This is a genomic window from Roseomonas sp. AR75 (assembly GCF_005222815.1).
Classification (GTDB): domain Bacteria; phylum Pseudomonadota; class Alphaproteobacteria; order Acetobacterales; family Acetobacteraceae; genus Falsiroseomonas.
Window position 1 is genome coordinate 953,642 of record NZ_STGB01000006.1, and the last position, 98,433, is coordinate 1,052,074.

At 70.5% G+C, this 98,433-nt stretch carries 102 protein-coding genes and 2 pseudogenes (1 of these 104 running past the window's edge); 50 read left to right on the forward strand and 54 right to left on the reverse strand.

What is annotated here, in order from left to right:
• Together E4T13_RS28980 and E4T13_RS28985 are read left to right on the forward strand one after the other, a co-directional pair.
• On the forward strand, positions 1-566 hold the 3' portion of the coding sequence (locus E4T13_RS28980; protein WP_137181811.1) for a cysteine hydrolase family protein. Its footprint begins 118 nt before the window's first position; only the last 566 of its 684 coding nucleotides appear in the window; its start codon lies beyond the left edge, outside the window; it ends in the stop codon at positions 564-566.
• Positions 563-2,155, forward strand: coding sequence for a hypothetical protein (locus E4T13_RS28985; RefSeq protein WP_206030326.1), 1,593 nt, complete (start codon positions 563-565; stop codon positions 2,153-2,155). Before E4T13_RS28980 ends, E4T13_RS28985 begins: the two co-directional genes overlap by 4 nt.
• On the opposite strand, the gene E4T13_RS28990 is transcribed toward E4T13_RS28985, so the two are convergent.
• From E4T13_RS28990 to E4T13_RS29050, 13 genes are all read right to left on the reverse strand, one after another.
• A complete protein-coding gene (locus E4T13_RS28990) occupies positions 2,156-3,553 on the reverse strand; it encodes an AtzE family amidohydrolase (protein WP_137181812.1) in 1,398 nt (465 codons plus the stop codon). It abuts the gene before it with no gap.
• Complete coding sequence (locus E4T13_RS28995) at positions 3,550-3,762, reverse strand: DUF4089 domain-containing protein (RefSeq protein WP_137181813.1); 213 nt, start codon at positions 3,760-3,762, stop codon at positions 3,550-3,552. Before E4T13_RS28995 ends, E4T13_RS28990 begins: the two co-directional genes overlap by 4 nt.
• Positions 3,763-3,825: 63 nt before the next feature.
• Positions 3,826-4,185 (reverse strand): carboxymuconolactone decarboxylase family protein, encoded by a 360-nt coding sequence (locus tag E4T13_RS29000; RefSeq protein WP_137181814.1) that lies wholly within the window; start codon positions 4,183-4,185, stop codon positions 3,826-3,828.
• Positions 4,186-4,256: 71 nt separating this feature from the next.
• On the reverse strand, positions 4,257-6,266 hold the full coding sequence (locus E4T13_RS29005; RefSeq protein ID WP_137181815.1) for a DNA/RNA helicase domain-containing protein: 2,010 nt from the start codon (positions 6,264-6,266) through the stop codon (positions 4,257-4,259).
• Between the two features lies 1 nt (position 6,267).
• A complete protein-coding gene (locus tag E4T13_RS29010; RefSeq protein WP_206030327.1) occupies positions 6,268-6,669 on the reverse strand; it encodes a DUF350 domain-containing protein in 402 nt (133 codons plus the stop codon).
• An 85-nt stretch (positions 6,670-6,754) separates the two neighbouring features.
• Positions 6,755-7,888, reverse strand: a complete 1,134-nt coding sequence (locus tag E4T13_RS29015; protein ID WP_137181816.1) for a glutathionylspermidine synthase family protein — start codon at positions 7,886-7,888, stop codon at positions 6,755-6,757.
• Positions 7,889-7,891: 3 nt separating this feature from the next.
• Positions 7,892-8,185, reverse strand: a complete 294-nt coding sequence (locus E4T13_RS29020; RefSeq protein WP_137181817.1) for a hypothetical protein — start codon at positions 8,183-8,185, stop codon at positions 7,892-7,894.
• 40 nt (positions 8,186-8,225) lie between these two features.
• Positions 8,226-9,095: a DMT family transporter gene (locus tag E4T13_RS29025; RefSeq protein ID WP_240791335.1), complete on the reverse strand. Its 870-nt coding sequence runs from the start codon at positions 9,093-9,095 to the stop codon at positions 8,226-8,228.
• 51 nt (positions 9,096-9,146) lie between these two features.
• Positions 9,147-9,542 (reverse strand): MGMT family protein, encoded by a 396-nt coding sequence (locus E4T13_RS29030; RefSeq protein ID WP_137181818.1) that lies wholly within the window; start codon positions 9,540-9,542, stop codon positions 9,147-9,149.
• Complete coding sequence (locus E4T13_RS29035; RefSeq protein ID WP_170985318.1) at positions 9,542-10,711, reverse strand: GNAT family N-acetyltransferase; 1,170 nt, start codon at positions 10,709-10,711, stop codon at positions 9,542-9,544. Before E4T13_RS29035 ends, E4T13_RS29030 begins: the two co-directional genes overlap by 1 nt.
• Positions 10,712-10,749: 38 nt before the next feature.
• A complete protein-coding gene (locus E4T13_RS29040; protein ID WP_137181819.1) occupies positions 10,750-11,217 on the reverse strand; it encodes a RidA family protein in 468 nt (155 codons plus the stop codon).
• A 48-nt stretch (positions 11,218-11,265) separates the two neighbouring features.
• A complete protein-coding gene (locus E4T13_RS29045) occupies positions 11,266-12,195 on the reverse strand; it encodes an ABC transporter substrate-binding protein (protein ID WP_137181820.1) in 930 nt (309 codons plus the stop codon).
• Positions 12,195-13,124, reverse strand: coding sequence for an ABC transporter substrate-binding protein (locus E4T13_RS29050; RefSeq protein WP_170985319.1), 930 nt, complete (start codon positions 13,122-13,124; stop codon positions 12,195-12,197). Before E4T13_RS29050 ends, E4T13_RS29045 begins: the two co-directional genes overlap by 1 nt.
• A gap of 84 nt (positions 13,125-13,208) precedes the next feature.
• On the opposite strand from E4T13_RS29050, the gene E4T13_RS29055 reads away from it, so the two are divergent.
• Positions 13,209-14,177 carry a tripartite tricarboxylate transporter substrate binding protein gene (locus tag E4T13_RS29055; RefSeq protein ID WP_170985320.1) on the forward strand — a complete coding sequence of 323 codons (969 nt, stop codon included), beginning with the start codon at positions 13,209-13,211 and terminating at the stop codon, positions 14,175-14,177.
• A 33-nt stretch (positions 14,178-14,210) separates the two neighbouring features.
• On the opposite strand, the gene E4T13_RS29060 is transcribed toward E4T13_RS29055, so the two are convergent.
• Positions 14,211-15,740, reverse strand: coding sequence for a TSCPD domain-containing protein (locus tag E4T13_RS29060; RefSeq protein WP_137181823.1), 1,530 nt, complete (start codon positions 15,738-15,740; stop codon positions 14,211-14,213).
• A gap of 199 nt (positions 15,741-15,939) precedes the next feature.
• On the opposite strand from E4T13_RS29060, the gene E4T13_RS29065 reads away from it, so the two are divergent.
• From E4T13_RS29065 to E4T13_RS29085, 5 genes are read left to right on the forward strand one after another with little or no spacing between them, the layout of a single operon-like run.
• Positions 15,940-16,290: an NADH:ubiquinone oxidoreductase subunit NDUFA12 gene (locus tag E4T13_RS29065; protein WP_240791336.1), complete on the forward strand. Its 351-nt coding sequence runs from the start codon at positions 15,940-15,942 to the stop codon at positions 16,288-16,290.
• Between the two features lie 2 nt (positions 16,291-16,292).
• Positions 16,293-16,799 (forward strand): outer membrane lipid asymmetry maintenance protein MlaD, encoded by a 507-nt coding sequence (gene mlaD, locus E4T13_RS29070; protein WP_137181825.1) that lies wholly within the window; start codon positions 16,293-16,295, stop codon positions 16,797-16,799.
• 5 nt (positions 16,800-16,804) lie between these two features.
• Positions 16,805-17,017, forward strand: coding sequence for a hypothetical protein (locus E4T13_RS29075; RefSeq protein ID WP_137181826.1), 213 nt, complete (start codon positions 16,805-16,807; stop codon positions 17,015-17,017).
• Positions 17,014-17,382, forward strand: a complete 369-nt coding sequence (locus tag E4T13_RS29080) for a DUF2155 domain-containing protein (RefSeq protein ID WP_137181827.1) — start codon at positions 17,014-17,016, stop codon at positions 17,380-17,382. The genes E4T13_RS29075 and E4T13_RS29080 overlap by 4 nt, the downstream gene beginning before the upstream one ends.
• Before the next feature lie 16 nt (positions 17,383-17,398).
• Positions 17,399-17,869, forward strand: a complete 471-nt coding sequence (locus tag E4T13_RS29085; RefSeq protein ID WP_137181828.1) for a DUF805 domain-containing protein — start codon at positions 17,399-17,401, stop codon at positions 17,867-17,869.
• Here E4T13_RS29085 and aat read toward each other — a convergent pair.
• The 5 genes from aat to aroQ all read right to left on the reverse strand — a co-directional run bounded on the left by aat (position 17,844) and on the right by aroQ (position 21,736).
• Positions 17,844-18,518, reverse strand: coding sequence for a leucyl/phenylalanyl-tRNA--protein transferase (gene aat / locus E4T13_RS29090; protein WP_137181829.1), 675 nt, complete (start codon positions 18,516-18,518; stop codon positions 17,844-17,846). The two genes, E4T13_RS29085 and aat, sit on opposite strands and share 26 nt — an antisense overlap.
• Positions 18,519-18,601: 83 nt before the next feature.
• The gene (locus E4T13_RS29095; protein WP_137181830.1) at positions 18,602-19,333 is read right to left on the reverse strand and encodes an alpha/beta fold hydrolase; all 732 of its coding nucleotides are present in this window, start codon (positions 19,331-19,333) and stop codon (positions 18,602-18,604) included.
• 53 nt (positions 19,334-19,386) lie between these two features.
• Positions 19,387-20,739 (reverse strand): acetyl-CoA carboxylase biotin carboxylase subunit, encoded by a 1,353-nt coding sequence (gene accC, locus E4T13_RS29100; RefSeq protein WP_137181831.1) that lies wholly within the window; start codon positions 20,737-20,739, stop codon positions 19,387-19,389.
• Between the two features lie 80 nt (positions 20,740-20,819).
• Positions 20,820-21,281, reverse strand: a complete 462-nt coding sequence (gene accB / locus E4T13_RS29105; RefSeq protein WP_137181832.1) for an acetyl-CoA carboxylase biotin carboxyl carrier protein — start codon at positions 21,279-21,281, stop codon at positions 20,820-20,822.
• The gene (gene aroQ, locus E4T13_RS29110) at positions 21,281-21,736 is read right to left on the reverse strand and encodes a type II 3-dehydroquinate dehydratase (RefSeq protein ID WP_137181833.1); all 456 of its coding nucleotides are present in this window, start codon (positions 21,734-21,736) and stop codon (positions 21,281-21,283) included. The genes accB and aroQ overlap by 1 nt, the downstream gene beginning before the upstream one ends.
• 129 nt (positions 21,737-21,865) lie before the next feature.
• On the opposite strand from aroQ, the gene thiS reads away from it, so the two are divergent.
• From thiS to E4T13_RS29125, 3 genes are all read left to right on the forward strand, one after another.
• Positions 21,866-22,084 (forward strand): sulfur carrier protein ThiS, encoded by a 219-nt coding sequence (thiS, locus tag E4T13_RS29115; RefSeq protein WP_137181834.1) that lies wholly within the window; start codon positions 21,866-21,868, stop codon positions 22,082-22,084.
• 128 nt (positions 22,085-22,212) lie between these two features.
• Complete coding sequence (locus tag E4T13_RS29120; RefSeq protein ID WP_137181835.1) at positions 22,213-23,010, forward strand: thiazole synthase; 798 nt, start codon at positions 22,213-22,215, stop codon at positions 23,008-23,010.
• Positions 23,011-23,499: 489 nt separating this feature from the next.
• Positions 23,500-24,630 (forward strand): type III PLP-dependent enzyme, encoded by a 1,131-nt coding sequence (locus E4T13_RS29125; protein ID WP_137181836.1) that lies wholly within the window; start codon positions 23,500-23,502, stop codon positions 24,628-24,630.
• A gap of 30 nt (positions 24,631-24,660) precedes the next feature.
• Here E4T13_RS29125 and E4T13_RS29130 read toward each other — a convergent pair whose 3' ends face one another.
• Entirely contained in the window at positions 24,661-24,846 is a 186-nt protein-coding gene (locus E4T13_RS29130) for a hypothetical protein (RefSeq protein WP_137181837.1), read from the reverse strand.
• 202 nt (positions 24,847-25,048) lie between these two features.
• Between E4T13_RS29130 and E4T13_RS29135 the strand changes: the two genes are divergently transcribed.
• Both E4T13_RS29135 and E4T13_RS29140 read left to right on the forward strand, forming a co-directional pair.
• Entirely contained in the window at positions 25,049-26,488 is a 1,440-nt protein-coding gene (locus tag E4T13_RS29135) for a DUF4214 domain-containing protein (protein ID WP_137181838.1), read from the forward strand.
• Positions 26,489-26,613: 125 nt separating this feature from the next.
• On the forward strand, positions 26,614-27,078 hold the full coding sequence (locus E4T13_RS29140; RefSeq protein ID WP_137181839.1) for an Lrp/AsnC family transcriptional regulator: 465 nt from the start codon (positions 26,614-26,616) through the stop codon (positions 27,076-27,078).
• Positions 27,079-27,084: 6 nt separating this feature from the next.
• Here E4T13_RS29140 and E4T13_RS29145 read toward each other — a convergent pair whose 3' ends face one another.
• Positions 27,085-28,650 carry an ABC transporter substrate-binding protein gene (locus tag E4T13_RS29145; RefSeq protein WP_137181840.1) on the reverse strand — a complete coding sequence of 522 codons (1,566 nt, stop codon included), beginning with the start codon at positions 28,648-28,650 and terminating at the stop codon, positions 27,085-27,087.
• Positions 28,651-28,807: 157 nt separating this feature from the next.
• Between E4T13_RS29145 and E4T13_RS29150 the strand changes: the two genes are divergently transcribed.
• The 6 genes from E4T13_RS29150 to E4T13_RS29175 are packed head-to-tail and all read left to right on the forward strand — an operon-like array spanning position 28,808 to position 34,984.
• Entirely contained in the window at positions 28,808-30,397 is a 1,590-nt protein-coding gene (locus E4T13_RS29150; RefSeq protein ID WP_137181841.1) for an ABC transporter substrate-binding protein, read from the forward strand.
• Between the two features lie 28 nt (positions 30,398-30,425).
• Complete coding sequence (locus E4T13_RS29155; protein WP_137181842.1) at positions 30,426-31,400, forward strand: ABC transporter permease; 975 nt, start codon at positions 30,426-30,428, stop codon at positions 31,398-31,400.
• Complete coding sequence (locus tag E4T13_RS29160; protein WP_137181843.1) at positions 31,397-32,341, forward strand: ABC transporter permease; 945 nt, start codon at positions 31,397-31,399, stop codon at positions 32,339-32,341. The genes E4T13_RS29155 and E4T13_RS29160 overlap by 4 nt, the downstream gene beginning before the upstream one ends.
• Before the next feature lie 5 nt (positions 32,342-32,346).
• Entirely contained in the window at positions 32,347-33,336 is a 990-nt protein-coding gene (locus tag E4T13_RS29165) for an ABC transporter ATP-binding protein (protein WP_137181844.1), read from the forward strand.
• Positions 33,333-34,379 (forward strand): ABC transporter ATP-binding protein, encoded by a 1,047-nt coding sequence (locus E4T13_RS29170; protein WP_137181845.1) that lies wholly within the window; start codon positions 33,333-33,335, stop codon positions 34,377-34,379. Before E4T13_RS29165 ends, E4T13_RS29170 begins: the two co-directional genes overlap by 4 nt.
• Positions 34,352-34,984: a hypothetical protein gene (locus tag E4T13_RS29175; RefSeq protein ID WP_137181846.1), complete on the forward strand. Its 633-nt coding sequence runs from the start codon at positions 34,352-34,354 to the stop codon at positions 34,982-34,984. The genes E4T13_RS29170 and E4T13_RS29175 overlap by 28 nt, the downstream gene beginning before the upstream one ends.
• Before the next feature lie 21 nt (positions 34,985-35,005).
• Here the strand turns inward: E4T13_RS29175 and E4T13_RS29180 are convergent, their stop codons facing one another.
• Entirely contained in the window at positions 35,006-35,689 is a 684-nt protein-coding gene (locus E4T13_RS29180) for a hypothetical protein (protein ID WP_137181847.1), read from the reverse strand.
• 130 nt (positions 35,690-35,819) lie between these two features.
• On the opposite strand from E4T13_RS29180, the gene E4T13_RS29185 reads away from it, so the two are divergent.
• Both E4T13_RS29185 and E4T13_RS29190 read left to right on the forward strand, forming a co-directional pair.
• Positions 35,820-36,023 (forward strand): hypothetical protein, encoded by a 204-nt coding sequence (locus E4T13_RS29185; RefSeq protein WP_137181848.1) that lies wholly within the window; start codon positions 35,820-35,822, stop codon positions 36,021-36,023.
• A gap of 70 nt (positions 36,024-36,093) precedes the next feature.
• Positions 36,094-36,498, forward strand: coding sequence for a VOC family protein (locus E4T13_RS29190; RefSeq protein WP_137181849.1), 405 nt, complete (start codon positions 36,094-36,096; stop codon positions 36,496-36,498).
• 13 nt (positions 36,499-36,511) lie between these two features.
• Here the strand turns inward: E4T13_RS29190 and E4T13_RS29195 are convergent, their stop codons facing one another.
• Positions 36,512-37,846 (reverse strand): ATP-binding protein, encoded by a 1,335-nt coding sequence (locus E4T13_RS29195; RefSeq protein WP_306768510.1) that lies wholly within the window; start codon positions 37,844-37,846, stop codon positions 36,512-36,514.
• A 6-nt stretch (positions 37,847-37,852) separates the two neighbouring features.
• Complete coding sequence (locus E4T13_RS29200) at positions 37,853-38,584, reverse strand: response regulator (RefSeq protein ID WP_137181851.1); 732 nt, start codon at positions 38,582-38,584, stop codon at positions 37,853-37,855.
• A 244-nt stretch (positions 38,585-38,828) separates the two neighbouring features.
• Between E4T13_RS29200 and E4T13_RS29205 the strand changes: the two genes are divergently transcribed.
• The 5 genes from E4T13_RS29205 to E4T13_RS29225 all read left to right on the forward strand — a co-directional run bounded on the left by E4T13_RS29205 (position 38,829) and on the right by E4T13_RS29225 (position 43,242).
• Positions 38,829-39,500, forward strand: a complete 672-nt coding sequence (locus E4T13_RS29205) for a DNA-3-methyladenine glycosylase (protein ID WP_137181852.1) — start codon at positions 38,829-38,831, stop codon at positions 39,498-39,500.
• Complete coding sequence (locus E4T13_RS29210; protein ID WP_137181853.1) at positions 39,497-40,663, forward strand: aminotransferase; 1,167 nt, start codon at positions 39,497-39,499, stop codon at positions 40,661-40,663. Before E4T13_RS29205 ends, E4T13_RS29210 begins: the two co-directional genes overlap by 4 nt.
• Before the next feature lie 13 nt (positions 40,664-40,676).
• Positions 40,677-41,330: a DsbA family oxidoreductase gene (locus E4T13_RS29215; RefSeq protein WP_137181854.1), complete on the forward strand. Its 654-nt coding sequence runs from the start codon at positions 40,677-40,679 to the stop codon at positions 41,328-41,330.
• Positions 41,331-41,498: 168 nt separating this feature from the next.
• A complete protein-coding gene (locus E4T13_RS29220) occupies positions 41,499-42,056 on the forward strand; it encodes a LemA family protein (protein WP_137181855.1) in 558 nt (185 codons plus the stop codon).
• A 4-nt stretch (positions 42,057-42,060) separates the two neighbouring features.
• Positions 42,061-43,242 carry a M48 family metalloprotease gene (locus E4T13_RS29225; protein ID WP_137181856.1) on the forward strand — a complete coding sequence of 394 codons (1,182 nt, stop codon included), beginning with the start codon at positions 42,061-42,063 and terminating at the stop codon, positions 43,240-43,242.
• Here the strand turns inward: E4T13_RS29225 and E4T13_RS29230 are convergent.
• From E4T13_RS29230 to E4T13_RS31045, 8 genes and pseudogenes are all read right to left on the reverse strand, one after another.
• Positions 43,136-43,768: an aspartate/glutamate racemase family protein gene (locus E4T13_RS29230; protein ID WP_137181857.1), complete on the reverse strand. Its 633-nt coding sequence runs from the start codon at positions 43,766-43,768 to the stop codon at positions 43,136-43,138. The two genes, E4T13_RS29225 and E4T13_RS29230, sit on opposite strands and share 107 nt — an antisense overlap.
• A gap of 2 nt (positions 43,769-43,770) precedes the next feature.
• On the reverse strand, positions 43,771-44,220 hold the full coding sequence (locus E4T13_RS29235) for a hypothetical protein (protein ID WP_137181858.1): 450 nt from the start codon (positions 44,218-44,220) through the stop codon (positions 43,771-43,773).
• A gap of 66 nt (positions 44,221-44,286) precedes the next feature.
• A complete protein-coding gene (locus tag E4T13_RS29240; RefSeq protein WP_240791337.1) occupies positions 44,287-45,498 on the reverse strand; it encodes an MFS transporter in 1,212 nt (403 codons plus the stop codon).
• 86 nt (positions 45,499-45,584) lie between these two features.
• The gene (locus E4T13_RS29245) at positions 45,585-46,532 is read right to left on the reverse strand and encodes an FkbM family methyltransferase (RefSeq protein ID WP_137181859.1); all 948 of its coding nucleotides are present in this window, start codon (positions 46,530-46,532) and stop codon (positions 45,585-45,587) included.
• A 36-nt stretch (positions 46,533-46,568) separates the two neighbouring features.
• A complete protein-coding gene (locus E4T13_RS29250; protein ID WP_137181860.1) occupies positions 46,569-47,648 on the reverse strand; it encodes a hypothetical protein in 1,080 nt (359 codons plus the stop codon).
• 183 nt (positions 47,649-47,831) lie between these two features.
• Positions 47,832-48,245, reverse strand: a complete 414-nt coding sequence (locus E4T13_RS30135; RefSeq protein WP_170985228.1) for a hypothetical protein — start codon at positions 48,243-48,245, stop codon at positions 47,832-47,834.
• A gap of 133 nt (positions 48,246-48,378) precedes the next feature.
• Positions 48,379-48,510: pseudogene (locus E4T13_RS30725) on the reverse strand (hypothetical protein); the annotation flags it as partial.
• A gap of 31 nt (positions 48,511-48,541) precedes the next feature.
• Positions 48,542-48,745: pseudogene (locus E4T13_RS31045) on the reverse strand (DNA topoisomerase IB); the annotation flags it as partial.
• A gap of 73 nt (positions 48,746-48,818) precedes the next feature.
• Between E4T13_RS31045 and E4T13_RS29265 the strand changes: the two are divergent.
• Positions 48,819-49,121: a hypothetical protein gene (locus E4T13_RS29265; protein ID WP_137181862.1), complete on the forward strand. Its 303-nt coding sequence runs from the start codon at positions 48,819-48,821 to the stop codon at positions 49,119-49,121.
• A gap of 6 nt (positions 49,122-49,127) precedes the next feature.
• Here the strand turns inward: E4T13_RS29265 and E4T13_RS29270 are convergent, their stop codons facing one another.
• From E4T13_RS29270 to E4T13_RS29285, 4 genes are read right to left on the reverse strand one after another with little or no spacing between them, the layout of a single operon-like run.
• On the reverse strand, positions 49,128-50,012 hold the full coding sequence (locus tag E4T13_RS29270; RefSeq protein WP_137181863.1) for a beta-xylosidase: 885 nt from the start codon (positions 50,010-50,012) through the stop codon (positions 49,128-49,130).
• Positions 50,009-50,779, reverse strand: a complete 771-nt coding sequence (locus E4T13_RS29275) for a TIGR04290 family methyltransferase (protein ID WP_137181864.1) — start codon at positions 50,777-50,779, stop codon at positions 50,009-50,011. The genes E4T13_RS29270 and E4T13_RS29275 overlap by 4 nt, the downstream gene beginning before the upstream one ends.
• A complete protein-coding gene (locus E4T13_RS29280; protein WP_137181865.1) occupies positions 50,776-51,387 on the reverse strand; it encodes a histidine phosphatase family protein in 612 nt (203 codons plus the stop codon). Before E4T13_RS29280 ends, E4T13_RS29275 begins: the two co-directional genes overlap by 4 nt.
• On the reverse strand, positions 51,387-52,460 hold the full coding sequence (locus tag E4T13_RS29285) for an inositol-3-phosphate synthase (RefSeq protein WP_137181866.1): 1,074 nt from the start codon (positions 52,458-52,460) through the stop codon (positions 51,387-51,389). The genes E4T13_RS29280 and E4T13_RS29285 overlap by 1 nt, the downstream gene beginning before the upstream one ends.
• A gap of 270 nt (positions 52,461-52,730) precedes the next feature.
• Here E4T13_RS29285 and E4T13_RS29290 point away from each other — a divergent pair, with 270 nt between their 5' ends.
• Genes E4T13_RS29290 through E4T13_RS29320 form a run of 8 tightly spaced genes read left to right on the forward strand, consistent with a single transcriptional unit; the run spans position 52,731 to position 61,549 of the window.
• The gene (locus E4T13_RS29290) at positions 52,731-53,783 is read left to right on the forward strand and encodes an NAD(P)-dependent oxidoreductase (RefSeq protein WP_240791351.1); all 1,053 of its coding nucleotides are present in this window, start codon (positions 52,731-52,733) and stop codon (positions 53,781-53,783) included.
• Positions 53,780-54,832 (forward strand): NAD-dependent epimerase/dehydratase family protein, encoded by a 1,053-nt coding sequence (locus E4T13_RS29295; RefSeq protein ID WP_137181868.1) that lies wholly within the window; start codon positions 53,780-53,782, stop codon positions 54,830-54,832. The genes E4T13_RS29290 and E4T13_RS29295 overlap by 4 nt, the downstream gene beginning before the upstream one ends.
• The gene (locus E4T13_RS29300; RefSeq protein WP_137181869.1) at positions 54,829-56,118 is read left to right on the forward strand and encodes a TIGR04295 family B12-binding domain-containing radical SAM protein; all 1,290 of its coding nucleotides are present in this window, start codon (positions 54,829-54,831) and stop codon (positions 56,116-56,118) included. The genes E4T13_RS29295 and E4T13_RS29300 overlap by 4 nt, the downstream gene beginning before the upstream one ends.
• On the forward strand, positions 56,106-57,227 hold the full coding sequence (locus tag E4T13_RS29305) for a glycosyltransferase family 4 protein (protein WP_240791338.1): 1,122 nt from the start codon (positions 56,106-56,108) through the stop codon (positions 57,225-57,227). The genes E4T13_RS29300 and E4T13_RS29305 overlap by 13 nt, the downstream gene beginning before the upstream one ends.
• Positions 57,224-58,330, forward strand: a complete 1,107-nt coding sequence (locus E4T13_RS29310) for a glycosyltransferase (protein WP_137181870.1) — start codon at positions 57,224-57,226, stop codon at positions 58,328-58,330. The genes E4T13_RS29305 and E4T13_RS29310 overlap by 4 nt, the downstream gene beginning before the upstream one ends.
• Positions 58,327-59,421: a glycosyltransferase gene (locus E4T13_RS29315; RefSeq protein WP_137181871.1), complete on the forward strand. Its 1,095-nt coding sequence runs from the start codon at positions 58,327-58,329 to the stop codon at positions 59,419-59,421. Before E4T13_RS29310 ends, E4T13_RS29315 begins: the two co-directional genes overlap by 4 nt.
• On the forward strand, positions 59,418-60,506 hold the full coding sequence (locus E4T13_RS30335) for a glycosyltransferase (protein WP_206030329.1): 1,089 nt from the start codon (positions 59,418-59,420) through the stop codon (positions 60,504-60,506). The genes E4T13_RS29315 and E4T13_RS30335 overlap by 4 nt, the downstream gene beginning before the upstream one ends.
• Positions 60,503-61,549 carry a UDP-glucuronic acid decarboxylase family protein gene (locus E4T13_RS29320; protein ID WP_206030330.1) on the forward strand — a complete coding sequence of 349 codons (1,047 nt, stop codon included), beginning with the start codon at positions 60,503-60,505 and terminating at the stop codon, positions 61,547-61,549. The genes E4T13_RS30335 and E4T13_RS29320 overlap by 4 nt, the downstream gene beginning before the upstream one ends.
• On the opposite strand, the gene E4T13_RS29325 is transcribed toward E4T13_RS29320, so the two are convergent.
• The gene (locus E4T13_RS29325) at positions 61,507-62,439 is read right to left on the reverse strand and encodes a glycosyltransferase family 9 protein (RefSeq protein WP_137181873.1); all 933 of its coding nucleotides are present in this window, start codon (positions 62,437-62,439) and stop codon (positions 61,507-61,509) included. The two genes, E4T13_RS29320 and E4T13_RS29325, sit on opposite strands and share 43 nt — an antisense overlap.
• Positions 62,426-62,965 carry a DUF1003 domain-containing protein gene (locus tag E4T13_RS29330; protein ID WP_137181874.1) on the reverse strand — a complete coding sequence of 180 codons (540 nt, stop codon included), beginning with the start codon at positions 62,963-62,965 and terminating at the stop codon, positions 62,426-62,428. The genes E4T13_RS29325 and E4T13_RS29330 overlap by 14 nt, the downstream gene beginning before the upstream one ends.
• A 189-nt stretch (positions 62,966-63,154) precedes the next feature.
• Here E4T13_RS29330 and xylF point away from each other — a divergent pair, with 189 nt between their 5' ends.
• From xylF to E4T13_RS29345, 3 genes are read left to right on the forward strand one after another with little or no spacing between them, the layout of a single operon-like run.
• Positions 63,155-64,195 carry a D-xylose ABC transporter substrate-binding protein gene (gene xylF / locus E4T13_RS29335; RefSeq protein WP_137181875.1) on the forward strand — a complete coding sequence of 347 codons (1,041 nt, stop codon included), beginning with the start codon at positions 63,155-63,157 and terminating at the stop codon, positions 64,193-64,195.
• Positions 64,192-65,478 (forward strand): sugar ABC transporter permease, encoded by a 1,287-nt coding sequence (locus E4T13_RS29340; RefSeq protein ID WP_137181876.1) that lies wholly within the window; start codon positions 64,192-64,194, stop codon positions 65,476-65,478. The genes xylF and E4T13_RS29340 overlap by 4 nt, the downstream gene beginning before the upstream one ends.
• 14 nt (positions 65,479-65,492) lie before the next feature.
• Positions 65,493-66,242, forward strand: coding sequence for an ATP-binding cassette domain-containing protein (locus E4T13_RS29345; protein WP_137181972.1), 750 nt, complete (start codon positions 65,493-65,495; stop codon positions 66,240-66,242).
• A 39-nt stretch (positions 66,243-66,281) separates the two neighbouring features.
• Here the strand turns inward: E4T13_RS29345 and E4T13_RS29350 are convergent, their stop codons facing one another.
• Both E4T13_RS29350 and E4T13_RS29355 read right to left on the reverse strand, forming a co-directional pair.
• Positions 66,282-67,706: a M20 family metallopeptidase gene (locus E4T13_RS29350; protein ID WP_137181877.1), complete on the reverse strand. Its 1,425-nt coding sequence runs from the start codon at positions 67,704-67,706 to the stop codon at positions 66,282-66,284.
• A gap of 145 nt (positions 67,707-67,851) precedes the next feature.
• Positions 67,852-68,964: an S-(hydroxymethyl)glutathione dehydrogenase/class III alcohol dehydrogenase gene (locus E4T13_RS29355; protein WP_137181878.1), complete on the reverse strand. Its 1,113-nt coding sequence runs from the start codon at positions 68,962-68,964 to the stop codon at positions 67,852-67,854.
• Between the two features lie 103 nt (positions 68,965-69,067).
• On the opposite strand from E4T13_RS29355, the gene E4T13_RS29360 reads away from it, so the two are divergent.
• Genes E4T13_RS29360 through E4T13_RS29370 form a run of 3 tightly spaced genes read left to right on the forward strand, consistent with a single transcriptional unit; the run spans position 69,068 to position 72,926 of the window.
• Positions 69,068-70,759 (forward strand): iron ABC transporter permease, encoded by a 1,692-nt coding sequence (locus E4T13_RS29360; RefSeq protein WP_170985321.1) that lies wholly within the window; start codon positions 69,068-69,070, stop codon positions 70,757-70,759.
• On the forward strand, positions 70,759-71,853 hold the full coding sequence (locus E4T13_RS29365) for an ABC transporter ATP-binding protein (RefSeq protein ID WP_137181880.1): 1,095 nt from the start codon (positions 70,759-70,761) through the stop codon (positions 71,851-71,853). Before E4T13_RS29360 ends, E4T13_RS29365 begins: the two co-directional genes overlap by 1 nt.
• On the forward strand, positions 71,850-72,926 hold the full coding sequence (locus E4T13_RS29370; protein WP_137181881.1) for a mandelate racemase/muconate lactonizing enzyme family protein: 1,077 nt from the start codon (positions 71,850-71,852) through the stop codon (positions 72,924-72,926). The genes E4T13_RS29365 and E4T13_RS29370 overlap by 4 nt, the downstream gene beginning before the upstream one ends.
• A gap of 2 nt (positions 72,927-72,928) precedes the next feature.
• Here the strand turns inward: E4T13_RS29370 and E4T13_RS29375 are convergent, their stop codons facing one another.
• Positions 72,929-73,945, reverse strand: a complete 1,017-nt coding sequence (locus E4T13_RS29375) for an ABC transporter substrate-binding protein (RefSeq protein WP_170985322.1) — start codon at positions 73,943-73,945, stop codon at positions 72,929-72,931.
• Positions 73,946-74,019: 74 nt separating this feature from the next.
• On the opposite strand from E4T13_RS29375, the gene E4T13_RS29380 reads away from it, so the two are divergent.
• Positions 74,020-74,742, forward strand: a complete 723-nt coding sequence (locus E4T13_RS29380; protein WP_137181883.1) for an aspartate/glutamate racemase family protein — start codon at positions 74,020-74,022, stop codon at positions 74,740-74,742.
• 4 nt (positions 74,743-74,746) lie between these two features.
• Here the strand turns inward: E4T13_RS29380 and E4T13_RS29385 are convergent, their stop codons facing one another.
• A complete protein-coding gene (locus E4T13_RS29385; RefSeq protein WP_170985323.1) occupies positions 74,747-75,175 on the reverse strand; it encodes a MaoC/PaaZ C-terminal domain-containing protein in 429 nt (142 codons plus the stop codon).
• A gap of 254 nt (positions 75,176-75,429) precedes the next feature.
• Between E4T13_RS29385 and E4T13_RS29390 the strand changes: the two genes are divergently transcribed.
• Positions 75,430-76,632: an IS110 family transposase gene (locus tag E4T13_RS29390; RefSeq protein ID WP_137181885.1), complete on the forward strand. Its 1,203-nt coding sequence runs from the start codon at positions 75,430-75,432 to the stop codon at positions 76,630-76,632.
• 191 nt (positions 76,633-76,823) lie between these two features.
• Here the strand turns inward: E4T13_RS29390 and E4T13_RS29395 are convergent, their stop codons facing one another.
• The 8 genes from E4T13_RS29395 to E4T13_RS29425 form a co-directional block, all read right to left on the reverse strand.
• Complete coding sequence (locus E4T13_RS29395; RefSeq protein ID WP_206030331.1) at positions 76,824-77,309, reverse strand: MaoC family dehydratase N-terminal domain-containing protein; 486 nt, start codon at positions 77,307-77,309, stop codon at positions 76,824-76,826.
• Between the two features lie 17 nt (positions 77,310-77,326).
• Positions 77,327-78,241, reverse strand: a complete 915-nt coding sequence (locus tag E4T13_RS29400; protein WP_206030332.1) for a dienelactone hydrolase family protein — start codon at positions 78,239-78,241, stop codon at positions 77,327-77,329.
• Positions 78,242-78,311: 70 nt separating this feature from the next.
• Positions 78,312-79,064, reverse strand: a complete 753-nt coding sequence (locus E4T13_RS29405; protein ID WP_137181886.1) for a citryl-CoA lyase — start codon at positions 79,062-79,064, stop codon at positions 78,312-78,314.
• Between the two features lie 123 nt (positions 79,065-79,187).
• Positions 79,188-80,507, reverse strand: a complete 1,320-nt coding sequence (locus tag E4T13_RS29410) for a phenylacetate--CoA ligase family protein (RefSeq protein WP_206030333.1) — start codon at positions 80,505-80,507, stop codon at positions 79,188-79,190.
• Complete coding sequence (locus tag E4T13_RS29415; RefSeq protein WP_137181887.1) at positions 80,504-81,649, reverse strand: CaiB/BaiF CoA-transferase family protein; 1,146 nt, start codon at positions 81,647-81,649, stop codon at positions 80,504-80,506. The genes E4T13_RS29410 and E4T13_RS29415 overlap by 4 nt, the downstream gene beginning before the upstream one ends.
• Positions 81,646-82,098 (reverse strand): Zn-ribbon domain-containing OB-fold protein, encoded by a 453-nt coding sequence (locus E4T13_RS30140; protein WP_170985324.1) that lies wholly within the window; start codon positions 82,096-82,098, stop codon positions 81,646-81,648. The genes E4T13_RS29415 and E4T13_RS30140 overlap by 4 nt, the downstream gene beginning before the upstream one ends.
• Complete coding sequence (locus tag E4T13_RS30145) at positions 82,095-83,312, reverse strand: thiolase family protein (protein ID WP_170985325.1); 1,218 nt, start codon at positions 83,310-83,312, stop codon at positions 82,095-82,097. Before E4T13_RS30145 ends, E4T13_RS30140 begins: the two co-directional genes overlap by 4 nt.
• Positions 83,313-83,433: 121 nt before the next feature.
• A complete protein-coding gene (locus E4T13_RS29425; protein WP_137181889.1) occupies positions 83,434-84,414 on the reverse strand; it encodes a tripartite tricarboxylate transporter substrate binding protein in 981 nt (326 codons plus the stop codon).
• 88 nt (positions 84,415-84,502) lie between these two features.
• On the opposite strand from E4T13_RS29425, the gene E4T13_RS29430 reads away from it, so the two are divergent.
• The gene (locus E4T13_RS29430) at positions 84,503-85,315 is read left to right on the forward strand and encodes an IclR family transcriptional regulator C-terminal domain-containing protein (RefSeq protein WP_170985326.1); all 813 of its coding nucleotides are present in this window, start codon (positions 84,503-84,505) and stop codon (positions 85,313-85,315) included.
• A 13-nt stretch (positions 85,316-85,328) separates the two neighbouring features.
• Here E4T13_RS29430 and E4T13_RS29435 read toward each other — a convergent pair whose 3' ends face one another.
• Positions 85,329-85,640, reverse strand: a complete 312-nt coding sequence (locus E4T13_RS29435) for a putative quinol monooxygenase (protein ID WP_137181891.1) — start codon at positions 85,638-85,640, stop codon at positions 85,329-85,331.
• A 130-nt stretch (positions 85,641-85,770) separates the two neighbouring features.
• On the opposite strand from E4T13_RS29435, the gene E4T13_RS29440 reads away from it, so the two are divergent.
• Together E4T13_RS29440 and E4T13_RS29445 are read left to right on the forward strand one after the other, a co-directional pair.
• Positions 85,771-86,454, forward strand: coding sequence for a substrate-binding domain-containing protein (locus E4T13_RS29440; RefSeq protein WP_137181892.1), 684 nt, complete (start codon positions 85,771-85,773; stop codon positions 86,452-86,454).
• A gap of 133 nt (positions 86,455-86,587) precedes the next feature.
• Positions 86,588-87,934, forward strand: coding sequence for a globin-coupled sensor protein (locus E4T13_RS29445; RefSeq protein WP_137181893.1), 1,347 nt, complete (start codon positions 86,588-86,590; stop codon positions 87,932-87,934).
• A 111-nt stretch (positions 87,935-88,045) separates the two neighbouring features.
• Here E4T13_RS29445 and E4T13_RS30740 read toward each other — a convergent pair whose 3' ends face one another.
• On the reverse strand, positions 88,046-93,448 hold the full coding sequence (locus tag E4T13_RS30740) for an FG-GAP-like repeat-containing protein (RefSeq protein WP_170985327.1): 5,403 nt from the start codon (positions 93,446-93,448) through the stop codon (positions 88,046-88,048).
• Between the two features lie 363 nt (positions 93,449-93,811).
• Here E4T13_RS30740 and E4T13_RS29455 point away from each other — a divergent pair, with 363 nt between their 5' ends.
• From E4T13_RS29455 to E4T13_RS29465, 3 genes are all read left to right on the forward strand, one after another.
• Positions 93,812-94,843, forward strand: a complete 1,032-nt coding sequence (locus tag E4T13_RS29455; protein ID WP_137181895.1) for a TIGR03032 family protein — start codon at positions 93,812-93,814, stop codon at positions 94,841-94,843.
• A gap of 49 nt (positions 94,844-94,892) precedes the next feature.
• Positions 94,893-95,411 carry a hypothetical protein gene (locus E4T13_RS29460; protein ID WP_137181896.1) on the forward strand — a complete coding sequence of 173 codons (519 nt, stop codon included), beginning with the start codon at positions 94,893-94,895 and terminating at the stop codon, positions 95,409-95,411.
• A gap of 350 nt (positions 95,412-95,761) precedes the next feature.
• Positions 95,762-96,115: a hypothetical protein gene (locus tag E4T13_RS29465; RefSeq protein WP_137181897.1), complete on the forward strand. Its 354-nt coding sequence runs from the start codon at positions 95,762-95,764 to the stop codon at positions 96,113-96,115.
• An 81-nt stretch (positions 96,116-96,196) separates the two neighbouring features.
• Here E4T13_RS29465 and E4T13_RS29470 read toward each other — a convergent pair whose 3' ends face one another.
• Together E4T13_RS29470 and E4T13_RS29475 are read right to left on the reverse strand one after the other, a co-directional pair.
• Positions 96,197-97,045, reverse strand: a complete 849-nt coding sequence (locus E4T13_RS29470) for an IS3 family transposase (RefSeq protein WP_137181898.1) — start codon at positions 97,043-97,045, stop codon at positions 96,197-96,199.
• Positions 96,994-97,344: a transposase gene (locus E4T13_RS29475; RefSeq protein ID WP_137181899.1), complete on the reverse strand. Its 351-nt coding sequence runs from the start codon at positions 97,342-97,344 to the stop codon at positions 96,994-96,996. The genes E4T13_RS29470 and E4T13_RS29475 overlap by 52 nt, the downstream gene beginning before the upstream one ends.
• A gap of 341 nt (positions 97,345-97,685) precedes the next feature.
• Between E4T13_RS29475 and E4T13_RS30150 the strand changes: the two genes are divergently transcribed.
• A complete protein-coding gene (locus tag E4T13_RS30150) occupies positions 97,686-97,844 on the forward strand; it encodes a hypothetical protein (RefSeq protein ID WP_170985328.1) in 159 nt (52 codons plus the stop codon).
• Positions 97,845-98,433 lie beyond the last annotated feature (589 nt).

Genomic DNA, 98,433 nt, shown 5'->3' on the forward strand with positions numbered 1-98,433 from the left:
GCAATGACGTCTCGCTGCTCGGCCGCGTCGTGGCGCCATGCCGGGACGCGCTGCGCATCGCGCGTGCGGCCGGCATCGCCGTGTTGCACACGCGGGAAGGGCATCGCCCCGATCTCTCCGACGCGCCGCGCGCGAAGGTGCATCGCTCGCCGCCCGGGCTGCGCATCGGCGATCCCGGCCCGATGGGGCGCATCCTCATCCGTGGCGAGCCGGGCCACGAGATCGTGCCGGAACTCGCGCCGGAACCCGGCGAGCCGGTGATCGACAAGCCCGGCAAGGGCGCCTTCTACCAGACCGACCTCGAACTGATGCTGCGCAACCGCGGCATCGAGACGCTGCTGGTCGCCGGCGTCACCACCGAGGTCTGCGTCCACACCACCGTGCGCGAGGCGAATGACCGCGGCCTGCGCTGCATCGTGCTGGCGGATTGCTGCGGCTCCTACTTCCCCGAATTCCACGAGGCCGCGCTGGCGATGGTCGCGGCGCAGGGCGGGATCTTCGGCTGGGTCAGCGATGTCGCGGCGCTGCGCCGCGCGATGGGCGAAACCGGAAGGGACACAGCATGAGCATCGCCAGCGCGCCCATGACGGCGCCAGCACAGCCGAGGCTATGGACCCAGGGCGACTGGAATGCCTTCTTCGGCTTCGGCACCAACATCCTCGTCAACCTGCTGGTGCTGACGGGGCTGCTGCGCTTCGTGCTGCAGATGCCGGATGCGCTGGTGTTCGGCCGCATCCTGCCGGCCATCGGGCTGATGCTGTTCCTCAGCACCGGCTACTACGCCTGGCTCGCCTGGCGGCTGGCGAAGCAGACCGGCCGCGACGATGTCTGCGCGCTGCCCTCCGGGGTCAGCGTGCCGCACATGTTCATCGTCACCTTCGTCATCATGCTGCCCATCCTCTCCCGCACCAACGATCCGGTGAAGGCGTGGGAGGCCGGGCTGACCTGGGTCTTCATCCAAAGCCTGATCCTCATGGCCGGCGGCTTCATCGCACCGCTGATCCGCCGCGTCACGCCGCGCGCCGCGCTGCTCGGTACGCTCGCTGGCGTGTCCATCACCTTCATCTCGATGCGCCCGGCGGCGGAGATCTACATGACGCCGGCGATCGGCGTTCTCTGCCTCGGCGTCATCCTGCTGGGATGGTTCGGCGGCGTGCGCTACTGGCGCGGGCTGCCGGCGGGGCTGATCGCCATCGGCCTCGGCGTGGCCATCGCCTGGGTTGCCGCGATGCTCGGCCTTGGCGTCGGCGGCATGTCCTTCGGCCGGCTGGCCGACAGCTTCGCCAATCTCGGCTTCTCCGTGCCGCTGCCGGCCGTCGGCCATGTGTTCGGCGGGTTCGAGTTCATCGGCATCATCCTCGTCACCGCCATCCCCTTCGGCATCTACGACCTGGTCGAGGCGATGGACAATGTGGAGAGCGCCGAGGCGGCGGGCGATTCCTATCCCACCACGCGCGTGCTGACCGCCGACGGCGCGGTCAGCTTCATCGGCTGCATGATGGGCAACCCCTTCATCAACGCCGTCTATATCGGCCATCCCGGCTGGAAGGCGATGGGCGGGCGCATCGGCTATTCCGCCGCGACGGGTGTGATGGTGCTGGTGCTCACCTGGCTCGGCATCGCCTCCGTGCTGCTCAGCCTGGTGCCGGTGGTCGCGATCTCGCCGATCCTGCTCTACATCGGCATGCTGATCGGCGCGCAGGCCTTCCAGGAGAGCCCGCGCCACCATGCGCCGGCCATCGCGCTGGCCTTCGTGCCGCATCTCGCCGCCTGGGCGAAGACGCTGATCGACGGCGCCCTGGGCGCGGCCGGCACCAGCGCGGCGGCGATCGGCTTCGACAAGCTGGCGGCGGTGGGCGTGCTCTATCCCGGCCTGGCGAAGCTCGGCGAGGGCGCGATCCTGACGGGGTTGGTGCTGCCCGCCATCACGGTCTTCATCATCGAGCGGGAGTTCATCAAGGCCGCTGCCTTCGCGCTGGCGGGCGCGCTGCTGACCTTCTTCGGCTTCATGCACGGGGAAGCGGTGGGCTTCGCCGTCTCGCCCACCATCTCGGCGGCCTATGCGCTGTTCGCCGCGGGCCTCTTCGCCTTCGCGAAGGTCTCGACACCGGCGGTGCTCGCGGCCCCGCAGCCGCGGCACGCTGCGGCGGAATAGCTACCCGGCGGGGACGGGCGGAGCGGCAACCACGCCGCGCCGCTCCAGCTCCGCCGCCACGCGGAACAACGCATCCTCGCGCCAGGGCGCGGCGATCAGCTGCACGCCGATCGGCAGCCCGCCCGGCGTGCCGATGGCGGCAGGATCGGCCATCGGCACGGCGAGCACCGGCAGGCCGATGCAGGAGATGGGCTGGGTGAACACGCCGAGATGCGGGCGGATCGGCCGTTCCTCGCCATCCACCGCGATCGTCGCCTGGCCGATCGGCGTGGCGGCATGCGGCGTGGCGGGTGCCAGAATGACATCCACCTCATCGAACAGCCTCAGCGCCTCGGCGCGATAGGCGGCACGCAGGCGCTGCGCCTGCACCAGCCAGCTTGCCGGCAGCAGCGCACCCGCCAGGAATCGGTCGCGCGTGCCGGGGTCGAAATCGTCGGGCCGCACGCGCAGGTCCGGCAGATGCAGGTTGCCGCCCTCGGCCATGGTGATGAGGAAGGCGGCGGCGCGGCCAAGCGCGGCGTCCGGGATGGTCACGCGCTGCGTCGCGTCCAGCGCGCGCGCCACCGCTTCCACCGCCGCGAAGACATAGGGGTGGCCGCCGCGCGCGAAGTAGCCGTCCGCCACGCCGATGCGCAGCCCGGCGATGCCTTCACGCAGCAAGGGCGCCACCGCCTCCACCGGCCGATGCTGCTGCGCCGGGTCCTCGGCGTCGAAGCCCTGCATCGCGTCGTAGCAGAGCGCGAGATCGGCGGTGTCGTGCGCGAAGGGCCCGAGATGGTCCAGCGACGCGACGAAGGGGAAGGACCCGCTGCGCGACAGCCGCCCGTAGGTCGGCTTCAGCCCGAAGATGCCGCAGAGCGAGGACGGCACGCGGATCGAGCCATTGGTGTCGCTGCCGAGGCTGAGCGGCACCAGCTCCGCCGCGATGGCCGCGCCGGAACCGCCGGAGGAGCCGCCGGCGATGCGCGTGCGGTCATGCGGATTGCGCGCGGGCCCGTCATGCGCGTTCTCCGTGGTGAAGCCATAGGCATATTCGTCCATGTTGAGTGCACCGAGGCACACCGCGCCGGCGGCCTGCATGCGCCGCACCAGGAAGGCGTCGCGCGCGGCCGGCGGCTTGTCGCGCTCGATCTTCGCGCCGGCCAGCGTGGTGACGCCCGCCAGGTCGAAAAGGTTCTTCACGGCATAGGGCACGCCGGCGAGCGGCCCGGGATTGCGCCCCGCCGCGATGGCGGCATCCACCGCCGCGGCTTCCCGGCGCGCGCGATCGGCGGTGACATCGGTGAAGGCGTTGTAGAGCGGATCGCGCGCGGCGATGTCGGCCAGCGCTTCCTCCACCACCGCCGCCGCGCTGCGCTTGCCGGCGCGGATCGCCGCGGCCGTGGCCTGCGCCGTCATGGCGTGTCGCGCCCGGCGACGAAGACCGGCGCCGGCTCATCTTCCGGCGCCAGCGTCCGCGAAGCCACCAGCGCCGCCATCTGCGCAGCGAGGCGCAGATTGGCCGCCACGCCCGGCAGATGCGCGGGGTCGAGCGGCAGGTCGAGCAGCGCGGCCGCCTGGCGCGCGTAGCCCTCGGCATCGAATGCCGTGCGGTCGGACGATGTCATCGGCCAGCGCCTCCATCCCTTGACGGGTCGGAGGCGTGCAACTTCCGCGCCAGAAAGCCCGGTTCAGCCCGTCGGCTTGCCGCGCGCGGTGAACTGGTCGAAGGCCTCCACCGCCTGGGCGGCATACATCACGGAAGGGCCGGCGCCCATGTAGATGGCCATGCCCATCGTCTCCATCACCTCGTCGCGCGTTGCGCCCAGCTTCTGCGCTGCTTCGGCGTGATAGGCGATGCAGGGCGCGCAGCGCGTGGCGACGGAGATGCCCAGCGCGATCAGCTCCTTCGTCTTCGTATCAAGCGCCTTGGCCTCCAGCGCGGCGCGGGCGAGGGCGGAGAAGCCCTTCATCACATCGGGCGCGCCGCCGCGCAGCTCCTTCAGCGGCGCCGAAAGCCCGGCGGCGAGTGCGGCCCAATCCTGGTGCATGACGACCTCCTGCATGTCTGGCGGGAGATCAGCGCGATTTCGCGCATCCGGCCTTGCGCCAGGTCAAGCCGCTACAGCAGGGCGGGCGCCGCGGTTGCCTCGGGCAGGCTCTGCGGTTCCAGCGGCCTTGCGCCGCAGGCGAGCAGCCGGCCAGCGATGGCATTGAGGTCCCCGGCATCGCGCGTGGCGTCGTGGAAGGCCTCGCCCTCGCGGCTGCCGCGGGGCACCCAGATCACGGTCTCGTAGCGCGCGCGGGTCAGCAGCACGCGATAGGTGTTGACGATGTGCCGCCGTTCCTCGGCGTTGCGCACCGTCTGCCAGTCCTTGCCCGCGAAGCGGCGCGGCAGCCAGGCATCGCCGCGCCAGAGCAGGTCGCCGCCCCAGGCCAGCCCGACGACGTCCAGCTCCAGCCCCTGGCAGTCGTATTCCGTGGCGAAGGTCTCGAGCGCGTCGGAGGCGCGTACATCCGGCCAGCGCCGCAGGAACCAATCCGCCACATCCTCCGCCTGCACGCCGAGCCCATCCGCCCGCAGCCGCTTCGCGCCTGCCGCGGCGACCAGGCCGGCGCGCCGCCGGCCGCGCGCCAGCCGGCGCAACGCGGCGCGCAACGCGTCCAGGTCGCGCGTCAGCAGGAAGGGCAGGTCCGGTGCGCCGGCGGCGATGTCGCGCGCTTCGGCCACCGCGCCGCGCAGCACCGCATCCACCCAGGCCGCGCCTGCGGTGTCGCGGACGCTGCGCACCGGCACGGCGAGATCGAGATCGTCGTCGCGGTCGAGCCAGTCGGGCCAGCCATCGGCGAGGCGTTGAACCGGGTCCGCGGTGTCGACCGCGCGCGCCGCCGCCACGGCGCGCCAGGCCCCGTTCGACGCCGCGACGCAGTGGCCCCACTCCGCCACCCCGGCCTCGCCCGTGTTGATCTCCTGCCCGTTGCCGATCAGGGCGACGATCACCGCCCAGCCCTGGTGCCGGCCCATGATCTCCAGCGTGTGCGCCGGCTCGCTCATCGTCAGCTTGGAGGGCTTGTTGCGCGTGCCGAGTTGGGCCTTCGCGGCGTTCCAGGCGCGCTGTGCTTCGTCGAACACGATCAGCCGGTCCACCGGCGGGCGGCGCGCCGCGTCCATGGCGCCGTCTTCCAGGAAGCGATGCACGTTCTGCAACCGCTGCTTCGCCCGGCGCATCGCCTCCTCGCGGCCGCATTCCCTCCGCGCCACGGCGTCCTGCGCCAGCGCGGCACGCAGCACCTCCACCAGCGGGACATTGCCGGTGAGGAAGGCGCTGTGCGGCCCGGCCTCCGGGGCAAAGACGGCGTTGAGCCCGCACAGCGTCTTGCCCGCGCCGGGGATGCCGGTGACCACGACCACCCGCTTGTCGTTTGCCGCCTGCGCCGCGCGCACGGCACGCCGGATCGCCTCCGCCGTGCGTGTCAGGTTGGCGGTGTCGGCGCGTGCCGTCGCGATCTCCGCCACGCCGTTGCGGGCGTAGAGCATCGTCGCCGCCTCGATGATCGTCGGCACGGGGCGATACGGAGCGTCCAGCCAGGCGGCGCCATCCAGCGGCTCGCGCGCTTCCGGTGCAGTGGACTGCACCCAGCGCATTGCGGCACCCAGCGTCGCATGGCCGCAGGTCATCGGTGCCGTCACGCCATACCAGAGCAGCGGCGGCTGCGCGGGCGGCACGAAGGGTGTGTCCCCGGCGACGAGCAACGGCACGATGGGATGGGCGCGGCTGCCGGCGTGGAAGTCGCGCAGGTCCAGCGCATAGTCCTCCGCTTCCGCCGCCATCGCGGGGGCCGGTGCACCGGTCTTGAACTCGATGGCGAGAATGGCGCGGTCGGTCAGCACCACCGCGTCGATGCGCTTCTCCAGGCGCAGCAGGTCGTATTCCAGCACGACGGTCCAGTGCTCGCCGCGCGCTTCGGCGATCGCGTTGCGCAACGCCGCCACCTGGCGCTGCCAGGCGAATTCCTGGTCAGCCGCCCCCGGATAGCCGCGCCCCTGCTGCGCGGAAGCAAGCCGCCCGACCGTATCCCTGGGATCGCGTGTCAGCAGTTCCGCGCCGGTGCAGGCGAACCAGGCCCGCACCTCAGGTCGAAAGACACGCCGCGTTCAGCATCCCCACACCGATCGCGACGCTCGCCTTCAGGATCGCGCCCGCGGTCTCGCCGCGTTCCATCGCGGCGCGCCACTCGCTGCCCAGCAGCCTTGCCACCGCGAAGAACACGCCAATCTGCACCGCCAGCGCCACCAGGCTCCACACCGCCGCATCCACCAGGTTGATCGAGTGCGAGAAGGCGGAGGCGATCGGCAGGCAGAAGCCGATCAGCGCGCCGCCCAGCGTGATCGCCGCCGCCTGGTTGCCGGCGCGGATCATCGCCAATTCGCTGTGCGGCGTGACCTGCACATAGGCGAACATCGCCACCGCCAGCAGCACGACGCCGGTGACGAAATAGGCCAGGAAGCCCGGCAGGGTGGCGAGGCTGGTCATGCGGAGATCCCCCATCCTGAGGTGGAGCGCTGCCCCCACCCCGACCCTCCCCCGCAAACGGGGGAGGGAGAAAAGCGCCGCCCGCTCATGCGGCGGGCTCGAAGAAATGCGGAACGAAGCGGCTGGTGTCGCGCGTGATCGGCGTGGAATCCTCGCGGATGCCGAGGCCGCAGGCCGTGCCGCCCACGATCCAGCTCCCCAGCACCGGATAGCGGCCGCCGAACACCGGCAACTCGGCATATTCCTGCCAGACCCGCGGCTGGTCGCCATAGGGTCCATCCGTCTCGATGCCCGGCGCGCTGATATTCGCGCCCTCGCGCCCCCAGAGCGGCTTGGAGATCTCCGCCCCGCCCGTACGCCCCGGCTCCATGAAGGCCGGCAGCAGGTTCGGATGATCGGGGAACAGGTACCAAAGCAGCGAAAGGAACGCCTTGGAGGACGGGATCAGGCGCCAGGCCGGCTCGATCCAGCGCGTCGCAGCGCGGGGGATGTTGCGCCCGAAGGCCTCTCGCAGCAGCCAGTCCCAGGGATACAGCTTGAAGATCGCGCGGATCTCCTGCTCCTCCAGGTCGCGGAAGCGCGTGCCGTCCCAGCCGATATCCTCCATGTGCAGGAACGGCGCCTCGATGCCGGCCTGGATGGCGGTGTCGCGCAGGTAGTCCACGGTTCCGCGATCCTCCGCGCTGTCGCGCGCACAGGCGAAATGCAGCACGGGCGGCAGGCGCAGCGCCGGCCAGGTGGCGATCAGCGTCTCGTGGATCGAGTTGAACTGGTCCGCGGGCTTCGCGCCTGGGCGGTCCAGCGCCTGGCGCGTCTCCAGCCATTCCCACTGCACCACGCCGGCCTCGAACAGCGCGGTCGGCGTGTCGGCGTTGTATTCCAGCAGCTTCGGCGGGCCGCTGCCGTCCCAGCGCAGGTCCATCCGGCCGTAGAGCGAGGGCTCGCCCTGCTCCCAGCTTCGCTTCACGATCGGCCAGGCGCCGTCGGGGATGCCGAGCGGACCGTTCAGGTCGTGCGCCACCGCGTGCTTCACGGCGTCCAGGCAACGCAGGTTCAACTCCGCCGTCGCCGCTTCCAGCACGTCGATCTCGTCGGCATCGAAGGCGTAGCAGGCGGTCTCGTCCCAATAGGGCTCGCCGGCGATCTCGGCGAAGGCGAAGCCGAGCTTCGCCGCATGGGCGCGCTGGTCGGGCCGGGGGGCGAGCGCGATGCGGCGCATGGTTCAGGAGCTGGACCGCCCGACGGAGCCGAAGCCGCCGCGGCTCGACGAACTGCGCGTGACGGTGGAACTCGTCGAGCGGGTGCGGCCGTACATCACCGGCCCGAAATAACCGCGCGATCCGCTGTTGGATCGCGCGCTGCTGCTGCGCGCGCAGATCTGCTCGGCATCGGGGCGCTGCGCCGCCTTGGCTTCCTGGCAGGCGCGGGCCTGCGCCTCGTCGTCGCCGCAGGCTGCCAGCATGGTGGCGACGCCACCCCCCAGCAGCACCAGTCTCAGGGCCTTGGTTCGCTTCACGGTTGCAAGCGTGACAGCCCCGCACGGCGCTGTGAAGGGGTCACCGCCGGGTTGGCCAGGTGGCCAGCAGCAGGCTGCCCAGCAGCAGCACGAAGCCGGCGCCATGCACCGCGGTGAAGGGCTCGCCCAGCACGCCCACGGCAACCGCGGCGGCGGTTGCCGGGAGGAAGGCGGTGAAGACGCCGGCGATGCCGGCCGGCGCGCGCTTCATGCCTGCGTACCACAGCAGCAGGCAGATGACGCTGCTCGTCAGGCTGTGGAACACCAGCAGAGCCGAGATCGCAGGCTCCGCCAGCGCCGATGCGGCGCCGACCACCGGCAGCGCCAGCGGCAGCAGCAGAAGGAACGAAAAAAGCTGCATCCAGAAGGTCGCCGTCACCACCGGCACCTGGCCGGCGATGCGGCGCGCCAGCAGCACGTACATGGCCTCGCCGCAGACGCCGAGGAACACCAGCAGGTTGCCGAGCGCGCTGCCATGCCCCTCCGCCGCGACGCGCGCCAGCACCAGCGCGCCCATGCCGAAGGCGGCGAGCGCAACGGCTGCCCATTGCCGCGCCGGCAACCGCTCCCGCAGCCACAGCGCGCCCCCCACCGCGACCACGGCGGGCAGGGTGGCGAGGATCAGCCCCGCTTCCAGCGCCGTCGTCAGGCGCAGCCCTGCCAGCAGCGCCAGGTTGTAGAGCAGCGTGCCGAACAGCGCCTGCAACGCCAGATTCCAAAGCACGCGCGGCGTGGTGCGCAGGCTGCCTTCCATCGCGCGCGCCAGCGGCAGCATCACGACCACCGCCAGCAGGCAGCGCAGGCCGAGGATCAGCGCAACGGGCAGGCTCTCGGCCAGCAGCTTCGCGACCGCGACATTGGCGCCGACCAGCGCCATCGAGAGCGCAAGCTGGGAGTAGGCGAGGAACACGGGGCAACCTTAGCCTCGCGCCGCATCGGCGGGGAGGGGCGGCGCTGCGGCTTACCGTCTGCGCCGGGGCTTCGGCACCTCTGCAGGCCGGGTCTGCCGCGCCACGCCATGCGGCAGCGCCGCCACCTCCGCGCACCGTGCGGCGAAGTCGGTGATGCATCCCTCCGGGTCGAAGGCCGCGCCCTCCGCCGCGAGCAGCGCACGCTGGCTTTGGCCGCCGGCACCGGACTTCGGCACGCCGAGCATCCCGCCCGCCGTCACCGCGCGATGCCATGGCAGCGTCGCCTTCTCGATGTCGGACAGCGTCGCCAGGATGTAGGCGACATGCCGCGGCATCACGTCGAGATGCGCGCCCACATCGGCGTAGGTCACGACGCGCCCGCTCGGCACCGAAGCCACGATGCGCAGCACGTCGCCCTTGATCCGCGCGAAGAAGGGCGAGCCCATCAGCCCGGCTCGTCGCCATCCCTGCGGAAGGGCGAGAGCGTCGCCAGCGCCTCCATCTCCCGCAGCATCGCCGGGCGCTCCTGGTCCAGGAACTGCGCCACGGCGCGGCGCAGCCCGGCATGCTCGATCCAATGCGCGGAATAGGTCGGCACCGGCAGGTAGCCGCGCTGGATCTTGTGCTCCCCCTGCGCGCCGGCCTCGACGCGCGGCAGCCTGTGCTCGATCGCGAAGTCGATGGCGCGGTAGTAGCAGAGCTCGAAATGCAGGAAGGGCGCATCCACCACGGCGCCCCAGTTGCGGCCGTACAGCGCCTCATCCCCCAGCAGGTTGAGCGCGCCGGCGACAGGCTCGCCATCCTGCTCGGCCACCATCAGCACCACGCGGTCGCCCAGCGCCTCGCCCAGCAGGGGCCAGAAGCGCGCATTGAGATAGGCGCTGCGGCCCCATTTCTTGTCGGTGGTCGCGCGGTAGAAGCGGTGGAAGGCGGCCCAGTGCCTCGGCGTGATCTCATGCCCGCGCAGCGTCTTCAGCACGAAGCCGGAGGCTTCCGCGTCGCGCCGCTCGCGCCTGATCGCCTTGCGCTTGCGCGAGGAAAGCGCGCCGAGGAAGTCGTCGAAGCTGGCGTAGCCTTCGTTGGTCCAGTGGAACTGCGTGCCGATGCGTTGCAGCCAGCCTGCCTCGCCAAGCGCGGTCCACTCCCCGGCGGTGCAGAAGGTGATGTGGACCGAGGAGAGGTCGAGTTGCGTGCAGGCCTGCGCCAGCCCCTGCGCCATCGCCTCGTAGCGCAGGCCGGACGCCGGATGCAGCAGCAGGCGCGGGCCGGGCACGGGGCTGAACGGCGCGGCGACCTGCAGCTTCGGATAATACCGGCCGCCGGCACGCTCGAAGGCGTCGGCCCAGCCATGGTCGAAGACGTATTCGCCCTGGCTGTGCGCCTTCGCGTACATCGGCGCGCAGGCCAGCAGCGAACCCTTCGCGTCGCGCAGCGCGGCGTGCTGCGGCAGCCACCCGCTGCGCCCGCCGACGCTGCCGCTTGCTTCCAGCGCGTGCAGGAAGGCGTGGCTGACGAAGGGATTGCCGCCGCCGGCGCAGGCATCCCAGTCGGGCGGCGCGATCTCCGCGATCGCCCGGTGCAGCGTCAGGCTCAGTTCGGGGCCGCCATCGGGCATGCTGCGTCAGTTTGGTGCGTGCGCCCGCGAAGCAAGCGTCACGCCAGCTCGAACATGCCTTCCACTTCCACCGCCGCGTCGCCCGGCAGGGCAGGGCAGCCGACCGCGGCGCGGGCATGCTTGCCCTTCTCGCCGAACACCGCGACGGCGAGGTCGGAGGCGCCGTTGATCACCTGCGGCTGCTGCGTGAACTCCGGCGTGCAGGCGACGAAGCCGCCGAGCCGCACCACGCGCTTCACGCGGTCCAGGTCGCCGCCCGCGGCGGCCTTCACCTGCGCCAGCAGGTTGACGAAGCAGATCCGCGCCGCGCGCTGCCCTTCCTCCACCGAGACGCCGGCGCCGAGCTTGCCCGTCACCGCGATCTTCCCGTCCACGAAGGGGATCTGGCCGGAAACGACGACCAGGTTTCCGACGATGTTGAACCCGATGTAGTTGGCCACGGGCGCCGCCGGCTGCGGCAGCGCGATGCCGAGTTCGGCGAGCTTGGCGTCGATGGTGCCGGGCATGGGCGTCTCCTTGGATCGGCGCAGAGTGCCGCCGACGCGCGCGCGGGGCTAGCCGCCCAGGAAGCGCGCATCGAACACCTCCTCGGCGGCCGGGGTTCGGGGCAGGCCGAGCGCCGCGGCCATCAGCGAACAGGCGGCGGTGATGCGGGCGGGATCCGCCCCGCCCAACCCGAAGCCCGCGACATCGGGATGCGCCATTTCGGCTGCGATGGTGCGTTCCCAGCGGCGGAGCTCCGCATCGAAGGCGATCGGTTTGTGCGCCGCTACCGCCTCCACCCCGCGGCGCGGATCGGCCATGGCGGCGCGGAACCCGCGCGTCACCGCGCGCACCAGGCCGCGCACCGCGCCAGGATCGCCGCGCAGCATCGCGCGGGAGACGACCAGGGCGTTGCCCATCAGCTCCGGTGCGACATCGGCATAGCGCAGGAAGCGCAGCCGCGGCGCCAGCGCCGCCAGCCCCGCCGCTTCCAGCCCGGCCAGGATGGTGTTGACGAAGCCGAACACGCCTTCCGCAGCGCCATCCTCCAGCATGGCCTGCACCTGCGCGGCCAGGCTGCGCGGATCCGGCAGGATGTGCACCGAAGCCGGATCGAGACCCGCGCGATGCGCGAAGGCCGGGAAGGCGATCAGCGCGGCGTCGCGCGCATGCCCGCTGACCCGCCGCCCGGCCAGGTCGCGCGGGCCGTGCACCGGACCGTCGGCCGCGACCGCGATGGTCAGCGGCGTCTCGGCGAAGGCGATGAAGACCGCCGCCGGCCCCTCGCCCGGCGCCTCCCGTCCCAGCCGCGCGATCAGCGCGGCCAGGTCGCCATAGGCCGCGTCGCAGCCCTGCATATCCTCGACCGCCGCGCCGGCGCCCTGGCCGGGCCGCATCGTGACGGCCAACCCCTCCGAGGCGAAATGCCCGTCCGTCTCGGCGAGGAAGAAGCCGGCATGCGGGCCGGAGAGGCCGGCATTGAGCAGGATGGAAAGCTGCATCAGAGCCTCGGGAGCCCGCCGGGCGCCAACGCATTGGTGAAGGTCGCAATCGGATCCGGCATAGGCAGGCCCAGTGCCTGGGCATGGAGCGCGATGCCGCGCTTGAATCGCGCACGCTCAACCCAGCCGAGGCCGTAGCCTCGCTCCGGGTCGCGCATCTCGACCGCCAGTGTCTCGTACCAGCGCCGCCGCTCCACGTACTCGCGTGCCTCCGGGCCGGCGAATTCCATGACGGCCTCGATCGCCGCCTCGCGTTCCACGAACGCGTGCACCAGTCCCGACTGGAACGCTCGGAGCAACGCCATCAGCGGATCCCGGTGCTCCTTCAGCATCCTTGGCGACGCCATCACCGCGGAGCCGTAGAGGTCGGGCACGAGGTCGGCATAGCGGAAGGTCACGAACTCCGCGTGGCTGTCGCGCTTCTGAGCGGCGAGCGCGGCGGCCAGCGTGCTGCCGTAGCAGAACAGCCCCTCCGCCTCGCCCGCCAGCACGCGGTCGGCGAGGCTGGCCATCGGGCCTTCCGCCGGTTCCACCAGCACGCTGTCCCGCGCCAAGCCCGTTGTCGCGCAGAAGGCCCCGAAGGTGCGCAGCGCCACGTCGCTGGCATGGCCGATCAGCACTGCGCCGGCGAGATCGGCGGGCGTGCGGATCGCGCTGCCGCGCGGCACGGCGATGCAGGCTGCCGAGGCGCGGAAGGTCGCGAAGACGCCGGTCGGCGCGGTGGCGGGGTCTGCGGCGGCGACCTCCACCAGCGCGTTGATGTCGCCATAGCCGAGGTCGAAGCCGCCGCGCACCATGCCCGCGGCGGCGTTGTAGGCGCCGGTTCCGGGAGTCAGCTCCAGCTCGATGCCGGCCCGCGCAACGTAGCCGCGTGTAATCGCGAGCAGCAGCCAAGCCTGCGGGCCGCTGAAACCGGTGTTGAGCAGCATGCGCAAACGCATGCCGCATCAGAAACCAATTGCGGTCATGCTGCAATGCGGCATGATGTTCCGGATCGAAACCGGAGCAGCCGCATGGCCCGCCGCCGCCTTCTTCTCCTCGCCTCGGCCGCGGCGCTCGCCCGCCCCGCTTTGGCGCAGGCGCCCTGGCCGCAGCGTGCGGTGCGCATCCTGATCTCCTTCCCGCCGGGCGGCTCCAGCGACTTCGTCGCCCGTGTCGTCGCGCCCCAGCTGACGGAGGCGTTCGGCCAGCAATTCCTGGTGGACAACCGTCCCGGCGCCGGAGGCATGCTGGCGGCGGAGCTGCTCAAGCGGGAACCGGCGGACGGCCACACGTTCCTGCTGTCCAACAACGCGCCCTTCACCATCGCGCCGACGATGTTCCCGCGCATCAGCTACGACGTCATGCGCGACTTCACCCATGTCGCCTATCTCGGCTCCACCTTCGGTGGCTTCGTCACGCATCCCGGCCTCAACCTGAAGACCGTGCCGGAGGTTGTGGCGCGGGCGAAGGCGGAGCCGGGGCGCCTGACCTTCGGATCCTCCGGCATCGGCTCGATCGGCCACATCACCGGCAACACCTTCGCGCGCCTGGCGCAGGTGGAACTGCTGCACGTGCCCTATCGCGGCGCAGGCCCGCTGCGCACCGACCTCGCCGCCGGCACCGTCGGCATGGCCTTCGAGGGGCTGATCACCAACCTGCCGGCGATCCGCAACGGCGCGCTGAACGGGCTTGCGGTGACGGCGGAGGGCCGCAACCCCCTGGCGCCGGACATCCCGACCTTCCGAGAGCTCGGCTACGACATCATCGTGAAGAACTGGCACGGGCTGTCGGGGCCGGCGGGCGTGCCGGCGCCGATCGTCGCGCGCCTGCAGCAGGCACTGGCCGAGATCTGCGCGCGCCCGGCCGTGACCGAGCAGTTCCTGCGCATCGGCAATTTCTGGGAGCCGATGACGACGCCCGCCTTCAACAGCTTTGTCGCGCAGGAGATCGTCGCCTGGCGGCCGATGATCATCGCCGCCGACGCCGTGGACAAGGGCTGAACCGCAGGGGCCCGGGCCGCGCGGCCCGGCCGCTCAGCCGACCAGCCGCAACTGCTTGCGCCGGGCGCGCGGGGAAGGCGTCTCGGGCAGGTCGAGCGGCAGCAGCGGTGCCTGCTCCGCCGCGCGGCCCACGGCGTCCGGCGCGCAATCGGCTTCCTCGGGATCGGGCAGGTCGAGCCGGCCGAGATACTCGCGCGCGAGCTTGCGGAAGGCCCAGTCCAGCACGCTGGTGGCACGCTGGATGACCGGGTCGCCCTCCACAGCGCCGGCCGGGCCGAAGCGGGTATAGGCATGCGCGTCCACGAAGGCGGCGAGCGGCAGGCCCGCGGCCAGGGCGATGGACACGCTCTGCATCATCGCATCCATCAGGCTGCGATAGGCCGCGCCTTCCTTGGTCAGCGCGATGGCGATCTCGACGGGCTGGCCCTGCGGGTCCTCGGTTGTGCGCAGCACCACGCGATGCCCGCCGACCGTCACCTTCCACACCGCGCCGGAGGGGCGCAGCGGCAGGGCAGGGGCACGCGCCGGCGCCGGAGCAGCGGGGCGTGCGGGCGCGGCCTCGGCCGCGGGCATCGGCGGCGCGGCATGCAGGAAGGGCGAGATGGCCTGCGTCATGGCCAGCCAGGCCGCATGCGGCGGCGGCGCGAGCAGGCGCTCGGCGGCCGCGCCGGCCCGCAGCGCCGCGCGGGTCGGCAGTTCCGCCACCCAGCCGTCGCGGTCCAGCGTCAGCCGGCTCGGCCCGGCCGCGGGCGCAAGCCCGCCGCTTTCGGCGCCAAGCAGCTGTTCCACCGCGTCGGGCGCCGACAATGCCACCAGGGCGCGATGACGCAGCCCGGCGCATCCGGCCGCGGCATCGAGTGCGGCGCGCGCCGCCGCGGCCAGCCCCGGCACCGGGGTTTCGCCCGGCGGCGCCGGCGCAAGCAGCGCCACCGGCTCCCGCGCGCCCATCCGGTCCGCCAGGCGTCCGCTTTCCGCCTCGGCGGCGCCGCGCGTCAGGGCGGCGATGGCCGCGCCCACCGCGCGACCCTCGGCGCTGCCATAGGCAAGGCGGAGCCCGGCCAGCAGTCCAGCGAGATCGGCAAAGCCGAGCACCAGGCGATGCGCCTTGGCGCCGGTCGCGATGTCGAGCGCCCGCACCGCGAGCGCCACGGCCGCGGCATAGGCTTCCGTGTCGAAGCCGCCATCGGGCGAGAGGAAGGCCGGCAGATTCAGCACGAAGCGCGGCGTGCCCTTCGCCTCCTGCCGCCACAGGGCCAGGCCCGGCGCGCCGCGGCGCGACAGCAGCAGGGCGCGCAGCCCCTCCGTGAAGGCGCGCGCCTCCGTGGCGTCGGCCAGGATGCGAAGCTGTCGCCCCCGCTCGGCCAGCGGCGTGATCCACGCCTCGGCGAGCCGCGGCAGCACCACCGGGCCGGATCCCGGCGCAATGGCGGCGAGCGCAGCGGCTTCCTCCTCGTCCCAGGCGACGGGCAGGGCGACGGCGCGCGAGGGCGAATCGGGGTCGGGCGCGGCACGGACCCGCTGCAGGGGGATGCCGTCCCACAAGGTTCCGCGGAGCTGCGACATGGCCGCATCCTGCGGGGACGCAAGCGGCCGGGCAAGCCGCATCTTGGGGTATTCCACGTCCGGCACCGCAATATCCTGTGGATAGCGCCCGTATTTTTGCGCTGCGGCGAGGCTTGTGCGAGAGTGGGAGGAATCGCAGATGCGGATCGCGCCGCGGATGCGGCGCGCCCACCCCGCTGCGGCGGATCGAGGACCACCCATGTTCGAGCGCCTGCTCGCCCGCTTCTCCGGCCGCCAGGTCGGCACGGATCGCTTCGGCAACGCCTATTTCGAATCCCGCGGCGAATACCGGCACTACGGCCGCACCCGCCGCTGGGTCATCTATGCCGGCAAGGCCGAGCCGAGTTCCGTGCCGCCGGAATGGCATGGCTGGCTGCACCACACCACGGACGCGCCGCTGCCCGAAGCCAAGCGCTACCCCTGGATGCTGGAGCACCGCCCCAACCCCACCGGCACCGCCGCGGCCTATCGCCCGCAGGGCCATGACTATGTCGGCGGCCAGCGCCAGCCGACGGCCGGCGACTACGAGGCCTGGACGCCGGGGCGCTGAGGGTGCGGGGACGCTCCATCACGGAGGTCGCCGCGGGCGGCGTGGTGCTGCTCGTCGCCATCGCCTTCCTGGTCTTCGCCGTCACCAATTCGGGCCGTGGCGGCATCAGCGGCCCGGCCATCACCCTCTCCGCGAAGTTCGACCGGATCGACGGGTTGGCGCCGGGCGCCGATGTGCGCATCGCCGGCGTGAAGGTCGGCTCCGTCACCGACCAGCGCATCGATCCGCAGACCTTCCTCGCGGTGCTGACCTTCCGCGTGGATGGCAACCTCCGCCTGCCCAGCGACAGTTCGGCCGAGATCGCCAGCGAGGGGCTGCTCGGCGGCAAGTTCGTCTCGATCGTGCCGGGTGGGTCGGACCGGATCCTGGCCGATGGCGGGCAGATCACGATCACGCAATCCTCGATCAGCCTGGAAGCGCTGCTCGGGCGCTTCATCTTCTCCATGACGGAAGGCCAGGGCAACAACGCCCAGGGCCGGCAGGAGGGCGGAACCGCCAACCCGCGATGAACGCGATGGACCCCCCGGCGCAATGGCCGGGTGCCGATGGTGCCCCGGTCTCCTGCCGGGAGAAGCTGAAGATGCTGGGCGAGAACCACCGGGAGACCGCGCAGGTGCTGCGCGACACCTTCGAGGATGCGGTGCTCATGGGGGTCGACGAGGCCGCGATGCGCCGCATCCTGACCGACCTGGTGGCCGCGCTGCCCAGCCCGAAGCGCCCCGCATGATCCGCGCCGTGGCGATCATCGCGGCGCTCTCGCTGCCGGCGGCAGCGCAGGCGCAGGGCTGGGTCAACCAGCGCGTGGCGGAGTTGCAGGCGCTGGACAAGGTGACCGCACGGGTGACGACGCTGCGCGTGCCGATCGGCCAGCCGCAATCCTTCGGCAGCCTCACCATCACGGTGCGCGCCTGCAACGCCCGCCCGCCTGACGAGGTGCCGGACGCCGCCGCCTGGCTCGCCATCACCGACAGCCTCGCCCCGGCCAACGGCGCCGTGGTGTTCCAGGGCTGGATGTTCGCCAATGCGCCGGGCGTGCATATGCTGCAGCACCCGGTCTATGACATCCGCGTGCTGGAGTGCCGGGCCTCGTAGCACCAGGGAAAAGCCGATGAGCTTCCAGGACGCGGTCCGCACCTGCCTGAACAAATACGGCACCTTCACGGGCCGCGCGCGGCGTTCGGAATTCTGGTTCTTCTGGCTGTTCAATGTGCTGGTGCAGTCGGCGTCCTCCATTCTGGACGCCATCGTCTTCTCCGAGATCCAGCCGATCACGGCGCTGACCTCGCTGGCGCTGCTGCTGCCGGGCCTGGCGGTGGCCGTGCGGCGGCTGCACGACAATGGCCGCAGCGGGTGGTGGATCCTCATCGGCCTGGTGCCGCTGGTCGGCTGGATCGTGCTGCTGGTCTGGTATCTCTCGCGCGGAGGGGACGGGCCGAACCGCTTCGGCCCCGATCCGCGCGATGCATCCGGCCCGGGCTGGGGAGCACCGCCGCCGCCTTCCATGCCCCGCAGCGGCGGCAGCCCGCCGGGTGGCGGCGGGCGGCCCTGGCCGGTCAGCCCGCCGCGCGCAGCGCCCTGATCTCGGCCGCCAGCAGGTCCGCCTTTGGGGCATCCTGCCAGTTCGCCGCCTCCTCCATCGCCTCCGCCAGCAGGCGCTTGTACTGCGCCCGCGGCACCTCGTGGCAGCCGAACTGCGCCAGATGCGTGGTCTGGAACTGCGCATCCAGCAGGCGGAAGCCGAACAGTCGCAGCCGCGCCACAAGGTGCACCAGCCCGACCTTGGAGGCGTCGCGGACGCGGCTGAACATGCTCTCGCCGAAGAAGGCGCCGCCGAGCGCCACGCCATAGAGCCCGCCCACCAGTTCCCCGGCCTCCGGCGGTCCGAACCAGACCTCGATGGAATGCGCGTGGCCGATGCGGTGCAGAGCGCCGAACAGCCGCTCGATCTCGGGGTTGATCCAGGTCTCCTCGCGGCCCTCGGCGGGTTCCGCGCAGCCCATGATCACGCCGTGGAAGTCGCGGTTGGAGGTCACCTGGAAGGGGCCGGAGAGCACCGTCCGCTGCAGCCGCCGCGGCAGGTGGAACCCGTGCAGCGGGATCACGCCACGCTGCTCCGGATCCAGCCAATAGAGCCGTTCGCCCCGGCGGCTTTCCGCCATGGGGAACAGCCCCGCGCGGTAGGCGCGAAGCAGGAGGTCCGGCGTGATCTCGAGCTGGCGGCGGCTCACCCGGCCATTATGCGCCGGCCGGGCGCCCCGCGCGAGATTCGTGTCGGCATGCCGCCCGCACGCCTCCGGGAATTACACCCGCTTCATCCGATCGCCTCGAGCATGGCGGTCAGCTGCGCCGGATGCAGCACCATCGCGTCATGGCCGGAGGCGATCTCCAGCCATTGCCAGCCGCGCTGACGCTTCACCCATTGCCGCGTGCTCTCGATCGCGCCGTAGATCGGGTCGGTGCAGACGATGTAGGTACAGGGCAGGCCGTTGCCGACCGGATTGGCGAGGGGAAGGCTGCTCTCGTAGCTTCCGACGGGATGCGGCGTCAGCCGCCGGCGCACCCAATCGGCGTTCGGGTGGTCCTCCGGCACCCCGAAGGCCGCGACCGGCGGCGTGGGCATGGCGATGCCTCCGCCCTGTTCCGCCACCAGCTTGCGCCGGGCCGCAGCGATCTCCGGCGGCAGCACGCCGAACGCGGTCTGCCCGCTCTCCAGGATCACGGCGTCGAGATAGACCAACTGCCGGATGCGCGCGGGGATGCGGTCCGCAACGCCGGTGATGGCCACGCCGGCGTGGCTGTGGCCGACGAGGACCAGGTCCCGCAGTTCCTCGGCCTCGATGTGGTTGACCAGGTCGACGACGAAGGTCTCGAGATCGATGTCGCGGGACAGCAGGTGCTTGCGCTCGCCGAGCCCCGTCAGCGTCGGGGTGGTGACGCGGTGCCCGCTGCCGCGGAGCAGGTCGGCCACCTCGCGCCAGCACCACCCGCCATGCCAGGCGCCGTGCACCAGAACATAGGTCCTTGGAGCCGCATCCCGCGCCATCGCCGCCTCCGTTCGCCAGGGGCGGCGATCATGCGGGCGCGCCGCGCGCCGCGCTACGCCTCGCGCAGGCGGGAGACGAAGCGTTCCAGCCAGTGGATCGTGTAGTCGCCGGCCTGGAATTCCGGGTCGGCGACGATCGCCTGGTGCAGCGGCAGGGTGGTGCGGATGCCGCTGACCACCATCTCCGCGAGGGCGCGGCGCAGGCGGGCGATCGCCTCGGCCCGCGTCCCGCCATGCACCACCAGCTTCGCCACCAGGCTGTCGTAGTGCGGCGGCACGACATAGCCGGAATAGAGCGCGCTATCCACGCGCACGCCCAGGCCGCCGGGCGCGTGGTACATGTCCACTCGCCCCGGGCTCGGCGCGAAGGTGTCGGGATCCTCGGCGGTGATGCGGCATTCGATGGCGTGCCCGCTGAAGCGGATCTCGTGCTGCGCGTAGCCCAGCGCCTCGCCGGCGGCGATGCGGATCTGCTCCTTCACCAGGTCGACGCCGCAGACCATCTCCGTGACGGGATGTTCCACCTGCAGGCGGGTGTTCATCTCGATGAAGGCGAACTGCCCGTCCTGCCACAGGAATTCCAGCGTGCCGGCATTGCGGTAGCCGAGCTCACGCAGTGCCTTGGTCACCTGCGCGCCGAGCGCATTCCGCTCCGCCGCGGTCAGCACGGGGCTGCCGGCTTCTTCCACCAGCTTCTGGTGGCGGCGCTGCAGCGAACAGTCGCGCTCGCCGAAATGCACGACGCTGCCATGCGTGTCCGCCAGCACCTGCAGCTCGATGTGGCGCGGGCGGTCGAGATACTTCTCCAGATAGACGCTGTCGTCGCCGAAGGCGGCCTTGGCCTCGGTGCGCGCGACGCGCCAGGCCTCCTCCAGCTCCTCCGGCGCGCGCGCCACCTTCATCCCGCGCCCGCCGCCGCCCGCCGCGGCCTTGATCAGCACGGGATACTTCACCTCGGCCGCGACGGCCTGCGCTTCCTCCAGGCTTTCCAGCGCGCCGAGCGAGCCGGGAACCAGCGGCACGCCGAGGCGCCGCATCGCGTCCTTCGCCGCGATCTTGTCACCCATCATGCGGATATGCTCGGCGGTCGGGCCGATGAAGGCGAGCCCATGCGCCTCCACCATCTCCGCGAAGGAGGCATTCTCGGAGAGGAATCCGTAGCCGGGATGGATCGCATCCGCCCCGGTGATCTGCGCCGCGGAGAGAATTGCCGCCATGTTCAGGTAGCTGTCGCGCGCCGCGGGCGGCCCGATGCACACGCTCTCATCCGCCAGCCGCACATGCATGGCGGTGTTGTCGGCGGTGGAGTGCACCGCCACGGTCTGGATGCCCATCTCCTGGCAGGCGCGGTGCACCCGCAGCGCGATTTCGCCGCGGTTGGCGATCAGGACCTTGCGGAATGGCATGCCCAGGCTCATTGGCCTCGCCGCCGCCCGATGGCCGGAGCGACGCGTAGCGTTGCGGAGGTCTGAATCGGTCGGCGCACTTATTCGATCACAAGAAGGGGCTCGCCGTATTCCACCGGCGCGCCGCTTTCCACCAGGATGCGCGTGATGGTGCCGGCCTTCGGCGCGCGGATCTGGTTGAAGGTCTTCATCGCCTCGATCAGCAGCACGGTCTGGCCCTGCGCCACCCGCGCGCCGAGGGTGATGAAGGGCGCGGCGCCCGGTTCCGGCGCCAGATAGACCACGCCCACCATGGGCGAGGTGATGGTGCCGGGGTGCGGCCCTTCCGCCTCGGGCACCGCGGCAACGGCGAGCGGGGCCGCAGCGACGGCGGCCGGCGCCGCGGCGGGCGCGGCCATGGCGGCCACCGCCTGCACTGTCACCTGCCGCGCCACGCGGATACGGTTCTCCGCCTCGACCAGCTCGATCTCGGTCAGATCCGTCTCGCGCAGGATCTTCGCGAGCTCGCGGATCGCCGCGGGATCGAACGAAACGCCCGCCATCAGGGCTCTCCCTCCTCGGCCAGCAGCTCGGCCATGGCGCGCAGCGCCAGCGCATAGCCCTGGATGCCAAGCCCGGCGATCACGCCCGTCGCGGCCTTGGACACGTAGCTCAGATGCCGGAATTCCTCCCGGCGGTGGATGTTGCTGATGTGGACCTCGATCACCGGCAGGTCCACCGCCTTCAGCGCGTCCATCAGCGCAATGGAGGTATGCGAATACCCCGCCGGATTGATGATGATGCCCATGGCGCGGCCGCGGCATTCCTGGACCCAGGTGATCAGCTCGCCCTCGCCATTGGTCTGGCGGAAGTCGATGGCGAGGCCCAGCGCCTCGGCGGTCTCGGCGCAGAGCGCCTCGACATCGTCGAGGGTCGCGCTGCCATAGACCTCCGGCTGGCGCGTTCCGAGCATGTTCAGGTTCGGTCCGTTGAGGACGGCAATCAGCGGCGGTGTCAAGGGAATAGCCCGTTACGTCGCGGGGCGGGCCGCATAGCACGTATCCGCGAGCCGGGGGAAGCGCGGCCGCGGATCAGGGGTGCGCCCGTCCCGCTTGCCCGCGCTCCGGCCGCTCGCCATCTTGCCCCCATGTCCGTCACGGCGAAACTCCGGATCGAGGTCAATGGCGAGGCGCGCGAGGTGCCGGAGGGCGCCAGCGTCGCCGACCTGCTGGTCGTGTTGAACCTGGCCGCGCCCAAGGTCGCGGTCGAGCGGAACCTGGAGATCGTGCCGCGTTCCGCCTGGGCGACGACCCGGCTGGCCGAGGGCGACCGGCTGGAAGTGGTCCATTTCATCGGAGGGGGCTGATACCTTGCGTCGCCTCAGACGCCGGCGCGCCTCCGGCGCTCGGCTTCGCCGCACCGGCGGCGGGCGTCGTTCGACGCCTCGGCCCGCGTCGCGGGCCGCCAGCCCGCAAGAACCGAGGAGGCCTTTCGATGGGCCATGACGGCATCCCGCAGGCCGAGGACGGCTGGACCGTCGCCGGCCGCCGCTTCCGCTCGCGCCTGGTGGTCGGCACCGGCCGCTACAAGGACCTCGAGGAGACCGCCCGCGCCATCGAGGCCTCGGGCGCCGAGATGGTCACCGTCGCGGTGCGCCGGGTGAACCTCTCCGATTCGTCCGCGCCGATGTTGCAGGACTACGTGCCGCCCGACCGCTACACCTACCTGCCCAACACCGCCGGCTGCCACACCGCGCAGGACGCGGTGCGCACCCTGCGCTTGGCGCGGGAGGCGGGCGGGTGGAACCTGGTCAAGCTCGAGGTGCTGGGCCCGCCGCCCTTCCTCTACCCGGACATGCGCGCGACGCTGGAAGCCGCCGAGGCGCTGATCAGGGACGGGTTCGAGGTGATGGTCTACTGCGCCGACGACCCCGTGGCGGCGAAGCGGCTGGAGGAGATGGGCTGCGTCGCCATCATGCCGCTCGGCGCGCCGATCGGGTCCGGCATGGGGGTGGTGAACCCCTACATGATCCGCGCCATCAAGGCGCAGGCGAAGGTGCCGGTGCTGGTGGATGCCGGGATCGGCACGGCGTCGGACGCGGCGCTGGCGATGGAACTCGGCTGCGACGCGGTGCTGCTGAACTCGGCCATCGCCCATGCAAGCGACCCGGTGCGGATGGCGGTCGCGATGAAGCATGCGGTGATCGCGGGGCGGGAGGCTTTCCTCGCCGGCCGGATGAACCGCGACTACAGGGCCGACGCCTCCAGCCCCACGGCCGGCCTGATCCGCTAGCCTGATCTCCCTCCCCCGCGTGCGGGGGAGGGTTGGGGTGGGGGCTGCGCAACCTGCCCTCGATGAGTCCACGCCGACGCCGCAAGCGGATTCGCCGGCCGCCCCCGCGTCCCGCCGGATGACAAGCCGGCCGCCCCGGCCGCTTCCGGGCTACTTTCCTGCGGCTTCTACATTGTTCGGGAAAAAATCTGCGCTTGCGCCGATTTTCCCCTTGCGACCCCCCGCCCCCGCGTCTAGATGCGCCCGCAGACGCAGTACGCACGTGCCTCTGGCCCCAGGCCCACGGAACCACCGGCCGCTCCAGCGATAAGGGGAGCCCCCGGACACAGGTCACCGCGGCGCAAGGTTTACGCAACGACGTCAAGCGTTCCGGCACCCGAGGGGGAGACCCCGAGGGCCACTTTCGCTGGTTCGTTGGACCGTTTCGTCAACTCTGGGGCCGCCGCCTTGCTCAGGCGGCCTCCTGCATTTGAAGGGGAGTGGGGCGCGATGAACCCGAAGATCGCTGCCTTCCTGCGCACGCAGATGCCTGCCACGCCATGCCTCGTGCTGGATGTGGACACCGTGGAGCAGAACTATCGCCGCCTGCTGGGCGCGATGCCGCTCGCGCGCGTCTACTATGCCGTGAAGGCCAATCCGGCGGCGCCCATCCTCGACCGGCTCGTCTCCCTCGGCTCGTCCTTCGACGCCGCCTCCTTCGAGGAGATCGAGGCCTGCCTGGCCGTTGGCGCCGATCCCGCGCGCATCTCCTACGGCAACACCGTGAAGAAGGAGAGCGCCATCAAGGCCGCCTTCGAAGCCGGCGTGACCATGTTCGCCTTCGATTCCGAGCCGGAGCTGAAGAAGCTGGCGCGATCCGCGCCCGGCGCGCGCGTCTATTGCCGCATCCTGGTGGAGAACAAGGGCGCCGAGTGGCCGCTGTCGCGGAAGTTCGGCTGCGAGGCGAAGATGGCGGTCGAGCTGATGAAGAAGGCGGGCGAGTGGGGCCTGGATCCCTACGGCATCTCCTTCCATGTCGGTTCGCAGCAGACCCGCACCGACGCCTACCAGGCCGCCATCGGCCAGGTCGCGATGATCTTCAGCGACCTGCGAGACGCCGGCGTCACGCTGCGCATGGTCAATCTCGGCGGCGGCTATCCCGTGCGCTACCGCGCGGAGGTGCCGGGCATCGACGATTTCGGCGCGGCGATCATGGGGGCGATGGCCGAGCATTTCGGCAACGCCCTGCCCGAGATCGTGGTCGAGCCCGGCCGTTTCCTGGTCGGCGAGGCCGGCGTGGTGGAGAGCGAGGTCGTGCTCGTCTCCCGCAAGGGCGAGGACGATCCGGTGCGCTGGGTCTATCTCGACATCGGCCGCTTCGGCGGCCTGGCGGAGACCGAGGGCGAGGCGATCCGCTATGCCTTCCGCACCCCCCATGATGGCGGGGCCGAGGGCCCCGTGACCATCGCCGGCCCGACCTGCGACAGCACGGACACGCTCTATGAGAAGTCCAACTACCGGCTGCCGCTGGCGCTCGATGCCGGCGACCGCGTGCAGCTCCTGGCCACTGGCGCCTATGTGACGAGCTATGCCAGCCAGGGCTTCAACGGCTTCCGGCCGCTGGCCGAGCACTACATCTGAGGGACCGGGCTTGGGGTGGCGCCCGCCGCCTCAGGCCCGGGCTTCCGTGGTCGCGGCCTTCGGCCCGCCACGCATGTAGCGGCGCTCCGGCCGGTAGCTGAGGGCGCCGAGCCAGGTGCGAACCACGCGCAGCCAGAGCTCCGCCGCCGTCTCCTGCCGATCCGACGGGCGCGTCGCCGCCCGCTCGATCGCGAACTCCTCCTGCCCGCCGTCCATCGCCGCCTCCTGCCGCGGTGCGAATGCCCATGGGGCGATCTAGCGCCAGGCGCGTTGCGCCGCGGTGTCGCGGGCGCCGGAATCGTGTTTCAAATGTGACGCGCCGTGTCGCATTCACGACCTTTGCCAACCAGTCGGACTGCCGGAACTCGCGCCGGGACACCGCGCTCCCTTTCCCATCGCTTGATGAAGGAGATGAGGAATGGCGCGATTGGTGGTGGGCGGACTCGGGGCGCGTGCCGCGACCGATCTCAACCTGGGTGAGTTGACCCAGCTGCGACCGGTGGATTGGAGCCAGACCCACGTCGTCGCGGAGTACGACAACAATCCGAACTGGCGTGTGGACATCTTTGGGCGCGACCTCCTGTTCGGCGTGGATGGCAATTTCAATGCAGGCACCGTGACCGGCTGGCGGGAGCAGCATGACGGCGCGCTGGTGCTGGACATCTCGGACATCTCCGTCAGCTCGGCCCAGTTCGCCGCGTGGATCGCCGCCGGTGAGTCGGTCGCGAGCGCGGAGACCCTGCTGGACGGCAATGACGAGATCCGTGCGCTGGATGCGCCGATCTCGGTCAATGGCTTCGACGGCAATGACAGCATCTTCGGCGGCGCCGGGGCGGACTCCATCCGCGGCGGCAACAACGACGACTGGATCTTCGGTGCGGGCGGCGCCGACACGCTGCAGGGTGATGACGGCAACGACATGCTGCGCGGTGGCGACGGCGATGACCTGTTGTTCGGCGAAGCAGGTGACGATATCGCGCTCGCCGCGGCCCTGCGGCAGCAGGCGATGCTGAGCGGCGACCTGGACAACGGCCTGACCCTCTCCTCCTTCGAGGGAACGGACACGCTGTATCGGATCGAGACCGTGCAGTTCCATGACGGCGCCGAATACTACTCGCCTGCCAGTTCGGCGGCGCAGGTCGTGCGCCTCTATGCCTCCGCGCTCGGGCGGGAGCCTGACCCGTTCGGCCTCAGCGACTGGGTGGAGGCGCTGGAGAACGGTTCGCGGAGCCTGCTCGACATCGCCAACGGCTTCGTGGGCTCCGATGAGTTCGCCGCGCGCTACGGCAATCTCGACAATGCCGGCTTCGTGACCCTGCTCTACGACAACGTGCTCGACCGCGGCCCCGATGCGGATGGCTTCGCAACCTGGACCAGCGAGCTCGACAGCGGCGCGAAGAGCCGGGCGGAGGTGCTGCTTGGCTTCTCCGAGTCGAGCGAGCTCATGGAGCGCATGGCGTCGACTACCGATGACGGCATCTGGGTGGCCGATCAGGATGCCCTGACCGTGCTGTCCTACTACGAGGTGGCGTTCGATCGGCTGCCCGACGTGGCGGGCCTTGCAAACTGGCTCAGCGCGCTCGACACCGGCGCCACCCGGGAGGAACTCGGCCAGGGGTTCACCGGGTCCGACGAATTCCAGGGGCGGTATGGCGCGCTCGGCAACCAGGAGTTCGTCGAGCAGCTCTACCTGAATGCGCTGAACCGCCCGGGCGATCCGGACGGGATCTCGGATTGGGTCACCGGACTCGACAGCGGCGAGCTGAGCCGTGCCGACGTGGTGGCCGGCTTCGCGGATTCCGCCGAGTTGGCGAACCTTCTGGCGCCAGCCGCGACCGACGGCATCCTTTATACCTGAAGCTGCGACGGCCTGGCCCGCCTGGCCGGTCCAGGCCGTCGTCGCGCCCATCGAAGTCGCGGAACATCTTTTCCGGCGATTAGTCCTTTCGCCCGGGCGTTTTCCGGCGTTAAGCTTCTCGCGCCATGGACGAGATCGACCGCAACCTCATTCTCGCCCTGCAGCAGGACAGCGCGGCAGGGCTGGCGGAATTGTCCAAGGCCGCCGGCCTGTCCGTCTCGGCGACCGCCGAGCGGGTGAAGCGGCTGGAGGAGCGCGGCGTCATCCGTGGTTGGCGGATCGAGCTCGATCCGGTGGCCGCCGGCTGCCCGCTGCTGGCCTTCGTCTTCGTGGCCATGCGGCCGGGCCGCGACGACAACGCCTTCCTCAAGGCCATGAAGAAGGCGGAGGCGGTGCTGGAGTGCCACACCGTCACCGGCGCCTGGTGCTACCTCGTCAAGCTGCGCCTGCCCGACGTCGCCGCGCTGGAGCGTTTCGTGTCCGAGGAGGTGCGCGGCCAGTCCGGGGTGGAGCGCACGGAGACGATCCTGGCGCTTGCCAGCCCGAAGGAGACCGCGATCCTGCCGGTCGCCCCGGCGCAGGAGGAATAGCCCGCCCTACTGCGCCGGCCGCACGCCCATGGCGAGCGTCCGCTCGTCCATCCGCGGCTCATGCGACAGGGTGCGTTTCAGCGCCCAGACATTGGTCAGATGCACCAGGGGGAACATCGGGACCTGCTGCGCCGAGAAGCGGACCAGCGCGAAGATCGCCTGCTCGCGCCGCTCCTCGTCCATGATCGTCTCCGCCTGCTGCAGCAGCGCATCGAACTCCGCCGAGGAATAGCGGCGATGATTGGCCGATCCGGTTCGCCGCTGCCGGTCGAAGGTGGCGAGCACGCTCTTCGCGAAGGAAAGTCCCTCGCCCGTGGTACTGCCCCAGCTGCCAAGCGACATCGAGAATTCCTGCCGCGCAGCCCGACCGGAATAGCTGGACCAGGGCAGCGCCTCGACCGCGGTCTGCACGCCGATGCGGCTCCACATCTGCGCCACGGCCTGCGACAGGCGCGCGTCGTTAGGGAAGCGGTCGTTCATCGTATGCAGCGTCATGCGGAAGCCGTTTGGGAAGCCCGCCTCGGCCAGCAGGCGCTTCGCGCCCTCCGGGTCATAGGCGGGCGGGCGGGTCTGCGGATCGTGCGAATAGGCGCCCTGCGGAAGCCACTGCGCCGCGGGGGCCGCAAGCCCGTCCATGGCGCGCTCCGCGAGCGCGTCGCGGTTGATCGCCATGTTCAGCGCGCGCCGCACGCGCACATCCAGGAACGGGTTCGCGGCCAGAGGACGCCCTTCATTGTCGGTAACGAAGGGCAGCGGTCCGGGGCGTGAGTAGTCCGGCCCGAGATGCGCGAGGCGGAGAGACTGGATCTCACTGATCGTGACGCGCCGGTCGCGCCGCAGCCGCGGCAGGTCCGCCGGCGCCACCTGGTCGATCAGGTCCACATCGCCCGCCAGCAGCGCGGCCGTGCGGGCCGGATCTGTGGCGATGAAGCGGTAGGAGACGCGCTGCCAGGGCTGCGCGCCGCCCCAGTACTGGTCGTTGCGCGCCAGCTCCGTCCGGTCGCCCATCCGGTGGTTCGCCACACGGTAGGGGCCGGTGCCGATCGCCGCACGGCCTGCGTTGTAGTCCTCCGTCGTCGCGCCGTCGCCGACGTGGCGGGAGACGATGAAGACGCTGGCGAGTTCGGGCAGCAGCACCGGGTTCGGCCAGTGCGTGACGATGCGAAGCGTGTAGGGATCGGGCGCGCTGGCGGATTTCACGCTGCGCAGCGTGGCGCCGAAGCCGCCGGGGCTGTTCGGCACGTTCGGCGCGCGCTGCAGGGTGAACAGCACATCGTCCGCGGTGAAGGGCTTGCCGTCGTGCCAGGTCACGTCCCGGCGCAGCTTGAACTCCCATTCGGTGTCGGAGACGACGCGCCAGCTCTCCGCCAGGTCGGGGCGGATGCGCGCCTGCGCGTCGCGATCCACCAGACGTCCGAAGATGTGTTCCGCAATCGCATTGTTCGGCGCGGCGTTGAAGAAATGCGGATCGAGCGAGGTGATTGAGCCGCCGGTCGCGATGGTCAGGTTCTGCCCCGTTGCCGGGGCGGCGAGGCAGGCGGTCAGCGCGACGGCCAGGCGCAAGGCGTTCATCCGGTTTCCCTCTCCGCGGCCCGCCATGCTAACGGGCAGCCCCATGGGCCGGTCAAGCGCCGGGGCGGGCGGGCGGCAAACTAGCTTCGGCCTCGGCCTGCTGCTACAGAAGCGGGACGGGGAGTTCCGGGACAAAAGGGAGAGGACCTTGGGCAAGATGGTTCGCGCGGCTGGCATCGCCGCGATTTCGGCATGGGCGCTGGCTTCCGGCGGGGCAGTCGCGCAGACGCCGACCACATTGACCATGGGCGTCGGCTCGCCCGTCACCTCGCTCGACCCGCACTACCACCAGTTGTCGCCGAACAACGCCGTGTCGGACATGATCTTCTCCAAGCTCGTCGAGACCGACGAGAAGGCTCGGAACGTGCCCGGCCTTGCCACCGAATGGCGTTCCGTCAGCCCGACCGTGTGGGAATTCAAGCTTCGGCCGAATGTCCGCTTCCACAATGGCAGCGCCTTCACCGCGGAAGACGTGGTCTTCACGCTGCAGCGCCTGCCGAACGTGCCGAACTCGCCCTCCTCCTTCGCGGCCTATTCGCGGCCGATCGTGCGGATGGAGATCGTGGATCCGCTGACGATCCGCTTCCACACGGCGAACCCCTATCCGCTGCTGCCGCTCGACATGACGAATGTGCGCATCCTGGATGCGCAGACCCATGCGAATGCGACGACCGAGGGCTTCAACTCCGGCCAGCTCGCGATCGGCACCGGCCCCTTCCGCGTCGTGCAGCACCGCAGCGGCGACCGCATCGAGTTCGAGCGGAACAACGAGTATTTCGAGGGCGTTTCCCCCTTCGAGCGCGTCAGCTACCGGATGGTGACGAATGACGCCGCGCGCACCGCGGCGCTGCTGGCCGGCGACCTCGACTTCATCGACCAGGTGCCGACCACCGACCTGGCGCGCCTACGCAACGACCAGCGGCTGAACATCAGCGAGACAGTCGGCCTCAGGCTGATCTTCCTCGGCCTCGATCACCTGCGCGCGGCGAACGAGAACAGCCCGCTCATCACGGACAATGACGGCCGGCCGCTCGGCCGCAACCCGTTGAAGGACGTGCGGGTGCGCCGGGCGCTGTCCATGGCGATCGACCGCAACGCGATCACCAGCCGTCTGATGGAAGGCGCAGCGACGCCGGCCGGGCAGTTCCTGCCGCCGGGCACCTTCAGCCATGTGCCGGACGTGCAGGCGCCGGCCTACGATCCCGATGCTGCGCGCCGCCTGCTGACCGAGGCCGGCTATCCCAATGGCTTCCGCATCCAGCTCAACAGCCCGAACGACCGCTACATCAACGATGCGCGCATCGCGCAGGCTGTCGGCCAGATGTGGACGCGCGTCGGCGTGCGTACCGGCGTGGAGGCGCAGACCTGGGCGACCTTCGTCGGCCGCGCCGGCCGGCAGGAATACTCGGCCTTCCTGATCGGCTGGGGCTCCAACCCGGATGGCAGCCATCCGATGCGCAACATCATCGGCACGGTCAGCCGCGAGAAGGGCTGGGGCGCGTCCAACCGTGGCCGCTACTCCAACCCCGAGCTCGACGCGCTGCTGGACCAGGCGCTGATCGAGCTGGACGAGAAGAAGCGCGAGGAGTTGCTCATCCGCATCCAGCGGATGGCTGCCGAGGACGTCGCGGTGATCCCGCTGCACATCCAGACCAACATCTGGGCGATGCGGCGCGGCCTGACGCATCTGGCGCGCGTGGACGAGCTGACGCGGGCGCAGGACGTCCGCCCGGCAACGATGCGCTGACTCGCATCGCGGCCAGGGTGCGCCAGGAATGAGCGTCTATCTCCTCAGGCGGCTGATCCAGGCGGTCGGCGTCGTCTTCGCGATGTCGATCATCGTCTTCATCGGGGTCTACGCCATCGGCGACCCCGTTGAGATCCTGATCAGCCCCGACGCTGACCAGATCGAGCGCGAGCGCGCCATCAAGGCGCTCGGGCTCGACCTGCCGCTCTGGCAGCAATACCTGGTCTTCCTGGGCAATGCGCTGCGCGGCGACCTCGGCCGCAGCTTCGTCTTCAACGAACCGGCGCTGCAGCTGATCCTGCAGCGCATGCCGGCGACGCTGGAACTCGCCATCGCCGCCACCTTCGGCGCGGTGCTGATCGGCCTTCCGCTCGGCCTCTATGCCGGCCTGCGGCCCAACAGCATGGGCGCCAAGACGATCATGGCCGGCTCGATCCTCGGCTTCTCGCTGCCGAGCTTCTGGGTCGGGCTGATGCTGATCATGGTTTTCGCCGTGCAACTCGGCTGGTTGCCCTCCACGGGCCGGGGAGAGACGGTGGAGGTGTTGGGCATGCGCTGGTCCTTCCTCACGCTGGACGGGCTTGCGCATCTGGCGATGCCCGCCTTCAACCTCGCGCTGTTCAAGATCAGCCTGGTGATCCGCCTGACGCGCGCGGGCGTGCGCGAGACGATGCTGATGGACTATGTGAAGTTCGCGCGCGCCAAGGGCCTCAGCCCCTTCCGCGTCACCTTCGTGCACGTCTTCAAGAACATCCTGATCCCGGTCGTCACGGTGACCGGGCTGGAGTTCGGCTCCACCATCGCCTTCAGCGTGGTGACCGAAAGCATCTTCGCCTGGCCCGGCATGGGCAAGCTGATCATCGACAGCATCAACGTGCTCGACCGGCCGGTGATCGTCGCCTACCTCATGATCATCGTGCTGATGTTCATCACCATCAATCTGGTGGTGGACCTCACCTATTCGCTGCTCGATCCGCGCGTCCGGCTGGAGAGCAAGGCATGAGCGAATCCGCCGCCGACCGCGACCTGCTCGCGCGCGACCTGCCGATCGCCACCGCGCCCGCCGCGGCGGAGACTCCGTTCCGCCGCTTCGTCTCGGAATTCTTCGAGAGCAAGCTGGCGGTGCTAGGCCTCGCCGTGTTCACCGTGATCGCCCTGGTGGCGATCCTGGCGCCCTGGATCGCGCCGCAGAACCCCTACGACCTCGCGGTGCTGGACATCATGGACGGGCGACTGGAGCCCGGGGCGCGCAACGGCGACAACACCATGACGTACTGGCTCGGCACCGACGACCAGGGCCGCGACATGCTCTCGGCCATCATGTACGGCCTGCGCATCTCGCTCTCGGTCGGCGCCGGCTCCGCGCTGATCGCGGCGATGGTCGGCGCCTCGCTCGGCCTGCTCGCCGCCTATGCCGGCGGGCGGACGGACAGCGCGATCATGCGGCTGGTGGACCTGCAGCTCTCCTTCCCGGCGATCCTCGTCGCGCTGATGATCCTCGCCTTCCTCGGCAAGTCGGTGATGAACGTGGTCATCGCGATCGTCGTGGTGGAGTGGGCCTATTACGCCCGGACCGTGCGCGGCACCGCGCTGGTCGAGCGCCGGCGCGAATACATCGAGGCCGCGCAATGCCTGGCGCTGCCGACGCACCGTATCCTGTTCCGCCACCTGCTGCCGAACTGCCTGCCGCCGCTGATCGTCATCGGCACGATGCAGGTCGCACGCGCCATTGCGCTGGAAGCGACGCTCTCCTTCCTCGGCCTCGGCGTGCCGATCACGGAGCCGTCGCTCGGCCTGCTGATCGCGAACGGCTACGAATACATGCTCAGCGGGAAATACTGGATCAGCTTCTATCCCGGCATCGCGCTGCTGATCACCATCGTCAGCATCAACCTCGTCGGCGACCACCTGCGCGACGTCCTGAATCCCAGGCTCAAGAAGTAGCGCGCGTGACCGACACCCCTACCCTCGAGGTCCGCAACCTCCGCACGCACTTCTTCACCCGTGCCGGCGTGGTGAAGGCGGTGGACGACGTGTCCTTCTCCGTTCCGCGCGGCAAGGTCCTGGGCCTCGTCGGCGAATCCGGCTCGGGCAAGTCCGTCACCGGCTTCTCCATCATGGGCCTGGTGGACCCGCCCGGCCGTGTCGTGGACGGGCAGATCCTGTTCAAGGGCCAGGATCTCGCGAAGCTTTCCGACGAGGAGATGCGCAAGCTCCGCGGCAACCGCATCGCGATGATCTTCCAGGACCCGATGATGACGCTCAATCCGGTCCTGCGCGTCGACACCCAGATGATCGAGACGGTGCTCGCGCATGAGAAGGTGAGCGAGGAGGAAGCCCGCAGCCGCTCCCGCGACGCGCTCGGCATGGTCGGCATCCCCTCCCCGGATGAGCGGCTGAAATCCTACCCGCACCAGTTCTCCGGCGGCATGCGCCAGCGCGTGGCCATCGCCATCGCGCTGCTGCATCGCCCCGACCTGATCGTGGCGGATGAGCCGACCACCGCTCTCGACGTCACCATCCAGGGCCAGATCCTGGCGGAGGTGCAGAAGCTCGCGGCGACCACCGGCACCTCGCTGATCTGGATCACGCACGACCTCTCGGTGGTCGCCGGCCTCGCCGACGACATCGCCGTGATGTACGCCGGCAAGATCGTCGAGGGCGGCGACGTGGGGGAGGTGCTGGACCACCCGCTGCATCCCTACACCCACGGGCTGATCGGCAGCGTGCCCAGCCGCAACCGCCGTGGCGAGCCGCTGCGCCAGATCCCCGGCATGACGCCCTCGCTGCTCTCGCTGCGCCCCGGCTGCGCCTTCCGCGCGCGCTGCCCGCGCGCGCAGGAGGATTGCGCCGTCATGCCGGACCTGCACGCCTGGCTGCCGGAACGGCTTGCGCGCTGCCATCACCCGCATCTCGAACCCCGGGAAGAAGCGGCATGAGCGCCAGCCTCGCCGAACACGCCCCGCGCACCTTCTCCGACACCGAGACGCCGATGGTGGAGCTGCGCGGCGTCAGCCGCCGCTTCTCCAAGAAGCTCGACATCGCGGCGAAGCTCGCCCGCAAGCTCGGCGCCGACGTGAAGGAGGAAGTGGTCCACGCCGTCGACAAGGTCGATCTGCGCGTCCGCAAGGGCGAGGTGGTCGGCCTCGTCGGCGAATCCGGCTGCGGCAAGTCCACGCTCGGCCGCATCGTCGCGGGCATCCTGCCGCAATCCGATGGCGAGGTGTTCTGGAAGGGTGATCCCGTCGGCGGTCTTCAGGGCGAGGCGGCGCGCCAGGCCAAGCTGCAGCGCCAGATGATCTTCCAGGATCCGTACGCGTCTCTCAACCCGCGCATGCGCGTCGCCGACATCGTGGGCGAGGCACCGAAGGTGCACGGCCTGATCAAGCGCGGCGGCTTCGACGACTATGTGGACGAGCAGATGCGTCGCGCCGGGCTCGATCCGATCTTCAAGCGGCGCTACCCGCACCAGTTCTCCGGCGGCCAGCGCCAGCGCATCGGCATCGCGCGCGCCCTTGCCGTGCAGCCGGAATTCATCGTCTGCGACGAGGCGGTGGCCGCGCTCGACGTGTCGATCCAGGCGCAGATCCTGAACCTCTTCATGCGGCTGCGGCGCGAGCTGGACCTCACCTACCTGTTCATCAGCCACGATCTCGGCGTGGTGGAGCATCTCTCCGACCGCGTGGTGATCATGTATCTCGGCCGCGTGGTGGAGGAGGCGCCGACCGAGCGTGTCTTCCGCCATCCGAACCATCCCTACACGCGCTCCCTGCTGGACAGCGTGCCGCGGATCGAGAACCGCAAGCGCGCCTTCGCTGTGGTGAAGGGCGAGATTCCCTCGCCGCTGAACCCGCCGCCCGGCTGCCACTTCCACCCGCGCTGCCCGCTGGCCTTCGACCGCTGCAAGGCGGAGGTGCCGGTGCTGCGCGAGGTCGCTCCGGGCCATCGCAGCGCGTGCCACCTGAACGATCGGGCCGCCTGAGCAGCCTCGCCGTACCGCCCTATCGGGCGCAGTGGGAATCCGCCGATCTCGTCGCGGAGTTCCTGGCCGGCCGTGATCGCGCCACAGATCCGCTGTGGCCGCGATCGGGCGCGGCGGACGCGGCGGAATACGCGCTCTGGGCCGATCACCTCTGTGGCTGCGCCTGCCTGCAGATGGTGCTCGGCGCCCGAGGCAGGGCGATGCCGCCGATCCATGAGGTCCGCCGTGCCGCGCAGGAATCGGGCGGCTATGTCGTGGGGCCGGATGGCGCCATCCGCGGCCTGATCTATGCCGGCGCCGTCGCCTGGCTGCAGGCGCAGGGCATCGCGGCGCGCGTCGTTCTGGACCTGCCCGAGAACGGGATCGCGCCGTTGCTGTCGGCGGGCGGCCTGTTCATCGCCTCGGTGCATGGCGCGATCCGCTGGCCGGAGCGCGAGCCGCCGCGGCGCGGAGGCCACCTCGTCCTGGTCTTCGGCGTCGACACGGCCGGGCGGCTACGCTTCCACAACCCCTCCGGCGACACAGCGGAAACGCGCGCGGATGCGCGGCTGCTGCCTGAACGATTCGGCCGATTCTTCGCGGGGCGCGGCATCCACATCGCCTGACCGGGCAGGCGGGCCCGGCCGTCAGGTGGATTTCGTTTCCGGTCCGCGCCCACGGCCGCGGCCGGGCGGATCGGTGGGATCGTTGTCGCTCGGTCCGGCCGGTGCGCGATTCCCGCCGCGGCCACGGCCGGGCGGATCGGTGGGGTCATTGTCGCTGGTGCCGCCTTGCTGCGGCGCGCGGTTCCCGCCACGGCCCTGCCCAGGCGGATCGGTGGGATCGTTGTCGCTGGCGCCGCCCTGCTGCGGTGCGCGGTTGCCACCGCGGCCCTGGCCGGGGGGATCGGATGGATCGTTGTCGCTGACGCCGCCCCGCTGCGGCGCGCGGTTGCCACCGCGGCCCTGTCCCGGAGGATCGGAGGGATCGTTATCGCTGACGCCGCCCTGCTGTGGCCCGCGATTGCCGCCTCGGCCGTTGCCGGGCTCGTCGCTCGGGTCGTTGTCGGTCAGCCCCGTGCGCGCGCGGGGCTGCTGCGGCCGTTGCTGCGGCTGCGGCTGTTGCGGCTGTTGCGGCTGGGGGGTGCCGGTCTTTGCCTTGCGTGGCGGGGATGGAGCAGGGGCCGGCCCTTGCGTCGGCGCTCCGCCGCCGCCGGATTTCTGCCCCTGCGCCTGCGCGGCGCCGGGAAGTGCCGCGGCACCGCCGAGCGCCGCAAGGCGCAGGACAAGGAGGCGGCGCCGAAGCGGCGATCGGATCGGGTCGTCGGCCATGCGTGTCTCCTCCGGCCGCCATGTTCTTGCGTGCGGGGCCGGCCGTCCAGAGTGAAAGCCTCGGTGGGCGGAAAGCGCACCGTCGCAGAAGCCTCTTGCATCAATGTTCGCTTTTTGTTCTTATCCTCGCATGAGACAGCCCCTGACCGCCGGCGGCCCGTCCGAGGCCGCGGAGATCCCCCTGGACCTGCGCATTCCCGCGCCGCCGAACTTCCGCTGGATCCCGGCGCGATCCGCCGCGCCCTGGTGGCGCGATGCGATGCGCTGGTCGCTGATCGGCCTTACCGCAAGCTGGGCCGCCGGCGAGGTCACGCTGCGCCTCGTCCTGCCTTGAAACGCGGCGCCAGGTTGCGCAACCGCGATCAAGCATGGCCGGGGCAGAAGAACGCAGGAGGAGCATCCGCATGACCGACCTGCCATCCGCGCTGAGCCATGTCTCGCTCGGCACCAATGATTTCGACCGCGCCGTGGCCTTCTACGACCGCGTCCTCGCCCCGCTCGGCATCCGGCGGCTGGAGGGGTTCCCGGGCGGTGCCGGCTGGGGCCGCCGCTGGCCCGAATTCTGGATCCAGCTGCCGATCGACGGGCAGCCGGCCACGCTCGGCAACGGCACGCATGTCGCCTTCTTCGCCGCGGATCGCGCGGAGGTCGCCGCCTTCCACCAGGCTGCTCTGCAAGCCGGCGGACGCTGCGAAGGCCCACCCGGCCCGCGGCCGCAGTATGGCGAGCCCTACTACGCTGCCTTCGTCCGCGATCCCGATGGCCACAAGATCGAGGCGATGGCCTGGGAGGCGCCGCTGCCGGAGTGACGCAATCGGCGGTTCACGCCGGCATCGTCGCCACCGCCACCAGCCCGCCCTCCGGCCGGTTGCGCAGCACCACGTCGCCGCCATGCGCGCGCAGGATGTTGCGCGCGATCGGCAGGCCGAGACCGGTGCCGCCGGTCTCCCGGTTGCGGCTGGTCTCCAGCCGGCGGAACGGCTGGAACACGCCTTCCAGCTCGTCTTCCGGCACGCCGGGCCCGTCATCGGCGATGGCGATGCGCAGTTGGCCGGGCGGTGCCGGCTCCAGCGCAAGCCGCGCCGCGCCGCCATAGGCGATCGCATTCCCCACGAGGTTGGCCAGGGCCCGCTTGAGCGCCACCGGCCGCGCCCGCACGGTCAGGTGTTCCGGCCCGGCATAGGCCACGTTGTCGGCGAGGTCCGGATTCGCATCCGCCGCCTCGTCCAGCACCGTCCGGCACAGCGCGGCGAGATCCACCGCGACCGAAGGCTCCGCTGCCGCATCGTCGCGGGCGAAGGCCAGCGTCGCCGCGATCATCCCCTCCATCTCCTCGAGGTCGGCAATGATCTTGCGGCGCTGCTCGTCGTCGTCGAGGAGTTCCGCGCGCAGCTTCAGCCGGGTGATCGGCGTCTTCAGGTCGTGGCCGATCGCCGCCACCATCTGCGTGCGGTCGCTGACGAAGCGGCGGATGCGCTGCGCCATGGTGTTGAAGGCATGCGCCGCGGTGGCGACCTCGGCCGGTCCGTTCTCCGGCAGCGGCGCGGCATTCACGTCCCGGCCGAGCCGGTCCGCCGCCGCCGCGAGGTCGCGCACCGGCTGGGTCAGCCGCCGCACCGCCCAGAGCGTCAGCGCCGCGGCGGCGAGCGTCATCACCACGAAGGCGGCCAGGAAGGTCTCGGAATGCCAGGGTCGCGGCGGCGGCATCTCGATGCGCAGGTTGAGCCAGCCATAGTCGGGGAAGCGCAGGCTTGCCAGCATGACGCCCGGCCGGCGCGCACCGGAGACGATCACCTCCCGCGGGCGCAGGCGAGGCGGCGCCGACATGACCGCGTCCACCCGCAGCAGCCGCACGATCGGCGGCGGCGGCGGCGGGTTGTCGAGCCGCGCAGCCGGCTCGTTGTCATAGGACGCGCGCAGGCCGGCGGGCAGGTCGAGGTCGCCCAGCACGGCGGAGCGCCGATCGGGCGGCGTCGCCAGCAGGGAGCGCCAGGCGGCGTAGCTGCGCTGGGTGACCTCCCGCGCCTGCTGGTAGCGCTGCAGGTCCACGCGATCCAGCGCGTGGATGGTCAGCCCCGCCGCCTGCACGAACACCAGGCCGAGCAGCAGGATGAAGGCGGTGCGCCCGGCGAGCGAACGCGGCAGCAGGCGCCGCACCACCCGTCAGCCCCGCTCGACCGAGGTGGCCAGCACATAGCCGCCGCCGCGCACCGTCTTGATGAGCTGCGGGTTGCGGCCATCATCCTCCAGCTTGCGCCGCAGCCGGCTGACAGCGACGTCGATGGCGCGGTCGAAGGGGCCGGCCTGGCGGCCGCGCAGCAGGTCCATCAGCATGTCGCGCGTCAGTACCCGGTTGGGGCGTTCCACCAGCGCGATCAGCAATTCGTATTCGCCGCCGGTCAGCGGCACCTCGACCCCCTGCGGGTTCACCAGGCGGCGGCGCGCCGGCTCCAGGATCCAGCCCGAGAAATGGATCTGCTTGGCCGGCGGCTCGCCGGTGGCGTTGCCGGTGGAGCTGTCGGAGGTGGCGCGCCTGAGCACCGCGCGGATCCGCGCCAGCAATTCGCGCGGATTGAAGGGCTTGGCGACGTAGTCGTCAGCGCCGAGTTCCAGTCCCACGATGCGGTCGGTCTCCTCGCCCATCGCCGTCAGCATCACCATCGGCACGTCGGACTGGCCGCGCAGCCAGCGCGCGAAGTCCAGGCCCGATTCGCCCGGCATCATCAGGTCCAGCACGACCAGGTGATAGCGGCCCAGCGGCCAGAGCTTCCGCGCCTCCCGCGCGTCGCGCGCGGCTGTGACGCGGAAGGACTGCTTTTCCAGGAACTTCGCCAGGAGATCCCGGATCTCGCGGTCGTCGTCCACGATCAGGATGTGCGGGTGGGTCGCTTCCATGCCTGTAACATAGCGCGGCGCAGGCCGTGCCGAAGGGCATTCCTGCGCGGCTTTGTTGCGATGGGTCACGCAGGGCCATCGCGCAACACGCTGTTGCACTTGCTCACCCATCCGCCCCTGTGGACGTTACGTTGGAACCCCATCCTATCCCCACGCGAGCCGACCCGGGCCGCGGCAGCCTGCAAAACGCCGCGGAACTACCCCCCTCCTGCCCCCGGGCGGCATCGTGATACTGGCGGCGGGGATGTACTCCCACCTGTCCCCGCCGCCCCCTTTCCCCCATCCCCCGGACTGGGCACGCGGCGCCGTCGCGGAGCTCGCGGCGCGGGACGTCATCTTCGCCGGCATCGAGGACCGGGCCGGGCCGCTGCCCTGGACGCTGCGCGAGCCCGGCTTCCCCGGCCTGCTGCGGGCGATCTGCGCCCAGCTTGTCTCGAACGAGGCCGCCTTGGCCATCTGGCGCCGGGTTTCCGCCCTGCCGGGCGCCACCACGCCGGCGGGGTTCCTGGCGCTGGCGCCCGAGCGCGTGGGCATCGAGGGCGGGCTGACGCGGCAGAAGGTGCGGCATGCGCGGGCGCTGGCGGAGGCGATCCTGGACGGCTCCCTGCCGCTGGAGCGGCTTCCGGCCATGACGGATGCCGAGGCGGTGGCGGCGCTCTGCCGCATCAAGGGCATCGGCCGCTGGACGGCGGAGGTGCATCTGCTGTTCTCGCACCAGCGGCCGGACGTGTTTCCGGTCGGCGACCTCGCCTTGCAGGCGGCGGCCGCGCATCTGCGCGGCCTGCCGGCCCGGCCCGATGCCCGGGCCATGGAAGCGATGGCGGCGGCCTGGGCGCCCTGGCGCTCGATCGCGGCCCGATTGCTCTGGCACCACTGGCTGCATCACACGAAACGCGCGACGCTGGATCCCGCATGATCCTGTCGCGCCGCATCCGGGCCACCGACGCCCCTCCCATTCCCGCAGCCCGCGCCTGGGCCGCGCGCTACGACGGCCGCGCCGGCCCGGCGTTGGATCTGACCCAGGCCGTCCCGGGCTACCCGCCGCCGCCGGCGCTGCTGGCGAAGCTGGCTGAAGCGGCGGGAAGCGCCGCCTCGGCCGGCTACGGCCCGATCGCCGGCGATGCGGCGTTGCGGGAGGCGCTGGCCGCGGATGCCTCGGCCTTCTACCGCGCCGCGATCCCGGCCTCCGCCGTCGCGATCACCGCCGGCTGCAACCTCGCCTTCGCCATGGCGATGCAGGTGCTGGCGGCGGAGGGCGAGGCGGTGCTGGTGCCGACGCCGTGGTATTTCAACCACCACATGGCGCTGACCATGCAGGGCGTGCGCACCATCCCCGTGCCGACGCGGCCCGAGGACGGCTTCGTGCCCGATCCCGCGCGCATCGCCGCGCTGCTTGCAGAGCACAAGCCGCGTGCGGTGGTGCTGGTGACGCCGAACAACCCCACCGGCGCGATCTACCCGGAAGCGGTGATCGAGCAGGTCGCGGCCGCGTGCCGGACGCACGGCGCCCTGCTGGTGCTGGACGAGACCTACCGCGACTTCCTGCCGGAAGACCGGATCCCGCCGCATCGGCTGTTCATGGACGCTGACTGGGGCGAGGGGCTGCTGCACCTCTATTCCTTCTCGAAGGCCTATTGCGTGCCCGGCCACCGCGTCGGCGCCGTGATTGCCGGGCCGGCGGTGATGACCGAACTGGAGAAGGCCTTCGACACTTTCCAGATCTGCCCCCCACGCCCGCCCCAGGCGGCGCTGGCCTGGGCGATCCCGACGCTGGCGGAATGGCGCGACGGCAACCGCGCGCTGATGGCCGCCCGCGCGGCCTTCTTCCGCCAGGCCGTGTCGCAGCTTCCGGGCTGGCGGCTCGATGCCATCGGCACCTATTTCGCCTTCCTCCGCCTGCCCGAATCCGCGCCCGACGCCATGCGCGCGGCCGAGATCCTGGCGGCGGAGCAGGGGCTGATGACGCTGCCCGGCCCTTTCTTCGGGCCCGGCCAGGATCGCCATCTGCGGCTGGCCTTCGCCAATGCCGAGGAGCCCGTGCTGGCGCAGGTGCCGGCGCGGCTTGGCGCCTTCACCTGAGGAGATGACCATCGTGCGAACAATCGACGTGATCTCCGACGCGATCTGCCCCTGGTGCTGGATCGGCAAGGCGCATCTGGACGCCGCCCTGGCAGAACTGGCGCGCGACGGGCTGGAGTTCCGCATCCGCTGGAAGCCCTTCCAGCTCAACCCCGACATGCCCGAGGAGGGCGTGGAGCGCGCCACCTATCGCGCGCAGAAATTCGGCTCGGTGGAACGCGGTGCGGAACTGGATGCGCAGGTCGCCGAGGCCGGGCGCGCCGCGGGCGTCGATTTCCGCCACGACCTGATGCTGCGCACGCCGAACACCATCGCCGCGCATCGCGTGATCCGCGCGGCGGAGCAGGCGGGCGTGCAGGACGCCCTCGTGGATGCGCTGTTCCGCGCCTATTTCCACGAAGGCCGCGACATCGGCGACGCCGCGGTGCTCGATGCGGTCGCGGCGAAGGCCGGCCTGCCGGGCATGGCCGCGATGCTGGCCGGCGACGCGCATCGCGACGCCGTGCTGGCCGAGGACATGGCCGCGCGCCGTGGCGGCATCAGCGGCGTGCCGAGCTTCCTGATGGACCGCCACCTGCTGTTCAGCGGCGCGATGCCCGGGCCGCGCATGGCGGAGGCGTTCCGCCGCGCGGATGCGATCCTTTCGGAGCGCGAGAAGGCGGCGTGATGAAGGTCGGTCGCGCCCCCACCCCGACCCTCCCCCGCACTGCGGGGGAGGGAGGACCGGCGACCCTGCTCCCTCCCCTGCGCAGCGGGGGAGGGTCGGGGTGGGGGCACGACCGTCCGTGCAGCAAACGGACCTGACGCACACCAACCGAAGGGGGGACCGACAAGCATGGAATGGGTGATTCTCGGACTGATCGTCCTGCTGCTGCTGTGGCTGGTCATGGTCTACAACCGCCTCGTCAGCCTGCGGCAGACCGTCGGCCAGTCCTGGGCCGATATCGAGGTGCAGCTCAAGCAGCGCCACGACCTGATCCCCAACCTGGTCGAGACGGTGAAGGGCTATGCCGCGCATGAGCGCGGCACGCTGGATGCGGTGATCCAGGCGCGCAACAGCGCTGTCAACGCGCACGGGCCGGAGGCCGCCGCCGCCGCGGAAGGCCAGCTCTCCGGCGCGCTGTCGCGCTTGTTCGCGCTCTCGGAAGCCTATCCCGACCTCAAGGCCAACCAGAATTTCCTCTCGCTGCAGGGCGAGCTGTCGACGCTGGAGACGAAGATCGCGGCGGCGCGGCGCTTCTTCAACAACGCGGTCGCGGAGTTCAACGCGGCGATCCAGTCCATCCCCGCCGTGTTCTTCGCCGGCAGCCTGGGCTTCACGCCGCGCGGCTTCTTCGAGCTGGACGCCAACGAACGGGCCGCGGTGCAGACCGCGCCGAGCGTGAAGTTCTGACGCCATGCTCCCGGCGACGGGCCTTCGCACCCACGCCTGGAACACCGCGCTCCGCTCCCTCCTGCTGCTGGCGGGGTTCCCGCTGCTGCTGGCGATGATGGGCTATGCGCTGGCGCTGCTGATGGTGGCGGGCGACGCGCCGAGCGTGACCGAAGGGCTGCGCCGCGCCGCCTATCTGCTGCCCAGCATCGTCCCGCTGGCGCTGCTGGTCGCCGCCGTCTGGTTCGCCATCGCCTGGGTCAGCCACAACCGCATCCTCGACCTCGTCACGGGGGCGAAGCGCGTGACCGACCCGCGCGAGGAGCCGCGGCTCTGGAAGCTGACGGAGGCGCTCTGCATCAGCCGCGGCATGACCATGCCGCGCCTGGCGGTGATCGAGACGCCCGCGCGCAACGCCTTCGCCTCTGGCCTCACGGCGAGGCAGGCGGGCGTGACGGTGACGCGCGGGCTGATGGACGCGCTGGACGACCGCGAGTTGTCGGCGGTGATCGGCCACGAGCTCGCGCATATCCGCAACGGCGATGCGCGGCTCGGCGTGGTCGCCGCCGTCTTCGTCGGCGTGATCACGCTGGTGACGGATTCCGTGTGGAAGATGATGCGGCTCACGCGCTTCAGCTATCGCGCCGGACGCAGCCGCTCCTCTTCCTCGTCATCCTCCTCGTCGAACCGCAGCGGCGGCAGCGGGGTGGTGCTCGCGCTGATCGCGATCGCAATCGTCATCGCGATCCTGGCGCATGTGCTGGCGCTGGTGCTCCGCATGGCGCTGTCGCGCAACCGCGAATACCTCGCCGATGCCGGCGCGGTGGACTTCACCAAGGACCCGGACGCGATGATCTCCGCGCTCCGCAAGGTGGAGCAGCGGCCGGGCCTCGACGATGTGCCGGAGCAGGTGCGCGCGCTGTTCCTGCATGATGCGAAGCTGTCGCGCGCGGTGGGCTGGTTCGCCACGCATCCGCCGGTGGAGGCGCGCGTGGCGGCGCTGGTGCGCTATGCCGGCGGGCACGATCCCGGAAAGCTGCCGGACCTGCCTGCCGAGCCCGCGCCGGACGCCGGCGCCGAGCCGCTCTGGACCGAGCCGGTCAGCCCTGCAGCAGGCGCCGCAGCTTCCGCACCGCACTCCCCGGCGTCGTCACCACAGGCCGGCCGGTCGCCCTGGCAACCATGGGGGCCGCGCGGGCCAGGCTGAACTGCCCCAGCAGGATGGCGTCGCAATCGCGCAGCGCCGGCGCGGCCTGCTCCACCAGCCGGTCATGCCGCTCCGCATCGCCGGCATCCAGCGCGGCCATCGCGCCTTCCGCCAGGCAGGGCACCACCTCGACGCCCGGCGGGAATTCCGACGGCATGGAGGCGATCGTGCCCGCGAAGGTCGCCAGCAGGCCGATGCGTTTCCCGTGCCCGACCACCTCCTCGATCGCCGCCTCGTTCGGCTTCAGCACGGGGATCGGCGCGAGATCCCTCGCGCAGGCTTCGATGCAGGGGCCGAAGGCGGAACAGGAGAACAGAATGCCCTCCGCACCCGTCCCGGCGGCGTAGCGCGCCAGCGTCAGGAAACGCTGCGTCATCGCCTCCGTCAGGCGGCCGTCGCGCGAGAGGTCGGCGGAAAGGCTGTCATCCAGAAGGTTCATCAGCACCGCCTCGGGCCAGGCTTCCCGGAAGGCGGCCTCGATCGGCGGCGGGGAATGCCGCAGCGCATGGACCAGCGCGATGCGCATGCTCATTCCGCGACGCAGCGCTTGAGCGGGGAGGGGAATTCCGCGCAATCGGGGAAGACGATCTCGTTCGGCCCGCGTCGTTCCACCCGCAGCGTGTTCGGGCCGCCGGGGCAGCCGAAGCCGATATCCGGCGGCAGCCTGGCGCCGAAGGGCGTGGCCTGTGGCGTTGCCGGCAGGAAGCGCATCTCCAGCGCGTCGGGCTCGGCCGCCACCGTCTCCAGCAGGCGCTGGCGATAGGCGACCTCGAGCGCCGAGGCGCGCAGCACCACGTCGCGCATGAAGATCACAGTGGGCTGGCCGAAGCAACGCGGGCCGGCGGCGTCGGCGGCCGGGAAGATGCCGCCGGTCCAGGACCCGAAGATCCAGGCATGCGGCGGCTGGCCGCCCTGTTGCGCCATGGTGCTGCCCCCGAGGCCGAGCATCATCGCCGCCACCAGCATCCACCGTCGCATTCCGTGCCCCTCGATCTGCAGGCCCAGGTATAACCCTCCCCGCCGGGCAGGACTATCGCAGCCGGGTCACGCCCGCGCCGGTTGTGCCAGTGCCGGTTCCGGGTCCTTGACTGGCAGGTTGATGACGGCCGCGAAGGCCGATGCCAGGATGCCGATGGTCCACATCAGGTCATAGGAGCCGGTGCGGTCCAGGATCAGCCCGCCGAGCCAGGCGCCGGCGAAGCCGCCGATCTGGTGGCCCAGGTAGACGAGGCCGAACAGCGTCGCCAGCCAGCGCGTGCCGAAGTTCCGCGCCACCAGCGCGACCGTCGGTGGCACGGTGGACAGCCACAGAATGCCCATCAGCGCAGCGAAGACCAGTACCGTCCCACTGGTCTTCGGCAGCGCCATGAACACCGCCATCAGCACGCCGCGCGCGGCATAGATCAGAACCAGCAGCTCCCGTCGCCGCCACCGCTGCGCCAACTCCCCCGCGCCGAGCGATCCCGCGATGTTGAACAAACCGATCAGCCCGATCGCGCCCGCGCCCACCGCCACCGGCAGGCCGCAGGAATGCACGAAGCCCGGCAGGTGGATGCTGAGGAAGGAGACATGCAGGCCGCACACGAAGAAGCCGAAGAACAGGTACCAGAACGTCGGCGTGCGGAAGGCGCGGGCAAGCGCCTCGCGAGCCGTCTCCTCCGTGGCGAGGGCCTTCGGCGCGGGACGGTCCGCCAGCGGGATCGCCAGCGGGATCATCAGCAACGCGACGCCCGCAAGTACCAGCAAGGTCGCTTGCCAGCCCAGCCCGGCGATACCGAGGCCGGCCAGCGGCACCACCAGGAACTGCCCGAAGGAGGAACCAGCGGTGCCGAGCCCAACCGCGCGTCCGCGCTGGCTGTCCGGCAGCAGGCGGGTGAGGGAGGCGATGATCACCGGCATCCCCGCGGCTGAGACGGCCACGCCCATCAGCACGCCGCCGAAGAAGGTGAAGGCGGCGAGACCTTCGGACAGCGCCATGCCGACGATGCCGATGGCATAGAGCACCGCCCCGCCCATCACCACCACGCGCCCGCCCATCCGGTCGGCGATCTGGCCGCAGAACGGCTGGAACAGGCCGTTCAGCAGCACCGAGACGGCAATGGCGAAGGCGAAGCCGGAGGCGCTCCAGCCGTGGTCGGTGGTCATCGGCGCCAGGAACAGGCCAAAGGACTGGCGCAGCCCTGTGGCGAGTGCGGCAGCCAGGATGGCGCAGACAAGCAGCACGCCTACGGCGGCCGGCATGGAGCGGGCGGACATGACAGGCTCCAGGATTTACGGCCCGCACCTTTCCACCCGCGCGTTCGCGGTTCAACGCGCTCCTGTCCTCGCGGCGCGCATGGCTCCTACGCGGCGAAGGGATCGCTGCGCGCGGCAAGAATGTTGATGATGTCGCCCGTGCGCGACGCGAGATCGGTCGCCGCCACCGGCGCGATTCCGGAGTCCGCGCCGACCGTCCAGAAGGCGAAACCCAGCGCCTCCAGCAGGCCGATCAGCTCCGCCGCGCTCGATCCATGCGCCTTCTGCAGGCCCGGTGCGAATTCGAACAGGATGCGCACCCGCGGGGAGCGTGCAAGCAGACCGGCCATGCCGCGGACTGCCTGCGTCTCGGTGCCCTCAACATCCATCTTGATCACGTCCACGGTGAAGGCCGGATCGGGGAACAGGTCATCGATCGCGGCGACGCGGCAGGGCACCGTCTCCACGCCCGGCGCCACGCGCGCGCGCGGCGTGGCGAGGTGCCCGCCGCCAGCGAATTCCCAGTTGAAGCGCAGCTCCGACTGTCCCTCCGCCGCGCCGACCGCGAGGTTGTGGACCTTCGCGAAGCCGCGGAAGCCGTTCACGGCGAGCGAGCGCGTGAGCAGCGCGGCGAATCGCGGATTGGGCTCGAAGGCATGCACCTGCCCGCCGGTGCCGGTCGCGACGCAGCCGAGCAGCGCATACACGCCGAGATGCGCGCCGATGTCGAACACCACGTCGCCCGGCCGGATCAGCCGCTGGAAGAGCTGCGTGTAGTTCGGCTCCCAGATTCCGAACATCATGACATGCGGCGCGAGATCCGTGCCGCGCGTGTCGAGATAGATCAGGATGCGCCCATGCAACAGGGCGAGCACGGTGTTGTCGCCGAGATAGGCCGTCGCCGTGTAGTGATGCGGATTGCTGCGCCCGGCGAAGAAGCCGATCGCCTCCTCCAGCCGGTGGGCGACGACGGTGGAAGTCTGCATCGCCAGCTTCGCCGCCGTGGCGGCGGTCTCGGCCGGCGATGTGCGCTTGCGCAGAAGCCGCTTCAGCATCGTGTGTCGTGATCCAGTTCTGGCATGCGCGCCGGCTCAGCCCGCCTTGCGGATGGCGAGGCCGAAGGAGGTGGCGACCACGAGGCCGTGGCGCTGCCGATGGCCGCGCGTGGTCGCGGGCGGCGCGGTCACCTGCTCATCCATCAGGTCGGAGCCAGGATGCGTGTTGAAGGGGAGGATGCGGTGGCCCGCCGGCGCCAGGCGCTCGGCCAGCGCTTCGATGTCGCAGCGGCGCAGGATGACGAGGTTCGGCAGTTCCCAGGTCGTCTTGTCGGAGCTGAGGTTGAAGTCGATGCAGTGCAAGGCCAGCCCGCCCGGGCGCAGCGGCGCGAGGCTCGCCTCGAGGAAGGCAAGCGTCGCCTCGATGGAGCGCAGCCGCCCGGGCATGCCGATCGTGTAGCAGAAATCCATCGTGGCTTCGGGAAAGCTGCCGATCGCGCCGGGATCGAAGGGCGCGAAGCGCACCAGCCGGTCGAAATCCTCGATATGCACGATCTCCGGATGAAACAGCTGGCTGCGGCGTGCCTCGATGGCGCGTGGCGTGTCCTCCTCGGCGCCGACCGCCAACACCTCGCCGCCGCGGGAAGCGACCAGCGCCGCGATCCGCTCGCGCCCGACATCGACTGCCAGGCCGCGACGGCCCGGCGCAATCATGCCTTCCGTCGCCAGAACCGAAACGATCCAGGCGTGCTCCCACTTCGCGCGGGTGCGCGTCGGCTGCAATCCCATCGCACCCATGATCTCGGCGAAGGCGGGATCGTCGAACTGCGCGGCGGTGCAGATCTGCGAACCGGGATGCTCCAGGTCCGGCGGCTGGAACCGCCAATCCAACGCGTCCGACGCCGACGGACGCAACAGGAACATCGGCACGGTGTAGCTTTCGTGTCCGGTCAGGATGGCGTCGAAGAAGGCGTGGAAGCTCTCGGTATTGGTGAAGGCCCGGCGCAGCGCGTTGATGTTGGGCAACGCAAGGAAATTCTCGAACTCGCCCTGGTTCACGGGCGCACGGCCGGCCAGCAGCCGGAAACCCCATTCCACCGCCTCGTGCGTCACGGGCTCGGGCGGCTTGGCTCCTGGCTTCCGGGCGCCGGCGCGCCCGCTTCCCTGTTCCGACATCCGGTCCCTCCGGTGCCGCTCGCGGCACCCGGCGGTCTTCGATCACAGGGTGAGGCCGGCAGCAAGCCCGCCGCGCGCCAGCCAGGCATTCACCAGCGTGCCGACATACTCGTCGCCGCGGCCGGGCTGCTGCCACAACGCATGCAGCGCGTGCAGGACATGGCCGGGCGTGCGGAAGGCGCCCTAGATCCAGTGCGAGGCGGCATCGCGCCGCTTCACCTGGATCTCGCGCACCGTGTCATCGGCATCGGTGACGACCGCATCGAACAGCTCCGGCCGCGCCACCGGGAACAGCAGGAAGGCGAGCGCCCCTACGGGCAGTTGCGGCAGGCCATCGCGCGGATACCAGATCGTGTCGGGCAGGCCGATCGTCACCTCCTCCTCGGGCCTGATGAAGGGGAGGGCGGTGAAGATGGCGTCGCACAGCCCCCGCGGTTCCGCCTGCACGACATACGCGATGCGCGCGCCGCCGATCCGCGCGCCGAAATAGTCCATGATGTCGCTCTTGCCCGGCGACATCACCATGCAGATGCGGTCCGCGCCGGCGGCCAGCATGCGTTCGATCAGATGCTCGCTGACGGCGCGCGGTCGCTCCACGCCATTCTCCATGCGGCTGCCGACCGGCAGCAACTCCTTCGAGAAGGCAAGCGGCTGGATGCGGCTGCCGAGCCACCTGCTCGAATTCCCGCAGCGCGAGCGCCGCCAGCACGGTGCCGGCCCAGGTGCGAAAATCCTTTGCCGTGATGTCGCCGCCGGTGATCTCGCGCAGATAGCCGTTCACGTCGGCCGAGGTGACGTCGCGCGTCTCGGCGGTACTGCTTGCGCCCGCGCGCATCGCGCCCGGTCGCCTGGATGTGACCATCCGGGTGCGGGCAGATCCACACCTCTGTCCAGGCCGGCGGGATGGCAAGGGCGCCGATGCGCTTCAACGTCACGACATCGCGGATCACGCCGCGCCGCGGCGCCCGATAGGAAAAGCCCTTGCCCGCACGCCGGCGCGCAATGCCCGGTTGCTCATCCGAGACATATCGTAGACCCGCCTCCTCCGCGGCATCGCGGGGATCGACGATCGGGGCGGCATCGTCGTCGAAGGGCATGGCGGCAGAACCCGCGAGCGGCAGCGGGGTTCAACGCAGCGGAAGCAACGCAGCGGAAACAGGAAGCCGAGCCATGGCCGAGACGACGACCAACCACGACACCATCCGCAAATGGGCGGAGAAGCACGGCGGCAAGCCGGCCGCCGTGGACAGCACGCATGAGAAGAACCGCGCCGGGATCATCCGGCTGATGTTCCCGGACAATCCGCAATCACAGCATGACGCGCTCGTCGAGATTTCCTGGGAGGAGTTCTTCCGCCAGTTCGACGAGTCGAACCTGGCGCTGCTCTACGAGCCGGACAGCCAGTTCAACAAGCTGGTCGGCCGGGACACGGCGGAGCGCCGCGCCCATGGCGAAAGCGGAGCGCATCGCTGAGGCGGCTCACGCATAGCGCCGAACCATCTCGGCGCAGAACGCGCCGAATTCCTCGGGATCGTCGGGCGGGCTGGTGTGGTGCCGGCCCGGCCCCTTGTGTTCCGGCGTGAAGCAGAAGGTGACGGTGACACGGAAGTCGCGCAGCGCCTCCATCTGTCGGTCGAACCAGGCCAGCGCGTCCGGCCGATAGCGATCCGCCCAGGACAGCCCCGTGCGGAGATAGGTCACGCCGAGTTCTCGCATCAGCGCGACGGACTGATCCAGCCGATGGTCCTGGAAATGAAACCACTGGCACAGGCCCATCTGCGGCGTGTGCTTCGCGAACTCGTCGAAGGACGGCTTGGGCGTGCCATCCTCGCGCACCAGGCCCATGTAGAAGTGGCGGTAGTAGGAGCTGCCCTCGGCTTCCCGATGCCGCGTCGTCGCCTCCCAGTTCCGCGGCAGGTCGTGCAGGCTGTACCAGTGGATGCGCTCCGCCCGACCCTTGAGAAGCGCCGCGCTCCGCGCCAGCCCCCAGTCCTGCACCTCCTCCGCGCCAAAGGAGGAGACGCCGACCTCGCTCACCCAGACCGGCTTGTCGGTGACGGCGCGGATCTCCTCCAGCTTCGCTGGCCAGTCGTGGATCGGCCACAGATTCCAGTCGAGCGGGAAGCCATGCACGGCGACTCCTTCCAGGTGATCCAGCACGCCCTTCGCCTGCATGTTGCGCACGAAGGTGGGGTCGATCGGGGACATGCCGCCGAGGATGCGTGGCAGGGTCGGGTGCGCCCCACGAATCGCCTTTCCCGCGGCGATCGCGGTCTGCGCGAATCGGCTCCAATCCGGGTCGAGCTCCGGGTCCCAATGCGACTTGTTGTTCGGCTCGTTCCAGATCATCGCTGCTTCGATCATGCGCGCGCGCTCCGTGCGGGGTAGGCTGCGCCGGCGCCTTCGGGCCGGGCGACACGACGGCAGATGTAGACTTCCTGCTCCGGATGGTCGGTCACGACGAAGCCCGCCGAGCGCAGCATCGCTTCCGCGCAGGCGCGGTTCGGCACCCACCAGTTTGTCTGGTCATCCGCGTAGCGATGTTCCACGAAATGCAGCTTCGGCCAGCCGGGATCGTCGAAGGGCGCGGTCTCGCGGAATGCGTAGTCCGGTGCGACTGCGGCGACCTCGGGCGATCCGCGCTGCATGGACTGGAACACCAGCATGTCGCCGACGACGTGTTCATGGATAAGGTCGAGAGCGAGCAGCGGGTGGCGCAGATGATACAGCACGCCCATGAACAGCACGATATCGAAGCGTTCGTCCAGGCGCCCCACGTCATAGACGGAAAGCTGACGGAACTCGATCTGCTGTCCCGTGATGTCCGCGGCGAAGCGCGCCTGGGCCAGATAGGTCTCGTCGGAATCGATGCCGAGCACGCGGGCCGCACCACGCCGCTTCATCTCGATGCTGTAGAACCCGGCATTGCAGCCGATATCGAGCACGCTGCGGCCGCGCAGATCCTCCGGCAGCGCATGACGGAAGCAGCGCCACTTCACCGCCGGATAATCTCCCAGGAAATGATCCGGCGCCGTGCGCACGCCAGCCAGCTCCATGTTGTGGAACCACGGCCCGAGGGCCGCGGCGCGCTCTCGGATGGCTTCGCTGTCCCCGATGTCGCCGATGCTCATTCAGCCGTTTCCCCCGCGCCAAGGTTGATGCCGAGAACACGCCCACCGCCCGGCCAGAGTTCCAGGATGCTGACCGAGGCCGGCGCGACCTCCAGGCGCCAGTAGCCGTCCAGCGACGCGCCGAGATGCGCCAGCAGCGCCGCCTTGATCAGGTCGGCATGGGTCACGGCGATCACCAGGCCAGCGGGGTAGCGCTCCGGCAGCGTGGCGATCCAGCGCAGCAGGCGAGACGCGGCCTCGTGCATGGCCTCGCCCCCTGGCGGCTGCGCCGTAGCGCGTTGGCTGTTCCACTGCTGCCATGCGGGCTCGTCCTCCAGCGCGGCAAAGTCGCGCGCGGTCCACGCGCCGAAGTCGATCTCGTCCAGCGCTGGTTCGGTCGTGATGGCCAGGTTGAGCGCCCTGGCAAGCAGCGACGCGGTTTCCTGTGCGCGACGCCGCGGGCTTGCCATGAGGCCGAGCGGCTTCGGTCCGCGTGCAAGCCGTTCCGCCACGGCCGCCACCGCTGCCTCGCCGGCTGGCGTAAGGCCGCAAGCGTCGCTTCGGCCGGACAGGACGCGGCCGAGATCCGCATGCGCGCCATGGCGGACAAGCAGCAGCCGGGTCGCCATCAGGCCGCGCCGGCGACGAAGCGCATCACCGCCTCATGCGCCGCGTGATCATCCATCTGTCGTGGCGGCGACTTCATGAACCAGGCGGAGGGCGCTTCCAGCACGCCGCCGATCCCGCGATCCAGTGCAAGCCGTGCGCAGCGGACCGCGTCGATGACGATGCCGGCCGAGTTGGGGCTGTCCCATACTTCCAGCTTGACCTCGACATTCAGCGGCACGTCACCGAAGGTCGTGCCTTCCAGGCGGATATACGCCCACTTCCTGTCGTCGAGCCACGGCACATAGTCGCTCGGGCCGACATGGACGTCGGCCTCGCGCGGCACATGCGGCATCTGGCTGGTGACGGCGCGCGTCTTCGACACCTTCTTGGAGGCAAGACGCTCGCGCTCCAGCATGTTCAGGAAGTCGGTGTTCCCGCCGAAGTTCAACTGGTAGGTTCGGTCCAGCCGCACGCCCCGCTCCCGGAACAGGTTGACCAGCGCACGGTGCAGGATGGTGGCGCCCACCTGGCTCTTGATGTCGTCGCCGATGATCGGCAGGCCGCGCGCCGCGAAACGCGAAGCCCAATCCGGGCTGGACGCGATGAACACCGGGATGCAATTGACGAAGGCGCATCCTGCCGCCAGCGCGGCTTCGGCATAGAAGGCGGTCGCCGCCTGCGCGCCGACGGGTAGCCAGGAGACCAGCACCTCCGTCCGCGTGCGCCGGAGCGCGTCCGCGACATCGGCGACCGGCGCATCGGATTCCGTGATCTCGCCGGACAGGTAGCGGCCGAGGCCGTCGAGCGTCGGGCCACGGCGCACCGGCACGCCGCATTCGACGACCTCCGCGAAGACCCTGGTGTTGTTGGGCGCCGCGAGAATCGCGCGCGACAGGTCCTGGCCGACCTTGTCCGCTGCCACATCGAAGGCAACCGAAGGGATGATGTCACCCACACGGTAGCCACCCAGATCCGGATGCGGCAGGCCGGGTTCCGGCGCCTGCGCATCGCGGTATCGCGTCAGCCCCTGCACGAAGGAGGACGCGCAATTGCCGACGCCGACGATGCCGACCCTGAGCGATCCGCTGGCCAATGCTTCCCTCCTTCGACCGTGAGTCGCGCAGCGGCGCGTTGCGACGTCGAAACCCGACGCCGCCACCAATGTTCCGGCCGGCGTCCTTGCCGGCACGATGAGACACCTCATTGTGACGCTGTCGCTCCGCCCACCGGTGGGCGCGCGTTGCGTTCCGCGTGCGGTTGGAGGCGGCGTGCCGCCAGGAGACCCAGGGCGGAGGGACGGGTATTGGCCGAGCGTATCCTCATCACCGGCGGGGCGGGTTTCATCGGGCGCCATCTCGCGACATTGCTGTTGCACGAAGGTCATGCAGTCCGCGTGCTCGATAACCTTCTGCCGCAGGTGCATCCTTCCGGTCTGCCAGCGATTGACCTGCCCGCCGATGTCGAGCCGATGATCGGCGATGTCCGTGACGAGGCGATGGTGCGCCGCAGCCTCGCCGGTGTGGACAAGGTGGTGCATCTCGCCGCGGAAGTCGGGGTCGGCCAGAGCATGTATGCGGTGGATCGCTACGTCTCCGTCAACGATCATGGGACGGCCGTGCTGTTCCAGGCGCTGATCGAGCGGCCCGTGCGGCGCGTCGTCGTCGCATCCTCCATGAGCATCTATGGCGAGGGGCTGTATCGCGACGCCGACGGTGCGCTTCACGAGAATGTCCGGCGCACCCCGCGCGACACGACCGGCTCCTGGGATCCCCTGGATGCGCGCGGTCGCGTGCTGGTTCCCGAGCCGACGCCGGAGACGAAGCGACCTGCGCTCGCCTCGGTCTACGCCATCACCAAATACGTGCAGGAGCGGCTGACGCTGACGCTGGCACCTGCCTATGGCATGGAAGGCGTCGCGCTGCGCCTCTGGAACGCCTATGGGCCGGGCCAGGCGCTCTCCAATCCCTACACCGGCGTGCTTGCGATCTTCGCCGCGCGTCTGCACAACGGCCAGCCACCGCTGATCTTCGAGGACGGCGCGCAGCGGCGCGACTTCGTGCATGTCGAAGATGTCGCCCAGGCGTTCCGCGTCGCGCTCGACCGCCCCGAAGCCGCTGGCGGTGTGTTCAACATCGGCAGCGGCGAGCAGCGCAGCGTGGCCGAGGTAGCCTTGCTGCTGGCGGAGGCGATGGGCAGGCCGGACATCGCGCCGGACATCACCGGGAAAGCCCGCGCCGGCGACATTCGCCATTGTGTTCCCGACATCGGCCTCGCGGCCGCGAAGCTGGGCTACGCGGCCCGGCGAGACTTCCGCGACGGGCTGGCGGAGCTGGCGGAATGGGTGGCGCTGCAGCAGGCTGAGGACCGAACGGCACAGGCGCGTCGGGAGCTTGAAGCGAGGGGGTTGGTGGCGTGAGCGGTCACCTGCTTGTCACCGGTGGCGCAGGCTTCATCGGCGCCAACCTTGCGGATCGCCTGGCGGCAGAGGGCCATCGCATCCTTGTGCTGGACTCGCTCAGGCGGCCTGGTGTCGAAGCGAACCTGTCCTGGCTGCGTCAGCGGCATCCGCGCCTGATCGCGAGCGCGCTCGGCGACATCCGCGACGCCACCCAGCTGCGCGAGGCGCTTCGGGATGCGGACGCCGTGTTCCACCTCGCCGCCCAGGTGGCGGTCACGACGAGTCTCGAAGACCCGTTGGAGGACTTCACCACCAACCTGCAGGGCACCTTCGCGCTGCTGGAGGCGCTGCGGCGGCGCGGCGACACCTGCCCTCTGGTCTTCGCCAGCACCAACAAGGTGTATGGCGATCTCGACGATGTCGCATTGCAGGCGGATGCCGCAGGATGGTGGCCGTGCGAGCCCGCGCTGCGCGAAAACGGCGTGGCGGAGGGGCGGCCGCTCGCCTTCCACACGCCCTATGGCTGCTCGAAGGGGGCGGCAGACCAGTATGTGCTGGATTACGCCCGCAGCTACGGCCTTCCCTTCGCCGTGCTGCGGATGAGCTGCATCTACGGTCCGCGCCAGATGGGCACCGAGGACCAGGGCTGGGTCGCGCATTTCCTGATCCGGGCCTTGCGCGGCGAGAGCGTGACGATCTTCGGCGACGGTCTGCAGGTGCGCGACGTGCTGCATGTGAACGACGCCGTCGCGGCGTGGATCGCTGCGTGGCGTGCCATGGATCGCGCGGCCGGGCAGGCCTTCAACCTGGGTGGCGGCCCCCGCAATGCGGTGAGCCTCATGCGCATGCTGGAGGAGATCGGCAGCATCTGTGGCGAGCCTGTTCGGGTGCGGCATGAGGCGGTGCGCGCGGGTGACCAGCGCTGGTTCGTGGCGGATACGCGCCGTGCGCGCGCGGCGCTGGACCTCACGGAGCCGATCGGCTGGCGCGCGGGCCTGCGCGATCTCGCGGACTGGCTCCGCCAGCAGCAAGGTGCCTCGGCGCGCTACATGGAGGCCGTGCGATGAGGGTCGCGCTGGTCAACCCGGCCTGGGACTACACCGGCAGCATCTACTTCGGCTGCCGTGAGCCGCATCTGCCGCTCGAACTCGGGTGCACCAGGCTGCTGCTCGAAGGCAAGGGCCACGATGTGCTGATGCTGGACGCGCATCTCTGTGGCCAGTCCAATGCAACGGTGGCCGATGCCGTCGCGGATTTCGGGGCGGCGATGACGGTGGTGACGACCGCACCGACCTATCTGTTCTGGCGCTGCGCGCCACCGGAACTGCGAGTGCCGCGCGACTTCCTCCTGGCGCTGGGGCATCGCGGCGGCAGGACCGTTGCGGTCGGCCCGCACGGCTCAACCACGCCCGGCGCTGCGCTGCGCAAGCTCGGCTGCGACATCGTCGTCCGTGGCGAATGCGAGGAGGTCGTGCTCGCGCTGGCAGAAGCCCAGGATATCCGGAGCGTTCCCTGCATCGCCCACGCCGTCGAAGGGCGATTGCGGGTGAATGGCGGTCCTGCCGCCGCGCGCTTCACCGACCTGCCGGCGCTGCACTGGCCCGCGGACTGGATCGCGCGCCACACGCATCATCATCACCGCTTCGACGCACCGGCGGATGGGCCGGGTGCGGAAGTGGAGGCGTCGCGCGGCTGCCCGTACCACTGCAGCTTCTGCGCGAAGATTGATTTCCGCGACCGCTACCGCCGCCGCGACCTGACACCGCTGCTCGAGGAGGTGGACGCACTGCGCGCCCAAGGCGTCACCTATCTCTACTTCATCGACGAGATATTCCTGCCCAATCGCGCATTGCTGGAAGCGATGGCAGGACGTGGCCTCAAATTCGGCGTCCAGACGCGGTTGGACCTCTGGAAGCCTGAGATGCTGGAATTGCTGGGCCGCGCCGGCTGCGTCTCGATCGAGGCGGGCGTCGAGAGCCTGACCCCGGAAGGCCGCGCGGCGCTCGACAAGGATTGTCGCCTGGACACCGATGCGCTCACCGCCCGCCTGCTGCATGCGCGGCGCTTCGTTCCCTTCGTGCAGGCGAACCTGATCCGCATGGATGGCGACGAGGCGGACCACGTGGCGGAATGGCGCGCGGGTCTGGCGCGCGAAGGCGTCTGGGCGAACGACCCGGTGCCGCTCTATCCCTATCCGTCCTCGCCGGACTATCGCCGCCTCTGGGGCATGCCGGATGACGTCGCCTGGGAACGTGCGCATGCACACTATCTCGGGCAGTTCGAGGCGTTCAGCGACATCCAGGAGGAGCGGCCGCTGCCCTTGCCCGCGCTGGAGAGCGCATGCGCGCGGTGACCCGCGCGACACGCCTGTTGATGACAGCGGATGCCGTCGGCGGGGTGTGGACCCACGCGCTCGATCTTGCGGGAGCGCTGGCGACGCGACGCGTCGAAACGACGCTTGCGGTGCTCGGTCCCGCGCCGAGCGAGGCGCAGCGCGCCCAGGCCAGGCGTGCCGGCGTCGGTCTTGTCGTGCTGGATGCAGCGCTGGACTGGTTGGCTCGGGGCGAACGGGACATCCTCCAGGCGGGCGATGCGGTGGCGCGGCTTGCCGTGGAATGCGGCGCGGACCTCGTGCAGTTGAACAGCCCCGCGCTTGCCATCGTGGACATGCCGTGCCCGGTTCTCGGCGTCTGCCACTCCTGTCTTGCGACATGGTGGGATGCCGTGCGCGGCGGAGCCATGCCACCGGACTTCGTCTGGCGCAGCGCGATGTTGGCCCGCGGCTATGCACGGTGCCATGCACGCGTGGCGCCGAGCCACGCTTTCGCGGCTGCGACGCAGCGACGCTACGCCTTGTCGGCGGCGCCGCATGTCGTGTGGAACGGCCGCGTCGATGTGCCCGGCTCGACCGCTACGGAGGCGGCGGGTTTCGCCTTCACCGCAGGGCGGCTGTGGGACGAGGGGAAGGACGCAGCGACGCTCGATCGTGCGGCAGCGCGGTTGGACCTGCCGTTCCTCGCGGCAGGGCCGGTTCGCGGGCCGCAGGGTGCCGGGATCAGCCTTTCGCACCTGCGCGTGCTCGGCGAGATCGGCGCAGCCGGGATCCGCGAGTGGCTTGCGCGCGGCCCCATCTTCGTTTCCGCCGCGCGCTACGAACCGTTCGGCCTCGCCGTGCTGGAGGCGGCGCAGGCCGGATGCGCGCTGGTGCTGTCCGACATTCCCACCTTTCGCGAATTGTGGGACGGCGCCGCGCTGTTCGTCGTACCGGGCGACGATGCCGCTTTCGCTTCCCGCATCGCGTGGCTCTCGCGCGATGGGGAACAAAGAAGCAGGCTGCGCGTTGCCGCCCTACGCCGGTCCCGCAGGTTCGGCGTCGCGGCGATGGCCGACGGCATGGCGGCGATCCATGCCCGGCTTCTCGCCGCATCGCCCTTGCGTCCGGAAGGGAGCGTCGCAGCGTGAGGTTCGTCTGGTTCACCCATTCGCTGCGATCCTGCTGGAACCACGGCAATGCTCATTTCCTGCGTGGCGTGCTGCGTGCGCTGCAGGCGGAAGGGCACGAGACACGCTCTTGCGAGCCCGTGGACGGGTGGAGCCTTGCCAATCTGCGCCGCGATCACGGCGAGGCGGGGACCGCTGCCTTCACAGCCGCCTATCCGGATCTCGCCTGGGTCACGCATGCCGCGGCGGCCGACCTCGACCGGCTTGTGGACGGCGCCGATGTCGTGGTGGTGCATGAATGGAACATGCCCTGGCTCGTCGCCGCGCTGGGCGCGATGCGCCGCGGCGGCGCGCGCTTCACCCTGCTCTTCCACGACACGCATCATCGCGCGGTCAGCGATCCGCAGGCGATCCGCGCCTTCGACCTGTCGGGTTATGACGGCGTGCTTGCCTTCGGAGAAGCGCTGACGGAGGTGTATCGCGACTGGGGATGGGGCCGGCGGGTGCTGACCTGGCACGAGGCGGCGGACGTCACGCTGTTTCGCCCGCCAGTTGAATCCACGCAACGCGCCGGCGCGGTATGGATCGGCAATTGGGGCGACGGCGAGCGCACCGCGGAGCTGTCGGAATTCCTGTTGCATCCGACCGCGGAAGCGGGCCTTCCGCTCGACATCCACGGCGTCCGCTACCCCCAAGACGCGCTGCGCGGCCTTGCCGAATACGGTGTGCGCTACCGGGGCTGGCTGGCCAATGCGGAAGCGCCGCAGGTCTATGCCCGTCATCTGCTCACCGTGCATGTGCCGCGCCGGCACTATGTCGCTATGCTGCCGGGCATTCCCACCATCCGCGTGTTCGAGGCGCTGGCCTGCGGCATTCCCCTGCTTTGCGCACCGTGGAGCGACAGCGAGGGACTGTTTCGCGCGGGCGAGGACTTCCTGTTCGCGCGCAACGGCGAGGAGATGGCGCGGCACATGCGTGCGCTTCAGCAGGACGCGGCGCTGCGGACATCGCTTGCCGAAGCGGGGCTCGCCACGATCCGAGCCCGCCACACCTGCGACCATCGGGCGCAGGAATTGCTGGCGCATCTCGCAACGCTTGGCGTCGGTCAGGAGCAGGCGGCATGAGGATCGCCTTCTACGGATCCAGCCTGCTCTCCGCCTACTGGAACGGCGCCGCCACCTACTACCGCGGCATCATCCGTGCGCTGGCCGCGCATGGCCATGATGTCACCTTCTATGAACCCGACGCCTTCGGGCGGCAGCAGCACCGCGACATCGCGCCGCCGAGCTGGGCGCGCGTTCAGGTATGGGCCGCGCAAGCCGATGCGCTGCGCGGCGTGATCGCGGAAGCCGCGAAGGCCGACGTTGTCGTGAAGGCCAGCGGCGTCGGTGTCTTCGACGACGAGCTGTTGGAAGGCGTGATGGCCGCCGCGCGGCCCGATGCGATCCGCATCTTCTGGGATGTCGATGCGCCCGCGACCCTCGCAAGCCTGCGGGCCGACCCGTCGCAGCCGCTGCGTCGCGCGCTTCCCGGTCTCGACCTCGTCCTGACCTACGGTGGCGGTCCGCCGGTTGTGGCCAGCTACGAGGCGGCCGGTGCACGGCGCTGCGTGCCTGTCTACAACGCGCTGGACCCGGAGACTCATCATCCCGCCCCGCCCGATCCGCGCTTCGCCGCGGAGCTCAGCTTCCTCGCCAACCGACTTCCCGACCGCGAGGCGCGAGTCGAGGAGTTCTTCCTTCGCGCTGCGGAGCGCGAGCCGCAGCGGCGCTTCCTGCTTGGCGGCAATGGCTGGGACGACAAGCCGATGCCTGGGAACGTCACGCGGATCGGTCATGTCGGCACGCGCGACCACAACGCCTTCAACGCGTCGGCACGCGCAGTGCTCAATGTCGCGCGTGACAGCATGGCGGATGTCGGCTTCTCTCCCGCCACCCGGGTGTTCGAGGCAGCGGGGGCAGGCGCGTGCCTGATCACGGATGCCTGGGAAGGCATCGCCCTGTTCCTCAAGCCGGACGAGGAAGTGCTCGTCGCGCGCGATGGGCGGGAAGTTGCCGATCACCTCGCCGCGCTGACACCCCGGCGCGCCCGGGCCATCGGCGCGGCCGCGCGCGCCCGCATCCTTGCTGCGCACACGTACGAGCGTCGCGGCACGCAGGTGGCCACGCTGCTGCGGGAGCAGGCAGCGCACCGGCGGGAGGCGCGCGTCGCATGAGGCTCGTCGTCCTCGGCCTCAGCCTGTCCTCCTCCTGGGGCAACGGTCATGCGACCACGTGGCGCGCCCTGCTGCGCGCCTGCGCGGCGCGAGGGCACGACATCCTGTTCCTGGAACGCGACGTGTCCTGGTATGCGGCGCATCGCGACCTCGCGCGGCCGGATTTCTGCCGGCTTGCCTTCTATGGCGACCTTGCGGAGCTTGCAGCCTGGCGGAACGAGATCGCCGAGGCCGACGCTGTGATCGTCGGTTCCTTCGTTCCGGAGGGTGCGGCGGTCGGCGCGCTGGTGCAGCGGCTCGCCGGCGGCAGCGTCGCCTTCTACGACATCGACACGCCCGTGACCCTGGCGCGGCTTGCGCGCGGCGAGCACGACTATCTCTCGCCCGCGGTGATGCGCGGCTATGACCTGTATCTCTCCTTCACCGGTGGTCCGACGCTCGAGGCGCTGGAGCGGCGGCACGGCGTGAAGCGGGCGCGCGTTCTCTACTGCTCCGTCGATCCCGAGGCCTACGCGCCACGGGCGGTGCCGTTGCAGTGGGACCTTTCCTACCTCGGCACCTGGAGCGCGGATCGCCAGCCGACGCTGGAGCGTCTGCTGCTGGAGCCCGCCCGGCGCGCACCCGGGCTGCGATTCGTCGTAGCCGGCGCGCAGTACCCCGGCGACATTGCCTGGCCCTCCAACGTCACGCGCATCGATCATGTGCCGCCGGCCGAGCATGCGGCCTTCTATGCCGCCAGCCGCTTTACGCTGAACATCACGCGCGAGGACATGCGCGAGGCAGGCTGGAGCCCAAGCGTCCGCCTCTTCGAGGCCGCATGCTGCGGCACTCCCGTGATTTCCGACACCTGGCCAGGACTCGCGGATCTTCTGGAACCCGGCGAGCAGATCCTGCTCGCGGAGCATGGCGCGGAGGTGCTCTCGGCGCTGCGAGGCATGTCGGACCCGCAGCGCCGGGCGATGGCGCGGGCGGCGCGATCGCGCGTCTTGTCGGCGCACACGGCGGCGCACCGCGCTGCCGAACTCGACGCGTATCTCACCGACGCGTCCGATGTCATCCACCGGAAAGAGAAGATGCCCTTGTGAGGAATGGCAGGCACAAGACCGTCGTGGTGGCCGGCGGCGCCGGCTTCCTCGGATCGCACCTCTGCGACGCGCTGCTGGCGGAGGGCATGCAGGTGCTTTGCCTCGACAGCTTCCTCACCGGGCGACGACAGAACATCCAGCACCTCGCGCGTGATCCACGCTTCGACGTGGTGGAGAGCGACGTCTGCGATCCGATGCCGGCCGCGGTTGCGCGGGCCCGGCCGGATGCGGTGTTCAACCTGGCCTGCGCGGCGTCGCCCCCGCACTACCAGGCGAATCCGGAACACACGCTGCTCACCTGCGTGCTCGGCACGCGGCACCTGCTGCGGCTTGCCGAGGATGCCGGCGCGCGCTTCCTGCAGGCCTCCACCAGCGAGGTCTATGGCGATCCGGAGATGCATCCGCAGCGCGAGGATTATCGCGGCTGCGTCAGCCCCACCGGGCCGCGCGCCTGCTACGACGAAGGCAAGCGCGCGGCCGAGACGCTGGCCTTCGACTACGCCCGCGCCGGGCGAGCGGATGTGCGCGTGGCGCGCATCTTCAACACCTATGGTCCGCGCATGCGCGCCGATGACGGGCGCGTCGTCTCCAACGTCGTCAGCCAGGCGCTGGCGGGCGAGGACATCACCCTCTATGGCGATGGCCGGCAGACGCGATCCTTCTGCTACGTGGACGACCTGATTGCGGGGCTGCTGCGCCTTGGCGCTGAGGATGTGCGACCGCCCGGTCCGGTCAATCTCGGCAATCCGGAGGAGCTGCGCGTGGCAGCACTGGTGCAGCGCGTGCTGGCGCTGACGGGATCGCCCTCGAAGGTCGTGCAGCGTCCGTTGCCGGTGGATGATCCGCAGCGTCGTCGGCCTGACATTGCCCTGGCGCGCGCGCTGCTCGATTGGCAGCCGCGCACCGACCTGGACAGCGGCCTGCGCGCGACCATCGCCTGGTTCGAACGCGACCTGTGCTGGCAGCAGGCGGTACGCCCGCCCGCGAATGACGACGGAGTTCAGGAAGCTCCTCTGATGCTCGGGCTGCGCGGCGCGCGCTGAAGCGCGCTCAGCAGTCGCAGGACGGGCGCCGACCAGTCGCCCGCACGCTCCTGCCGGAACAGCCGCATGCCGGGGTACCAGGGGCTGTCCTCCCGGCCGTCCATCCAGCGCCAGTCTGCTGGCTGCGGCAGCAGCAGCCAGACCGGCACGCCGAGCGCCCCGGCGAGGTGCGCCGGCATCGAGTCCACGCTGACCACCAGGTCCAGCGCGCGCATCCGCGATGCAGCCTGGAATACGTCGTCGCAGCCGCTTTCGACGCCAAAATCCGTCGGGCGTTGGGTCAAGGCCGGGCCGCGCTGCAGGATGTGCAAGGCGATCCCGTGCATGGCGCCGAGCGGCCGCAGCAGGTCGATCGGCACGGATCGGCGCGCATCCCATTCGCCGGCGCGCCAGGCCAGTCCCACCTGCAGCCGTCTGTCGGAACTGCGCGGTCGCGCGGGCGGGTGCAGATACGGCACCTTTCCGGCCAGGTCGGAGGGTGTCAGGCGCAGCGCATGCGCCAGTTCCATGATCTCGATGTCGGTATCGTACTCGGCTTCCGGCGTGCCGTCATGCAAGGGCAGCAGGTGCGGTGCGGGTCGCAGCGTGGCGAGCAGCGGGATCAGCGCGGGCTGCGCCCACACCGTGACCTTCGCGGCGATGCGCTGCAGCGGCGCCAGCAGCCGTGCGAACTGGATCGTGTCGCCGAGCCCGTGGTAGCAACGCACCAGCACGCGACGGCCTTCGAGCGGCGTGCCGTCCCACACCGGCTGCAGGTGGCGTGGCGCCGTCCAGTCGCGCTGGCCGCGGCGCGCGCCCACGGTTTCGTCCGAGAGCCGCCACGCGGCCGCCCAGTCGCCGCGGCGCATCAGCGCCATCCAGCACGCCTCACGATCCTCAGGCGGGCTCATTGCCTGTATCCTTCCCGTGCAGCTTCTCCCGCAGCGTGCCGGCAAGCCGGCTGACCGCGGTGATCTCGCCGAGCTCGCGCGCCTCTCGATCCATCACATGGTCCTCGATGCCGAGAGCGTGGCTGATGCGCCCGAGCATCTGGATGACCTTGGTCACTTCCTGCTCCGCCAGAAGGCTGATCTGCAGGTCGAGATGCGCGCGATCCTCCTCGCGGATGTCGGCGCGGTTCTGCTTCATCAGCACGAACGCCGCGAGCAGCAGCCCCTCCAGCGAGAACACGCCACCGAGCAGGCTGAAGGGGAGGGGATCGAAGGTCGGAACGCCCGGCACCAGGCCGAGATTGATGGCGACGTATGCCGCGATCCCGAGTGCATGCAGCAGGACGAAGCGCGGGGAGCCGGCGACACGCGCCACCGCATCGGCCAGCCGCGAGGAGGGCGGGCTGCGGCGCTGCTCCTCGCGTTCAAGGCGGACGATCTCCTCGATGTTGCGCACCATGCGGCGCGGCGCTGCGGATTCGGCCATCGGCGAGGTCCCTCGGTCGCCCCGGCAACGCGCGAAGCGGGGCACCTGTTCGGGGATGGCTCCGGCATGGCGACCCGGCAATGCCGCCAAACTTTGCTTGACGCCGGCTCTGGACGCACCTTCCAATGCACGCCATGCGCGCGGCGGGGCCCAACCTTCGCCACCATGCGCGAGGGAGGATGCGGTTTCATGCGTCGTCGCGACCTGTTCGCCGCCACTGTCGGCGTGCTCGCCTTGCCGTCCCTGGCCCGCGCCCAGCGCGGGGCGCCCATCGGCGTCTCCTGGTCCAACTTCCAGGAGGAACGCTGGAAAACCGACGAGGCGGCGATCCAGGCCGCGCTGCGCGCCGGCGGCGCCACCTACCTCTCGGCCGATGCGCAATCCAACCCGACGAAGCAGCTTGCCGACATCGAAAGCCTGCTCGCGCGTGGCGTGAAGGCGCTGATCGTGCTGGCGCAGGATGCGCAGGCGGTGCGCCCCGCCGTGGACCGCGCGTTGAACGAGGGCGTGCCGGTCATCGGCTATGACCGCCTGATCGAGGATCCCCGCGCGTTCTACCTGACCTTCGACAATGTCGAGGTCGGCCGCATGATGGCGCGCGCCGTGCAGGCTGCGAAGCCGCAGGGCAACTACGCCTTCATCAAGGGCAGCAGCGCCGATCCGAATGCCGGCTTCCTCTACCAGGGCAGCATGGAGGTGCTGAAGCCTGCGATCGACGCAGGGCGCATCAAGAATGTCGGCGAGGCCTTCACCGACGGCTGGCTGCCGGCGAACGCGCAGCGGAACATGGAGCAGATCCTGACGCGCAACAACAACCGGGTTGATGCGGTGATCGCCGCCAATGACGGCACGGCCGGCGGCGCCATCGCCGCACTCGCCGCGCAGGGCATGGCGGGCACGGTGCCGGTCTCCGGCCAGGATGCCGACCGCGCCGCGCTGAACCGCATCGCGCTCGGCACGCAGACCGTCACGATCTGGAAGGATGCGCGCGAGCTCGGCAAGGCCGCGGGCGAGATCGCGGTGAAGCTGGCCGGCGGCGCGCGGCTGAACGAGATCCCTGGTGCCGTGCAGTGGAACCAGGGGCCCTCGCGTGCCAACATGACCGCGCTGTTCCTGCGCCCGCAGCCGATCACGAAGGACAATCTCAACCTCGTCATCGACGGCGGCTGGGCGCCGCGTGACGCGGTCTGCCAGGGCGTTCCCGCGGGCCGCGTGCCGGCCTGCGGATGAGCGCCACCGCCACGCGCGGCATCGGCGGCAGTTCCGGGGCCGCGCTGCGCGCGCTGGAGGTTGATCCGCGCCTGGTCGGCATGCTGGCGGCGCTGCTGGTGATCTGGGTCGGCTTCGACCTGCTTTCGGGCGGCGCTTTCCTGACGCCGCGCAATCTGTGGAACCTCTCGGTCCAGACCGCTTCCATCGCGGTCATGGCCTGCGGCATGGTGCTGGTGATCGTCACCCGCAACATCGACCTCTCGGTGGGCGCGATCCTCGGCGTGACGGGGATGGTGATCGGCGTGCTGCAGGCGCGGCTGCTGCCGGAGATCCTCGGCCTCGAGAATCCCTTCACCTGGATCATCGCCGTGTTCGCCGCGGTGCTGGTGGGCGGCGCCATCGGCATGCTGCAGGGCGCGCTGATTGCGTGGCTCGCCATCCCGTCCTTCATCGTCACGCTGGGCGGGCTGCTGGTGTGGCGCGGCGCGGCCTGGTGGGTGACGCAGGGCCAGACCGTCGCGCCGATGGACATGCGCTTCCGGCGCCTTGGCGGCGGGATCGAGGGCGCGATCGGCGCGACCGCGTCCTGGATCATCGGCGGGCTGGCCTGCGCGGCCATCCTGGCGGCACTGTTCGCATCCCGCCGGCGGCGCATCGGCTTCGGCTTCCCGGTGCGGCCCGCCTGGGCGGAGGCGACGGTCGCCGTGCTCGCCGTCGGCGCCGTGCTGAGCGCCGTGCTGGTGGCGAATTCCTATCCGCTGCCGGTCGGCATCGCGCGCCGCCTGGTGGAGCAGTCCGGCGGCACCTGGGTGGCCGGCACCTTCATCGCGCATGGCCTCGCGATTCCGGTGCTCGTGGCGGTCGGCGTCGGCATTGTCATCACGCTGCTCTCGCTCCGCACGCGCTTCGGCCGCGCCGTCTTCGCCATCGGCGGCAACCCCGAGGCGGCGGAGCTTTCGGGCATCAACACGCGGCGCACCATCATGCTGGTCTTCGCGCTGATGGGCGCGCTGTGCGGCATCGCCGCCTGCATCTCCACCGCGCGGCTGAACGCGGCGACGAACGCGGCGGGATCGCTCGACGAGCTCTATGTGATCGCGGCGGCGGTGATCGGCGGCACCTCGCTGGCCGGCGGCGCGGGCACGGTCGCCGGAGCCATGCTCGGCGCGCTGGTGATGCAGAGCCTGCAATCCGGCATGGTGCTGCTGGGCGTGGATGCGCCGATGCAGAACATCGTGGTCGGCCTGGTGCTGGTGCTGGCGGTCTGGCTGGACACCGTCTACCGGAGGCGCATCCGGTGACACCTCTCGTCCAGATGGATGACATCCACCTCGCTTTCGGCGGCATCAAGGCCGTGGATGGCGCGAGCCTCGACCTGCATGAGGGCGAGGTGGTCGGGCTGCTTGGCCACAACGGCGCCGGCAAGTCCACGCTGATCAAGGTGCTGTCCGGCGCCTATCGTGCCGATTCCGGCGAGATCCGCGTGCGCGGCGAATCCGCGCAGATCGCCTCCCCGCGCGATGCGCGACGCTACGGCATCGAGACGATCTACCAGACGCTGGCGCTGGCCGACAATCTCGACGCCGCTGCCAACATCTTCCTCGGCCGCGAGCTGCTGACCCGGTGGGGCACGCTGGACGACGCGGCGATGGAGGCGGCGACGCGGGAGGTGATGGGCCGCCTCAACCCGCATTTCCGCCGCTTCAAGGAACCGGTGCGCGCGCTGTCCGGCGGCCAGCGGCAGTCGGTCGCGATCGCGCGCGCCATCCATTTCGACGCGCGCATCCTGATCATGGACGAACCCACCGCGGCGCTGGGCCCGGCCGAGACGCGCCAGGTCGGCGAGCTCGTGCTGCAGCTGAAGCAGCAGGGGATCGGCATCTTCCTGATCAGCCACGACATCCACGATGTCTTCGACCTGGCGGACCGCATCAGCGTGATGAAGAACGGCAAGCTGGTCGGCACCGCGCGCGTGGCGGACATCACCAAGGACGAAGCGCTGGGCATGATCATCCTTGGCAAGTGCCCGCCCGGCGCGGTGCCCGGGCCGGGGGCGATGACCTGAATGCGCCCTCGCCCGCAAACGGGCGAGGGGCGCAACCCGCTACACGGCCGTCGACATCGTCAGCACGGGCTTCGCTTCCTTCGGCAGCGGGCTTTCGTATGGCCGCCCGCCCATGCGCCGGCGCAGATCCTCCTTCGCCGCGGCGATCAGCGCAGGATCGCGCAGGGCATCCAGCGCGGTGCCGGCCATCACCTTCGCGACATGCGCCATCGCCGCATGTGCCGCCGGCGACTTGCCCTGCGCCACCGCCTGCCAGGAATGGAAGGGCGTCCCCACGGCCCAGGTCGCGCCGCGCGCCTGCACCGTCGGCACCTTCTGTGAGACATCGCCGACATCGGTGGAGCCGACCATCGCGACGCTCTTCTCCGCCTGCGCCACCACCGCATCGTGCAGCGGCTTGCCGCGCTGCGCCTGGAGCCCGTGCCGGCGATAGGCGGCCGCGACGTCGGCATCGGTCAGCGTGTCCTGGATTGCCTGCGCGAAGGCGCGATCCTGTTCCGTGAATACGGGCGGGCCGATCCGGTCCAGGTTGCGCTGCATCGCCGTTTCCAGCGGCGTGTTGCCGAGCAGGTCGCAGACGGCGGAGATCACCTCCGCCTCCACCTGCGTCTCCGTCATCAGCGCGGCGCCATCGGCGATCTTGCGCACGCGCGCCACCAGCGGGCGCAGCTCCACCACGCTCGCGGCACGGATCAGGTAACGCACCTTCGCCTTGGCCTGCACGACGTTGGGCGCGATGCCGCCGGCATCGAGATAGGCGTAGTGGATGCGCGCATCGCTCGGCATGTGCTCGCGCATGTAGTTCACCCCGACATTCATCAGCTCCACCGCGTCCAGGGCGGAGCGGCCGAGATGCGGCGTCGCCGCGGCATGCGCGGCGCGCCCGCTGAAGGTGAAGTCGATGCGCATATTCGCGAGGCTCAGTGCCTCGATCACGCCCGAGAAGAAATCCGGATGCCAGGTGATGGCGATGTCCACGTCGTCGAAGGCGCCGTCGCGCACCATGAAGCCCTTCGCCGCGCCGCCCTCCTCGGCCGGGCAGCCGTAGTAGCGGACCCTGCCGACCAGCCCGTTCGCCGCCAGGAAATCCTTCACCGCCGTCGCCGCCAGCATCGCGCCGGCGCCGAGCAGGTTGTGCCCGCAGCCATGGCCCCGGAACTCGCCCGGCACGGGCTTCGGCTCCGCGACGCCCGCCTCCTGCGAAAGCCCCGGCAGCGCATCGTATTCGCCGAGGATCGCGATGACCGGCCCGCCCTCGCCGGCCTCGCCCATCATGGCGGTGGGGATGCCCGCGAGCTTGTCCGTCACGCGGAAGCCTTCGCGCTCCAGCATCGCCTTGTGCTCGGCGGCGGAACGATGCTCGTCGTAGCAGAGCTCCGGCATCGCCCAGACGCGGTCGGCAAGGCCGTTGAACGCGCTGCGCTTCGCATCCACCAGCCGCCAGATCTCTTCCTCGTTCTGCATCAAGCTTTCCTTTCGTTGCGCTTCCGCTTCGGCGGAAGCGCCCTCAGGCGCCGGCGCCGCACCTCCGTGCGGCTTGGCTCCGCGGCATCCGCCGCGGGCCGCCGTCGCCGCCTCGGCCTGCCTGAAGCGCGGCAGGCCGCCAAAATCAATAGACCACGACGGAGCGGATGCTCTCGCCGCGCTCCATCAACTCGAATCCGTGGTTGATGTCCTTCAGCGGCATGACATGGGTGATCAGGCTGTCGATGTCGATCTTGCCCTCCATGTACCAGTCCACGATCTTCGGCACGTCCGTGCGCCCGCGCGCGCCGCCGAAGGCGGTGCCCTTCCAGACGCGGCCGGTGACGAGCTGGAACGGCCGCGTCGCGATCTCCTGCCCGGCGCCGGCCACGCCGATGATGATGCTTTCGCCCCAGCCGCGATGGCAGCATTCCAGCGCCTGGCGCATCAGTTTCACGTTGCCGACGCATTCGAAGCTGAAATCCGCGCCGCCCCCCGTGAGGTCCACGATGGCCTGCACGACCTTGTCGTCGCCGATCTCCTTCGGGTTGACGAAGTGCGTCATGCCGAACTTGCGGGCCATCTCCTCCCGCGCCGGGTTGATGTCGATGCCGATGATCTTGTCGGCGCCGACCATGCGCGCGCCCTGGATCACGTTCAGTCCGATGCCGCCCAGGCCGAACACCGCCACATTGGCGCCGGGCCAGACCTTCGCCGTGTTGATCACCGCGCCGATGCCGGTGGTTACGCCGCAGCCGATGTAGCAGATCTTCTCGAACGGAGCGTCTTCACGGACCTTCGCGACCGCGATCTCCGGCAATACGGTGAAGTTCGCGAAAGTGGAGCAGCCCATGTAGTGCATCACCTGCTCTCCCTCGCAGGAGAAGCGAGAAGTACCGTCGGGCATAACGCCCTTGCCCTGCGTCGCGCGGATGGCGGTGCACAGGTTGGACCGGCGGCTCAGGCAGGTTTTGCACTGGCGGCACTCCGGCGTGTAGAGCGGGATCACATGGTCGCCCGGCTTCACGCTGGTCACGCCCGAGCCGACCTCGCGCACGATGCCCGCGCCCTCATGCCCCAGGATCGCCGGAAACAAGCCTTCGGGATCGGCGCCCGAAAGCGTGTAGAGGTCCGTGTGGCACAGCCCCGTCGCCATCACCTCCACCAGCACCTCGCCCGCCTTGGGGCCGGCGATCTCGACCTCGGTGACCTCCAGGGGCTTGCCCGCCGCCCAGGCCACCGCCGCGCGCGTCTTCATGCGTGCTCTCCATGCATCCGGCCCCCATGTTGCGACGCTTCGCGCTCGGCGTCACGCTCTTGACGGGCGCGAAGGGGCGTCCGATTCGGCGCGGGAGGCGGCGTTGGCGAGGCTCGGGCGCATCCTGCCCTCCATCCTGCTGGGCGGCCTGCTGCTGTATCTGGTGGCCGTGCCGCTGCTGTTCCTGGTTCTTGCCTCCCTGCGGCCCAGCGGCTTTCCCTTCGATCCAGGCTGGACGCTGGCCAACTACGCGGCCGTCTACCTGGCGCCGGGCTTCCTGCGGCTGGTGCAGGACACGCTGGTCTTCGCCCTCGGTTCCGTCGCGCTCGCGCTGAGCCTCGGCGCCACACTGGCCTTCCTGGTGGAACGCACGGACCTGCCGGGGGCGGGCTTCGTGCGCGCGCTGGTGATCCTGCCGATGGCGACGCCGCCGCTGCTGATGGCGATCGGCTGGGCCATGCTGCTCTCGCCGCGCTCCGGCGCGCTGAACATCGCGGCACGGGAAATGTTCGGTCTGTCGTCGCCGCCCTTCGACGCCTATTCGCTCGGCGCCATGGTCTTCGTGCAGGGGCTGGCGCTGGCCTCCACCGCCTTCCTCATGCTTGCACCCGCCTTCCGCAACATGGACCCCTCGCTGGAGGAAGCGGCGCTGGCTTCCGGCGCCTCCGGCTGGATGCTGGCGCGGCGCGTGCTGGTGCCGCTGCTGCGCCCGGCCGTGCTCGCCGCCGGTGCCTTCCTGCTGATCGTCGGCTTCGTGGTGTTCGAGGTGCCGGGCACGCTCGGCATGCCCGCGCGCATCTTCGTGCTGTCCAGCCAGCTCTACTACCTCGCCTCGGAGGCACCGGGCGGCATGCCGCTCTATGGCCAGGTCGGCGCGCTGGCGACGCTGTTCCTGGTGCTGCTGCTCGCGCTCGGCTTCCTCTATCGCCGGCTGACGCGCGATGCCGCGAGCTACCGCGTTGTCACCGGCAAGGGCTTCCGGCCGCGGCGCATGGCGCTGGGCCGCTGGCGCGGCGCCGCCCTCGGCTTCGTCGCGCTGTATTTCCTGCTCGCCGTCGTGCTGCCGATGGGCATCCTGCTGTGGATGAGCCTTATGCCCTACCAGACGCCGCCCTCTCTGCGCGCACTGGCGCTGGTGACGCTGGAGAATCATCGCGACTTCCTCGATTCGCCGCGCGTGCTGGAAGCCGCGGGCAACACGCTGCTCGTCGCCGTCGTCGCCGCCACGCTGGTCGCGGCGCTGGCAACGCTGATCGCCTGGGCCACGGTGCGGCTGCGCGTGCCCGGCGCCGGGCTGGTCGACGCGCTGGCCTTCCTGCCTGTGGCGATCCCAGGCGTGATGATGGGCGTCGCGCTGATCTACGTGTATCTCACGCTCGATCCCGTCATCGCGATCTATGGCACCGTGTGGATCCTCGTCGTCGCCTACACCACGGACTATCTCAGCTTCGGCACGCGCGCGGCCGGCGGCACGATGGTGCAGTTGCATCCGGAGTTGGAGGAAGCCGCGCGGACCTCCGGCGCCGGGGGGGCAATGGTGCTGCGGCGGATCACGCTGCCCCTGCTCTGGCCCGCCATCGCCGCGATCTGGATCTGGGTGCTGGCGCATGCGATGCGGGAACTCTCCACGGCGCTCATGCTGCAGGGCCGCGACAACCAGGTGGTGACCACGTTGCTGTGGGATTGGTGGCAGGGCGGCGAGCCCACCCGCGCCGCAGCGGTCGGCGTCTGGCTCGTCGCCGCGCTGCTGCTGGCGCTCACGCTCTGGCAGCTTGCGGCACGGAGGCGCGGCTGATGTTGCACGTCTACGGGTTGGAGAAACGCTACGACCGCCGCCGCGCTGACGCCTTCGCGTTGCGCGACGTGTCGCTGGACGTGGGGGAGGGCGAGTTCTTCACCCTGCTCGGCCCGTCCGGCTGCGGCAAGACCACCGCGCTGCGCAGCGTCGCGGGGCTGGAGATGCCGGATGCCGGTGAGATCCGCGTCGCCGGCACAACGGTCTTCTCCAGCGCGGCGCGCATCGCCTTGCCCGTCGCGAAGCGCGACATCGCCATGGTGTTCCAATCCTACGCGATCTGGCCGCATATGACGGTGGCGGAGAATGTGCGCTTCCCGCTGGATGCGCTCGGCGTCACCGGCGCGGCCGCCGCGCGGCGGGTGGAGCGCGCGCTGGAGATGGTGGGCCTGGCCGCGTTCCGCGACCGGCCCGCGCCGCTGCTCTCCGGCGGGCAGCAGCAGCGCGTGGCGCTGGCCCGCGCCGTGGTGAAGGAAGCACGGCTGTTGCTGCTGGACGAGCCGCTGTCCAACCTCGATGCAAGGCTGCGCGAGCAGATGCGCGTGGAACTGCGCGACTTGCAGCGCCGCGTCGGCACCACCGCGATCTACGTCACGCACGACCAGGAGGAAGCGATGGCGCTCTCCGACCGGGTCGCGGTGATGCGCGATGGCCGCGTGGTGGAATGCGCGCCCCCGCAGGACCTGTATCTGCGCCCGCGCAGCGTCTTCGCCGCGCGCTTCGTCGGCCAGGCGGATCTGCTGCCCTGCCGCGTGATCGGCCAGGGCGACGGTCTGACCTGGCTGGACACGCCGCTCGGCCGCCTCGCCAGCGCCGGGCAGCCGCCATCGGCCGAGACGCTCTCGCTGCTGATCCGGCCGGAGCATGTGGAGATCGGCGGCGGCGAGGGCGTAAACCAACTGGAGGGCGTGGTCCGCCGTGTCGTCTTCTCCGGCCGGCTGGTGGAATACCTGGTCGAGACGGTGCAGGGCGCGCGACTGCGCGTGCAGGGCACGTCCGCCACCCTGCGCGCCGAAGGCGCGGCAATCAGCCTGCGCCTGCCCCCGGAACGCTGCGTTGTGGTGCAGGGAAGTCCGGAGGAGGCCGAGGGATGAGCGGCGCTATCGAGATCCTACCCTATGCGCTGCGCCTGGCGCAGGAATACCGCTGGGCGAAAGGCGTGCAGCGCGAGCGCCGCGGCCTGCTGGTGCGCATCGCCACCTGGGGACAGGAAGGCTGGGGCGAGAGTGCGCCGCCGATCCATCTCGACACCGATCCTGTCGCCCTCGCCGCGGAGTTGCGCGCGCAGGTCACGGGGATCGAGCCCGAGCGCGAGGATTTCCTGGCCGCCCTCGACGAACGCGGTGTGCCCGCGCGGCTGCGCTGCGGCGTCGCCGCGGCCTGGATGAGCGCGCGCGCCGCGGCGCAGCGCGTGCCGCTCTCCGCGCTGATCGCGCCCGACGCGCATGCGGCGCGCGAGGTGCCGGTGAACGGCCTCGTCACCGAGAAAACGCCGGAGGAAGCGGCCGCGCGCGCCGCCGTGCTGGTCTCGCAGGGCTATCGCACGCTGAAGGTGAAGTGCTGGGAGGATCGCGCGGCCGATCTCTCCCGCGTCGCCGCCATCCGTGCGGCGGCGCCGGATGCGAAGCTGCGGCTCGATGCGAACGAATCCTGGGACCCCGCCTGGGCGCTCGAGCATCTGCGCGCGCTGTGGCGGCACGACATCGACTATGTGGAGCAGCCCATCCCCTCCTCCCGCCCGCTGCCGGAGATCGCCGCCTTCCGCCGCGCCAGCCCGATCCGCGTTGCGCTGGACGAGAGCGCGACGGATCCTGCGAGCCTGGAGCGCATCCTCGCGCTGCAGGCGGCCGACGTGATCATCCTGAAGACGCAGCGCGCGGGTGGGCCGGACAGGGCCGGCGCGATGATCCGCGCCGCGGTGGAGGCCGGCGTGCAGGTGACGGTGACGGTCAGCCTGGAAAGCGCGATCGGCACCGCCGTCGCGCTGCATGTCGCCTCCACCCTGCCGCAACCGCTGCCGGATTGCGGCATCCCGATGGGCCGCTTCCTCGCCGAGGATCTCGGACCCATGCCGCCGGTGGAGCCCGGGGCGGTGATGCGCGTGCCGCGCGCCGGCGGGCTTGGCCTGGAACCCGATCGCGACGCGCTGGCGCGGCTACGCGGCTGACATCAGCGCGCGCTGGCTTCGTTGACCCGTGCGTTCAGCGCCTCGTAGATGCGGGCGTATTCGTCCTTCTGCGCCATCGGCCATTCCGTGAGCGTCAGCCCCTGCAGCCGCTTGCCCGTATCAGTCTCCGGCAGCAGCGGATGGCCACGCTCCGTCGCCGCTTCGTAGGCGCGCGCGCCCTCCGGCGTGGCGAGCCAGGCGCCGAGCAGCTTCGCCGCCTTCGGCCGCCGTGCCGGCACCGTCACCGCTGTCCAGATCGCGCTGACCGGCGTGGGATCCAGCAGCACCACCTCGATCGGCGCGCCGCGCCGGATCGCCGGAAGCGCGGTGTGGTAGATGCCGAGCCCGACTGCCACCTCGCCCGCCGCGACCTGCTGCGCCAGCGGCGCGGTGGAGCGGAACAGCATCGGCTCCTGCGCCAGGAAGCGCGTGTAGTAGTCGTTCACCCGCGCCTCGCCCCAGACATGCGCAAGCTCCGCGAAGGCGGCCATGCGCGACCAGGATCCGATGCGCCCCTTGAAACGCGGCGCGAGCAGGTCTTCCCAGGTCTTCGGCGCGTCCTCCGGCTTCACCTCGTTGCGGTTGTAGATCACGCAGTAGAGCGCGGCGGCCGTCAGCAGCGCGGGGCCGGCGACGAAGCTTTCGGGAAAGCCCATCTGCTGCCAGCCCGCATCGGCCAGCAGGTTGCGTTCCTGCAGCCGCAGGATGCCGGAGCCGCCGAGGCTCACGAGATCGGCCGTCCGCCCGCCGGCCTGCGCCTCGTTGGCCACGCGTCCGACGATGCCGACGCCGCCTGGCACGCTTTCCGGCCGCACGCGGATGCCGCGGCCGGGTCCGCGCGCGAAGGCGGCGAGCACGCGGTCCAGCGCGTTGAGCGGGTTGCTCTCGTACCAGGAGAGATCGCCGGACTCGGTCGCGGCCTCGCGCGCCAGAGCCTGCAGATCCACGGCCGCCAATGCCGGCCGGGCCGCCATTCCGGCCGCCGCCAGCAGGGCGGCACGGCGCGTCAGCGATGCCATGCGGTTCCTCCCCATCCTGTTGCGTGCAGCCTAGCAGCCTTGCGCGGCGGCCGCGAAGGGGCGATGCAGCGCGCATGCGGATCCTGCTGATCAACGCCAACACGACGGAGGCGATCACCGAACGGCTCGTCGCCATCGCGCAGGGCATGGCACCGCCGGGGGTGACCTTCATCGGCGCGACGGCGCGCTTCGGCGCGCGCTACATCGCCTCCCGCGCGGCCTCCGCCGTCGCGGCCCATGCCGCTCTGGACGCCTACGCGGCCTGGGGCGCAGGCATGGACGCCGTGCTGATCGGCTGCTTCGGCGACCCCGGACTCGACGCGTTGCGGGAAGTCGCGCCCGTTCCGGTGCTGGGCCTCGCCGATGCCGCGGCGGAGGAGGCCCTGCGCCTTGCGCCCCGCTTTGGTGTGGTGACGGGTGGCGCCGCCTGGGGACCGATGCTGCGGGAATTCTACGCCGTGCGCGGCCACGCCGATCGGCTGGCGGGCGTGCGCACCGTTGCGCCGTCGGGCGGCGAGATCGCACGCGATCCGGAAGGCGCGCTCGCGCAACTCGCCGAGGCCTGCGCGGCAAGCACCGAACAGGACGGCGCCGGCGCGGTGATCCTGGGTGGCGCGGGATTGGCCGGGCTTGCCGCGCGCATCGCGCCGCGCGTTCCGGTGCCGGTGATCTGTTCGGTTGAGGCCGGCGTGCGGGCCGCCATCGCGGCGCTCGGCGGCGGGCCGGCCGGGCTGGTGCCGCATGCGCCGGTGGAGACCACCGGCCTCCCGCCGGAGCTGGCGAAGCTTCTGGGGTAGCGCATCAGCCGCGGCGCGGCAGTTCCACCGCGGCGCTGGCATCCTGCACCACCACCGCGCCGTCGCTCTTCACGATGTCCATGCGGCACAGCGCCCAGGCTTTCGCGTCATCCACGGCGGTCACTTCGCCGCGCAGCAGGATGCGCTCGCCGACGAAGCAGGGCGTGCGCAGGCGATAGGAGAGCCGCCGCAGGAAGGCGTCGCGCCCGCCCCATCGCATCGCCTGCCGCGCCAGCAGCCCGCCCGCCATCTGCCCATCCATGATCGGCGCGCGCATGCCGGCCGCGGTGGCGAAGGCGGTATCGTAGTGCAGGCGGTGGAAGTCCCAGGTGGCCGCGGCGTAGGTGACCAGCGCGGTCAGGGTCACGTCGAAGGCGATCTCCGGCAGAGCCTCGCCGATCCGCACCTGGTCCAGGTGACGCACGTCGCTCACTGGTGCACCTTCGTGCGGTCGGGCAGTGGGCCGTGCATTGGCGTAGTGTTCGACAGCCCGAGCACCTGGCGTGACGGCCCGCGTCGCGCGCCGCTGGACGGCCAGCATGAGACCAGCCGCACGCCAGGCGCCGGGAGATCGGGACGGACCACAGGGTGATGCGCCAGAGCCGGCCAGCCAGAGCGCCAATCAGTGAGCGATCCGCACGACCTCCCAGCCCGGGTGAGCCTACCCCGAACCGAGGAGGTCAGCCCATGCCAATGTTCGCCGGTCTCGACTGGGGCGGCGCCGCGCACGCCGTTTGCGTCGTCGACACCGCCGGTGCAGTGCTCGCCCGTATCGAGGTGCAGCACGACGCCACCGGTCTCGCCGACCTGCTCGCCCGCTTGGCGCGCATCGCGCCGCCGCCCGAACTGCCGGTCGCCATCGAGCGCCCCTCCGGCCTGATCGTCGACGCCCTGGTCGAGGCCGGCCATCCGGTGATCCCGATCCATCCCAACGTCGTTAAGGCCTGCCGGCCGCGCTATCGCGCCTCCAGCGGCAAGTCCGACCCCGCCGATGCCTTCATGCTCGCTGACATCCTGCGCACCGATGGGCACCGCTTCCGCCCTCTCACGCCGGCCTCCGACGACATCAAGGCGCTGCGTGCCCTGGTGCGCGGCCGCGACGACCTCGTCGCCCAGCGTGTCGCCCTCGCCAACACGCTGCGCAGCACGCTGGAGAGCTTCTGGCCAGGTGCTGCCATCGTCTTCGCCGACATCGACAGCCCGATCGCGCTGGCCTTCATCCGGCGCTATCCAACCCCGGATAGCGCCGCGCGTCTCGGACCCAAGCGCCTCGCCGGCTTTCTCGCCAGCCACGCCTATCCCGGCCGGCGCACCGCCACCGAACTCCTCGACCGCCTCCGTGCCGCGCCCACCGGCCACGCCAGCGAAGCAGAGGCCGACGCCAAGGGCGAGCTCGTCCGCGCCCTGGCGAGCGCGCTCGACACCATCGTCAACGAGATCGCCCGCCTCTCCACCCGCATCGAACACGACATCGCAGAATTGCCCGACGGGCAGATCGTCATGTCCTTCCCGCGATCGGGACGCATCTGCGCCGCAGGCATCCTCGCCGAACTTGGCGACGTCCGCGAGCGCTTCCCGACCGAAGCGCAGCTCGCCGCCGAAGCCGGCGTCTGTCCCGTGACCCACGCTTCCGGCAAGGCACGCGGCGTCACCTTCCGATGGGCATGCAACCAGCGCCTTCGAAAGGCCATCACGACCTTCGCCGGCAACTCGCGTCACGCATCCGCCTGGGCCGCCCGTATCTACAACCAAGCCCGCCAGCGCGGATGCCGCCATCAGCACGCCATCCGCATTCTCGCCCGCGCCTGGTGCCGTGTCCTCTGGCGTGCCTGGCAAGATCGCACCGCCTACGATCCTGGCCGTCACAACGCCGCCGCACGCCTCGCCTGAACTCAACCCGGTTCCTTGGTTCGGCCGAAACGCCCGTTCCTTCGTCCCGGCCACATCCCAACGCGCCGCGGCGACGCAGCCCGGGTCAAGGATCGCCGAAGGCGACCGGCGCAGCCGGCGCGAAGCGTCCTTGAGGCCGGTTGCGACGACGCGGCACGCTTCAACGCACGAGAACGTTGACACAGGGTGTCTCATGGCTGGTGGATGTTCGTCTCGCGGTTCACCGCCAGCAGCTCGCCCCGCTGGTTGGTGTAGCGCGCTTCCGAGATTACCAGGAACAGCCTGCCGTTGCGCGTCTCCCGTGCCTGGATGTCCAGCAGCGTCCAGGTGACGGTGATCCGGTCGTCCGGGCGGGCGGGCTCGTGGAATTCGTACTCGTTGCCGCCGCGCAGGAAGTCCTTGCTGGGCAGTGGCAGGTCCCAGGCATGCCCGAAATAGCCGCTGTCGTCGGGGGCGCGTCGGCAGGGCTGGTTCGTCTCGCACAGCAGCGTCGGTGGCGCGACGATGCCGCCATGGCGCGACGCCGCCGCGACCTCGGCATCCTGGTACAGCGGATTGTCGTCCTGCATGGCCAGCGCGAAGAGGCGGATGCCCGCCTCCCCGATCGGATCGGGCGCGGTGTAGGTGGCAACACGCCCGATGCAGGCGCGCAACGCCTCCGGCACTTCCCCGGCCACGTCGCGCGTGGTCCTCGTCAGGCCAGGGTCTGGCGGAAGAAGGCGAGCGTGCGCGTCCAGGCCAGCTCGGCCGCCGCGGCCTCGTAGCGGGGCGTGGAGTTGTTGTGGAAGCCGTGCTGCGTGCCGGGATATTCGTACATCTCGTAGCGCACATGCGCGGCCTTCAGCGCCGCCTCGAAGCCCGGCCACATGCCGTTGATGCGCGGGTCGTTCGCGGCATAGTGGATCAGCAGCGCCGCCTTGATGTTCGGTACGGCGGAGGCTGGCGGCGCAGCGCCGTAGAAGGGCACGCCCGCTTGCATGTCGGCGCCAAGCTCCGTCGCCAGCCAGTTCACCGTGCCGCCGCCCCAGCAGAAGCCGGTGGCGCCCAGCTTGCCGGTGGAGCGCGCATGCGCCTTCAGGAAGCGCGCGCTGTTCAGCATGTCCGTGCGCAGCTTCGGCTGCTCGAGCCTGGCCTGCATCTCCCGGCCCTCGTCGTCATTACCGGGATAGCCGCCGAGCGGCGCCAGCCCGTCCGGTGCCAGCGCCAGGAAGCCCTCCACGGCAAGCCGCCGCGCCACGTCCTCGACATAGGGATTGAGGCCGCGGTTCTCGTGGATCACCAGCACGGCGGGGAAAGGGCCGTTGCCGCTGGGCTGCGCCAGGTAGCCGCGCATCGTGCCGGAGGTGCCCCCGGGCGACGGATAGGTCACGTAGCGCCCGACCATGCGCGGATCGGTGAAGGAGATGGTCTGCGCCTCGGCGTAGCGCGGCATCAGCGCCTCCGCCATCGCCAGCCCGCCCGCGATTGCCCCGGCGGCCTGCAGGAAGGAGCGTCGGTCGATGCGCCCGTGACAGTATTCGTCGTAGAGATCGAAGATGCGCTGGTCGATATCGGCCTGGGTCATGCGGGCCGGATCGAGCGCGGGAAGCTCGGGCAATCCATCGGCCATGGCGTCGTCCTCGTTGCGCGGACCGGCAGCCTAGCTGCGGGCATGGCGGCACGGCAACGGGTGCCGCGCCTCAGCCCGCGGGCGGGTCCTCATAGGGGATGTGCTCCTCGGCCAGCTTCCACACTTGGCGCGCCGCATGGGTGCGCTGCTCCTCCACCAGATGCCCCGCCAGCCCGCCGGAGCGCGAGACCACGGCAATGCCGCGCATGATGGACACGGGCATGCCGATCTCCAGCAGCAGCGCGGCGATCGCGCCTGTGGCATTGATCGTCAGGTGGCGGCCATAGGCTTCGTCCACCGCCGCGCCGAGCTGGCGCAGCAGCGCGATGTAATCGCCCTTGACCCCGGCCTTCTCCGCCACGCGGAACAGCTTCGGTGGCCGCGGGTCGTCCGGCTTGTGGAAGGGGTGGCCGAAGCCCGGCATGGGCTTCTTCAGCGTGCGGTGCGCCTGCACGACCTCCCTGCACCAGGCCGCCTTGTCCGGTTGGCCGATGCCCTCCGCCAGCAGCTTCGCGCAGCCATCCATGGTGCCGGCGAAGACATCGCCCACCGCCAGCAAGCCCGCGGAGATGCCGATCTGCACCTGGCTCGGCGCGCTGTCATAGGCGAGGCGCGCGATCAGGGAAGTCGGCGTCCAGCCATGGTCCATCAGCGTCACCAGGCACGCATCCAGCACGCGCGTCTCGGCTTGGTTCGGCAGCCGGCCGCAGGTGAGCAGGTAGAGCACCTCGGTGAAGCCGTGCTCGCCGATCAACTCCTCCACCAGGTCCTTGCCGCAGACGCGGATCGAGGTCGCGTCCGACCCGGCAATGTGTGTCTTCATGGTGTCGTGCCCTCAAGCGCTGGGCGCGGCCTCCGGCCGCTTGGCTCGCCGCACCTGCGGCGGGCCGCGTTCGCGGCCTCGGCCTGCTGCGCAGGCCGCCATCCAGCATCCAGCCTCATATGCTCACTCCGCATCGCTGAAATCGAGCAGCTTCGTCTTGTATTCGCTGCGCCCGATGCTGCCGAAGGGCACCAGCGTCACGCGCGCCGTCGCCACCAGCGTCGTGCGGATCGCCGCCTCGATCGCGGCGGCCAGCCCCTCGGGCGGCGGCGCATCGCCCGGCCCGACTTCCACCTGCACCGGCAGCGGCGGCTCCTGCCGCACGCCGCGGACTCGCGGCCGGATCAGGATGGCGCCGCTGACCTGCGGCACGAAGCCCGCGACCACCGCGCGCACGGCGGAGGGAAACACATTCACGCCGCGCACGATCACCAGGTCGTCGGTGCGGCCGATGCAGCGCACCCGCGGCGTGGTACGACCGCATGCGCAGCGCGAACTCCACCACACCACATGGTCGCGCGAGCGGAAGCGCAGCAGCGGCGCGGCCTCGCGCGTCAGGGCGGTGTAGACCAGCTCGCCGGTCGCGCCGTCGGTCTTCTCCACGGGCTCGCCGGTGGCGGGGTCCACCAGCTCCACATGCACATGGTCGTAGCCGCCGAAATGCATGCCCTGCTGCGCGTCGCATTCGCCCCAGAGCGAGATGGAGACATCGCCGATGCCCATCGCCTCGCAGAGCTTCGCGCCGAAGGCGGCTTCCAGTCGCGCGCGGATCTCCGCCTCTCCGCCGCCGGGCTCGCCCGCGACGCAGATGCGCTTCACGCCGAGGCCATCCGCCGCGATGCCGCGCTCCGCGAGCACTTCCGAGAGGTGCACGGCATAGCTCGGCGTGCAGAGCAGCGCTTCCGGCCGCAGCAGTTGCAGCGCGCGGATCAGCCGCTGCGTGTTCCCCGTGCCCACGGGGATGTGGCAGACGCCGAGCGAGGCGATGGTGTCGAGCGCCGCACCCGCCACGAAGGGGCCCGCATTGTAGGTGCTGACCGCACGCATGCCGCGCCGCAATCCCGTCGCGGTGTAGGAGCGGGAGGAGATCTCGATCCAGCTCGCCAGGTCGCGCGCCGTCACGGGCATGTAGCAGGGGTCGCCCGTCGTCCCGCTGGTCGAGTAGATGCGCGCGAGATCGGCGGGGTCCGCCGCCAGATGCGTTCCGAAGGGCGGCGTCTCCGCCTGGCTTGCGCGGATCTCGTCCTTCTCGGTGAAGGGCAGTCGCGGCAGGTCGTCCACGCCGCCGCACGCCGCCGCATCGCCGAAGCCGGCCGCGCGCAGCTTGCCCACGTAGAAGGGCGAGCGCTCGAACAGATAGCGCAACTGGCGCCGCAATGCCGCGTCGTCCAGCCGCCGTTGTTCCGCCGGATCGCGTGTCTCGACTTCGGGCTGGAAGATCACCGCACGCCCCACTCCCGCAGCACCTCATCGGTATGCTCGCCCAGGGCGGGCGGGCTGCGCAACGCATCCTCGCGCGCCACCGCCTTCCAGGGCAGGCCGGCGGTGGGGATGCGCTGGCCGGCATAGGTCACTTCCGGCAGCATGCCCCGCTGCGCAAGCTGCTCCAGCGCCATCACCTCCGGCAGGGTGTTGATCGGTTCCGCGGGAATGCCGACCGCGTCGAACACCGCCAGCCATTCCGCCGCCGGCTTCGTCATCAGGATCGCCTCGATCGCCGGCAGCATCGTCGCGCGGTTGGTGTTGCGCGATGGCGGGTCGGCGTAGCGCGGATCGGCGCCGAGCGCCGCGAACGCCGGCAGCGCGACGAAGCTCGCCCAGGTCTTCTCGTTCGTGACGGCGATCACGATCTCCCGGTCGGCGCAGCGCAGGCTCTCGTAAGGCGCCATCAAAGGATGCGCGTTGCCCCAGCGGCGCGGCGCCTTGCCGCTCATCCCCCAGCCAGCAATCGACTGGCCCATCAGCGCCACCAGTCCATCCAGCATCGAAATGTCGAGATAGCGCCCCTCTCCGGTTCGGCCGCGCTCCATCAGCGCGCCCATCACGGCGATGGCGGCGGAGAGGCCGCCCATCGTGTCCGCCACCGGCGCCGCGGCCTTCACTGGCCGGCCCTCAGCCTCGCCGGTCTGCGCCATCAGCCCGCCGACCGCCTGCACCATCAGGTCCACCGCCGGCCGCTTCGCCATCGGCCCGTCCTGGCCATAGCCGCTGATCGAGCAGTAGATCACGTCCGGCCGCACGGCGCGCACCGCATCGTAATCCACGCCAAACCGCTTCACCGTGCCGGGCCGGAAGTTCTCCACGAAGACGTCGCAGCTGCGCGCCAGTGCCAGGCAGGTCTCGCGGCCTTCCGGCTTGCGCAGATCCAACGCAACGGAGCGCTTGTTGCGGTTGTAGCCGATCAGCGTCGGGCCGGCATCGCCGACGAAGGGCGGGCCCCAGAAGCGCGTCTCGTCGCCGCGCCCGGGCTCCTCGATCTTGACCACATCGGCGCCGAGATCGCCCAGCACCATCGTGCAGAGCGGCCCGGCCAGCGCGCGCGTGGTGTCCAGCACGCGGATGCCGGCGAGAGGCCCCTGGCTCACGCCCCCTCCGGCCGGAACACCGGCATCAGGTTGCCGAGTTCGAGCGGGCGAAAGTCCACCGCGACCTTCGTGCCGATGCCGACCGGTGCGTCCACGAAGCGCGTGAACAGATGCACGCCCTCCTCCAGCTTCACCAGCCCGACGACATAGGGCGTGGCGCCGGCGAAGGCCGCGCTCGGCGCGCGATGCACCTCGCTGAAGGAATACACCTCGCCGCGCCCGCTCGCGCGCTTCCATTCCAGCGCATCCGAACCGCATTCCGTGCAGACGATGCGCTTCGGGTGGAAGTGGCGATCGCAGGCGGGGCAGTTCTTCAGCAGCAGTTCGTGCCGCGCCACGCCTTGCCAATAGCCGGTCGTCTCCGGCGAGGGCTGGTACAGTCCGATGAACCAGTCGCCCGCCTTCAGCTCCAACCCGCGAGACCAGTCCGTGACCGGCGCCTCGCTCATGTCAGTCTCTCCTTCGTCAGGATCACGACGGAATGGCAAGCCAGCGGCCCGCCATGCATGTGCACGATGCCCGCGGCCGCGCCCGGTACCGGCTTGCCCTCCGCGCGGCCATGCAGCTGGTCCACCAGTTCCTTCAGATTGTAGAGCCCCTGCGCCACCTGTCCGAAGGAGAGATAGCCGCCGTTCGTGTTGAAGGGCAGGCCGCCTTCGTAGGCGATGCCGCCATCGGCCACGAAGCGCCCGCCCTCGCCGCGCGGGCAGAAACCCATCTCCTCCAGCATCATCAGGTTGGCGTAGCTGAAGGGTGCCGAGGTCTCCGCCAGATCCATGTCCTTCGGCGCCAGGCCGGACATCGCATAGGCCTGCTTCGCCGCAACGCCCGCGCCGGTCTGGATCAGGTCCGGCCCGTCCTCGAAGGGCGCGTAGCCCCAGCCGCCCATCCGCTCGCCGACCCATTCATGCGTGTTGCACTGGCCGAAGCCGGCGATCCAGGTCTGCTCCGCATGCCGGGCCGTCGCGATATCGGCGCGGGTCAGCACGACCGCGGTCGCGATGCCGCCGGGATACCACACCGCGCAATCCAGCATGCGCAGCGGCGTCGCGATCATCCGGGAGGCCAGCACGTCCTCCACCGTGATCGGGCCCTTGTTGCGCATCGCAGCGTGCGGATGGTGCAGCGCCCAGCGCCGGTTCTCCACCGCCACCTGCGCGGCCTGCTCGGGCGTCACGCCGTATTCGTGCATGTAGCGGCAGAAGGTCTGCGCGTAGATCGAGGGCGTGGAAGGACCGTAGGGTGCCTCGAACTGCAGGTCGCCTTCCCAGGCGGCGTTGGAGCCGACCTGGTCCATCCAGATCCCGCTCGCCTCGTTCGTGACGCAGAGCGCGTAGTCGATCACGCCGGCGTTCAGCGCCGTCGCGGCAAGCTGGATGGCGCCGAGCGAGCCGCCGCCATGCGAGCTGACCTCGCTCGAGAACATCGGCCCGATCTTCAGCTCGTTCAGCAGCGCCTGGTTGTACTGCAGCACCATGTAGGATTGCGGCGTGCGTCCGGTGAACAGCGCCCCCACCTGGTCGCGCCGGATCCCGGCCGTTGCCATTGCCTGCCGCGCCGCGACAGCCGCCAGCAGCAGCGGCGTCTTCGGCTCGGGGTCTGTCTTCCACGCCATCGCCCGGCCCATGCCGACGATGGCGGTCGCGCATCGCATCGGATTCATTCAGGTGCCCTCGGACGCCGGGCGCGGCTTCCGGCCGCCTGGCTTTCGCACCACTCGGCGCGGGCCGCGTTCGCGCCACTCGGCGCGGGCCGCCTTCTCGCTTCGCTTCCCACAGTACTCCTCACTCCACCTTCGCGCCGGAATCCGCCACCACCTTGCGGTAGCGCTCGATCTCGGAATTGATGAAGCCGCGGAAGGCGGCAGGCGGCATGTAGGTGATCTGCGTGCCCGCCGCGGCGAAGCCCGCCACGATCTCGGGGTTCTCGAGCGTCTTGCGGATCGCCTCGGCCAGGATGGTCACGCGGTCCGCCGGCACGCCGGCCGGGCCGAAGATGCCGAACCAGGAGGCCGCGACAAAATCCGGGAAGCCGGATTCGATCATCGTCGGCGCATCCGGCAGCCAGGGCAGGCGCTGCTCGCCGGCCGTCGCGATCACGCGCAGCCGCCCGGATTCCACATGCGGCTTCAACGGCTGCCAGGGATAGAACATCAGCGAGGTATCGCCGTTGATCAGCCCGGCGAACAGCAGCGCGCCGCTGCCATAGGGCACATGCGTCATGTCGACGCCGGCCTGCACGCGCAGCGCCGATCCCGTCAGATGCGCCGTTGTCCCGATCCCGGAGGAAGCATAGTTGATCTGCCCCGGCCGCGACTTCGCCAGCGCCACCAGCTCCGCCACGTTGCGCACCGGCAGCTGGCTCGGCACCACCAGCACCATGGGCTGTGTCGCCAGCCGCGCGATCGGCGTGAAGTCCGCCACCGGGTCGTAGGGCAGGCGGCGGTACAGGCTGATGTTGATCGCATGCGTCTGGCTGCCGGCAAACAGCAGCGTGTAGCCATCCGGCGCGCTGCGCGCGACGATCTCGGTGCCGACGATGCCGCCCGCGCCGCCGCGATTCTCGATCACCGGGCGCTGTCCCAGCACCTCGCCCATCGCGCCGGCAAGCTGCCGCGCGGCAAGATCGGTCGCGGTGCCGGCGGCATAGGGCACGACGATGCGGATCGGCTTGTCCGGAAAGCGTTCCTGCGCGCTGGCTTGGCGGGCCAGGCCAGTGGCGGACAGCGCAGCCAGTGCGGAAAGTCCGGCACGACGCGTGAGCATGGCTTCTCCTCCCTCGGCTTTCAGTCTATTTCTTCCGCTATGCGGAAAGTCATCCGTTATGCGGAAGCCTAGGGATCAGCGCAGCGCCGTGTCAACGACCGCGCGCACCCGCCACGAGACACTGGCGCGTGACGAGTTGCGCACGCTCGCCAAGGGTCTCGCGGTGATCGAGGCCTTCGATGCCGAACATCCGTCGCTCACCCTCAGCGAGACGGCGCGCCGCGTCGGCATCAGTCCCGGGTCGGCGCAGCGCATCCTGCGCACGCTGGAAAGTCTCGGCTATGTCGGCAGCGACGGCGCACGCTACGCGCTGCGGCCGCGCACGCTGCAGCTCGGCTACGCCTTCCTCGCCACGCTCCCGCTTTCGGCCATCGCCCAGCCGCTGCTGTCCTCGCTGACCGCGCGGCTCGATGCCTCCGCCTCGCTCGCGCTGCTGGACGGCGCGGAGGTGGTCTATGTCGCGCGTGCTTCCGCAAGGCGTCTCAGCCGGGACTACATGTCCGTCGGCACGCGCATGCCGGCCCATGCGACCTCGGTCGGCAAGGTGCTGCTCGCGGCGCTGCCGCCGGAGGCGCTGGAGGCGGCGCTGGCCGTCCCGTCGCAGCGCCTCACGCCGAACACGCTCGCACGCGGCGAGGATATCCGCGCCGCGGTCGCCAGGGCCGCGCGTGATGGCCATGCGCTGAACGACCAGGAGACGATTATGGGCCTGCGCTCCATCGCCGTGCCGGTCGCGGTGGGCGGCCAGGTCGTTGCCGCGCTCGGCGCCAGTGCGGAGGTCGCGCGCACCGGCCTCGGGACGATGGAGACGGAATGGCTGCCGGAGCTGCGCGCCACGGCGGCGGCCTTCGCCGCTGCGCTTTCGGCGCGCGAGCCGCCGCCCTATCGCTACGGCAGCTGAAGGCGGCTGCGCGTCACGCCGCGGGTGACAGCACGTGGATGACGCGCGATGCGATCATCTCCCTGGTGCGCGCGCCATAGGCCTGCATGTGCGGCGCGGCGGCATGCGCCTTCAGCGCGGCCGGGCTTTCCCACTTCTCGATGACGACGAAGGTGTCTGGCCCGAATGCCGTCTGGAAGCTGCCGATGCCCTCGGCGTCGATCGCCGGGCCGTATTCGATGCAGCCCTCCTCCGCCAGCACGGCCGGCATGTTGCCGCGGAACTCGCGCAGCACGGCCTCGCGCATGCCTGGCTTCGCGGTGATGATGGCGATGACGTGGATCACGTGGACCAATCCTCCCCCTTGCGGTCGGCCAAGGCTGCGCCGGCCGGGGCTGCGGATCAATGCCGGGTTGCGCTGACGCGCGCGGAAGGTGCCTGATGCGCCCTGCCGCTGCCCGGACAAGGACCCCGACATGCCCGCTGCGCCCCTGCGCATCCTCTCCACCCTCGGCGTGCATGGCGTGCTGCAGGGCCTGTTGCCGCGCGCGGCCGAAGCCGGCTTCGCGCCGGAGATCCGCTTCGATCCCACCGTGCGCCTGCTCGCGGCCATCCGCGACGGCGCGCACGGCGACGTGGCGATCCTGACCGAAGAAGGCGTCGCGGACCTGACGGCATCCGGCGTCTTGGCCCCGTCGCCGCGCCGGATCCTGGCGCAGTCCATGGTCGGCGCCGCCGTGCGCGCCGGTGCGCCGCGGCCCGACATCGGCACCGAGGCGGCCTTCATCGCAACGCTCCGCGCCGCACCCTCCGTCGTCTATTCCGCCAGCGGCGCGAGCGGCCTGTTCTTCGCCGCGCTGATCGAGCGCCTCGGCATCGCCGCCGAAGTCAACGCCAAGGCCCGGATCGTGCCGCAGGGCTTCACGGCGGAGCCCGTCGCGCGCGGCGAGGCCGCGCTGGCTATCCAGCAGATCAGCGAATTGATGGCTGTGCCCGGTGTGGACATCCTCGGGCCGCTGCCGCCGAGCTGCAACACGACCGTGGTCTTCGCCGCATCATGCTTCACGGGTGCTGGCGCGGAAGCCGGGCGCTTCGTCGCCTGGCTTGCGGAGGCCATGACGCGGGAGGCGCTGCGTGCGGCAGGCCTGGCGCCGGCGTGATGCTGCGACGTGGTCCCAGCCGCCGTGGCGGCTGCATGCGGCATGGCCAAATCCTACCGAATATTTAGCTCCGCCAAATCCTTCCTTCATCCCGAGGCAGTACGCATGCCGGAAACATGGAAGGCGGTTGGGGATGATCGACACGGCATTGCGCGAACGCACGGCGTTCCTGTCCATCGACACGGCGACGCAGGAGGCGATACGCGGCGTCCTGCCATTGCTGCAGGAGCACCTGCCGACGATCCTGAGTGAGTTCTACGCGCATGTCATGCGCTTCCCGGAGCTGGCGCGGCTGTTCCCCAGCGAGGCCATCCGCAGGCACGCGGAAACCGCCCAGGGCCGGCACTGGCTGAACCTCTTCTCCGGCCGCTTCGACGCCGAGTACCACGCCAGCGTGCGACGGATCGGCCTGGCGCACAGCCGTATCGGGCTCGATCCCCGCTGGTATCTCGGTGGCTATACGCATGTGCTGATGCGCCTGCAGCGGCTGATCGTGGCGCATCACTGGCGCAGGCTCGGCACGCCGCAGGCGCGCGCCCGCATGACCGCCATGCTCGATGCCGTTACGCAGGCCGTGCTGCTCGACGCCGAGCTCGCCATCTCGATCTATCTCGAGGAGAACAAGGTCGCCTACGATTCGCGCATCGCCGGCTTCGCCGCCGCCTTCGAAGGGCGGGTGGATGCCGTGGCGCAGGCGGTTGCGGCCTCCGCCGCGCAGGTGAGCGAGGGCGCCACTGCGGTGGCGCAGAGCGCGGCCACCACCTCGGACAGCGTGGGGCGCGCTTCCGCCAGCGTCGAGGACGCCGCGGCCAATGTCACCACCGTCGCCGGCGCCGCGGAGCAGCTCTCCGCCTCCATCCAGGAGATCGCGCAGCAGGTGAGCCGCTCCGCCGAAATCTCGTCGCGGGCGGCGACGACGGCCCACGACACCAATGCAGCCGTCGCCTTGTTGAGCGGCAAGGCCCAGGAGATCGGCGATGTCGTCCGCCTGATCAGCGACATCGCCAGCCAGACCAATCTGCTTGCGCTGAACGCGACGATCGAGGCTGCGCGGGCGGGCGAGGCCGGCAAGGGCTTTGCCGTGGTGGCGAGCGAAGTGAAGGCACTGGCGACCCAGACGGCGCGCGCGACAGAGGAGATCGGCGCGCAGATCGCGGCGATCCAGGCCGGCACCAGCGGCACGGTCTCCGCCATCCGCGTGCTCGCGGAGACGGTGCAGGAGATCGGCCAGACCGCGCAGGCCATCGCCGCGGCGGTGGAGCAGCAGCGCGCCGCGACGCAGGAGATCGCGCGCAGCGCCCAGCATGTCTCGCAGGGCACCCAGGTCGCGGCGGGCAACATCGCCGGCCTGGGGGGCGCTGCCGCGCGCAGCAACGGCGCCGCCGCCGAGATCAAGGATGCCGCGGGCCGGCTGGAGCAGAACACGGAAGTCCTGCGGGAAGCGGTCGGCGGCTTCCTGGCGGAACTCCGCGCCGCCTAGGCGGCCGGACCTTGGCCACGCATGGACTGTCGGAGGGAGTGCACCCGGGTTCGAACCGTCGCTGCCCCCGCAAGCTGTCCCTGCTGCGCTTCGCAAGGCGCCGGGGGGTGCCTACGCGATCACCAGATCGGTCGCCGCCAGCGTCGGCTTGTTGCTCAGCGTGGCGATGGTGATGGCCGCGCCGCCGCCGGTGCCGTCCGCGTCCCACATCAGCACGCCCGTCGCCTTGGTATAGACGAACTGCCCGATCGCCGCGCTCGGCGCGTTGCTCGCGAAGCGCGCCGCATCCAGCGCGCCGACCGGCAAGCCGCCGAAGGTCGCCGAGGCAAAGGTCAGCAGGTCGTCGCCGGGGCGGAAATCCGTCAGCGTGTCGCCGCCCTCGTTCGGCACCAGCCACAGGTAGCGGTCGAAGCCGCCGCCGCCGGTCAGCGTATCTGCGCCGACGCCGCCCTCGATCGTGTCGTTGCCCTGCCCGCCGGACAGCCGGTCGGCCTCGCCCAGCCCGCGCAGCAGGTTCGACCCGCCATTGCCGGTGATGACGTTCGCCAGCGCGTTGCCCGTCGCCGTCAGGTCGCCATTGCCGAGCAGCGTCAGGTTCTCCACCGTCGGCGTCAGCGTGTAGCTGATGCTGCTCAGCACCGTATCGGTGCCGCCGCCCACCAGCTCGATGATCTGGTCGAGGTCGCCGATCAGGTAGGTGTCGTCGCCATTGCCGCCATCCAGCCGGTCCACGCCCTCGCCGCCGACCAGGCTGTCCGCGCCCTCGCCGCCCTGCAGCGTGTCGTTGCCCTGGCCGCCGGAGAGCGTGTCGTTGCCGTCGTAGCCGAGCAGGCGATTGTTGCCGACATTGCCGACCATCAGGTTGTTCGCGGCATTGCCGTCGCCGCGCGCGTTGGCGGTGCCGTTGAAGCGCAGCTCCTCGATATGGTCGGACAGCGCGAAGCTGGCGTTGAGGATGACGGTGTCGTAGCCGCCGCCATCCTGCTCGATCAGCGTGTCGGTCGCATCCGGCAAGTAGAGGTCGTTGCCGCCGCCGCCGATCAGCGTGTCAGCCTTGCCGGCGCCGACCAGCTGGTTCGCGGCGTCGTTGCCGGTGATGACGTTGCTCAGGCTGTTGCCGGTGCCGTTGATCGCGGCATTGCCGGTCAGCACCAGATCCTCGAAGTTCGCCGCGAGCGTCCAGGTGACGGAGGAGAAGACGGTGTCGGAGCCCGCGTCGCGCAGCTCCAGCGTCTTGTCGGCAATGTTGTCCACATCATAGGCGTCGTTGCCCACGCCGCCCGCCATGCTGTCCGCACCGGCCTCGCCGACGAGCGAATCGTTGCCCGTGCCCCCGTCGAGCGTGTCGTTCTGCGCGCCGCCGTAGAGCGAGTCATTGCCGGCGCCGCCGAGCAGCCGGTCCGCGCCGCCAAGCCCGCTGACCGCATCGTTGCCGCCGAGCGCATCGATGGTGTTCGCGCCGGCATCCCCCTCCAGCACATCGTCGCCGCTTCCGGGGCCGCCGGAGCCGGAGACCGCGACCAGCGTGTCGGCGAATTCCAGGAACTCGACACCGGAGACGGTGTCGGCCCCTTCCGGCTGACCCGCACGCAGGTCCACCACGGTGAACAGCCCGCCGCCGAGCGCGTTCACGAGGTAGTCCGCCCGCAGACCGGACAAGACCGTCGTGTCGGTGCCGAGGCCTCCATCGACGCTGTCGTCGCCCGCGCCGCCCGCCAGTCGGTCATCGCCCTTGCCGCCGGTCAGGGTGTCCGCGCCGCCCTCGCCGTTCAGCGTCTCGTTGCCGTCGCCACCGGCCAGGCGGTCACCGCCACCGCGGCCGAAGAACACGCTGGGCTGCGCCGAGCCCGTCAGCGAGTCGGCGCCCTCCGTGCCCATCTGGCCGATGCTGGTGGAGGCCACTTCCTCGGCCGTGCCGCCGCCATCGGTGTAGCGGGCGACCGCACGCAGGCCGAGCCCCGCCAGGGCCGGCCCGGGCAGGAGGTTCGGCCCCGTCGCGCCGGCGATGTCGGTCCAGGCGCCGGCACCCGCGCGCGACTGCCATTGCAACGTCACCGCGCCCATGCCGTCGGCATCGGTCAGCGTGGCGGAGGCGGTGAGCTGGCTGTCCGTCGCGCTCAGCGCGACGTCGCCGACCGGCGCGTCGTTGACCGGCGTCAGGTCGAGCATCGCCACGCCATTGGCGCTCACCAGCCCGTCGGAGACGGTGAACTGGAAGGCGACGCCGCTGTCGTCATGAGCGGCGGGCGTGAACAGCCAGGTGCCGTTGCCGTTGTCGAGCAGCGTGCTTGGCCTGCCGGAGATCTGCGCGAGGTTCGTCAGGCTGAGCGGCTTGCCCTCGGGGTCGGCCCAGCCGGCCAGCAGCGCGGCGGTGGTCAGCAGGCGCGTCCCGTCCTCGGCCAACGGGGCCAGCGCCTGCAGCGCCGGTCCGCGCGGCGCGTCGTCCTCCGCCGTCACGCCGATGGTCACCGTGGCCGGCTTCACGCCACCGCTGAAGACGCTCAGGGACAGGTCCGCGATGGTCGCGGTCGCAAGGCTGTCCCCCGGGAAGGTCGCGAGCACCACCTCCTGCACCCCGTCGCCGTTCAGGTCCACGAAGCGGGGCTGGCCCGTCGGGAGGGGCTTCACGGGCGTCAGGGAGCCGTCGAAGAACAGCCCAGTGAAGGGGTTGTCCGCCGCGTCCAGCTCGGTGAAGACGCCGTCGCCATTGAGCCAGATGCGCAGGCTGGAGTTCGCGATCACCGAGGTCGTGTTGACGACCGTGGCGACCAGGTCCGGGCGCCCGTCGCCGTTCAGGTCGGCGAGCGTGAAGCCGGCTAGGGCCCCACCGGGGAACTGGAGTCCCGCGAAGGGATCGGCGGCGCCGCTGAGCTTCGTGAAAACCGGCTGGGTCGCGGTGCCCGTGTTCAGCCAGGCATCGAGCACGATCGGCGCGGCGCTGAAATTCGTGGTGTCGGTGGACCGGCCGACAATGAGGTCCTGCAGCCCATCGCCGTTCAGGTCGCCGAAGGCCAGCGAAGCGGTTGGCCCTACCGCGATCCCGCCCACCGGATTGTCCAGCCCCGTCACCGCCGTGAAGACCGGCGCGGTTTCCGTGCCGGTGTTCCGCCAGAAGCCCAGGCTGCCGTACTTGGCCCCGACATTGGTGGAGAACGCTCCCTGCAGCGTCCGGCCGACCAGGTCCGTCAGCCCGTCGCCGTCCAGGTCGGCGAAGGCGTGGGTCTGCAGCAGGGCGAATTCGGCGCCATTGAGGGGATTGTCCGTCCCTGTCAGCGCGACGTAGTCGGGGTTCTCCGCGGTGCCGATATTCTTCCACACCTGCGTGCCGCCATACTTCTGGCTCAAGTCAGTGCTGAGGACGCTGGTGCCCACGATCTCCGCCAGCCCGTCGCCGTCGAGATCCACGAAGTTGGGCGCGAGGCCCAGGCCGGCCGTCGAGCCGGCCGGCGGGATCAGAAGCTCGGTTGGCAGCAGCGCGGCGAGCGCCGCATCGTTCTGGAAGGCGCCGGAGGCGTTCGTGCCGAGGCGCTGTCCCGCCGCGTCCACCATGTCGATGGTCAGGGTCCGTGACGGGGTCGGCGTGTCGCTGGCATTGGCATAGGTCAGCTGCTCGATCAGCGCCTCCACGCCGGCGGAATTGGCCGCGGCGTTCAGCGCCACCGTGAAGCTGGTGCCGACGCCGCCGGTGGCGGTGCCGATCACCACGCCGCCGAAGCGCACCTGCGTGCCGTCGAAGCCGATCTGGCCGGCGCCGTTCCCCTGATGCGCGATGGAGACCCGATCCTCGGCCAGCAGCCCGGAGACGGTCAGGCTGCCGCCCGCGAGCGAATACCCCGCGGTGAAGATGACGTCGGTGTCGATCCGCTGCGGCGCGGCGTTGACCACGGGTTCGGGGAAGGTGAGGGCCAGCGCGAGGCCTGCCAGTCTCGGCGGCTCCGCGAGGTCGGTCACGGTGATGGCGACCGCGCGGCTGTCGCTGCCGAGGCCGTCGCTGGCGACGACGTTGATGTCGTAGACGTTGTTCCCGCCGGCATCGAGCGGCGCCTCGAAATCCGGCATGGCCTTGAAGCGGACCGCGCCATCCGGGCCGATGGTGAACAGCGCCGCATCCGCGCCGGTCAGCGACCAGGCGATGGGGTTGGGCCCGTCCGGATCGGTCGCCGTGGCGAGGTAAAGGACGTTGCTGAACCAGCCGCCCTCCTGCACGTTGGTGGCGGCGCCGGAGGTGATGGTCGGCGCCGCCGTGACGGCGACGGCGATGGACGGCAGCGGCGTGATGTCCAGCCGCACCACGGGCAAATTGCCGCGGAAGTCGAAGACGGCGAGGTCGAGCCGCCCGTCGCCCGTCAGGTCTATGGCGACCGGCTTGGCGCGGTCGTTGGGCGTCACGATCCCGTTGAACGGGTTCGCCGTGCCGGCCAGCGGGGAGAAGGCCGGGGCCGTGGGGCCGCCCGTATTCTCCCATGCCAGGACCTGCCGGGTCAGGTTGCCGACGACGAGGTCCCGGTCGCCGTCGCCGTCGAGGTCCATGAAGGTCGGCGCACTGAGGTAGCCGACATCGATCCCGGCGAAGGGATTGGTGGCGAAGGGGGCGAAGGCCGGCGCCAGGGCCGTGCCGGTGTTGCGCCAAGCCTGCAGCGTGCCATCGGAATTGCCCGCGACCAGATCGAGCAGCCCGTCGCCATCGAGGTCCACGAAGACGGGCAGGCTCAGGTAGCCGCCGCCGATGCCGTTGAAGGGATTGGCCGCGCCGGTCTGCTCGGTGAAGGCCGGCGCCTGGGCCGTGCCGGTGTTCCGCCAATAGCGGAACTGGCCGGTGCCGTTGGCGACCAGCATGTCGGGATCGCCATCGCCGTCCAGGTCCGCCAGCGCAGGCGCGGAGTAGTAGCCGGCGGCGATGCTGCCGAAGAGGGCGGCGCTCTGCGCGGTGAAGGCGGGCGCGGCGGCGGTGCCGGTGTTCTTCCACCAGGCAATGCCGCCGTATTGGCCGCCGGCGACGAGGTCCAGCTTGCCGTCGCCGTCCAGATCGGCGAAGGCGGGCGTGGCGTGGTACGCGGCGAAGCTGACGCCGATGAAGGGGGTAATGCTTGTCAGCCCGCCGAATTGCGAGGTGCCCTGCAGATGCCCGCCCGCCGCGTCCACCACGTCCAGCGTCAGCGTGCGGTTGGTGGTGGGGGTGGCGCTGACATTGGCGTAGCTCAGCGCCTGGATCAGCGCATCCACCGCCGCCGCGGTGACGTTGCCGTTGAAGGTGACGACGAAGCTGGTGCCGATGCCGCCGGACGCGCTGCCGATGCTGGTGCCGCCGAAGCCGACCGTGGTGCCGTCGAAGGTGATGCCGCCGGCGCCGGCGAGGATGGAGACGCGGTCCTCGGCGAGCAGGCCGCCGACCACCAGCTGGCCGCCGGCCAGGACCGCGGCGCTGGCGAAGGCGACGTCGGCATCGAGGAGCTGCGGGTCCGTATCGCCGATGATGCTCAGGCTCGGGGCGAGATCCCGGATGCTGGACGGCATGGCGCTTCCCTGTCTGGACGATCGGCCGTCCATTAGGGACAAGGTAACAGATGCAGTTAGTTTCGCCAGGATGGGTAGGATGGGGTTGGAAATGCGCGTCACGCCGGAGGCGTCGCAGCGTGCCCCGCTTTGCCTGCTGGCATGTTCGTATCATGTTCGTGCCCCGCCGTTCTCCGGAGCTCTGATGCCCGTCTGGTCCGTGTTGCGAACCCCTGCCTTCGGAGCCGCACGATGCCGAGGCGCCGGGGTTGCGCCGACGACCGCCGGATTGCGTGCTGCCGCCGCAGCGCGGCCGGCCGGGGCGGCATGAGCGCCGCGCCCGCGCCTGCGTCGGGGCCGCCGCAGGGGGGCGCTCCGGGGCCGATGCTGCTCGCCTCCCCAGGGTTCACCGGCTGGCTGGCCGAGGCGGGGCTGAGTCTGGCCTTAACCACCTACCAGGCTGGGCGGCTGATCCTGATCGGCCGCCGGCATGATGGGTCGCTGCGCGGGCATGAGCGGATGATCGAGCAGTGCCAGGGCCTCTGGACCGACGGCAATACGCTGTGGGCCAGCGGCAAGGCCATGCTGTGGCGCTTCGTCAACGACCTGCCGCCGGGGCGCGCCACGCCGCAGGGCGCCGAGCGTCGCTTCGTGCCGCGCGAGGGGCGGGTAACCGGCGCCCTCGACATCCACGACATCGGCCAGGGCGCGATGGCGGACATGGCTGCGCCGGGGCCGGTCTTCGTCAACACGCTGTTCTCCTGCCTGGCGACGATCAGCGAGACGGCGAGCTTCCGCGCGCTGTGGCGGCCGCGCTTCGTCAGTGCCGTGCTGCCGGAGGATCGCTGCCACCTGAACGGGCTGGCGATGGACGGCGCCCGCCCGGCCTTCGTCACGGCGATCGGCCGCAGCGATGTCGCCGATGGCTGGCGCGAGCGGCGCGCCGATGGCGGCGTCGTGGTGGAGGTGGCGAGCGGGGAGGTCGTGGCGGCAGGGCTTTCCATGCCGCATTCGCCCCGCCTGCACGAGGGCCGGCTCTGGCTGCTCAATTCGGGCCGGGGCGAGCTCGGCGTGTTGGATCCGCGCGATGGCGGCTTCACCCCGGTGGCCTTCTGCCCGGGCTACGCGCGGGGCCTGGCCTTCGCCGGGCGCTGGGCCGTGGTGGGACTCTCGCGGCCGCGCGGCAACCAGACCTTCGAGGGGCTGCCGCTGGAAGGGTTGCTCGCCGAGAAGGGCGCCGTGCCGCGATGCGGCCTGCTGGTGGTGGACTGCGTCACCGGCCAGGTCGCGCAATGGCTGCGCTTCGCGCACACGATCGAGGAGCTCTACGACGTGGCCGTGCTGCCCGGGGTGCGGCAGGCCGAGGCGATCGGCTTCCTGGGCGAGGAGATCGCGCGCACGGTGCGCCCGGAGTGAGGCCGGTTCTTGCCGCGATGCAGGCTGCCGCATGTCGCCTGTGACGCCTGTGCCGCTGCCCGATGCCGCCCTCGCGCTGCTGCAGGCGCGCTGCCCGGGCGCGAGACTGGCTCGGGCGGCGAACATCGCGTTCTCGCTCGGCCTCGTGCTGCCGCTGCTGGCACGGACCGCGCCCTTTTCGCTGGCGCCGCTCGGCCTCAGGGTGCCGCTGACGGCGGGGGAACTCACGCGCGGGCACCATCTGATGGTGCTGCGCGGCTCGCCGGCGGCCTTGGTGGCCTATGCCGGCTGGGCTGCCTGCACGGCGGCGCAGGCCGAGGGGTTCCTTGGCGACGCCGGTATCAGCGCCTTGGATTTCTCGCGGCGGGAGGGCGAAGCGATCGCGTTCCTCACCCTCGCCGCGCTCGATGCCGGGGCGGGCGCGGGGCTGGAAGTCGCGCTGCGCACCGTGCTGGCCGGCACGCCCTACGTTGCTCGCCGCACCCATGCCGCCGCGCCACAACGGGCGGTGGTCAGGCGCGGCGTGCTGACACTGCCCTCGGCATTGCGGAGGGCAGCCGCATCATAGCCTGCCGAATTCCTGCTCGGCCCGCCGCCACAGCTGGGCTGTAAAGCGCCTGGTCTTGACACCTGTGCGCGGAAGCTTGGTGCAGCGCCTGCGACGCGGCATCGGTCAGCGCGCCTCGCGCGCGATCTGCCCGTCGAAGCCCATGACCCCGGGCTGCGCGAAGGCCCAGCCTTTCTTCAAGGGCCCCACTCGAAGCGCAGAAACGTCCGGCTCGGATCATTGCCGTAGTACACGAGCCCGAACGTCCCGCTCGGCCCGCAGGTGACGCGGAACTGATGGCCGGCAAGACGGTAATGGTCGCCTTCGGCACGTCGATGGTCTGATCCGGCGTGCCGCCTGGATGCGAGGTGGTGCCCTCGCTGACGGTGTCCCACGTCGAGCCGCCGTTCGTGCTGCGCTGGATGCGCGCGAAGACCGTGCCTGCCGCGGAGCCGCCTTGTCCGTCATGCCGGCCGCGCGCCCAGATCTTCGCCGAGCCGACGCCGGCCGGCAGGGTGGCGATGCTGCTGGTGGGGCTGAAGGCGTTCAGCGTGTCGATGGCTTCGGCGTGCCAGACCACGCGCGAGGACGACAGCGCCTGCGACGAGGAGCCAATCGAGGGGCAGCGATTCGGCGAGCAGCACTTCTACCGTAAGACCGCGCTCTTCGATCGGTTCCTGGCTTTCGACGTCAGGACGGAAGCGCAGGTGGCGATCCGGCACTGAGAAGACCCGTCGGGACCGCGCTGTCAATCGGCACGCAAACGGGACCCCGGATTGGAGTGGGCCCCTGGAGCCGGACAGGCATCAGGCGGCAGCTTTGACTGGGCGCCGGGCCTTCTGCTCCTCGAACTGCGCTGGGCTCAGGTATCCCAGAGCCGAATGCAGCCGTTTGCGGTTGTAGACCTCCTCGATGAAGCGCGGGAGATCAGCGGCGACCTCCTCGAAGGTCTCGTATGCCATCGGGTACACGGCCTCGACCTTCAGCGTCTTCATGAAGCTCTCGGCTTTGGCGTTGTCATAGAGATTGCCGCGCCGGCCCATGGAGCCGCGTAGGCCATGAGCTTCGAGCAGATCCCGATACGCCTTCGCAGCGTATTGCGAGCCGCGGTCCGAGTGGTGGATGCAGCCGGCGGCAGGCCGCCGCGCCGCGAGCGCGGCACGCAGGGCGGCAAGCGTCAGCCGGGCATCGATGGAGCGCCCGATCGCATAGCCGACGACGCGGCGCGACCAGGCATCCAGGATCACCGCGACATAGGCGAAGCCGCCCGCGACAGGGACGTAGGTCAGGTCGGCCACCCAGAGCTGGTCAGGCCCATCCGGCGCGGCGTCCTTCGCCAAGTCAGGTAAGATCGGGCCGTCGTGGTCGCTGTCGGTCGTGGCGACGTGCCGCCGGCGGCGTCTCGGCTGCAGGTCATGCTCGCGCATCAGGCGGCGGACCTTCTTGTGGTTCACCACCATGCCCCGTCGCCGAAGCGCGGCCCCAACCCGGCGCCAGCCATAGGCCTCGAACTCGTCGCAGATCGCCACCATCCCCTCGACCAGGGCGGTGTCGTCGAGCGCGACCGGCGCCGCGTCGTAGAAGGTGGAGCGGGCGATCCCCATCAGCTCGCATCCCCGCGCGAGCGAGATGCCGGCGGGCCGGCGATCGCGGATGTAGGCCCGCTTCTCGGCGACGCTCCGGAGCGCACTGCCCCCTTTAGAGACTCGAGCTCCAGAGCCTGCTTGCCGACAAGGCGCTCAAGAGCAGCGATGCGCGCCTCATACGCCTGTATGAGATCCATCGCCCGGGCATCCTCGTCGAAGGCGCCGGCCTCGTACTTCTCCACCCATACCCTGATCAGATTACGCGAGATGTCGTGGCGCTTGGCGAGCCCATGCAGGGTCTCACCGCCTGGGTATTCCTGCGCGACCTGCCGCTTGAACTCGACGCTGTGAGATCGGTACTTCGCCATGGGCTTCCATCCTTCGGAAGCCCGGCACCACGGTCAAATCCCAACCGCCCGCCTGTCCGGCTCCAGGGGCCCACTCCACACGCCAGACAGTTCTGTCTCATCGTGAAGCCATCGGTTGCCGGTGCGCAGATCGATTCAGAGATCCCGCCAACCCCTCAGCCAGTGCCGGTGCGGCCAGGACCAGGCGGCTCGCCGGGCGAGCCACGGCCCGAGGGGGAAGATCCTGCGTCGCCTCCAGCTAGCCCGCCTCCGTTGCGTCGCTTTCACGGCTCGGTCCGGCTGGATTCAGCCCGCGTCGGTCGCGACGCTGCGCGGATCGCGGATCGCGGATCGCGGATGAGGTGATTTCGCATCTGGTGGCGCAGATGGGCGCTGAGGTGACCGTAACCCTTGAAATCGTTGCCACGCTCCTCGGCGGCGCGACAGATCAGTTGGTGCGCACAGTGACGGAGAACGGGCGAGCCCTGAAGTTTGATAGCCAAGGCTTTGAGCGCGAGTGATCGGGCTCTCTTGCTCGATGACAAACTTCGAACTGCCACCCAAACGGAAGTCGAAAACGCAAGCGTTCCCTTGCGCTGCAAGTCTCGGAATTATCGGCGATTTTCTCGGCGTACTAGATCCGCCAAGTCAGGAGGTCCGGAGAGAATTAGCCTCCAGAGCGATTTTCGGCCGTCGCCGCGGCAGGCCAGTCAACAGGTCTATCCCGAAAACCCCAGGGAACCTGCCGCTCAGCGCGGCGGTCGGTCAGGCGAAGAACGGGACGTCCATGGGAACTGGCGGAGGAAGTGCTCCCGGATTCGAACGGTCGCTGAGGTTTGCAACGAACCGTGAAGCAACGGCCGCAGCTTCGGGAGCGCACCGCAAGGGAAGCAACAGTCGCTGGATGTGCGGGGTCGGCAGGCGCGGGTAATCGGCGGGCGCGGTTACGACCTTACAACTTCGCCGTGAACACAAATACAGTAACACAGATGGACACCTCCAGAAACGTCATCTTTCGGCGGGCGTGACTGTAGAGTGGTGCACGGTCGCCTGCTGGGCGACGGGATGACCGGGATGACGCTGCTGGAGGACGGCCGGTGCGGCGCTGAT

Coding starts and splice junctions, on each gene's coding strand:
- E4T13_RS29390 (WP_137181885.1), top strand. CDS start 75,430: ATGCCAATGTTCGCCGGTCTCGACTGGGGCGGCGCCGCGCACGCCGTT.
- E4T13_RS29120 (WP_137181835.1), top strand. CDS start 22,213: ATGGGCCATGACGGCATCCCGCAGGCCGAGGACGGCTGGACCGTCGCC.
- E4T13_RS29340 (WP_137181876.1), top strand. CDS start 64,192: ATGAGCGCCACCGCCACGCGCGGCATCGGCGGCAGTTCCGGGGCCGCG.
- E4T13_RS29400 (WP_206030332.1), bottom strand. CDS start 78,241: ATGGCCGATGGATTGCCCGAGCTTCCCGCGCTCGATCCGGCCCGCATG.
- E4T13_RS29315 (WP_137181871.1), top strand. CDS start 58,327: ATGAGGATCGCCTTCTACGGATCCAGCCTGCTCTCCGCCTACTGGAAC.
- E4T13_RS29220 (WP_137181855.1), top strand. CDS start 41,499: ATGGAATGGGTGATTCTCGGACTGATCGTCCTGCTGCTGCTGTGGCTG.
- E4T13_RS29380 (WP_137181883.1), top strand. CDS start 74,020: ATGCGGATCCTGCTGATCAACGCCAACACGACGGAGGCGATCACCGAA.
- E4T13_RS29030 (WP_137181818.1), bottom strand. CDS start 9,542: ATGGGCTCGCCCTTCTTCGCGCGGATCAAGGGCGACGTGCTGCGCATC.
- E4T13_RS29245 (WP_137181859.1), bottom strand. CDS start 46,532: ATGCTGAAGCGGCTTCTGCGCAAGCGCACATCGCCGGCCGAGACCGCC.
- xylF (WP_137181875.1), top strand. CDS start 63,155: ATGCGTCGTCGCGACCTGTTCGCCGCCACTGTCGGCGTGCTCGCCTTG.
- E4T13_RS29350 (WP_137181877.1), bottom strand. CDS start 67,706: ATGCAGAACGAGGAAGAGATCTGGCGGCTGGTGGATGCGAAGCGCAGC.
- E4T13_RS29145 (WP_137181840.1), bottom strand. CDS start 28,650: ATGAACGCCTTGCGCCTGGCCGTCGCGCTGACCGCCTGCCTCGCCGCC.
- E4T13_RS29275 (WP_137181864.1), bottom strand. CDS start 50,779: ATGAGCATCGGCGACATCGGGGACAGCGAAGCCATCCGAGAGCGCGCC.
- E4T13_RS30335 (WP_206030329.1), top strand. CDS start 59,418: ATGAGGCTCGTCGTCCTCGGCCTCAGCCTGTCCTCCTCCTGGGGCAAC.
- E4T13_RS29190 (WP_137181849.1), top strand. CDS start 36,094: ATGACCGACCTGCCATCCGCGCTGAGCCATGTCTCGCTCGGCACCAAT.
- E4T13_RS29140 (WP_137181839.1), top strand. CDS start 26,614: ATGGACGAGATCGACCGCAACCTCATTCTCGCCCTGCAGCAGGACAGC.
- E4T13_RS29080 (WP_137181827.1), top strand. CDS start 17,014: ATGATCCGCGCCGTGGCGATCATCGCGGCGCTCTCGCTGCCGGCGGCA.
- thiS (WP_137181834.1), top strand. CDS start 21,866: ATGTCCGTCACGGCGAAACTCCGGATCGAGGTCAATGGCGAGGCGCGC.
- E4T13_RS29000 (WP_137181814.1), bottom strand. CDS start 4,185: ATGCACCAGGATTGGGCCGCACTCGCCGCCGGGCTTTCGGCGCCGCTG.
- E4T13_RS29040 (WP_137181819.1), bottom strand. CDS start 11,217: ATGCCCGGCACCATCGACGCCAAGCTCGCCGAACTCGGCATCGCGCTG.
- E4T13_RS29440 (WP_137181892.1), top strand. CDS start 85,771: ATGCCCGCTGCGCCCCTGCGCATCCTCTCCACCCTCGGCGTGCATGGC.
- E4T13_RS29065 (WP_240791336.1), top strand. CDS start 15,940: ATGTTCGAGCGCCTGCTCGCCCGCTTCTCCGGCCGCCAGGTCGGCACG.
- E4T13_RS29270 (WP_137181863.1), bottom strand. CDS start 50,012: ATGATCGAAGCAGCGATGATCTGGAACGAGCCGAACAACAAGTCGCAT.
- E4T13_RS29370 (WP_137181881.1), top strand. CDS start 71,850: ATGAGCGGCGCTATCGAGATCCTACCCTATGCGCTGCGCCTGGCGCAG.
- E4T13_RS29280 (WP_137181865.1), bottom strand. CDS start 51,387: ATGGCGACCCGGCTGCTGCTTGTCCGCCATGGCGCGCATGCGGATCTC.
- E4T13_RS29180 (WP_137181847.1), bottom strand. CDS start 35,689: ATGGCCGACGACCCGATCCGATCGCCGCTTCGGCGCCGCCTCCTTGTC.
- E4T13_RS29250 (WP_137181860.1), bottom strand. CDS start 47,648: ATGTCGGAACAGGGAAGCGGGCGCGCCGGCGCCCGGAAGCCAGGAGCC.
- E4T13_RS29015 (WP_137181816.1), bottom strand. CDS start 7,888: ATGCGCCGCATCGCGCTCGCCCCCCGGCCCGACCAGCGCGCCCATGCG.
- E4T13_RS29095 (WP_137181830.1), bottom strand. CDS start 19,333: ATGGCGCGGGATGCGGCTCCAAGGACCTATGTTCTGGTGCACGGCGCC.
- E4T13_RS29050 (WP_170985319.1), bottom strand. CDS start 13,124: ATGCTGCTCAACACCGGTTTCAGCGGCCCGCAGGCTTGGCTGCTGCTC.
- E4T13_RS29240 (WP_240791337.1), bottom strand. CDS start 45,498: ATGTCCGCCCGCTCCATGCCGGCCGCCGTAGGCGTGCTGCTTGTCTGC.
- E4T13_RS29155 (WP_137181842.1), top strand. CDS start 30,426: ATGAGCGTCTATCTCCTCAGGCGGCTGATCCAGGCGGTCGGCGTCGTC.
- E4T13_RS29425 (WP_137181889.1), bottom strand. CDS start 84,414: ATGCTCACGCGTCGTGCCGGACTTTCCGCACTGGCTGCGCTGTCCGCC.
- E4T13_RS29345 (WP_137181972.1), top strand. CDS start 65,493: ATGGATGACATCCACCTCGCTTTCGGCGGCATCAAGGCCGTGGATGGC.
- E4T13_RS29225 (WP_137181856.1), top strand. CDS start 42,061: ATGCTCCCGGCGACGGGCCTTCGCACCCACGCCTGGAACACCGCGCTC.
- E4T13_RS29405 (WP_137181886.1), bottom strand. CDS start 79,064: ATGAAGACACACATTGCCGGGTCGGACGCGACCTCGATCCGCGTCTGC.
- E4T13_RS29045 (WP_137181820.1), bottom strand. CDS start 12,195: ATGCAGCTTTCCATCCTGCTCAATGCCGGCCTCTCCGGCCCGCATGCC.
- E4T13_RS29085 (WP_137181828.1), top strand. CDS start 17,399: ATGAGCTTCCAGGACGCGGTCCGCACCTGCCTGAACAAATACGGCACC.
- E4T13_RS29325 (WP_137181873.1), bottom strand. CDS start 62,439: ATGAGCCCGCCTGAGGATCGTGAGGCGTGCTGGATGGCGCTGATGCGC.
- E4T13_RS29475 (WP_137181899.1), bottom strand. CDS start 97,344: ATGGCGAAGTACCGATCTCACAGCGTCGAGTTCAAGCGGCAGGTCGCG.
- E4T13_RS29160 (WP_137181843.1), top strand. CDS start 31,397: ATGAGCGAATCCGCCGCCGACCGCGACCTGCTCGCGCGCGACCTGCCG.
- E4T13_RS29010 (WP_206030327.1), bottom strand. CDS start 6,669: ATGACCAGCCTCGCCACCCTGCCGGGCTTCCTGGCCTATTTCGTCACC.
- E4T13_RS30740 (WP_170985327.1), bottom strand. CDS start 93,448: ATGCCGTCCAGCATCCGGGATCTCGCCCCGAGCCTGAGCATCATCGGC.
- E4T13_RS29135 (WP_137181838.1), top strand. CDS start 25,049: ATGGCGCGATTGGTGGTGGGCGGACTCGGGGCGCGTGCCGCGACCGAT.
- E4T13_RS29170 (WP_137181845.1), top strand. CDS start 33,333: ATGAGCGCCAGCCTCGCCGAACACGCCCCGCGCACCTTCTCCGACACC.
- E4T13_RS30145 (WP_170985325.1), bottom strand. CDS start 83,312: ATGAATCCGATGCGATGCGCGACCGCCATCGTCGGCATGGGCCGGGCG.
- E4T13_RS29035 (WP_170985318.1), bottom strand. CDS start 10,711: ATGCCCGATGGCGGCCCCGAACTGAGCCTGACGCTGCACCGGGCGATC.
- E4T13_RS29300 (WP_137181869.1), top strand. CDS start 54,829: ATGAGGGTCGCGCTGGTCAACCCGGCCTGGGACTACACCGGCAGCATC.
- E4T13_RS29235 (WP_137181858.1), bottom strand. CDS start 44,220: ATGCGACGGTGGATGCTGGTGGCGGCGATGATGCTCGGCCTCGGGGGC.
- E4T13_RS29125 (WP_137181836.1), top strand. CDS start 23,500: ATGAACCCGAAGATCGCTGCCTTCCTGCGCACGCAGATGCCTGCCACG.
- E4T13_RS29265 (WP_137181862.1), top strand. CDS start 48,819: ATGGCCGAGACGACGACCAACCACGACACCATCCGCAAATGGGCGGAG.
- accB (WP_137181832.1), bottom strand. CDS start 21,281: ATGGCGGGCGTTTCGTTCGATCCCGCGGCGATCCGCGAGCTCGCGAAG.
- E4T13_RS28990 (WP_137181812.1), bottom strand. CDS start 3,553: ATGACGGCGCAGGCCACGGCCGCGGCGATCCGCGCCGGCAAGCGCAGC.
- E4T13_RS28985 (WP_206030326.1), top strand. CDS start 563: ATGAGCATCGCCAGCGCGCCCATGACGGCGCCAGCACAGCCGAGGCTA.
- E4T13_RS29055 (WP_170985320.1), top strand. CDS start 13,209: ATGGCCCGCCGCCGCCTTCTTCTCCTCGCCTCGGCCGCGGCGCTCGCC.
- E4T13_RS29230 (WP_137181857.1), bottom strand. CDS start 43,768: ATGCGCATCGCGCTGGTCCATGCGCTGCGGCATTCCCCGCCGCCGATC.
- E4T13_RS29185 (WP_137181848.1), top strand. CDS start 35,820: ATGAGACAGCCCCTGACCGCCGGCGGCCCGTCCGAGGCCGCGGAGATC.
- E4T13_RS29375 (WP_170985322.1), bottom strand. CDS start 73,945: ATGGCATCGCTGACGCGCCGTGCCGCCCTGCTGGCGGCGGCCGGAATG.
- E4T13_RS29445 (WP_137181893.1), top strand. CDS start 86,588: ATGATCGACACGGCATTGCGCGAACGCACGGCGTTCCTGTCCATCGAC.
- E4T13_RS29355 (WP_137181878.1), bottom strand. CDS start 68,964: ATGAAGACGCGCGCGGCGGTGGCCTGGGCGGCGGGCAAGCCCCTGGAG.
- E4T13_RS29200 (WP_137181851.1), bottom strand. CDS start 38,584: ATGGAAGCGACCCACCCGCACATCCTGATCGTGGACGACGACCGCGAG.
- E4T13_RS29305 (WP_240791338.1), top strand. CDS start 56,106: ATGCGCGCGGTGACCCGCGCGACACGCCTGTTGATGACAGCGGATGCC.
- E4T13_RS29060 (WP_137181823.1), bottom strand. CDS start 15,740: ATGTCGCAGCTCCGCGGAACCTTGTGGGACGGCATCCCCCTGCAGCGG.
- E4T13_RS29075 (WP_137181826.1), top strand. CDS start 16,805: ATGGACCCCCCGGCGCAATGGCCGGGTGCCGATGGTGCCCCGGTCTCC.
- accC (WP_137181831.1), bottom strand. CDS start 20,739: ATGCCATTCCGCAAGGTCCTGATCGCCAACCGCGGCGAAATCGCGCTG.
- E4T13_RS29150 (WP_137181841.1), top strand. CDS start 28,808: ATGGTTCGCGCGGCTGGCATCGCCGCGATTTCGGCATGGGCGCTGGCT.
- E4T13_RS29330 (WP_137181874.1), bottom strand. CDS start 62,965: ATGGCCGAATCCGCAGCGCCGCGCCGCATGGTGCGCAACATCGAGGAG.
- E4T13_RS29205 (WP_137181852.1), top strand. CDS start 38,829: ATGTACTCCCACCTGTCCCCGCCGCCCCCTTTCCCCCATCCCCCGGAC.
- E4T13_RS30140 (WP_170985324.1), bottom strand. CDS start 82,098: ATGAGCGAGGCGCCGGTCACGGACTGGTCTCGCGGGTTGGAGCTGAAG.
- E4T13_RS29210 (WP_137181853.1), top strand. CDS start 39,497: ATGATCCTGTCGCGCCGCATCCGGGCCACCGACGCCCCTCCCATTCCC.
- E4T13_RS29365 (WP_137181880.1), top strand. CDS start 70,759: ATGTTGCACGTCTACGGGTTGGAGAAACGCTACGACCGCCGCCGCGCT.
- E4T13_RS29130 (WP_137181837.1), bottom strand. CDS start 24,846: ATGGACGGCGGGCAGGAGGAGTTCGCGATCGAGCGGGCGGCGACGCGC.
- E4T13_RS28995 (WP_137181813.1), bottom strand. CDS start 3,762: ATGACATCGTCCGACCGCACGGCATTCGATGCCGAGGGCTACGCGCGC.
- E4T13_RS29455 (WP_137181895.1), top strand. CDS start 93,812: ATGCTGCTCGCCTCCCCAGGGTTCACCGGCTGGCTGGCCGAGGCGGGG.